This is a genomic window from Duganella aceris (assembly GCF_011090165.1).
Taxonomy (GTDB): domain Bacteria; phylum Pseudomonadota; class Gammaproteobacteria; order Burkholderiales; family Burkholderiaceae_D; genus Rugamonas; species Rugamonas aceris.
In genome coordinates this window covers 286887-402229 of record NZ_JAADJT010000007.1, presented here as the reverse complement: position 1 = coordinate 402229, position 115343 = coordinate 286887, and the positions used below count along the sequence as shown (strand labels likewise).

At 64.8% G+C, this 115343-nt stretch carries 74 protein-coding genes and 1 tRNA gene (1 of these 75 only partly in view); 19 read left to right on the top strand and 56 right to left on the bottom strand.

What is annotated here, in order from left to right; genetic code table 11:
• Positions 1 to 5 precede the first annotated feature (5 nt).
• Positions 6 to 81, top strand: a tRNA-His gene (locus GW587_RS17560).
• 21 nt (positions 82 to 102) lie between these two features.
• Here GW587_RS17560 and GW587_RS17555 read toward each other — a convergent pair.
• Positions 103 to 1002 (bottom strand): LysR family transcriptional regulator, encoded by a 900-nt coding sequence (locus tag GW587_RS17555; protein WP_166105566.1) that lies wholly within the window; start codon positions 1000 to 1002, stop codon positions 103 to 105.
• Between the two features lie 87 nt (positions 1003 to 1089).
• Between GW587_RS17555 and GW587_RS17550 the strand changes: the two genes are divergently transcribed.
• Both GW587_RS17550 and GW587_RS17545 read left to right on the top strand, forming a co-directional pair.
• Positions 1090 to 1464 carry a carboxymuconolactone decarboxylase family protein gene (locus GW587_RS17550; RefSeq protein WP_166105565.1) on the top strand — a complete coding sequence of 125 codons (375 nt, stop codon included), beginning with the start codon at positions 1090 to 1092 and terminating at the stop codon, positions 1462 to 1464.
• Between the two features lie 72 nt (positions 1465 to 1536).
• Entirely contained in the window at positions 1537 to 1995 is a 459-nt protein-coding gene (locus GW587_RS17545; protein WP_166105564.1) for a hypothetical protein, read from the top strand.
• On the opposite strand, the gene GW587_RS17540 is transcribed toward GW587_RS17545, so the two are convergent.
• Together GW587_RS17540 and GW587_RS17535 are read right to left on the bottom strand one after the other, a co-directional pair.
• On the bottom strand, positions 1992 to 5264 hold the full coding sequence (locus tag GW587_RS17540) for a hybrid sensor histidine kinase/response regulator (protein WP_229259503.1): 3273 nt from the start codon (positions 5262 to 5264) through the stop codon (positions 1992 to 1994). The two genes, GW587_RS17545 and GW587_RS17540, sit on opposite strands and share 4 nt — an antisense overlap.
• A 22-nt stretch (positions 5265 to 5286) precedes the next feature.
• A complete protein-coding gene (locus GW587_RS17535; protein ID WP_166105562.1) occupies positions 5287 to 5688 on the bottom strand; it encodes a response regulator in 402 nt (133 codons plus the stop codon).
• A gap of 154 nt (positions 5689 to 5842) precedes the next feature.
• Between GW587_RS17535 and GW587_RS17530 the strand changes: the two genes are divergently transcribed.
• Positions 5843 to 6292 (top strand): hypothetical protein, encoded by a 450-nt coding sequence (locus tag GW587_RS17530; protein ID WP_166105560.1) that lies wholly within the window; start codon positions 5843 to 5845, stop codon positions 6290 to 6292.
• Between the two features lie 124 nt (positions 6293 to 6416).
• Positions 6417 to 6542, top strand: coding sequence for a hypothetical protein (locus GW587_RS31650; protein ID WP_267878112.1), 126 nt, complete (start codon positions 6417 to 6419; stop codon positions 6540 to 6542).
• On the opposite strand, the gene tssA is transcribed toward GW587_RS31650, so the two are convergent.
• The 22 genes from tssA to GW587_RS17420 all read right to left on the bottom strand — a co-directional run bounded on the left by tssA (position 6543) and on the right by GW587_RS17420 (position 37687).
• Positions 6543 to 7769: a type VI secretion system protein TssA gene (gene tssA, locus GW587_RS17525; RefSeq protein WP_166105558.1), complete on the bottom strand. Its 1227-nt coding sequence runs from the start codon at positions 7767 to 7769 to the stop codon at positions 6543 to 6545.
• 12 nt (positions 7770 to 7781) lie between these two features.
• Positions 7782 to 8438: a formyltransferase family protein gene (locus GW587_RS17520; protein WP_229259502.1), complete on the bottom strand. Its 657-nt coding sequence runs from the start codon at positions 8436 to 8438 to the stop codon at positions 7782 to 7784.
• A 29-nt stretch (positions 8439 to 8467) separates the two neighbouring features.
• Positions 8468 to 12601: a type VI secretion system protein gene (locus tag GW587_RS17515; RefSeq protein ID WP_371875610.1), complete on the bottom strand. Its 4134-nt coding sequence runs from the start codon at positions 12599 to 12601 to the stop codon at positions 8468 to 8470.
• 10 nt (positions 12602 to 12611) lie between these two features.
• Positions 12612 to 13412, bottom strand: coding sequence for a DotU family type IV/VI secretion system protein (locus tag GW587_RS17510; protein WP_371875609.1), 801 nt, complete (start codon positions 13410 to 13412; stop codon positions 12612 to 12614).
• Positions 13413 to 13416: 4 nt separating this feature from the next.
• Entirely contained in the window at positions 13417 to 14742 is a 1326-nt protein-coding gene (tssK, locus tag GW587_RS17505; RefSeq protein WP_166105556.1) for a type VI secretion system baseplate subunit TssK, read from the bottom strand.
• Between the two features lie 16 nt (positions 14743 to 14758).
• A complete protein-coding gene (locus GW587_RS17500; RefSeq protein ID WP_166105554.1) occupies positions 14759 to 15271 on the bottom strand; it encodes a hypothetical protein in 513 nt (170 codons plus the stop codon).
• A 68-nt stretch (positions 15272 to 15339) separates the two neighbouring features.
• On the bottom strand, positions 15340 to 16806 hold the full coding sequence (locus GW587_RS17495) for a cation:dicarboxylate symporter family transporter (protein ID WP_371875608.1): 1467 nt from the start codon (positions 16804 to 16806) through the stop codon (positions 15340 to 15342).
• A 10-nt stretch (positions 16807 to 16816) separates the two neighbouring features.
• Positions 16817 to 18097, bottom strand: a complete 1281-nt coding sequence (locus GW587_RS17490) for a dicarboxylate/amino acid:cation symporter (RefSeq protein WP_229259515.1) — start codon at positions 18095 to 18097, stop codon at positions 16817 to 16819.
• Positions 18098 to 18112: 15 nt separating this feature from the next.
• A complete protein-coding gene (locus GW587_RS17485) occupies positions 18113 to 19003 on the bottom strand; it encodes a substrate-binding periplasmic protein (RefSeq protein ID WP_166105553.1) in 891 nt (296 codons plus the stop codon).
• The gene (locus tag GW587_RS17480) at positions 19000 to 19278 is read right to left on the bottom strand and encodes a hypothetical protein (protein ID WP_166104934.1); all 279 of its coding nucleotides are present in this window, start codon (positions 19276 to 19278) and stop codon (positions 19000 to 19002) included. The genes GW587_RS17485 and GW587_RS17480 overlap by 4 nt, the downstream gene beginning before the upstream one ends.
• A 99-nt stretch (positions 19279 to 19377) precedes the next feature.
• On the bottom strand, positions 19378 to 19764 hold the full coding sequence (locus GW587_RS17475; protein ID WP_166105551.1) for a DUF4280 domain-containing protein: 387 nt from the start codon (positions 19762 to 19764) through the stop codon (positions 19378 to 19380).
• The gene (locus GW587_RS31370; protein ID WP_229259500.1) at positions 19764 to 20771 is read right to left on the bottom strand and encodes a toxin-antitoxin system YwqK family antitoxin; all 1008 of its coding nucleotides are present in this window, start codon (positions 20769 to 20771) and stop codon (positions 19764 to 19766) included. The genes GW587_RS17475 and GW587_RS31370 overlap by 1 nt, the downstream gene beginning before the upstream one ends.
• Before the next feature lies 1 nt (position 20772).
• Positions 20773 to 22764: a type VI secretion system Vgr family protein gene (locus GW587_RS17465; protein WP_166105550.1), complete on the bottom strand. Its 1992-nt coding sequence runs from the start codon at positions 22762 to 22764 to the stop codon at positions 20773 to 20775.
• Entirely contained in the window at positions 22761 to 25535 is a 2775-nt protein-coding gene (gene tssH / locus GW587_RS17460) for a type VI secretion system ATPase TssH (protein WP_166105548.1), read from the bottom strand. Before tssH ends, GW587_RS17465 begins: the two co-directional genes overlap by 4 nt.
• Positions 25536 to 25540: 5 nt before the next feature.
• A complete protein-coding gene (gene tssG, locus GW587_RS17455) occupies positions 25541 to 26704 on the bottom strand; it encodes a type VI secretion system baseplate subunit TssG (RefSeq protein ID WP_229259498.1) in 1164 nt (387 codons plus the stop codon).
• Positions 26692 to 28446, bottom strand: a complete 1755-nt coding sequence (gene tssF, locus GW587_RS17450) for a type VI secretion system baseplate subunit TssF (protein ID WP_166105546.1) — start codon at positions 28444 to 28446, stop codon at positions 26692 to 26694. Before tssF ends, tssG begins: the two co-directional genes overlap by 13 nt.
• A 16-nt stretch (positions 28447 to 28462) precedes the next feature.
• Entirely contained in the window at positions 28463 to 28921 is a 459-nt protein-coding gene (gene tssE / locus GW587_RS17445) for a type VI secretion system baseplate subunit TssE (RefSeq protein WP_166105545.1), read from the bottom strand.
• 59 nt (positions 28922 to 28980) lie between these two features.
• The gene (locus tag GW587_RS17440; protein WP_166105544.1) at positions 28981 to 29466 is read right to left on the bottom strand and encodes an Hcp family type VI secretion system effector; all 486 of its coding nucleotides are present in this window, start codon (positions 29464 to 29466) and stop codon (positions 28981 to 28983) included.
• 77 nt (positions 29467 to 29543) lie between these two features.
• Complete coding sequence (tssC, locus tag GW587_RS17435) at positions 29544 to 31037, bottom strand: type VI secretion system contractile sheath large subunit (protein WP_166105542.1); 1494 nt, start codon at positions 31035 to 31037, stop codon at positions 29544 to 29546.
• A 51-nt stretch (positions 31038 to 31088) separates the two neighbouring features.
• On the bottom strand, positions 31089 to 31619 hold the full coding sequence (gene tssB / locus GW587_RS17430; protein ID WP_166105540.1) for a type VI secretion system contractile sheath small subunit: 531 nt from the start codon (positions 31617 to 31619) through the stop codon (positions 31089 to 31091).
• Between the two features lie 257 nt (positions 31620 to 31876).
• Positions 31877 to 37033 carry an ATP-binding protein gene (locus tag GW587_RS17425; RefSeq protein ID WP_207393531.1) on the bottom strand — a complete coding sequence of 1719 codons (5157 nt, stop codon included), beginning with the start codon at positions 37031 to 37033 and terminating at the stop codon, positions 31877 to 31879.
• A complete protein-coding gene (locus tag GW587_RS17420) occupies positions 37034 to 37687 on the bottom strand; it encodes a hypothetical protein (protein ID WP_166105538.1) in 654 nt (217 codons plus the stop codon).
• Between the two features lie 198 nt (positions 37688 to 37885).
• Here GW587_RS17420 and GW587_RS17415 point away from each other — a divergent pair, with 198 nt between their 5' ends.
• From GW587_RS17415 to GW587_RS17405, 3 genes are all read left to right on the top strand, one after another.
• Entirely contained in the window at positions 37886 to 39505 is a 1620-nt protein-coding gene (locus GW587_RS17415; RefSeq protein ID WP_166105536.1) for a transporter substrate-binding domain-containing protein, read from the top strand.
• The gene (locus GW587_RS17410; RefSeq protein WP_207393530.1) at positions 39502 to 40176 is read left to right on the top strand and encodes an ABC transporter permease subunit; all 675 of its coding nucleotides are present in this window, start codon (positions 39502 to 39504) and stop codon (positions 40174 to 40176) included. The genes GW587_RS17415 and GW587_RS17410 overlap by 4 nt, the downstream gene beginning before the upstream one ends.
• Before the next feature lie 106 nt (positions 40177 to 40282).
• Entirely contained in the window at positions 40283 to 42058 is a 1776-nt protein-coding gene (locus GW587_RS17405) for a hypothetical protein (RefSeq protein WP_166105534.1), read from the top strand.
• Positions 42059 to 42115: 57 nt separating this feature from the next.
• Here GW587_RS17405 and GW587_RS17400 read toward each other — a convergent pair whose 3' ends face one another.
• From GW587_RS17400 to GW587_RS17375, 6 genes are all read right to left on the bottom strand, one after another.
• On the bottom strand, positions 42116 to 42502 hold the full coding sequence (locus GW587_RS17400) for a hypothetical protein (RefSeq protein ID WP_166105532.1): 387 nt from the start codon (positions 42500 to 42502) through the stop codon (positions 42116 to 42118).
• 137 nt (positions 42503 to 42639) lie between these two features.
• Positions 42640 to 42987, bottom strand: coding sequence for an energy transducer TonB (locus tag GW587_RS17395; RefSeq protein WP_166105531.1), 348 nt, complete (start codon positions 42985 to 42987; stop codon positions 42640 to 42642).
• Positions 42988 to 43062: 75 nt separating this feature from the next.
• A complete protein-coding gene (locus tag GW587_RS17390) occupies positions 43063 to 43392 on the bottom strand; it encodes an energy transducer TonB (RefSeq protein ID WP_166105529.1) in 330 nt (109 codons plus the stop codon).
• Between the two features lie 101 nt (positions 43393 to 43493).
• Entirely contained in the window at positions 43494 to 45239 is a 1746-nt protein-coding gene (locus GW587_RS17385) for a methyl-accepting chemotaxis protein (RefSeq protein ID WP_207393529.1), read from the bottom strand.
• A gap of 335 nt (positions 45240 to 45574) precedes the next feature.
• The gene (gene dusA / locus GW587_RS17380) at positions 45575 to 46606 is read right to left on the bottom strand and encodes a tRNA dihydrouridine(20/20a) synthase DusA (RefSeq protein WP_166105527.1); all 1032 of its coding nucleotides are present in this window, start codon (positions 46604 to 46606) and stop codon (positions 45575 to 45577) included.
• 36 nt (positions 46607 to 46642) lie between these two features.
• Complete coding sequence (locus GW587_RS17375) at positions 46643 to 47218, bottom strand: helix-turn-helix domain-containing protein (RefSeq protein WP_166105526.1); 576 nt, start codon at positions 47216 to 47218, stop codon at positions 46643 to 46645.
• Positions 47219 to 47262: 44 nt separating this feature from the next.
• Here GW587_RS17375 and GW587_RS17370 point away from each other — a divergent pair, with 44 nt between their 5' ends.
• Complete coding sequence (locus GW587_RS17370; protein ID WP_166105525.1) at positions 47263 to 47715, top strand: GNAT family N-acetyltransferase; 453 nt, start codon at positions 47263 to 47265, stop codon at positions 47713 to 47715.
• Here GW587_RS17370 and GW587_RS17365 read toward each other — a convergent pair whose 3' ends face one another.
• From GW587_RS17365 to GW587_RS17290, 16 genes are all read right to left on the bottom strand, one after another.
• On the bottom strand, positions 47716 to 49956 hold the full coding sequence (locus tag GW587_RS17365; RefSeq protein WP_166105523.1) for a DUF3141 domain-containing protein: 2241 nt from the start codon (positions 49954 to 49956) through the stop codon (positions 47716 to 47718).
• 107 nt (positions 49957 to 50063) lie between these two features.
• On the bottom strand, positions 50064 to 50813 hold the full coding sequence (locus tag GW587_RS17360; protein ID WP_166105521.1) for a PEP-CTERM sorting domain-containing protein: 750 nt from the start codon (positions 50811 to 50813) through the stop codon (positions 50064 to 50066).
• 137 nt (positions 50814 to 50950) lie between these two features.
• Entirely contained in the window at positions 50951 to 52783 is a 1833-nt protein-coding gene (typA, locus tag GW587_RS17355) for a translational GTPase TypA (RefSeq protein ID WP_166105519.1), read from the bottom strand.
• Between the two features lie 89 nt (positions 52784 to 52872).
• Positions 52873 to 53796, bottom strand: a complete 924-nt coding sequence (gene truB / locus GW587_RS17350) for a tRNA pseudouridine(55) synthase TruB (protein WP_166105518.1) — start codon at positions 53794 to 53796, stop codon at positions 52873 to 52875.
• An 18-nt stretch (positions 53797 to 53814) separates the two neighbouring features.
• Positions 53815 to 54234: a 30S ribosome-binding factor RbfA gene (gene rbfA, locus GW587_RS17345; RefSeq protein ID WP_166105516.1), complete on the bottom strand. Its 420-nt coding sequence runs from the start codon at positions 54232 to 54234 to the stop codon at positions 53815 to 53817.
• A gap of 87 nt (positions 54235 to 54321) precedes the next feature.
• Positions 54322 to 57189 carry a translation initiation factor IF-2 gene (gene infB / locus GW587_RS17340; protein WP_166105514.1) on the bottom strand — a complete coding sequence of 956 codons (2868 nt, stop codon included), beginning with the start codon at positions 57187 to 57189 and terminating at the stop codon, positions 54322 to 54324.
• 46 nt (positions 57190 to 57235) lie between these two features.
• A complete protein-coding gene (gene nusA, locus GW587_RS17335) occupies positions 57236 to 58801 on the bottom strand; it encodes a transcription termination factor NusA (RefSeq protein ID WP_166105512.1) in 1566 nt (521 codons plus the stop codon).
• The gene (rimP, locus tag GW587_RS17330) at positions 58798 to 59286 is read right to left on the bottom strand and encodes a ribosome maturation factor RimP (protein WP_166105510.1); all 489 of its coding nucleotides are present in this window, start codon (positions 59284 to 59286) and stop codon (positions 58798 to 58800) included. The genes nusA and rimP overlap by 4 nt, the downstream gene beginning before the upstream one ends.
• Before the next feature lie 247 nt (positions 59287 to 59533).
• Positions 59534 to 62074 carry a pseudouridine synthase gene (locus tag GW587_RS17325; RefSeq protein WP_207393528.1) on the bottom strand — a complete coding sequence of 847 codons (2541 nt, stop codon included), beginning with the start codon at positions 62072 to 62074 and terminating at the stop codon, positions 59534 to 59536.
• The gene (gene scpB, locus GW587_RS17320; RefSeq protein WP_166105508.1) at positions 62061 to 62840 is read right to left on the bottom strand and encodes an SMC-Scp complex subunit ScpB; all 780 of its coding nucleotides are present in this window, start codon (positions 62838 to 62840) and stop codon (positions 62061 to 62063) included. The genes GW587_RS17325 and scpB overlap by 14 nt, the downstream gene beginning before the upstream one ends.
• Positions 62841 to 63127: 287 nt before the next feature.
• Positions 63128 to 64153 (bottom strand): glucokinase, encoded by a 1026-nt coding sequence (locus GW587_RS17315; RefSeq protein ID WP_166105506.1) that lies wholly within the window; start codon positions 64151 to 64153, stop codon positions 63128 to 63130.
• 217 nt (positions 64154 to 64370) lie between these two features.
• Entirely contained in the window at positions 64371 to 65330 is a 960-nt protein-coding gene (locus tag GW587_RS17310; RefSeq protein WP_166105504.1) for a VTT domain-containing protein, read from the bottom strand.
• A gap of 76 nt (positions 65331 to 65406) precedes the next feature.
• Positions 65407 to 67128, bottom strand: a complete 1722-nt coding sequence (locus tag GW587_RS17305) for an ABC transporter ATP-binding protein (RefSeq protein ID WP_166105502.1) — start codon at positions 67126 to 67128, stop codon at positions 65407 to 65409.
• Positions 67128 to 68201 (bottom strand): ABC transporter permease, encoded by a 1074-nt coding sequence (locus tag GW587_RS17300; protein ID WP_166105500.1) that lies wholly within the window; start codon positions 68199 to 68201, stop codon positions 67128 to 67130. The genes GW587_RS17305 and GW587_RS17300 overlap by 1 nt, the downstream gene beginning before the upstream one ends.
• Positions 68198 to 69136, bottom strand: a complete 939-nt coding sequence (locus GW587_RS17295; protein ID WP_166105498.1) for an ABC transporter permease — start codon at positions 69134 to 69136, stop codon at positions 68198 to 68200. Before GW587_RS17295 ends, GW587_RS17300 begins: the two co-directional genes overlap by 4 nt.
• Positions 69137 to 70927 (bottom strand): ABC transporter substrate-binding protein, encoded by a 1791-nt coding sequence (locus GW587_RS17290; protein WP_371875607.1) that lies wholly within the window; start codon positions 70925 to 70927, stop codon positions 69137 to 69139. It lies immediately after the preceding gene.
• Between the two features lie 445 nt (positions 70928 to 71372).
• On the opposite strand from GW587_RS17290, the gene GW587_RS17285 reads away from it, so the two are divergent.
• The 3 genes from GW587_RS17285 to GW587_RS17275 all read left to right on the top strand — a co-directional run bounded on the left by GW587_RS17285 (position 71373) and on the right by GW587_RS17275 (position 80296).
• Entirely contained in the window at positions 71373 to 74168 is a 2796-nt protein-coding gene (locus GW587_RS17285; RefSeq protein WP_229259496.1) for a TonB-dependent receptor, read from the top strand.
• 80 nt (positions 74169 to 74248) lie between these two features.
• A complete protein-coding gene (locus GW587_RS17280; RefSeq protein WP_166105497.1) occupies positions 74249 to 77047 on the top strand; it encodes a TonB-dependent receptor in 2799 nt (932 codons plus the stop codon).
• Between the two features lie 405 nt (positions 77048 to 77452).
• Entirely contained in the window at positions 77453 to 80296 is a 2844-nt protein-coding gene (locus tag GW587_RS17275) for a TonB-dependent receptor domain-containing protein (RefSeq protein ID WP_166105495.1), read from the top strand.
• A 62-nt stretch (positions 80297 to 80358) separates the two neighbouring features.
• Here the strand turns inward: GW587_RS17275 and GW587_RS17270 are convergent, their stop codons facing one another.
• On the bottom strand, positions 80359 to 83286 hold the full coding sequence (locus GW587_RS17270) for a TonB-dependent receptor plug domain-containing protein (RefSeq protein ID WP_166105493.1): 2928 nt from the start codon (positions 83284 to 83286) through the stop codon (positions 80359 to 80361).
• Positions 83287 to 83533: 247 nt separating this feature from the next.
• Positions 83534 to 84613, bottom strand: a complete 1080-nt coding sequence (aroG, locus tag GW587_RS17265; protein WP_166105491.1) for a 3-deoxy-7-phosphoheptulonate synthase AroG — start codon at positions 84611 to 84613, stop codon at positions 83534 to 83536.
• 394 nt (positions 84614 to 85007) lie between these two features.
• Between aroG and GW587_RS17260 the strand changes: the two genes are divergently transcribed.
• Both GW587_RS17260 and GW587_RS17255 read left to right on the top strand, forming a co-directional pair.
• On the top strand, positions 85008 to 87674 hold the full coding sequence (locus GW587_RS17260) for a TonB-dependent receptor (RefSeq protein ID WP_166105489.1): 2667 nt from the start codon (positions 85008 to 85010) through the stop codon (positions 87672 to 87674).
• A gap of 251 nt (positions 87675 to 87925) precedes the next feature.
• Positions 87926 to 90568: a TonB-dependent receptor gene (locus GW587_RS17255; RefSeq protein ID WP_166105487.1), complete on the top strand. Its 2643-nt coding sequence runs from the start codon at positions 87926 to 87928 to the stop codon at positions 90566 to 90568.
• A 92-nt stretch (positions 90569 to 90660) separates the two neighbouring features.
• Here the strand turns inward: GW587_RS17255 and tldD are convergent, their stop codons facing one another.
• From tldD to GW587_RS17240, 3 genes are read right to left on the bottom strand one after another with little or no spacing between them, the layout of a single operon-like run.
• The gene (tldD, locus tag GW587_RS17250) at positions 90661 to 92121 is read right to left on the bottom strand and encodes a metalloprotease TldD (protein WP_166105485.1); all 1461 of its coding nucleotides are present in this window, start codon (positions 92119 to 92121) and stop codon (positions 90661 to 90663) included.
• A 23-nt stretch (positions 92122 to 92144) separates the two neighbouring features.
• The gene (locus GW587_RS17245) at positions 92145 to 92945 is read right to left on the bottom strand and encodes a carbon-nitrogen hydrolase family protein (protein ID WP_166105484.1); all 801 of its coding nucleotides are present in this window, start codon (positions 92943 to 92945) and stop codon (positions 92145 to 92147) included.
• A 17-nt stretch (positions 92946 to 92962) separates the two neighbouring features.
• Positions 92963 to 97150: a YhdP family protein gene (locus GW587_RS17240; RefSeq protein WP_166105482.1), complete on the bottom strand. Its 4188-nt coding sequence runs from the start codon at positions 97148 to 97150 to the stop codon at positions 92963 to 92965.
• A 173-nt stretch (positions 97151 to 97323) separates the two neighbouring features.
• On the opposite strand from GW587_RS17240, the gene glnE reads away from it, so the two are divergent.
• Entirely contained in the window at positions 97324 to 100080 is a 2757-nt protein-coding gene (gene glnE, locus GW587_RS17235) for a bifunctional [glutamate--ammonia ligase]-adenylyl-L-tyrosine phosphorylase/[glutamate--ammonia-ligase] adenylyltransferase (RefSeq protein ID WP_166105480.1), read from the top strand.
• A 70-nt stretch (positions 100081 to 100150) separates the two neighbouring features.
• Entirely contained in the window at positions 100151 to 100612 is a 462-nt protein-coding gene (locus tag GW587_RS17230; RefSeq protein ID WP_166105478.1) for a cache domain-containing protein, read from the top strand.
• 161 nt (positions 100613 to 100773) lie between these two features.
• On the opposite strand, the gene gap is transcribed toward GW587_RS17230, so the two are convergent.
• The 3 genes from gap to GW587_RS17215 form a co-directional block, all read right to left on the bottom strand.
• Positions 100774 to 101784 (bottom strand): type I glyceraldehyde-3-phosphate dehydrogenase, encoded by a 1011-nt coding sequence (gap, locus tag GW587_RS17225; RefSeq protein ID WP_166105476.1) that lies wholly within the window; start codon positions 101782 to 101784, stop codon positions 100774 to 100776.
• 48 nt (positions 101785 to 101832) lie between these two features.
• Positions 101833 to 103827 (bottom strand): transketolase, encoded by a 1995-nt coding sequence (gene tkt / locus GW587_RS17220; RefSeq protein ID WP_166105474.1) that lies wholly within the window; start codon positions 103825 to 103827, stop codon positions 101833 to 101835.
• Positions 103828 to 104018: 191 nt separating this feature from the next.
• The gene (locus GW587_RS17215) at positions 104019 to 106964 is read right to left on the bottom strand and encodes a TonB-dependent receptor (protein ID WP_229259495.1); all 2946 of its coding nucleotides are present in this window, start codon (positions 106962 to 106964) and stop codon (positions 104019 to 104021) included.
• Between the two features lie 621 nt (positions 106965 to 107585).
• Between GW587_RS17215 and GW587_RS17210 the strand changes: the two genes are divergently transcribed.
• Positions 107586 to 108311, top strand: a complete 726-nt coding sequence (locus GW587_RS17210; protein WP_166105470.1) for a 16S rRNA (uracil(1498)-N(3))-methyltransferase — start codon at positions 107586 to 107588, stop codon at positions 108309 to 108311.
• A gap of 71 nt (positions 108312 to 108382) precedes the next feature.
• Here GW587_RS17210 and GW587_RS17205 read toward each other — a convergent pair whose 3' ends face one another.
• Positions 108383 to 111319: a TonB-dependent receptor domain-containing protein gene (locus tag GW587_RS17205; RefSeq protein ID WP_166105468.1), complete on the bottom strand. Its 2937-nt coding sequence runs from the start codon at positions 111317 to 111319 to the stop codon at positions 108383 to 108385.
• 887 nt (positions 111320 to 112206) lie between these two features.
• Here GW587_RS17205 and GW587_RS17200 point away from each other — a divergent pair.
• Together GW587_RS17200 and GW587_RS17195 are read left to right on the top strand one after the other, a co-directional pair.
• Positions 112207 to 113844, top strand: coding sequence for an NAD(P)/FAD-dependent oxidoreductase (locus GW587_RS17200; protein ID WP_166105466.1), 1638 nt, complete (start codon positions 112207 to 112209; stop codon positions 113842 to 113844).
• Positions 113845 to 114164: 320 nt separating this feature from the next.
• Positions 114165 to 115343, top strand: the 5' portion of a protein-coding gene (locus GW587_RS17195; protein WP_166105465.1) for a TonB-dependent receptor. 1584 nt of this gene lie beyond the right edge of the window; only the first 1179 of its 2763 coding nucleotides appear in the window; the start codon lies at positions 114165 to 114167; the stop codon falls past the right edge of the window.

Genomic DNA, 115343 nt, shown 5'->3' with positions numbered 1-115343 from the left:
CAGTGGTGGCTGTAGCTCAGTTGGTAGAGTCCAGGATTGTGATTCCTGTTGTCGTGGGTTCGAGCCCCATCAGCCACCCCAAAAAATACTGTAAAAGGCCGCTCATGCGGCCTTTTGCTTTTTCCGCACCAGTTCCAGGAACGGGCGCAGCAGCGGTGACGGGTTGCTCTTCAAATAGGCGACCGCGATGCCCATGGTCAGCCCCGCCTCCTTCAGCGGCCTGAACACCACGCCGCGCCGTTTTATACTCTGCATCGATGCGGCGATCAGGGCAATGCCCTGCCCTTCCGCGATCAATCCCAGCATGATGTGATGCTCCGCCGGCTCCGGTATGACGTTAGGCTTGAAGCCGATCCGCTCAAAAATAGTCTGGCAGTGGTCGTAGAAACCGGGATTCAGTCGGCGTTCGAACCAGAACATGGGCTCGTCGCGAAGGTCGTCGAAGCCGATCCGGCGTTTTTTGGCAAGTCGATGCCCGGCGGGCAGGGCCACCAGCAAGGGTTCTTCCAGCACCACGTCCGTCGTCAGGCCCTGACTGTCTGTGAAGAGGCCAATGAAGGCGGCGTCGATGGATCCGTTTTTGATCTCCCGAACCAGGCTGATCGAATGTTTGCCCTTGGTGGCGATCCGCCAGCCCGGGTATTTTTCTTGCAGCAGATGGGCCACATCGGGAATGACGCTGCGGTCGAACACCGTCGTGTAGCCGATGGCGAAGCGTCCACCCTCGGCGCCGCGTGCCGCCTTCGCAGTCGCCACCGCTTTTTCCGCCTGGGCCACGGTCCGCCGCGCTTCGGGAAGAAACGCCGATCCCGCCTTGGTCAGGCTTACTCCGGCCTTGCCCCTCACGAATAATTCGACGCCAAGTTGTTCCTCCAATTGGCGGATTTGCCGGCTTAGCGGCGGCTGCGAGATGTGCAGTCGGAGCGCCGCGCGTCCGAAATGCAGTTCTTCGCTCACCGCGAGGAAATAGCGAAACTGCCGTAGGTCGATGGAATCACTCATACCAAAAAGGTATCACGAAAAAGGTATTGGAGGCCTCGCCGGAGAAAATATACAGTCCGCTTACTACCCACGATTCAGGAGGAAGGCATGGATAACGAACGCTATGATCGAGGCTGGGCAAAGCTCAAGGAGGTTGATGGTGAGGCGGGCGAGCATGTCGTTGCAAGCTTGCGCGATATCGCTCCGGATTTCGCGCGGCTGTTGATTGAATTTCCCTTTGGCGACATCTATTCGAGGCCTGGTCTGGATCTCAAAACGCGGGAGCTCGCCGTGGTGGCGGCGCTGACCGCCTTGGGCAACGCCGCGCCCCAGCTCAGAGTGCATATTCACGGCGCCAGGAACGTCGGCTGCTCCGAACAGGAAATCGTTGAGGTCATCATGCAGATGGCAGTCTACGCGGGCTTTCCCGCCGCGCTCAACGGCCTGTTCGCAGCGAAGGAGGTTTTCGGGTACGCACCATAATGACGACGTTGGATACGCGTTTCCTACTTGAGCTTGCTTGACAATAAAACAATGTAGTCGGATGATCGAATCATGGCTACGTCAATCGACATCCTCGAAGAAAAGCTGGCGACTGTTCAAAACGAGCTCGCGTCTTTACGCCTGAGGGTCGATGGCATGAACCCGGAATTGATTTCATTAAAAATAAAAGTGGACATGCTCGACCAGAAGGTCGAAGCGCTGACGGTTGCAGTCGGGGCGTTGAGTAAAGACGTGGCGGCGTTACAAACCGAAGTGGATTTGATTAACGAGGAACTAAAGTCACTCAGTGTTCAAATGGAGAAATTGAATGCTCGAATGGACAAATTCGATACACGAATGAGCACGTTTGACACCCGGCTTGGCGAACTCAACGCAAAAGTAGAAATCATCGCTTCCAATTACGTCACCAAGGCCGACCTCTCGAATGCGCTTTATCAGCTCACTTGGCGCATGATGGCCTTCGGCAGCCTGCTGGTCAGCAGCTGCTTTGCGATCGCGCGTTATGTTTAGCGGCGCTGCGTCGCCGGCGCGGCGGCGGTTTGGCGCAGGATGGCTTCGATCAACTCGTCCAGGTCGAAGGGTTTGCCGACGTGGTCGTCCATGCCGGCCTCCAGCGCCGCCTCGCGGTCGCTGACCATGGCGTTGGCGGTCATCGCGATGATCGGCAGGTCCGCCATGCCCAGCTCGCCCCGGATCACCCGCGTCGCTTCATAGCCGTCCATCTCCGGCATCTGGATGTCCATCAGCACGCAGTCGAACGCCGCCGACGCGCGCAAGGTTTCGATCGCCACCCGGCCATTCTCGGCCACCGTCACCACCGCGCCCTGGTAGCTCAACAGCTCGCGCGCCACTTGCTGGTTGATCAGGTTGTCCTCCACCAGCAGCAGACGCAAGCCTTGCAGCCGCTGCGCCGGCGGCTCGGATGCCGACGACGATGGCGCGTCCTCCGCCGCGTCCGATACCTGCGCGCCGCCCGCCACATCCGCCACGCCAGCCATCTCGGCCGCGTCGTACGCCGCCGCCACCGCATCCCGCTCGCGCGCCTGATCGCGCACGGCGGCCGCGTCGGCCACCGCGTCGAACAGCATTGACGCCGTCACCGGCTTGACCAGGAAGCCGTCCAGCGCCTTGCGCAGCGCCCCGCCGCCATGCTCGACCAGCATCTCGCGCCCATGCGCGGTCACCATCAGCAGCAACGGCAAGCGCGCCGGCGGCAGCATCGCGGCGATGCGCTCGCTCACCCGCCAGCCATCCATGTCCGGCATGCGCCAATCGAGGAACACCACGTCGTAGCCCGGCTCGCCGCATGCGCGCACCAGCTCTAGCGCCTGCTCGCCGCCGGCGGCGACATCGACCCGCCAGCCGAAGGTCTCCAGCATGCCGGCCAGCAGTTCGCGCGCGGTGTCGTGATCGTCGACCACCAGACAGCGCAAGCCGGTGAGCCGCTGCGGGTCGAGGTGGGCGCCGGCGCCCGGCCGCAACTCCTGCAGCAGCGGCAAGGCCTCCTGCGGTGCGGTGCGGCAGGCGACGCTGAAGCGGAAGGTGCTGCCCTGCCCGACCTCGCTGTCGACCGTCAGCGCGCCGCCCATCAATTGCACCAGCCGCTGGCTGATCGCCAGCCCCAGCCCGGAGCCGCCGAAACGCCGCGCGGTCGACGCTTCCGCCTGCGAGAAGCCGTCGAAGATCCGCTGCCGCTGCTCGGCCGAGATGCCGATGCCGGTGTCGCGGATGGCGAAGCCCAGCCACAGCGTGTCCGGCTGCTCCGGATCGGCCGGCAGCCGCTGCACCGACACCACCACTTCGCCGCGCGCGGTGAACTTGATGGCGTTGCCGGCCAGGTTGATCAGCACCTGCTGCAAGCGCATCGAATCGCCCACCGCCCATGCCGGCAGCGCCGGGTCGATGCGGTACAACACCTCGACCTCGCGCTCGCCGACGTTGGCGGCCAGGATCACCGCCACGTCGCGCAGCAGCTGGTCCAAGCTGAACGGCTGCGGATCGAGCGTCATCTTGCCCGCCTCCACCCGCGAGAAATCCAGGATGTCGTTGAGGATGCCCAACAACGCCCGCCCTGCGGCCTCGGCCTTGGCGGTGTAGTCGAACTGGCGCGCGTCGAGCGCGGTCTGCTTCAGCAGCATCAGCATGCCCAGCACCGCGTGCATCGGCGAGCGGATCTCGTGGCTCATATTGGCGAGGAACTCGGACTTGGAGCGGTTGGCGGCGTCGGCCGCCAGCGTGGCGGCGCGCAGGCTGTCCTCGGCCTGCTTGCGCGCAGAGATGTCGGAGGCGATGCCGAGGAAGCCGGTGATCTCACCGTCCTCGTCGCGAATCGCGCTGATCGACAGCATCACCGGACAGCGGCCACCGTCCTTGCGCATATAGGTCCATTCGCGCTCGTCCGGCAGGCCCAGCCTGGCGTGCGCGGCGAAGCCATCGAAGCCGGGCTCGATCCGGTAGCCCAGCTCCCGCGACAGCGCCCGCGCGTGCGCCTCCATCTCGGCCGGGTCGTGCCAGATGCCGGGCGAGCGGCCCAGCACTTCATCGGGCGCATAGCCCAGCAAGCGCTCGGCCGCCGGATTGAACAGCGTGATGCGGCCTTCGACGTCGGTGGCGATGATGGCGTACGACGCGTGCGCGAGGATGGCGCGCTGCAGCGTGGAATACGCGGCGATGCGTCCGGTGCGCTCGCGCACCTGCTGTTCCAGCGTGGCGTTGAGCGCGCGGACGCGGGCGTCGGCGCGCCGCCGCTGCCCCTGGTACAGGAAGGCGGCGGCGGCCACCACCGCGCCGCTGGCCAGCATCGCCGCCAGCACGTTGCGCTGGGCGCGCCGCACCTCGTCCTCGACCGCCGCGTCGGGCGCGGCGGCGATGTAATGCAGGTCGCGTTGCGGATGGCCCGGCTCCAGCGCTACGGCGCGCTGCACCGCGTGCAGTGCGCCGTGGCCGAACGATTGCAGCCCGCCGCCGCCCACCGGCGCGCCGAACTCGTCCTGCCAGCGCCAGCGCCGCCCCAGATCGAAGCCGAAGCCGCGCTGTGGATCCTGATGCAGCAGGAAGTCGCCCTCCCCGTTGATCAGGTAGGCGCGCTGGCCGGGCGGCAGCTCGCCGGCCAACTGCTTCAGCAGCGGTCCGGCATGGTAGTTCAGCACCACCGCGCCGAACAGCCGGCCCTGGTGGATCAGCGGCGTGGCGACGCGCAGCGTCGGCACCTGCGGCAACTCGACCTGGCCGTGCTCGCGGTTCAGATTGATGTCGGAAACGTAGACCCGGCCGGCCGGCAAGCCGGCCACGCCCTGCATGTAGTCGGTATCGCCCTTGCGTTGCAGCTGCGCCGCCGGCACCACCTTGACCTGGCCGTCGCGGCGGTCGACCCGCACCAGCTCCCGGCCGCCGTCGGCGACGCCGATCAGGCGCACCTGGAACACGTCCGGATTGGCGACCGCGAATGCTTCGAAGATGCTGGCCAGGCGCTCGTTCCAGCGCGCGGCCGAGGTGTTTTCCGCCACGTCCATGGCGCCGCCGGCGGCGCGCACCAGCCCCCACACCGGCGGCACGGTCGCCAGGAAACTCACCTGGCGCCGCATCTGCGCGATGTCGCGGTTCAGCATCTCGGCGCTGGCGCCGGCCTGCTCGCCCAGCCGCGCGCCCAGCTCGGCCATGCCGCGCTGGCGCTCGAAGCGCCCCACCACCAGCACCACCGCCATGCTCATCAGCGCCAGCAGCGCGCAGCCCATCAATGTGCGCCGCACGTCGCGTTTCGACAGCATGATCAACGTCATCGGCAACGGCGGCTCCTGGCCATCAAGCGCGGGATACGGTGCGGCGCAATTGCCCCGCGATATGGTCCAGCGTGTCCATCACGGTGCCAGGGTTGAACGGTTTGACGATGTAGCCCTTGGCGCCGTTGCGCAGCGATTGCTCGACCGTGCTGCGGTCGTTGCTGGCGGTGACCATCAGCACCGCCGTCTGCGGCAGTTTCTCGCTGATCCATTGCAGCAGCGTCAGGCCGTCGCCGTCCGGCATCACCACGTCGAGGCAGATGATGTCGACCTTGAGCGAGCGCAGCCGGGCCTGGGCCGATTCGGCCGAGCCGGCGTCGCCCACCACGTCGTATTTGTCGCCCTGGATGATCACCCGCAGCAGCGCGCGCGTCATCTCGTTGTCGTCGATGATAAAGACTCGCAGTCCCGAATGGGCAGGCATGCATTCCTCCATGAGCGATGTTGATTCCGAAACTATAACGCAGTTCATGCCGTTACAATATTTCCCGACCGCTGTTTCCCGTCAGAACTAGATTAGGGCTACAATAACTATCTCCTTGCATGTCCATGCCACCGCCCCCGAATACTAGATAGTCATGTCCGAACAAAATCCGCTCTACGAAGTCAGCACCTACAGCAAAGACACGCCGGTTGGCCGTCCCGACACCGATGGCCGCGCCGGCGTGTTCGTCCCGTCCGAAACCTTCGACGCCAACGCCAACACCGCCATCCGCAAGGGCGCCGGCATCGTCGGCTACGGCAACCCGGACGGCACCCTGACCGTGTATTTCGAAGCCAACCGTTTCGATGAAAGCAGCCTGCACAAGTGGGAACACAAGGTGCGCAAGGCCTACGACCGCCTGGTCATGGGCGCGCCGACCGTGTCCAAGGCCAAGCTCAACGCCAATATGCTGGACCAGATCGGCATTGTCGACGGCACCGGCATCCACCTGAAAACGCCGGAAGGCCTGCAACATTGGCTGGAAATTTCGGGCACGCTGGACACCGCGCCGGCCGCGCCGATCACCCTGTGGAAAACGAAGTAACATTTCCTAGAAGCTAAAGACGGCGTGTTGTCCTACAAATTGTCGGACATTTGGCTGATCCCCCCGGTGGTGCCTGTGGACTATTCTGTATTCATTGCAAGTCCAACACTACCGGGAGCCTCTCATGGCACGCTATGTCCACTTCGCCGTCGGCGCATTATTACTCAGTCTGGCTGCGGCCTCGACTTATGTGCTGTGCCTGGAGAACAACACAGTGCTGCAGCAGACCTCTGTCTACCACCTGCGCTGATCACTCCTTCAGCCCCAGCATATTCACCAGCCGGTTCAAATCGCCTTCTTCGCGGATGATTTCCGCCATCAGTTCGGGCAGCGGCATGCGGCCCCAGTTGACGGCGCGCCGCAGCAGATACGGCGTCGGACTGTGCGGTTCCACCAGGCTCAGATAATCGGCCAGCGCGCTCAGCGTGGCATAGGCTTCGTGGCGGTTTTTCCAGCCCGACAGCGCCACCACCGGCTCCGCCGCCCCGGCCGCGACGCCGACCTCTTCCTCACGCATCTCCTGAATCATCGGCATCTCTTCTTCCTCTTGTTCCGGCGCCAGCTGCACCAGCACCCGTTCGATCGCGACCAGCACCGCCTTCAGCTTGGATAAATTCGGCGACTGCGACCCCAGTTGCAGGTCGAGGAACGCCAGCATGGTTTCCAGGCAGTTGATACAGCGCCGCAGAATCTGCTGCTTGAGCGCCAGGTCCCGGCCCAGCCGCTGCTGCGCGTAGCCGATCACTTCCTGGCGCGTCATCGGCGCCTCGCCCGCCTCGGCGTTCTCGATCACATGGCCGCCGGCCGCCAGCTCGCGCGCCGTCATGGCCTCCCAGTCGGCCAGGGTCAGGCCGGGCGGCTTGCGGTTGGCGATCCTGATTAGCGGCATGTGCAGCCGCACCGTCGTCGCGAACGCGCCGTTCAGCCACTCCAGCGGCGCCACGCGGGCGTCGGCGTCGTCGTCCTGGATGGTCGGGTGCAGCGGTTCCCAGAACTGCCGCACCAGCCGGTCGACCAGGCTCAGCCCCCGGTACAGGCCGTCGAAGGCGTCCTGCCGCGTCCACGCCTCCAGCAGCCACACCGCGATCTGCAAATCCTTGGAGCGGCTGCCCAGCATCGCCTTGCAGCGCGATTCGATCAGCGGCCAGTCGGCGCGCTTCAGCGGCCGCTCCCACTCGCCCATCGGCAGGCTGGGGTCGTCTTCCTCGCGCGCCAGGCGGATCTCGGTGAAGATCGGGTCGTAGCGCAGCGCCGGACCGCAGGGCATGTCCTCGGCGATCGGCTTGAGCAGCAGTTCCAGCGTTTCCTGGTGCTCCATGCTCATCAGGGAGAGCGGTATCGGCAGGCTGGGTGGGTTCATGGGTGCCATCGGGGTGGGAAATCGGGGGGGACGGTCGTCGGAGACCAACAGGCGCGCCTTGTCGTACAGGTTGCGCAGATTGCCGGTGATGCCGGCGCCGGATTTGGAATTGCTCATCGCTGTTTCCCGCTACGCGACCGCGCTGTGCGGCATCGCCAGCATCTTGCCCAGCTGGTCGACGAAGAACCTGGCCGCCACCGGCGAGGTCTGCTTGTGCAGGTCGACCACGGTGGCGCCGGCCGGCACATACACCTTGTCCGACAGCGCCAGCAGCTTGCCGGTGTCGAAGCCGTCATCGACCTCGTGCATGGCGATCACCACGTGGTCGGAACCATGGTCGAGCAGCACCTGGAACGGGTTCGGGCCGGCATAGTGCGACGGCCAGCCGTCGTCGATGCACGGATGCAGGTTGTAGAAGCCCAGCGCCGGCCGCTCGAACAGGCGGGCGTCGATGCGCTGGCCGAATGTGGCGGCGATGCAGATGTCGGGCCGCCACTGCTCTTCGTACAGGCGGTAGAACTCGGGCGACTTGACCCGGCCCTTGTAGGTTTCGATGCCGTGCGCGGCGGCCAGGCGCTCGACCATCAGCTCCTCGTCGTGGGTGTGGGGATAGGCCCAGACGCGGCGCTCGCGGCTGACGAAGCCGGAGCCGACATCGTCGGTGGCGACGCCGACCACCTTGACGCGGCCGGCCAGCGGCCCCTTGAGCAGTTCGCTCAGCACATGGAAGCCGCGGTAGAAACTACCGAACACGGCGATGCGCAGTTCCTCAGTGGGAGTGGTCATGGCGGGCATCCTATTCATCATCTTGCGGGTCACCAGGCCGGCGCCTTGGCCGGGAACACCCCGGGCCAGACCAGCGGCGTGCGCTTGCCGGGCGCGCTGACGGTCAGCCGCACGAACACCCGGGCGCGCGACTCGCGGGTGGCGATGGCCTTGTCGCCGACCACCGTGATCGGGAACTCCAGCCGCAGCAGCTGCGAGCGCGCGCCGGACGCCGGACCGTCGGCCTCGCGGTAGGTCGACACCAGCGTGAACAGCGACCACGGATCGTCGAAGCGGTAGCTGACGGTGCGTTCCTCCACCTTCATGCCCGGATGGCCGGCCTCGGCCTTCGGCACCGCCGGCCCGTCCTGCGCCAGGCGCAGCGTCAGCGTGACCGGCAGGCCCGGTTCCCAGCGCAGCGGCCGCGCGGCGTCGCGCTGGCGCTGGGTCTGGTTACCGATGGTCAGCGCCCAGTCGATGATCTTGTTGCCGTCGATTTCGGCGGCGGGGTTGGCGCGGAACTCGACGCTGACGTCCATGCCGGCCGGTTGTCCCTCGTCGGACGGGTACAGCGGCGCCAGGAAGTCGCGCACCTTCTGCATCTGGTCGTCGACCTTGCGCACGTTGGTGGCGGCCGACGGCCGGGTCGGATCGCGGTCGGCGGCCAGCGCCAGCGCGTGCACCCGGTCGAACAGCTTGAGCGTCGCGCCGACTTCGTCGACGTCGGCCGCCGGCGTGTAGTCGACCGGGCTGCGCGCGGCTTCGGCGGCCAGGCTGCGGAACGGCGCGCGGTTGGCCAGGTCGCGGTTGAAGGCGTCGGCGAAGCGGGTCCAGGCGTCCTGGTAGCCGGTCTGCAGCAAATCGCGGCAGCGCGAATACAGGCCGGCCTGCAACAGCTGCATGCGCTCGGAGAACACGTCGGTGGCGCGGCGCTGGGCGGCGCGCGCCGACAGTTTGTCGAGGCAGTTGCCGATGTCGAGCTCGGCCGCGCCGGACAGCACGAAGCTTTCCAGCGCGGTCAGGCTGCTGGTCGGGCTCTTCAGCCGATAGCGGTTCAGGTCGGCCACGGTGGACTGCCAGCGCGCCACCAGCGCGTTGTTCGAAGGCGCGCTGCCCAGCTGCATCAGCAAGCCTTCGGCGTCCTTGCCGGTGGCTTCGATGAACGACTGTTGCTGCGACACGTAGCCGGCCAGCGCGCCGGCGTCGGCGGCGCCGAACGCGTCCAGCAGCGGCGCCTTGCCGCCGACCCAGGAGCGGAACGAACGCTCGCGCGGCACGAACACTTCGGCGCGGGTGAAGGTTTCATCCAGCATCTGCAAGCGCGACAGGGCGTCCTTGGCCAGCACCGACGACAGCGTGTCGGCGGTGCCGGCCGCGCCCAGGTCCTGCAGCCAGCCGCGCACCCGCAGCGCGCGCGACCGGTCGGCGTCGGAGGTCGGCGCCTGCACTTCGCGCGACGAGACGATGTAGGCCTGCGACAGCAGGTCGCGCGCGGTTTCCGTCAGGCCGGCGTCGGCCAGCGCGGCGGCGGCGTTCTGCATCTGGGTCGGGAACTTCGGCAGCGCCTCGGTCTGGAAACGCTTGCGGGCGTCGGCCAGCGCCAGGATCTGGTCCAGCTTGGTCCGGTCCCAGCTGACGGTGGCGCCGGCCGGCACGTCCGGGAAGCGGCTCAGCGTGTTGAATTTCATGAACGGCTGCGACAGCAGACCGTTCAAGGCTTCCAGCAGCGCCTTGCGGTCCGGCGCGAAGGCCCACGAATTGGTGGTGTCGGACCATTCCAGGCCCGAGCTCAGGCCCAGGCTGTGGCTGTCGGCCGCCAGCGTGGCGTCCCACGACGAAACGAACTGGGTGAAGCCTTCTTCCATTTGCTGGTGCGCGTCGTCGACCGAGCTCTTGCCGAGCAGCGACACGGTCTGGATTTTCTGCAGCAGATTGTCCCAGGCCGGGCCCAGTTCCAACCCGCTCTGGCGCATCCAGCCGCCCTTGCCCGCCACCAGGTAGGCTTCCTGCGCCTTCAGCGCGGTACGCAGCGCTTGCCACACCGCCATGGTCGAGGCGGCGTCGGACGACTTCGGCTCGATGCCGTACAGCGCGGTCGAGCTTTCGCCGATGGTCTGCTCGGCCTTGAGCAAGCCGTTGTTGGCGAACAGGCGCTTGCTGGTGGCCTTCATCGCCAGCTTCAGCGAGCAGCCGGCCGCTTCCTGCAACGGCTCGATGGTCAGCGACGGCACCCGTTGCGCCACCTGGCGGAACAGCTCGGCCGTGCGCGACAGATTGCCGTTCAGCTCGGCGCCCAGCAGCACCCGCACCACCAGCGCCAGGTCGTCGCCGGAGGCCGGACCCGAGTTCGGCGTCTTCAAGCGCATCATCGCCCGCAACACGCGGTCCATTTCCTCCATGCGCGCCACGTACTGCGACAGCGCGGCGAACTCCGGCAAGTCTTCGACGTTGAGCGCGCTGTTGGCGCCGCCGGTCTGCTCGGTCCAGCGCGCCGGCAAGGTGCAATGGGCGCCGATGATCAGGCTGCCCGAGATCGGATCGATCGGCACTCCGGTCAGCTCGCTGATATGGGTGTAGGCGCCGCGCCGCAGCGGTTCGAAGGCGTTGTCGGCGAAGCCTTTTTCCATCCGCAGCTGGACCCGCTGGTGCAGGTTGTCGAACCACGGCCAGGAGCCGGGCATGGCGAGCGCGCCGATGCGGGCCGAGCCCATCTGTTCGATATTCTGCAGCGCCTCCATCGCGCGCTGCCGGCTCTGGATCGGGTCGACCACGTTGCGCATGCTGTCGTGCAGGCTGTCGCGCGAATCGCGGTCCAGCTTTTGCAGGTAGACCTCGACCTCGGGCGTGAGCCGGTGCAGGCGCGCGGTGGCGACGCACAGGCCGATGCCCCATACCGCCACCAGCGCCACGGCGCTCCAGCGCGCCACCCGGCTGATGGCCGGACGGCGCATGCGCTGCACCGACGACGAGCGCACCAGGCCGGTCTCGGCGAAAATCTTGCGTTCGAAAATGTCGCGCAGGAAGGCCGGCACCGCGCTGCCCTGGGCGGCGGCGAAGGCCGGCGCGATGGCCTCGACCTCGGCGTCCATCCAGCTCGGCACGATGGGCTCGACGCGTTCCGCCACTTCGCCGGCGTGGCCGCCGTCGAGCGCCGCGCCCTGGCCGATCAGCGTCGCGGCCTCGCTGCAATCGCCGGTCAGGTAGATGCCGCGCAGCAGGAACGGCTCGTGGTAGGCGCTTGGCCGCATCAATTCTTCGGCGAACAGCTTGAGGCCGGCGCGCAGGCGCTCGACCTGGTTCGGCAGCATGAAGTAATCGCTGCTGTCGGAGCCGGCCGGCTCCAGCGCGCACAGTTCGGCGCAGCTGTCGGACAGCGTGCGCACCACGTCGTTCATCGCCGCATCGACCCACTGCGCCTGGAACGGCGCGCCCAGCTCGTACGGCGACGACCAGCCCAGCATCGAGCGGCGCAGCGGCTCCGGCAGCGCCGCCGCGAAGCGCGCGAAGCCGGGGATGGTTTCGCAATCGGCGATCGCGATGTAAATCGGGAAGCGCAGCGCCAGCCGGTTCTGCGCCAGCCACAGGCGGCGGTGGATGGCCTTGGCGCGCGCGCCCAGGTCCAGCAGGCCCTGGCCTTCGTTGTTGAGGAATACGCTGGCCGGAATCGACAGCACGATGCCGTCGAACGGCCGGTCGGGCCGGTAGTTGCGGCACAGGCCGAGGAAATCGTCCCAGGTGTTGTTGCCGCCGCCATCCTTTTCCGGATCGGGCGCGCCCAGGTAATCGGCTTGCAGCTGCACCGCCACGCCCTGGTCGAAAAAGTTCCAGCTGATGCCCTGGGCGCCGGCGGTCAGCGTGCTGTCCGCGCTGAGCGCACTTTGCAGTCCGGATTGCACCAGCGGCAGTTCGCGCCCCTGCTTGCCCTCGTTGAGGATCAGCGTCCAGCTCAGGTTGTAGCGTTCGGCGCGCGCCGCGATATTGCCCTCGATCAGTTCGACCGCGACACGGAACGATTGCTTGAGCGAATCGGCGCTGATCAGGCGCGGCTGCTGGTCGGCCGGCCGCTCGGCCTTTTCCGCGCCCTTCATGGCGGCCCAGATCACCACCGCGAACAGCAGCATGACCAGCAAGGTCAGCAGCAGCAAGGTGGCGATCGCCATATTATCCGACAGGAAATTCAGCACTATAAGGTTCCTAGGTCAAATGACGGATGGCCGCCGGCGGCGCCGTTTGCGCCACCGTGGCGCCGAGCGCGCTGCGCACCGGCCACGATTGCCACAGCCACAGCAGTTCGGACAAGCCGAGCAGCACCAGCAGCAGCAACACGAAGATCATGCCGCTGCGATTGAATTTAGGCAGCCGGTGCGCGCCCAGGTGCGACAGCGTGCTGGCGTACGCCTGCTCCGACAGCGTGCGGTCGCGGCCCTGCAGATCGGCCGGCCGCGCATACACGAACTGGAACAATTCGCGCCGGTATTCGGCGATCTTGTCCTGCTTCTGGCCACGGTAGCGGCCCTGGAAGCCCAGCGACAGCAAATACAGGTACAGCCGGCCCAGGTTGCGGCGCGACGGTTCGCGCTCGCGCAGCAACTGGTCGAGGTCGTCGAACACGCGCTCGCCGGCATAGCTGGACTTGAACAGCGTGGCTTCGATCAGCACATGGCGCCAGTAGCCGCGCCCGGCCCATTCGGTGTTGAGCAGCACTTCGTCGGCCAGCGCCGCCTTCAGGAAGCGGCCCTGCACCTCGGCCTCGATGCCGGCCTTGCCGCCGACGCGGCGCGCCTCCAGCGATTGCAGTTCGATCAGCTGGCACAGCTGGCGGCTGAGCGCCTCGGCGGCCGACTTGGCGTCGCCGTCGCCGACCCGGGTGGCGGCCTGCGCCGAGCGCGACAGCACATCGTAGAAGTCGCGGAACTGCACCGACGCCAGGTCGACGCCTTCGCCGATGCCGGCGCCGCTCCAGCTCGCCGCTGAGGGACTGGTTGGTATGCTCACTGGATCATCCTTTTATGAACAACACCACTTCCTGCGGGCGCTGGGCCACCAGGCTTTCGTTGGCGTTGCTGATCAACAGGGCCTGGTCGGCCACGATGAAACTGTCGGACACCTCGACGCTGAACAGCGTGTAGCCGGCGCTGGCGCGCAGGCCCAGCTCCGGCGCCTCGTCGATGCGGGTGCGCTGCGCGCCGAGCACGCGGCGGTCGCTGAGCGAGGTCCACACCGTCTTCGAGCCGATCACCGCGCCCATCATCCATTGCGTCGCTTCGCGCTCCGGTTGCCCGCGCAGGCCGATCACCAGCCGCGCGCCGACCCAGTCCGGCTGCATCGCCAGCGAGAACACCTGGCCGTCGTAGCCGAAGGTGCAGGTTTTCCAATCCTGGCTGACCTCGGCCACCAGCTCGGTCAGCGCGCCCAGCACGGCGTCGAAGCCGGCCCAGGCGTCGGCGTGGTCGTAGGCCGGCGGCAGCAGCGGCACCGCGCCCGCGCGCAGCGTGGCCAGCGGCCCCAGCTGTGCGCACAGCGCCAGGTACAGCGGCAGCGGCTGCACCACCGGGCAGCGCAGCAGCGCCTCCAGCGGCGGCAGGTTGAGGATCAGGCTCGACAGGCGGGCCTTCTGCTCCAGCAGATTCAGGCGGTCTTCCAGCCGCGACGATGGCTGCGCGGTCTGGCGCGCCAGGAACACCGCCTTGTTGCGCATCTGCGTCGCCAGCAACTGGGCGCGCTGGCGGACGGCGGCGTCGGCCGGCACTTCCAGCAGCGCCGGCATGTAGGCGCCACGGCGCACGATCTCGTTCCCCTTGTGCACCGTCATCAGCTTCAGGCTGACGTAGGCGGCCGACGGCACCGGTCCGGCGGCCAGCGCCAGGTTCAGCGCCATGCGCGGCAGATCGGCGGCCAGCGCCTGCGACACCTCGTCCTCGACCGGCGCGCTCTCGACGCCACGGAACATGGCCGGCTGGCCGGCCTGGCGCAGCGAGCGGGTATTGCCCAGCACGATGTAGATGGCGAGGTCCTGCTGCGCCATCGCTTCGGACCAGGCCGACAAATCCAGTTCCAGCGCCTGCCCCTGGGCCTGGCCGGCGTCGTAGCTGACCGCCATGCCGTTGGGTAAAATCGCCTCCAGCCGGCGCACCCGCAGCAAGCCTGTGGTCAGCAGCGCCTCGTCGATCTCAAGCGTGCGCACGCCCCAGCCGTAGGGTTGGGCCGCCAGCGATTGCCAGGCCAGCAGCGCATCGATGCGCGCGCCCTCCTGCTGGAAGTGCTGCGGCGTCAGCAGCATGCCCTCGTGCCACTGGATGCGGTTGGAAAGTTGCGGGTGGGTCATTGAATAGTTTCCATGTCTACTGGGCGGTGCCGGACTTGAGGTCGTTGACGCTCATGCCCTGGGCGTTCAGGCGCACCACATAACCGGGCGTGTTGAGCATCAGCCGGGCGCGGTGTTCGCCCGGACTCAGGTAGTGGGCGAACACCAGCGCCGCCCAGGCGCGCTGCCCGCTCCATTGTTCGGGCGGGACGCGCACCGTCTGCGCCGGCGTCAATTCATAGCTGAACACGGTCAGCGCCTCGGGAAAGCCGCGCCGCAGGTCGGCGCGCGAGGCGAACCACTTGGCGGCCGGCATCGCCATCAGCGATTCCAGTACGGCGGTGTCCTTGACCAGCACCACGTCGACCGCCACCGCGCTGTTGGCGTTGGCGTCGTCGGCGGTGCTCAGCGTCAGCGATTTCCAGTCCGGCGTGACCGGCTTCGGATCCAGGCCCAGCATCGAGCGGGTGCCGGCCACCACGCCGCAACCGGCGACGGCGAGCGCCAGCGGCAGGCCGAGCGCCAGCTTGAGCACGGCGCGGCGCGTCATGCAGGGATCCAGACGGCGGCAAGCAAGGGAGGAGTCATCATTAAATACATCGGTTTCACACACGGGTTTCAAAACGCCTTGCGCATGCCGTAACCTACGCCGGCGCAAAACACGGTAAACAGGGCGAGCGCCAACAACACGCAACCAAACAGCGCTTGCTTGCGGCTGAACGCCAGCTTCAACGTCGACGGATGCCACACCTCGGAATCTTGCTCGCTATTAATATACAGACCATCAGCGACCAGTGCAATCAGTGCCGATGAGATAAGAAAGGAAAGCAAATTCCGAGGTCCTTCGCACAACACTTCGACCAGCATGAACACCGGCAGCACCGCCTCCAAAGGCAGACCCACGGTCGCCAATACAAAGGAACCGAGTATCACCGACTTGACCCCGGTGATGCCGACCGACCACAGCGCGGCGGTCCACGACAGCAGGCAGATCAGCGCCACTTCGGAGGCGGTCAGCGCGCGTCCGTACAGGTTGGCGATGAACACCGCCAGCACCGCGAAAAACATGGCTTCGCCGGCCTTGATGAACACCGGTGCGATCGGCGAGCACAACTCCACCAGACCGCGGCTGAAGCCCAGCCGCGCGCTCATGCCCTGGATGAAGCCGGGCACGGCGGCCACCGCCACCGGCGAGAACAGGCACACCGTGATCGGGTCGCGCAGCGCCAGCAGCACCGGCCACGGCGACTTCTTCAAGCGCCAGCAGATGATGCCGATCGCCGCCGCGCTGACCGCCAGCACCGAGACGAAAAACGCCAGCAGGAAACTGCCCAGCAACACGATCGCCTCGACTCCGGCGGTGGCGGTGGCGGCCGCCGCCAGCACGAAGGAGGCCACCGGCAGCATGGTGTTGAAGCGCTGCACCAGCGACTCCAGCGCCCGGTACACGCCCTCGAAGATGGCGTTGAGCGAGGCCGAGGCCTCGCCCGGCTGCACCGCCACCGCCGCGCCGAAGCACAGCACGCCGATCAGCACCGACGGCAGCGAACCGTAGGCCAGCACCGCGAACAGGTTGTCCGGCACCAGCGCGCCGACGTTCCACAACACGCTGCCGCCGTCACCGCTGCCGCGCATCGCCATCATGAATTGCGATTCCGAACGCAGCGCCAGCCGTCCCAGCACGGCGTTCTGCTCGGCGGTCATGCCGCCGCCGGCCGAGGTGACGCTGGCGACCACCACGCCGACCACCGCGCACAGCAGCATCGCCAGCAGCGACAGCAGCGCCATCTGCACCAGCCGCTTGCCGACCCCGGGCACCTGCGGCAGCCGCTGCAAGCCGAAATACACCGCCAGGATCACGAACGGGAACGCCGCCATGTGGATCAGCGACAGATACAGCGTCGAGACCGCCGCCAGCAGCGGCGCGCTGCGCGGAAACAGCGTGCCGACCCAGCCGCCCAGCAGCATCGCCCCCAGCAGCGCGGCCGGATGGTGGAACACCTCGCGAAGCTGGACCATCGCCGGCTTGACGATGGTCTGCCGCACCATCGCTTGCAGCGCGGCCGGGGCGTCGAGCGGATTCACGCGCGCACCTTCATAGCTTCACCGGCTTGGCGCAGATGGTGGCGACAGCGGCGCAGCTGGCGATCACGGTGACGGCGGTGCGGCCCATGGCGCAGATCGGATCGACCGCCACCAGCAGCACGAACGCGGCCTCGAACGGCAGCGACAAATAATTGCAGACGGTGCCGACCAGCGACACGGTGACGATGCCGGCCATGCCGGCCGAGGCGAAGCCGGCCAGCGCCGACACCAGCAGCAGCACGCCCAGGTCCAGCGGCGACAGCGCGCGGCCGTACAGCGCGGCGATGAACAACGTGCCGCAGACGAAATACGCGACCGCGCCGACGCGCAGCAGCGAGATACTCAGCGGCACCAGCAGCTCGACCCGGGCGCGGGCGAATTTCAACTGGCCGACCAGGCCGCTGACCATGGCCGGCATGCAGGTGGCGCTGTTGTTGGTGGCCACGCCCAGCGCGAACGGTTCGCGCATGGCGCGCATCACTTCGCCGTAGGGCACGCCGGCGCGCCGGCTGATCAGTTCGATGGCCAGGCCCAGCAGCAGCACGCAGATGCACAGGAACGCGACCACGAAGCCGGCCATGGCCCGCATCGGTTGCAGCCCGGTCAGCGCCACCTGGCTGGCGGCCATGCACACCAGCACCAGCGGCACCGGCAGGTTGACCCAGCGCGTCAGCGTCTGGCAGGCGTGATAAATGGTCTCCAGCGCCTGGTGCAATCCGGTCGAGATGCGGCTCGGCACCTGGCCGGCGGCAAAGCCGAACAGCAGCGCGAACACCAGCGCCTTCAGGGTTTCGCCGTTGGCCAGCGAGGCGAAGATGTTTTGCGGGATCAGCGATTGCACCACGTCGCGCAGGCTGGTCTCCGGCACCACCTGGTCGGGCTCGCGCATGGTCATTTCGGTGTTGCTGCGTTCCTCGTCCGAGCTGACGATCTTGCCCAGCGCGGCACGGGTGTCCGGCGCCAGGTTGCCGCCGGGGCGCACCAGCAGCGAACCGGCCGCCGCCAGCACCGCCGCCATCAGCGAGAACGCCAGGAACACCACCACCACCCGCTTGAAGATGCGGGCGGCGCCGCCGTCGCGGTACAGATTCTGCAGGCTGAAGATGACGGCCGAGATCATGAACGGCAGCACGATCATCTTCAGCAGGTCGACATACACCACACCAACCACGCTGAGCCGGCTCGACAGCTCGGGCGCGGCCCAGCCCAGCGTGCCGCCGGCCAGTACGCAGCCCAGCACGGTCCACGGGTTCAGGGCCCAGTGCTGGAACTGCTGCATGCGGGTAGGCATCTCCACGGTGTTCCCTTATTTGATGGACTTGAGGACGCTGCTGACGGTCGGCTTGTCGGCCCGCTGCGCGATCACTTCGTTGACGAAAGACAGCAAGGTCAGGTCGCGCACGCCGACCATCGCGCTCAGCGGCGATTCCAGGTCGTTGAAGGTGACGGTGCGCAAGGTCAGCGCCAGGCTGGGATCGTTGTTGACGTATTGCAGCACCTCCATCTCGTCGCGGTAGGCCGCCACCACCTGGCCGGTCTTGGCGGCGTTGACCACCTCGGCCCAGGTCGGGAAGGCGACCAGCTGGGCGTTGGGGAAGTTGCGCCGGCCGAATTCAACCCACGAGGAGTTGGCGATCACGCCGATGGTGCCGGTGAAGTTGCGCACCACCTGGGCCAGCGGCCGGTCGCCGGCCAGCTCGGCGAAGCGGATGCGGTTGATCAGCAGCGCGTGTCCGAGCCGCATATAGGTGCTGGAGAAATGCACCATCTGGCCGCGCTTGAGCGTGCGCGCCAGGCGGCTGATGCCGAGGTCGGCCTGGCCGGCGGCCACCACCTCGGCCACCGCGTCGAAGGTCTTGGCGCTGCGGTCGAAGCGCACCGGCACGCCGAGTTCCTTGGCGATCAGTTTCGCCAGGTCGACGTCGGTGCCGACCAGCTCGCCTTTTTTATTCACCGAGAAGAACGGCGGGTTGTCGCTGCTCAGCATCGACACCACCAGTTCGCCATGGTTGACGATGCGCGCGATGTCCGGCGCCAGCAGGCGGCCGTCGGCCATCTGCACCATCGCGAAACGGCTTTCGGTCGCTTGCGCGGCGACGGCCGGCGGCTTGACCTGGGCGGCGGCCGGGACGGCCAGGCACAGCATCGCGGCCATGGTGGCGACGGTGGCGACGGCGGCCAAGGCGGCGCGCATCATTGGGCGGCCTTCTGCACGCTGTGCATGGCCGGCGGCACGGCGGCGTTGACGCCCGCCCGCAGCTTGTTGACGCCGCGCCGCTCGGCGTCGTCGGCCAGCTTGTCGGCCGTGGTGGGAACCGGATTGCCGGCGGCGTCCAGCGCGACCGGCCGCGCTTCGCGCGCCATGCCCTGCCCGACCTGGTAGCCCAGCGCGAACAACAACACCATCAGGGCCACGCCGGAAAATATCGCCAGTGCGATCAGGCGCGGTGTCAGGCTGAATCGGTATTCCATGGTTTGCGGTCGCCGTATCTAGAGAGTCGTGAGAGGGTTAGGGTAATTCATATACGCAATACTTGTAAATGTGTTCATAGCGGGTGCTTACCCCTCAGTTCAAGGGATGGCCACCGTCGCCTGTCCCGCCATGTTGATGCCGATCACTCCGCCCCACATGCACATCAGCTTGGAGGAATTGTTCAACGCCGGCATATTGCCGATCAATACGGTCGGCGATCCCGGCACCCACGGCGCCACCGTCATCGGGACGCACGGCATCGGCGTCAGCACGCCCAGCGCGGCGGCGGTGGCGCCGGCCACCATCGGATTGGCCATCGACTGGCACATGCCGAACGGCAGGATGTTCATCATCGGCTTGTTGTCCATGATGTTTGCGTCCGGCACCGCCGTCAGCACCAGGTTGGCCGGCAGCACCATCAGCGTGCCTGGCGCGACGCCGAAGGTACATTTGAGCATCGCGCCCATGCAGACTTGTTGCGCCATCAGTTTCCCCTCATCAGTTGCCGCAGCCGCTCCAGCACATCGGGCGTGGCCTTGGCGTTGTCGGTGCGGCGGCCTTTCTGGTCGTAGCGCGATGGCGCTCCGACCGGTTTACCGTCGCGGTACAGCACCTCTTCCATCAGCTCGCCGTCGGGCCAGTAGCGGCGCAGTGGGCCGTGCAGCAGATTGTCGCGGTAGGTGCAGGTCTGCACCACGCCGCCCTGCGGGTCGAAGTCGATCGATTCGCCTTCCATCAGGCCGGCCTTGTAGGTCGATTTGCGCACCAGCAGGCTCTGGTGGTAAAACTCCGCCGGGCCGTGCACCTGGCCGTCGAACATGAACAGCTTGGCGGTCAGTTGGCCGGCCTCGTCGTAGGACAGCGATTGGCCGGTCGGCACGCCGTCGACCATCAGCTGGCGCGAGATGCAGCGGCCGTTGGCGTAGGTGTCCATCACGCCGTGCGGCACGCCGTGGCGGAATTCCGACTGCTGCACCAGTTTGCCGTCGTCGGCGTAGACGGTCATCGTGCCGTGCATTTTGCCGTCTTCAAAATGCGTCTTCATCAGCGTGCGGCCCTGTTCGCTGAATTGTTCCAGCGGGCCGTGCAGCACGCCGTCGCGCATCCAGCAGCGCTGCATCACCTGGCCAGCCTCGCCGTGTTCCTCCAGCAGCAGCGGCGCCGACGGCAGTGGCGTGGCGGCGGTGGACGGCGGCAGTGACACGCCGGCGGAGGCGGTGGCGGGCGGCGGCAGTGACGCGCCAGCGGTGGCGGCGGCGGACGGAGGCAGTGACGCGGCAGCGGCGGAGGCGGTGGCGGACTGCGGCAGTGACGCGGCGGCGGCGGCCGACGGCGGAAGTGACGCGGCGGCGGCGGTGGCCGACGACGGTGGCGGCGCGGCGGCGGCGGTGGCGGCGGTGGCGGTGGCGGTGGCGGTGGCGGTGGCGGCCGACGACGATGGCGGGGCGGCGGTGGCGAGGTCGGCTTCGGCGGGGTGCGGGTGCGTGTTCATGTCAGTTCACCTTGGCCAGCGCGCCCTTGAGCGTCAGCATCGCGCCGGCTTCGACGTTCTGGGTGGCGTCGGCCTTGCTGTTGATCATCGGCGCCTTGCTGTCCATCTGCACGCCCGCCTGGTTCAGCATCTTCATGCCGGCCTTGTTGGTCAAATTGGTGCCGGCATCGGCCATCAGCTCGGTGCCGGACTTGGCCGTCAGCGCGGTCCCGGCCGTCACCTCGAAGGTGGTGCCGGACTCCTGCGTCACACCAGCGCTGGACGTAATGTTAATCGCTCCGGTCACCGTGATATTCAGCTTGCCATCGATGGTCAGCGCATAGTCGCCGGTAACCTTGTGGGTGAACTTGCCGCTATTGGTATGCGTCTCGTCACCAGTCACTGTCAGCGCGCGCGTGCCCTTGACCTTGTGGATCTCCTTACCCTTCTGCACATCGACGGTCCGGTCGCCCTCCTCCAGCGTGTGGATCTCCGCACCCTTCTTGATGGTGGTCGTCAGCGCGTTTTCAATCTCGGTCAGCATGTCCTTCTGCGCGTGCATGTACAACTGCTCCGAATCCTTCTTGTCCTCGAAGCGCAGCTCGTTGCCGGCCGCGCCCTGCTTGGACGACCAGGTGCGCATGATGGTCTGGGTCTGGTTGGCCGGCAAGGTCGCCGGCGTCGCGTTCTCGCCGTTGTAGACGCAACCAGTCACCAGCGGCCGCTCGGGATCCCCGTTCAGATAAGTGATCACCACCTCCTGCCCCACGCGCGGCAGGAACAGCGCACCGAAGCCCTTGCCGGCCACCGATTGCGCCACCCGGATCCAGATCGTGCTCTTATCGTCCTTGACGCCGTCGCGGTCCCACGGAAATTGCACCTTGATGCGGCCGTACTGGTCGGTCCAGATTTCCTCACCGCTCGGACCGCACACCAGCGCCGTCTCGCAACCCACCGCGCGTGGCCGGGCGGTCTGCACCGGCGGACGGAACGGCGTCGCGGCCGGAAACGCCTCGAAGGAATTGGTGTAGAGATCGTCGCGCGCCGTGTGGTGCACGCGGCGCAGCACGAAGGACGCGTTGAGCGACGAGACGAAATGGTCGGCCAGCGTGAACTTCGCGCCGGCGGAAAACGGATAGCAGAAGCTGTCGCCGCGCAGCACTTCGGCGTTGACCTGGCTGGCCTCGACCCGCAGCTTGGCCAGCGCGGTGGCGGCGTCGACCGCCAGGTGGCCGGTGGCGAACTCGTACACCGCACCGCTGCCGCTGGTGGCCGTGTGCGAACCCTCCAGCGACGTGCTGGGATGGATGAAATCGTAATCGTTGACGGTGGCTTTCTTGACCGCGATGGTGTTCTCGTAGGCGAAGCGCGAGACGGTGTCGATCGCGTTGTTCATGCCGGTGCGCGGGAAGAAGCGCGCCGTCGCGGCGCCGGCGCACACGGCGAAATTGGTCGAGGCGTCGCCCAGTACCATGGTGTGCGCGCCGCTGGCGTGGGTGAAGAAATAAAAGATGCCGGCCTGCTCCATCAGCCGGCTGATGAAGTCGAACGCCGTCTCGTCGTACTGCACCACATAGTCGACCGGATCGTAGGTTTGCGTCAGGCTGTCCTTGAAGGTGATGCCGAAATCGCCCAGCACCGCCTTGATGATGACGGCCACCGATTTGGCCTGGTAGATCTTGCGGTCGCGCGACAGCGTCAGCAGCCACAGCATCGGCACCAGCTCGGCCTGGTAATTGGCGAAGTCCTGGTCGTAGCCGCTATGGATGAAGCGCGACACCATGCCGCTGATGTAGCGCGTGGCGCCGCCATCGACCGCCATGGTCACCGTCATGGTCTTGCCGACCACGCTGTCGGCCGCCAGGCTGGTGCTGCCGGAACGCATGTGCAGATTGAACTTGAACAGTTCGGAAATCCCCTCGCTGCCCTCCATCGCGTCCAGCAGCAGGTCGTTGTCGCCGAACGGCGACGACACCGACAACAAGCCGCCAGGCTGAACGAAATCGGTCTTCATGCCGGCGCCCGCAGCGGATGGTCGCGGAACACATAGGTGAACTGCGCGTCGGCGCCCACGCCCATGTGGATCGCGGTGAACGGTTTCAGCATCGACATTCGCTCCAGCACCAGCGACGACAGCAACGGCAACACCGTCTGCGTCAGGATGAAATCAATGTTGCGGGCACCGCTGTCGACCTCGGTGCAGCGTGCGGTGATGATCTCGGTGACGCGGTCGTCCCAGCTGAACTTGGCGTTGTGGTTTTCCAGGAAGCGCGCCGCCAGCTTGGCCAGCTTGAGGTCGACGATGTTGCTGATCTGCTCGTCGCCCAGCGGGTAGTACGGCACCAGCACCAGCCGGCCCAGGAAGGCGGTGCTGAACTGGCGCAGCAACGCCGGCCGCAGCTGTTCGATCAGCTCGGCCGGGTCCGGCCGCTTGCCGTTGGCGCAAGCCTGGGTGATGACGTCCTGCGCCGCGTTCGAGGTCAGCAGGATCAGCGTGTTCTTGAAGTCGATCGAGATGCCCTCGCCGTCTTCCATATTGCCCTTGTCGAACACCTGGAAGAACAGCTCCAGCACGTCCGGATGGGCCTTTTCCATTTCATCCAGCAGCACCACGCAGTACGGCCGGCGGCGCACCGCTTCGGTCAGCACGCCGCCCTTGCCGTAGCCGACATAGCCGGGCGGCGCGCCCTTCAGGCTGGAGATCGAATGGGCTTCCTGGAACTCCGACATATTGATGGTGACCATGTTGCGCTCGCCGCCGTACAGCATGTCGGCCAGCGCGAACGCGGTCTCGGTCTTGCCGACGCCGCTCGGGCCGACCAGCATGAACACGCCGACCGGCTTGTCCGGATCGTCGAGCTCGGCGCGGAAGGTGCGCACCCGGCGCGCGATCGCGTCCAGCGCCTGGTCCTGGCCGACCACGCGGTCCGACAGCCGGTCCTTGAGCTGCAGCACGGTGTGGATTTCATCGGCCAGCATCTTGCCGACCGGGATGCCGGTCCAGCCGGAAATGACGCCCGCGACGATCTTGGAGTCGACGCAGACCGGCACCAGCGCCTCGTCGTCCTGGATCGCCTCCAGTCCTTTTTGCAGGCGCTGCAACTGGTCGCCGCGCGAACGGCGCTCGTCCTCGTCGGCCGCGCCGCCGTGGTCGGCGGTCTCGCTGATCTGGCGCCGCAGCGCCAGGATTTCCTCGACCGCGCGCAATTCGTCGGCCAGCTTTTCCTTGACCGCCGCCTGCCGCGTGCGCAGGGTTTGCAGCTTGCTTTCCAGCCGCGCGATCGGGCTGGATGGTTCCTCGCCGCGCGCATGCTGCTGGCGCGAGATGCGTAGCTCTTCGGCCGCCAGCATGATTTCATGCTCCAACGATTCGATCTGCGGCGGCGAGCCGGCGTGGCCGATCGCCACCCGCGCGCAGGCGGTGTCGAGCACGCTGATCGCCTTGTCCGGCAGTTGCCGGCCGGAGATGTAGCGGTGCGACAGCCGCACGGCGTCCTGCACCGCCTCGTCGAGGATCTCGACGCCATGGTGTTTTTCCAGCGTCGCCACCATGCCGCGCAACATCGAGACGGCGGCGTCCGGCGCCGGCTCCTCGACCTTGACCACCTGGAAGCGGCGCGCCAAGGCCGGATCGCGCTCGACGTATTTTTTGTACTCAGCCCAGGTGGTGGCGGCGATGGTGCGCAGCTCGCCGCGCGCCAACGCCGGCTTGAGCAGGTTGGCGGCGTCGCCCTGGCCTTCGCTGCCGCCGGCGCCGATCAGCTGGTGTGCCTCGTCGATGAACAGCACGATCGGCACGGCCGAGGCGCGCACTTCGGCGATCACCGATTTGAGACGGTTTTCAAATTCGCCCTTGATGCCGGCGCCGGCCTGCAACAGCGCCAGGTCGAGGCTGCGCACCACGACGTTGGCCAGCGCAGGCGGCACCGTACCGGCGGCGATGCGCTGGGCGAAGCCTTCCACCACGGCGGTCTTGCCGACGCCGGCTTCGCCGGTCAGGATCGGGTTGTTCTGGCGGCGGCGCAGCAGCACGTCGATGATCTGGCGGATCTCGGCGTCGCGGCCGCGGATCGGATCGATGTGGCCGGCGCGCGCCTGCGCGGTCATGTCGACCGTGTACTGTTCCAGCGCCGGGCTGGCGCCGGATGGCGTTTGCGCCGGCATCACGCCGGTTTGCGGGCCGCCGTGTGCGCCGCTGTGGGAGCCGCTGTGGCCGCCGTGGGAGCCGGTGTGCGGGCCGCCATGCGCGCCAGGCTGTGCGGCGCCGCCGTGGCCGCCGGGCGCGGCGACGATGCCGGCGCCGCCGCCATCCTCGGACGAACCGGCCAGCAGCGACGGCAGTTCCTGCTTGAACTGGTCGCGCGGGATCTTCAGCAATTCCGGCGCGGTCTCGATCAGCATGCCGCGCAGGCTGTCGACTTCCAGCATCGCCAGCAGCACCGTGCCGGAGCGCACCTGCTGGCTACCCAGCAGCATCGAACTGAGCAGCCAGGCCTCCTGGAACAGCGGCATGAAATGCGGCGACAGCGCCGGCGTGCGGCCGTTGCCGCGCTTGAAGCCGTCCATGCTGCGTTGCAGTTGGGCGGTGACCGCGCTGTCGGCGATGCCGAAGCGGCGCAGTATCTGCACCAGGTCGGGTGCGCCGTTGTCGATCAGCGTGAACAGCAAGTGTTCCAGTTCGACGTTGTACTGCGTCTGTTTGACACAGAGTTCGGCGGCCTGGCCCATCGCGCGCTTGCACTCGGGATTCAGCTTGGACAACAAGGTGCGGATATCGATTTCCATGGGCCTTAATTCCTTTCCGGCTCAGCGTCGGTCGCCAGCAGGAAGCGTGGTTGCTGGTAGTGCGCGGGCGCGGCGGCGCTTGCCGCGCCGGGCTGGCCGCACAGCCAGGCGCTCAGGCCCAACCGTGGCGCCAACGCCTCCCCCGACGCCGATGCCGATGCCGACTGCGGGCCGGGGGCCGACGCCGGGGCCGAGCTCGTCGCCGACGCCGACGCCGCCCCCGGCGCCGCAGCAGCAGTGGCCATCGCTGACGAGGCCGGCGCCGACGTCAGCCGCGTCTCCGGCCGCGCCGCCAGCACCAGCGTCAATTCGATCTGGATAGCGCTTTGCAAATGCCGCGCCACCAGCCACCCCAGCAAGGTATTGTCACGTCCGCCCGGCAGCAGCGACGCGAACCGCGCCGGCGCCAACGGCGGCGTGCTCAGCGCCATGCCGGCGCCCTGGTCCCACGCCCGCGCCCCAAGACAAGCCCCCATGCCCAGCCGCGCCTGAACGCTGGCCGGCCGCCCCTGGTCGTGCAAGCGAGCACGATCGCACAGCGCCAGCGGATGCCAACCACCGACGAACTGCCGGCCAGAAAAATGAACACCCATGCGATCCCGCAGCACCGCCAACAACGACGCCATCGAACGCGGCGCAGCACCCTGCACGCCGGCGTGACGCAACCAGGCCTGGTCGCCATCCGGACTACGCGCACCCTCGGCCCGCCCCAGCCCCGACAACGCATCCAGACTACGCACCAACGGCGCCCGGTCAACCTCGCCCGCGCTCAGCGCCAGATGATGCTTACGACGGCTGCGGTACAGGAATCCCAACAAGCGCTGATTGAAAATATCAAGAAAATCCAGACCCGAAACATCGCGCACACGGCGCCGCTCCATCAGCAGCTCGGTGAACGGCATCGGCAACGGACCGTGCACACCGGCCAGCGACAACGCCGGCGATTTCAGCGTCAGCGCCGGACCGGTCTGCGTGCTGTCGGCAAGACTGGTGATATCGCTGGGCGCGAACGCCAGATCGACCTGCGAAGACAGCCGCAAGGCCTCATCCATGCCGACCGAAGTGCCGACCGGCGCCAGCTCGGGCTCGCCGCGCTCCAGGATGCTGATCGCCTGGAACAGATTGAAGGCGTGCGGCTCGTCCCGCAACAGCGACATCAGATCAGACATTGGCGTCCAGTCATCGCAGGCCACTGCATCCAAGGTTCGCCGCCGCGCGTGACGGCCAGCCGGACGAAGGAGTTAGCGGAAGTGTACAAGGCGAAAAAGCGCGACAGCACGCCGGCCAGCACCAGCGGCGAAGTGCCGACAAAGGCATCGGCATCGAACTCAAGCACGATGTCGGTGCCCCGGCAATGGCCGCGCCAGATATCGTTGCCGAGCCGGGCGGTGGCGACGCTGGCCGCCATGCTCTTGACGCCGCGCACCTGCGCCTGGTCGCGCGCGCTGTCGCCGGCGAACAGCATCAACATCTGCTGCAGCGTCTGCACGCCGTTGGTGCCGTCGACCAGCGAACGGTGATTCAGCCGCAGCAGCGCCACCAGCGACCACAGCGCCTTGGCGTCCATCACCGGCGTGCGTTGCGCGCTGGGCTGGTACAACGAGCGGATCCGGGTGGAGGTCGACACGCCGTCGCCATAAAACCGGGTGCCCGGCGAAATCTGTTCGGCCAGCATGCGGTTGGTGCACAGCAGCTGGGCATACACCACCGGCTCGCTCGGCACCGCGCGCACGTCGCTGCGATCGATAAAACTCAGATACACGTCGGTGCCATTGATGCCCTTGCGCAGGCTCATCTCGCGCCGCAGCGACCAGAACACCGACGCGCCGGAACCGGACCCGTCGGCCGTCTCGGCGAACACGCTGGGGATGATTTCCGGCCGGTCGGCGCGCGGATCGGAGGCCGTCACCGACACCACCGAATGCACCTCGGTGATCGCCTCGCGCTGGTAGTCGGGCACCAGCAGGTATTCGTAATGGCGCCGGTCCAGCCGGATCGGCTCGCTGGTAACCGGGAACAGGTTGACCGCCGGCACGCAGCCGAGCAGGAAATTTTCCGCGCTCAGCAGCGACAGCACGCGGGCGCTGCGGTTGAACACCAGCCGCACCGAGAAGCCCTGCCCCGTGCCCAGCAAGCCGCGCAAGCCCTTCAGGTCGAAGAACTGGAACTTGCGCGGGAAGGCGAAATATTCCTGCAACAGCGCGTAGGCCGGATGGGCGTGCGCCGGCTGCGCCAGGATCGCCTCGTCCTCCGCGAAACCGACTTCGCTCAGGTTATTTGGACCCAGCCGGTGCAGCGCGCCGCCGCCGGCCGCCAGCTCGATGCGCTCCAGGCCGCTGATCAGCAGCTCGTGCAACGGCATGGTGGTCAGCAGGTCGCCGGACAGGTGCAGCCGCAGCGTGTCGAGCTCCAGCTCGGAGACGTCGAGGCCCTCGTCGCAGCGCAGGTCCAGCCGCAGCGTGCGGGTGTCCTCCATCTTGATCGCCGCCACCTTCAGCGGCCACAGCGTGGTGTTCCACGCCACCTGGAAGCGGCAGTTCTCGCCGCTGGCGGCGGTGGTCGACAACATCGTGCCGCGCGCCACCGGCATGCCGGCCATCACCTTGCCCTGGGTGGCGTCGAGCGTCATCTGCACCACCGTCATGGCCGGTACCGGCTGCGTCAGGCTGGGGCACAGATTGTCCAGCATGGCGCCGGCGATGGTCGGGAAGTCGCGGTCGAGGTCGCGGTGCACGCGCGCCGTCAGAAACGCCACCGACTCGATCAGCCGCTCGGTGTGCGGGTCGGCCGATTCGCCGCCGGACAACACCAGCCGCTGCGCCACCTTCGGATAGCGCGCGGCGAAGTCGGCCGACTGGGTGCGCAGGTAGGACAGCTCGCGCCGGTAGTATTCGAGAATGTCGTCGCTCACGCCCGCACTCCCGCCGTCATGCGGCCGCCATCAAGGTCGCGGAACGGGCGTCCAGCGCGACATCGAAATTGACGCGGCACAGTTGCTCGCCCAGCGCCACGACGGCGGAGATCGCCGCGTGCGCCGCGTACGGCCGCACCGGGTCGGGTTGCACCTGTACCCGCACATGGGACATGCGCGGCTCGTACAACGCCACGCAGCGGCACAGCACGGCGGACCAGGTGGCCAGGTCCTGGTCGGATTGCGGCGACAACGCCAGCATGTCCGGCAGGCCGTAATCGCGCACCGTCGGTTCGCCGTTGAGGAATTGGGGGATGGACAGGGAATTGCGCACATTGAACAAGCGCATCAGATCGAGCCGCAGCGAATGCTGCAGGCCGCCGCCATCGAGCAGACGGCCGTCCGGCGCGGCGTGGGACATGCCGGTCAGCCGGTCGAACAACGGAACCAGCGACGCCGTGATGGCTTTAGACATAATTTCAGAACGCTCGGCGAGATCAACAAAGAGGCGGCGGGCGCCGCCTCCGACAGGCATCAATCCGCTTTCATCGTCTCCAGGTTCCAGTTCCAGGTACCGGTGCCTTTGGCGGTCGAATCCGACTGCTGCTGGGTGTAGTCGCACTTGATCTTGGTGAAGCTGATCGAGAACGAGTCCGACGGGATCCCGCCACCGCCCGAGGTGGAGATGTTGGAGATCATGGCGTTGGTCATCTCGTACTTGAAGAAGCTCATGTACTTGCCGTTTTCGACGCGGCCGACGTACAGCGTGGCGGTGCCGATCTTGCTGCCCTGGGTGCAGGCCTTGTACATTTCGGTAGTCGACAGGTCGGACATCTTCGAGAACGAGATCTCGGAAAACACCGGACGGCCCGAGGTACGCTCGGTGTTCGACGAATCCATCTGCAGCGGAATCGAGGCGCTGTGCGAGTACGACAGCACGATGATCTTGTCGGTATAGCCGGTGATCTGGCTGTTGCCCTTGATGGTCGTGCCCAAATCTAAAATAAGTACGTCAGACATTGCTGGCTCCAAATTTGATAAGCAAGACCGGGCGTGGCGCCCGGCCTTGCGAAAACATCAGTGTGTAGTGCGCGCGATCAAGCCGCAGCGGCCGGCAGTTCGGCGACCAGGCGGATCGAGGTGGTCAGTTCTTCCATCTGGAAGTGCGGACGCAGGAACACGGTGGCCGAGTAGGCGCCGGGCTTGCCCGCCACCTCGGTCACGTCGACACGGCCTTCGGCCAGCGGGAAGCGGGCTTTTTCGCCCTGCGTCGCGTTGGCGCTCAGCAGCACGTAGGAGCTCAGCCATGCGTTCAGGAAGTTCTCCACGCCGGCGCGGTTCTGGAAGCTGCCGATCTTGTCGCGCATGATGACTTTGATGTAGTGCGCGAAGCGCGAAGCGGCCAGCACGTACGGCAGGCGCGCCGACAACGCGGCGTTGGCGTTGGCCGCGTCCAGGTTGTACATCTTCGGCTTGTTGACGGTCTGGCCGCCGAAGAACGCGGCGAAGTCCGAACCCTTGGAATTGACCACCGAGATGAAGCCCAGGTCGTTCAATTCCTTCTCGCGGCGGTCGGTGATCGCCACTTCGGTCGGGCACTTGAGGACGGTGTCGCCTTCGTCGGTCTTGAAGGTGTGCGCGGTCATGCCGCTGACCTTGCCGCCGCCTTCGACGCCGCGAATCGCGGTGGTCCAGCTGTGCTTGGCGTAGGCGTCGGTGATGCGCAGCCCCAGCTGGTAAGCCGAGTTGGCCCACAGGTATTTGCTGTGGTCGCGGCCGTCGACGTCTTCCTCGTAGCTGAAGCTTTCGACCGGATTGGTCTTGGCGCCGTACGGCAGACGGGCGGCGTAGCGCGGCAGCACCATGGCGACGTAACGCGAATCTTCCGAATCGCGGAAGCCGCGCCACGAGGCCAGCTCGGCGCTTTCAAAGATTTTCGACAGGTCGCGCGGCACGCCGAGGTCGGTGAACTCGCCCATGTCGAACAGCGACGGCGCGGCGGCGGTGATGAACGGCGCGTGCGCGGCGGCGGCGACCTTGGACAGGCGCTCCAGCAGGGCGATGTCTTGCGGGTGACGGCCGAAGTAGTAATCGCCGATCAGCAGCGAATACGGATTGCCGCCGAAGGTGCCGTACTCTTCTTCGTACACTTTTTTGAACAGCACGCTCATGTCGTGGTCGACCGCGTTTTCCAGGTCTTTCAGCAGCTCTTTCTTCGACACGTTCAGCAGGCGCAGCTTCAGGTTGGTGCCGGTTTCGGTGCCGTAGACCATGTCGTGCAGGCCGCGCCACGAACCTTCCAGCTTCTGGAAGTCTTCGTGGTGCATGATGGCGTTCAGCTGGTCGCTCAGGATGCGGTCGATTTCGGCGACGCGTTCGTTGATGGTGGCGACCACGCCCTTGTTCGGCGCCGTCTTCATGCCTTCGTCCAGCACCTGGGTGGCGAATTGGCCCAGCAGTTTTTTGGCGTACGCGTTTTGCGATGGCTCGATCGCCATCTTGCCTTCCTGGACGATACGGTCCAGCAGGCTCAGTTCTCCGGTTTCAACGGACTTACCAGCACCGCTCTTGGCGGCTTGATTGGTGGCCATGATTTAACTCTCTGTAAACAAATGTTTGGAAGGAGCGCGTGGCGCCCGCTGTCAGGAAGGGGTGGCTTCTGCCGCGCCTTCGGCCGCAGGTGCGCCGGCGTCCTGGTCCTTGAGTGTCTTCAGCTCCTGGGTGTTCTGGACGATGTTTTCCAGCAGGGCGTCGAGTTCATCGTTGCCGTCCAGTTTGCCGAGCAGGTCGCGCAATTGCTGACGCACTTCCAGCAACTTGGCCAGACGTGGGATTTGCGTGACGATCGATTCCGGATGGAAGTGTTCGAATTCGGTGAAATTGAGTTCGACTTTGAGGTTGCCTTCGCCTTTGAGCGTGTCCGGTACGGACAGGTCGAGGCGCGGGGCGATCTTGCCCATGACTTCGTTGAAGTTGTCGCGATCGATTTCGATCAGGCGACGGGACTTCAGCTTCGCTGGCGGAACCAGCGGTTGGCCGGAGAGATCGGCCAGCAGACCCACCACCAGGGGCAGCTCTTTTTTCTCGATGGCACCACCGATTTCGACGTCGTAGGTGATCTGGACCCGAGGAGGACGATTACGCCCCACCCATTTTTGTAAGCTGTCTGACATTCACATCCTCACATTTCTGGTAATTCACGGACGACGGAGGGATACAGAGCGGATGAGTGAAGGCCAGTACATAACCTATCGCCACCGACCTTTTCGCTGCGCCGCAACATATTAGAAAGGTACAATAGTTTCCGGTGCTCAATTGATATTAAATGTAAATTCTGTTGGCAACAAGCTTTTTTTCCAGCTTTACGATGTTTTATATGACCCCTCTGTGACATAGCAGAATCAGCGTGGTTTTCACGCTAATGGGGTTGTCAAATTGTGTCTTTTGTGTGAGTGACAACAGTGGCTGGTGGGGGCGTTGCGCTTGCGGCGTGCAAGCTGTTGATGCTGCTGGATGTGATCGGCGATGGAGGGATTTGGGACGGTCGGAGCGCTTGACCGCCCAGCCGGCTTGACGAGTAGGAGAGCTTGACGCCGTTCCAGCGCGCGCCGCCAAAACGGGCCGCCAAGGGGAACGTGGTGGCTGCGGTGGCTGTGGCGGCGACGGCTGTGGCGGCTGTTGCGCCCGTGGCGGCTGTGGTGGCTGTGGTGGCTGTTGCGCCCGTGGCGGCTGTGGTGGCTGTGGTGGCTGTGGTGGCTGTGGTGGCTGTGGTGGCTGTGGCGGTTGTGGCGGCTGGCGCGGAGCCGGCAGGCCACGGCGAGCCCGTCGAAGACGTCGCGCCAGCGCCGCCAAGCGTATCGGATGCATGGCTGGCGCCGATTGGCGCGCCGGCGACATCGGACGCATTTGCGCTATCCAACATGGCCGAGCCGGATTTGACGCGCCCTGCTGCACCACCGGCCGCATCGGCTTCCGCGTTCGCGCCACCGTCTCCGTCGGCAGTCGCGTCGTGACCACCAAGCTGGCCGTCTGGCGGCTCGCCGGCGTGGGCGTCGTTGCCGCTCGCCGTGCCGGCTTCCGAGCCCTTGCCGTTGCTGTGTCCCGCGTCCGCTTCGGCGCCGGCGTGATTGTCGCTCTCAGCGCCAGCCTCAGCGCCTGCGTCGTTGCCGCTCTGAGTGGCTCGTTCCACGCCGGTGCCGGTTGCGCCATCTTGGTCAGCAGCTGCTGTCGATTTTGCCTCATCGCCACTGGATGCCGTGCCATCTCCAGCCGCGCCGTCCGGTTCGTCGTTTGCAGGGTTGTGCACCGCATCGCCGTCTGCGTCATCGCTTGAGGCCGTCGGCCCATCGCCTTCATTTACTGGCGACACATTAGCATCCGCAGTGGCGCCGTTCGATCCGTCAGCACCGGCATCGGCACCATCACCGCCTTGCGCCGGGCGTGCGCCGCCGGCCTTCATCGCCTTGCTCGCGCCGGCAGCCGATTCAGTTGCGGCCAATTCAGTTGCGGCTGGTTCCGCCGCAGCTGCGGCGGCGGCCTCCGTCGCGGGAGCGAGTTCGGCGGCGGCAAGCTCTTTGGCCTCGTCGGCGCTGGACGGCGCGCCGGTCGCCGACGCAGGGCTTGGCGTCGCGACGTCTGCGTCGGCTGGATCCGCTGCGGCTGGGTCGGTCGCGGCGGCTGGATTGGCTGCGGCAGGTGGAGCGCTGGCGTCCACGGATGGTGCCGACGCGGAGTCCGCCTTCGTCGCAGTCGCGGGCGGCTGAAGTGCGTTGGCTGATGGCGTTGGCGTGTCGGCGGGGGCGGCGGATGCGGTGTCGGCCGGCGTGTTGCCGAGGGCCTGGCCAGCCGCCAATCGATTGCCGCCCATCTTGCGGGGGAGCGCACCGGCGTTGGGCAGCGTAGCCGCTTCCAAGGCAGGTTCGGCGGCGGCGCCGGCGGGGGCAGCGGTGTCGCCGGCAGTTGCGGCGGCTCCGGCTTTGAGGCGTTTAGCCGGCAGTCCCGGAGGCGAGTTCGCATCATCGGGCTGGCCGGCATCATTGGAGCCGGTGGCGACATCCGGCGGATTGCCTGCGCCGTCTTGCGGGGCATCACCAGGCAGTTCTGGGCAGCCGTCAAGCTGATCCGCTTGCTCTTCGGCTGGCGGTGCGGCGTCGCCGGGCAAGGTTCGTGGCTGCTTGGTCTCGTCGGAGCTGGCATCGGCGTTGATGTTGGCATTGGCAGCGGCGTCTGCCCCGCTGTCGCCCGCCGCGACGTCGACTGCCGAGCTGACATTGTCGGCATCGCTGCCCTCGCCGCTCGCGGTCGAATCCGCCGAAGCGGCTGCCGCGCCATTGGCGGATGCGGCGCTGCCTGCGTCGTTCGCACCGCCGCCGGCCGCCGTATCGCCGTTCGCTATGCCGTCGCCGGCCGCCGTATCGCCGTTTGCCACGCCGTCGCCGCCGCCATCGCCGCCATCGCCGCCAGCGCCGTTTGCGGCGTCGCCATCTTCTGCCCCATCTCCCGCACCGCTGCGGCCGGCGGCGGCGCCGTCGGTGGCCGCAGCATTGTCCGCGCCGGCCGCATCCCCCGCCGAGTCGCCGGACGCTGCGGGGGAATTTGCTCCATCCGAGTCGGCGGGAGCCGCAGTACTGGCGGCCGCTCCGGCCGAGCCGGCAGCAGCGGCGGTGGCGGTGGCGGTGGCGGTGGCAGCAGCGGTGGCTGCTGTGGCTGCATTGGCGGCAGCGGCGGCGGTTTCCGCAGTCGCCTCGGCGCCGGCGCCGGCGTCGGCCAAGGCCGTCTCGCCGCCATGCTTGACCACTTCCGCATCGACGATCGCCTCGGCCTTGATCGCCTCGGCGCGCGCCGTGTTGACTTGCGCCTGCACCGCCTCCACCTCCGCCAGCGTCAGCTTGATGCCGGCCTGAGCCTCATCCTTCCTGGCCTCGGTGTCGGCCGTGGCCTGCTCCGCCGCCGCGCCGACATCGGCCTCGGCGGCGACGATTTGCGCCGCCAGCGCCTGCTCCGATTCCTTGGCCGCCTCGGCCGCCGCAGTCGCCTGCTCCGCCTGCGCCTCGACGTCAGCCAACGCCGCATCGCCCCCCTCGCCATAGCCCGCCGTCACCGACTCCGACTGCGCCCGCGCCTCGTCCAGCGAACCGGACATCTCCTCCAACGCCCCATCGGCACCATCGGCCACGCCCTGCGCGTCCGCCCGCATGCCGTCGAACGACGTCTGCACCTGCGCGGCGATCGACTCCGATTCCTGCATCGAATCGCCGGCCTCCTGCGCGCCCGACTGCGCCGTCTCGCCGGCCGTTTGCACTTCCGTCGCACACTCGCTGGCCTGCGACGACGCCTGCGTCACCCGCGCCAGCAAATCGCCGCCCATCTGCTGCGCATCGGCCTGCCAGCTCGCCACCTGCGCCGCCAGATCGCCGGCGCGCTCGACGTCGCCCCGCACCTGCTGATAGGTCGCGGCGGTCGCGTCATAGAACGCCGCGTACGGCGCCACCTGCTCCGCCGCCGCGCCGATATTCAGCGCGCGGATCGCATCCATCACCTGGTCGACATAGCCGAGCGCCTGGCCGGTGGCCTGTCGCACCTGCTGGCGCGCCATGTCGCTGACCGATTGCACCTGGACCTTGGCGCCGTCGACCGTGTCGGCCAGCCTGGTGATCGGCGCCTGCGCCTGCTCCCTGGCCGAGTTCATCGCCCGGCTCAGCGTCGCCAGGCCGTCGCGCGCCAGCACCACCGCCTGCGCCACCTCCTCCTTGCCCTGCATCAGCGCCTTCTGCAACGGCGCGCCGGCCGCCTGGATCTGCGCCTCCAGCGGCGCCAGCGTACGGTCCAGCAAGGCCGACAACTCATCCTGCAAGCGCCGCACCAAGGGTTCGCACTGCAACTGCGCCAGACACTGCTCGGCCGCCGCCCGCACCCGGTCCAGCACCTGATGCGCCATCGCGCACGCCTTGTCGACCTGCTCCTGCAGCAACGGCGGGATTTTTTGCGCGGCGTCGCCGACCAGCACCATCGCCGCCTGCATCTGCTCCAGCAAGCCCAGCAGCGCATCGATCGCCACCTGCACCTGGGCGATGGCCTGGTCCAGCAGCGGGTTCAGCGCCTCGACCAGGCCGATCGCCTGGTCCATCAGCCCGGTCGCCGTGTCGCCCGCCGTCTTGACCGCCGCGCGCGCGCCGGCGATCGCAGTCTTGACGCCGGGGATCATCGCCTTGATGCCGACGAACAGGCCGCGCGCCAGCATCAGCGGCGGCGCCTTCATCATGTAGCGGGTGCAGATTTCAATCGCGCCGGTGCACAAGGCGTCGGCCTGGTCGAGCTCGCTGGCGGCGGCATCCAGCGCGCTGTTGGCCTGCGCGACGAACACCGGAATATTGCCCTTGACCTGCACCAGCATCGCGACCGCCTCGGCGATCATGGTGCGCACCGGTTCGAAATTCTCCGGCAGCTGGCGCAGGATGGTCTTGGCGTGCTCGGCCTCCTCGTCCAGCTCGGCCAGCAATTGCCGCACCTTGTCGACCTCCTCGCGGATCACCGTGATGACATCCTGCAAGGCTTGGGCGATCGCGTCGACCCGCACGTCGAGCATGTCGAGCGGTTGCATGACCTTGCGCACCAGTGCGTCGACATTGGCGCCGGCCGAGGCCAGCGCGTCGAACACGAGGTCGGCCTGGGCGCGGGCGGCGGCGATCGGCTTGAACAGGATGTCGGCCACATGGCTGAGCTGGCGCGAACTTTCATCGAACAGCGCGTCGACGGCACGCCCCTCGTCGGCCAGCGTATCGCTGCTGTCGTCGACCAGGTCGATCGCGGCCTGCAGCGGCGCCAGCAAATCGTCGCCCTTGCTGCGTATCAGGTCCGACACGCCGCCGATCACGTCCAGCGCCTGGCCGGTGGCCAGCGCCATCTGCTCCTGCACGTCGTCGACGTTGCCGCTCAGCGTGTCGCGCAAGGCCTGCGCCTGGGCCAGGCTGTCGCTTTGCAATTGTTCCGCCTTGGCCAGCAACGTCTGCGTCAGCGCGGCCCCGGCGCCCGCGCCGCCCTGCAGCGTGCCCAACTGCTCCAGCTGCGCCGACAGCGGCAGCAGGTCGCGTCCGTATTGCTCGAACATCGCGCCGCTGCGCACGGCCAGGTCGGCCAGCGCCTGGCCGCGCGACGGCAGGCTGTTGAAGAACGCCATCTGGCCGCTGAAGTCCGGCACCAGATTCGACAGCTCGGGCAGCAGATTGCTCATCGACTGCACCGCCTCGTTGGCGGAGTCGATCACGGTCTGCACCTCGGCCGCCTGCGCCAGCAGGCGCTGCGGGATCGCGGCCGCGTCGCTGGCCAGCCGGCGCAAATCGCTGGCGGCCGTTTCCAGCACGCCGGTACAGCAATCGATGATGGGTTGCGGGTTGAGCAGGTCCGGGATCGCCTTGATCTGCTCGGCGACCTTGAGCACCTCGGCCTTCAGCGACTCGGCGCAGGCGCTCACCTCGGCGACAAAGGTCTCGCCCTGCTCGACCACCGTGTCGGCGGCGGTCTTCATGGCGTCGGCGATGCGCACGGGACTTTGCGGCAGGACCTCCAGCGCGTGGTCGATCACCTTCATCTACAGGTCGCCCAGCGTGGTCGTGGTTTTGGCGCTGGCCGCGCTGAGTGCTTCCTTGATCGCCGCCACCTTGCTCGGCGCCGGGTCCAGCGACAACGAGGCTCTGCCGATGGTGGCGATGGTGGCCTGCACCTGTTCCAGCGATTGGTTCAGCTCGGGCAGCACTTCGGCGCCCTCGATACGGATATCCTCCAGCGCCGGCAGCAGGTTCTCCAGCGCCGGGATCGCCGGCAGCGAGCTGAGCGCGGGCAAGGCCGACAGCGCGGCGGCGGCCATGGCGGCCGCCGGCGGCGCCACCAACCGGCCCGGCCGCGCCTGCCGGCTCATTTCCTCCATCACCAGGATGGCGCCGCTCATCAGGCGCCCGGCCAGCGCATGCAGCCAGCCGTCGACGCCGGCGGCGGCGGTGGCCAGCGACGGCCCGGAACGCTGCAGCAACCAGCGCAGCTCGGCGCGCGCGGCCGGTTCACCCAGCCAGTAGCGCAGATATTGGTGCGCCTCGTCGGTGGAGACGAAGCGCCGGCGCGCGCCCGGCATGTGGCTCTGGTCGCCCAGGCCGCCGCCTTGCAGCAACACCTGTCCGACCTGGCCTCCAGATTCGTAAAATGTGACGCGGCTGGAATGACGCCATAAACTGGCCAGGGGATGCAGCATGGGTAACTTGAGATGACAGGGATCAACTGACGGTCGGGAAACATTAACATGGCCGGCTTGATAAGGCAAACCCGGACCAGCCCCGGCAATCGGCCCTGGATGCGACACCTGGGCATCCCGGCGTTGCATGATGGGGGCGCGTCAGTTAGCATTGGGAAACATCCGGCGCCCGATGCCGGCACAGAAAAACATGCACAAATGCTCAACAAAGATTTTTTGAAAACGCTGGGCCTGATCGGTTTGTGTTTGCTGACCCTGATCGCCGGCGCCGCCCGCGCCTCCGACAGCCCCGCGCTCGACAACATCCTCAAGAAGAATGTCATCCGGATCGGCGTCAAGACCGACTTCAGCCCGTACAACTCGATCAATTCCAACAACGAAATCGTCGGCTTCGAAAGCGACGTGGCCGAGCTGATCGCCAAGCAGCTGAACGTCAATCTCAAAAAAGTCAGCATCACCACCGAAAACCGCTTCCAGAAGCTGGAACTGGGCGAGGTCGACATCCTGCTCGCCACTGTCGGCGACACCGCCGCGCGGCGCAAGATCGCCACCGCCGTCGAGCCGGGCTACAACGAAACCAGCGTCAACGTGCTGTTCCGGCCGGGCCAGGCGGTCGAAACCTGGAGCATGCTGCGCCAATCCACCATCTGCGCCGTGCAGGGCAGCTACTTCAACAAGCCGATGAGCGAACGCTACCTACTGTCGCTGCAAACCTACAAGACCGTGCGCGACGCGCATCTGGCGCTGCAGGACGGCCAGTGCACCGGCTTCCTGTACGCCACCGCGGCGCTGCACAACACCCGTCAGCAGGCGCTGTTCAGCGGCTACACGATGCCGCTGCCGAACGCGCTGATCACGCCGATGGCGATCTTCATCGCCCGCAACGAGCTGGGCGGCGCGCTGGACCGGGCGCTGGGCGACATCCTGGCCGAGCTGCACCGCAGCGGCTGGCTGCTGGAGGCCAACAACAAATGGGGCATCGCCTCGACCGGCTGGCTGACGACCCAGCAACACCTCTGGTCGGAAAAAGACGAGCAAGGCGAATACGTGTGCGCGCGCAACACCAGCGGCCACTGGACCGCCGCCTGCCGCAGCGTCGAGTATGTGTCGAGCGACGAAGTCAGCGGGGTGCAGAAAGTCGGCCTGTGGATCAAGGAACAGCTGGGGGTCGACCTGAATTTCATCTACGACCCCTATGACCGCACCCAGTTCGTCACCGGCATCGTCTACACCATGCTGCTGATCGCCAGCAGCATCGCCATCAGCCTGACGCTGGGCATCGGCGTCTCGGTGCTGGTGGACGGCAAGCGCGGCCTGGGCATCGCGGCGGTGCACGGCGTGATGGCCTATGGACGGCTGACGCCACCGCTGCTGATGATGTACCTGATCTTCTTCGGCATGGGCGGCTGGCTGATGCGCGACTTCGGCATCAAGCTGTCGGCGTTCGCGGTGGCGGCGTTCTGCTCCGGCTACTACACGGCGGGCCTGGTGATGCGCGCGCTGCTGGAGGCGGCCAAGCACATCCGCACCTACGACGACGGCTATCTGCTGCGGCTGAACAACCTGGGCCGCACCGCCAGCTACGCCAACTGGCCAGTCAAGCAGGCGCTGATCAACCTGACCAAGCAGACCATGATCGCCTCGGCCATCGCCATCCCGGAACTGCTGAGCGCCAGCAGCCTGCTGATCGCGGAAAAGGGCAATATTTTCCTGACCATGACGGTGCTGCTGATTACCTTCTTCCTGATCACCAGCTTGTGGACCAGGATCTTCAATTACATGGAAAAGGCCTTGCTGCCGGTGGCGGGACAATCATGATGGACACTTTCTCCTTCCTGCTGACCTGGACGCCGTTCCTGCTGCAGGGCTTCATGTGGAATATCTTCATCGCCATCTGCGCCGTGACGCTGGGCTCGCTGATCGGCGCCGGCCTGGCCTGGATGCGGGTCAGGAAAGGCGGCAAGCTGGGCGCGTTCGCCGAGCAGCTGTCGCACTTCCTGCGCGGCGTGCCGACCTTGGCGCTGATCTTTTACGCGGTGTTCGTGCTGCCCAGCGAATTCACCGTGATCGGCACCGGCTGGACCGTGCACATCCCGCAGTGGGTCAAGGCGGTGATCGGCCTGTCGGCGGCGCCGCTGTCGTTCACCTCGGAGAGCCTGGTGGTGGCCTACCGCGCCTGGTCGCGCGGCGACATCGGCGCCGCGCTGCTGTTCATCCCGACCTGGATCAATGTGTTCCTGATTTCCTTCGTCGCCTCGAGCGCCTCGTCGCTGGTTGGCGTGAGCGAGCTGGTGAGCCGCTGCAACACCGTGATCGCCGCCACCGGCACCAGCGTCATGGTGCCGGTGTACATTTATTGCAGCTTCTACTTCGTCGTCACCTCGCTGCTGTTCACGGCGCTGATCAAGAAATTCAAGAGCTCGATGCTGATGGCGCGCATCGACCAGCGCATGCGCCACGCCTACGCGCTGAGCGCGGCGCGGGGCTGATATAAGATGACCGCGCGTTGGCGCTGGTATAAGATAGATGCAATTTCCTAACGGAAAATTCTATTAGGTAGTTCGGCAAACCTTTTCATTGAAGAGACTTACCATCATGCCCGTGCAAAAACTCGACCTCGCTTACGTCACCTCGATGCTCAAAGCAAATACGGCAGACTTCAGCGCCCTTAGCCGCGAGAAGGCGGCCGAGATCACCACCGAGATCCAGGCCAGGAAGTTCGACGATCCGACGCGCTTGGCCGAGATGAGCAAAATCGAGCTGCCGCAAACGCTGGAGGCGTGGAAGGCCGCCACCGATGTCGACGGCCTGTTGACCAGCAGCTTCTTCGGCACCAAGACCGCCAGGGCGCGCGGCCCGACGCTGCAAATCGTCGACCGCGCCTACGACGCATGGATCAAGGACATCACCAACGGCGGCAACGCCGCCAACCTGCAGGCGGCGCTGGAGAACTATCGCGGCTTCGCCTACAAGATGACCAGGAACGAAGCGTTTTCCGGCGTCAGCACCGACCACCGCAGCGCGCGCAACAAGAACAATGTGATGGACGACGTGATGGCGGTGGCCACGCTGATGGCGCTGCTGGACAAGAAATTCCGCAACAACGATGAAGACCGCCGCGCCACGCGCGAGATGATGGTGACGCTGATGGCCAACATCCGCGTCGAGTGGGAATGGCACAAGGACGCGCTCGGCGGCCTGGCGCTGGCGCCCGGCATCATCGACGTGATTCCCGGCGCCAGCGACGCCATCGCCAACGGCGTCATCGGCGTGCTGAAAAACGGCACCGGCCAGATCGTCACCGGCAGCGTGGCCGGCGCGGCGGCGGCCGGCGGCATCGGCTACGGCGCCTACACGGCGGCCACCACCACCGATGCCAAGGCCAAGCTGTTCAAGTTCCTGCAGGAGCAGTGCAATAACTTCGCCAACTGGATAGGCACCACCTTGCAACGGATACTCGGCGGCGATCTGCGCGACATCGTCGCCATGGCGGCCAAGGCACTCAAGCCGGTGTTCACGCAGGTGTGGAAGGCGGCGTCGACCTTCGTCGGCGGCGCCGGCGACATCGTGTCCGGCCTGACCGGCCTGGCCAAGGATGCCTGGACCCGCCATACGATCACCGTGCAGCAGACCGAGCTGGTCACCAGCGACGGCGCGTTCGCCATCCTGCGCAGCGGCATCGATCGCGGCATCGCGCTGCGCCAGGCTGTTTCGGCCTGGACCATGGCCAAGGGCGCGATTTCCACCACGCTCACCGTGGTCAGCGCCGGCACGGTGTCGAAAATCGCCGATCTGCTGCTGGCCGGCTTCGAATTCGTCTTCAAGATGGTCTACAACGCGCTGGAAGACCGCCGCATCCAGGCCTTCATGCTGGAAGCGCGGACCATGTTCCAGAAAGTGCGCACCCGTGGCCAGCACAAAGGCAGCGCCAAGCCCAAGGCGGCCGCCAAGGGCGCCCCGATTACCGAACAGGAAATGCCGATGGTGGCGCGGGGCACCATGCCGGCCTTCGCGGCGGCCCACTACACCGGCGACCAATTCATGGACGATTGGCGCGGCACCTACCTGAATTTCTTGTACTCGATGGTCAAGGCGAGCCCGGTGATGGCGGCGATCGTGATGAATTCGGGTTTGATCGACGAGCGGGACGTGTTCCATGCGGCGACGCCGAGGAGCGACGAGGACGTGGCGCGCGCGGCCGTCCATGTGTTCACGCTGAAAGAGGAAGCGAAGCGGCTGTTTGGCGAATGCAACTTCAAGATCACGCCGGCCAATATTGCGGACCTGCAGAGCGGTTCGACGGCGGCGTCGTATCAGGACCTGGTGCGCAGAGCCCAGTCGGCGACCCAGCCGAATCTGATCGCCGCCTGAGCGGCCGCGCCGGGGGATGGCGCGGCGACGGATTGCATGCCGGCGCGCCGGCAGCGGTCAACGACGGTGATAACCGCCGCGTCCACCCCAGCCGCGTCCGCCACCCCAACCACGGTTGCTGAACACGAAGTCGAGGCCGATCGACACCGGCGGATAGTAATACGACGGCGACGGCGCGTAGTACACGGGCGCCGGGGCGTAATACACCGGCGCGGCGACGTAGCTGGTGGTGTACACCGGCTGGCTGGCGACGTAGCTGGTGCTGCGTTGCGGCGGCAATTCTTCAGTCCACGTGCCCGACGGCGCGCTACCGCCCGACGGCATCACCGCGACGGTGTGCCACTGGTACGGGTCCTGCACCTGGGTGGCGGCGTAATAACCCGGCTGCTGCACCGCGCAACCTGTCAATGCCGCCAGCGCGGCGATAGCGATGATCGATTTCATGGCATTTCTCCTTGTTCCAGATAGTACTATATAAGGAACTTGGGCATCGCCCGCTTGCCATTACAGCTTGTTACACTCGATGCCGCAGGCGAAAAAAAAGGAATCGCACGCGATTCCTTTTTTGACTGCAATACCGATCAATCCAGCTTCCAGGCGTAGTCGACCTTGGTCCAGGTCTCGGCGGGGGCGCCGTCCTTGCTGCCCGGCTTGAATTTGCAGGCGCTCAGCGCCTTGATGGCGGCCTTGTCCAGATTCTTGAAACCGCTGCTCTTGTCGACCTTGGAGTCGACCACCGAGCCGTCCGGCTTGACCAGGAAGGACATCGACACCGTGCCCTGCTCTTCGTTCATCAGCGAAGCTTTCGGGTATTCGGCCTTGCAGGTTTTAGCATCAAAACTGGCCGGAACTTCAGCGGCGAACACCGCCGGTGCGCTCGATACGAGCACTGCTGCGATAACACTCAACCAACGCTTATTTGTAGACATCTGATTTCCCCAAGTGTTTAGAATCCGGCACGCAGGCCGGGCGCCAGGCCCGACCCATCTTGATGCTGACGCGTCTTACAGCTTCCAGCTATAGTCGACTTTGGTCCAGGTCTGGGCCACGGAACCATCCTTGGTGCCCGGCTTGAACTTGCAGGCGCTCAGGGCCTTGATCGCGGCCTTGTCCAGGTTTTTGTAACCACTCGACTTTTCCACTTTCGATTCAACGACGTTGCCGTCGGCGGCGACCAGGAAGGCCATGGACACGTCGCCCTGCTCTTCGTTGATCAGCGATGCTTTAGGGTATTCTGCTTTGCAGTTTTTCGAGTCCAGCGAGGCTGGCACTTCACCGGCGAAAGCGGCGGTGGAGGCGGACAGGATGACGGCGGCGAAAACAAACTTGTTCATAATGCAATTTCCCAACTAATTATTTTTAAACACTGGTTTATCGAATCCCACAGCGGACCTACGTGCCGCGCAACAGCGCGGCGGCAGACTGCGGCAAAGTTTTAGAACTCTTCCCACTCGTCGCTGCCGGCGGTGCTGGCTGCCGAGGCGACTTTTTTCGGTTTGGCTGCCGGTGCCGGCGCTGGCGAGGACGCCAGTTTCTTCACTGGAGCGCGGGCAACGATCGGTTTGACCACTGCCTTGGCGGCTGGTTGATACACCGGAGCCGTGACGCGCTCCTCACCTTCCACCAGCTTGAAGATGCTGACCACGCGGGACAACTCGGCGGCCTGGTCTTGCAAGCTTTGTGCTGCGGCGGCGGCTTCTTCCACCAGCGCGGCATTTTGTTGGGTCATGCTGTCCATCTCGATGATCGACACGTTGACCTGTTCGATACCAGCGCTCTGTTCCTGGCTGGCGTTGGCGATTTCGCTCATGATGTCGGTCACGCGGCGGACCGAAGCGACCACTTCGTCCATCGTCACGCCGGCCTGGCCGACCAGCTTGGTGCCGGCGCCGACTTTTTCGACCGAGTCATCGATCAGCATCTTGATTTCCTTGGCGGCGCCAGCGGAACGCTGGGCCAGGTTGCGCACTTCCGACGCCACCACGGCGAAGCCGCGGCCCTGTTCGCCGGCACGGGCCGCTTCAACAGCGGCGTTCAGCGCCAGGATGTTGGTCTGGAAGGCGATGCCATCGATCACACCGATGATGTCCACAATCTTCTTGGCCGATGCGTCGATCGAGCTCATGGTGTTGACCACTTCCGACACCACTTTGCCGCCCTTGATCGCGACGTCCGATGCGGCCGACGCCAGTTGATTGGCTTCACGAGCGTTGTCGGCGTTCTGTTTCACGGTCGAGGTCAGCTCTTCCATGGCCGACGCGGTTTTCTCCAGCGAGCTGGCTTGCATTTCGGTACGCGACGACAGATCGATATTGCCGGCGGCGATTTCACGCGAGGCGGTGCCGATGGTTTCGGTGCCGGAGCGGACCTGGCCCACGATGTCGACCAGGCTGTCGCGCATTTCCTTCATCTCGGACAGCAGGCTGTCCTTGGCGTTGCCGGTGGTGTCGATGTAGATCGACAGGTCGCCGTTGGCGATGCTGCCGGCGATCGAAGCGGTGTAGTCCGGTTCGCCGCCCAGCTGCTTCAGCAGGCCACGGGTGATGACGTAGGCGGCGACCACCGAGATCGCCACGGCCAGCACGCCCATCAGGATCATGAAATTGCGACCGCTGGAGAAGCCGGCGGCGGCGTCGACCTGCACTTGCGCATTCAGCTTGTCTTCCAGCGATGCCAGTTGATCCAGCGCGGCCATCCATTTTTTCTGTGCCGGACGGATTTCCTTGATCAGCACCTTGGTTGCTTCTTCGGCCTTGTTGGCCAGCCACAGTTCGGACGCTTTGGCGACCGCCGGCATGGCGATGGCTTCCTGCTCCTTGATGGTCGCCAGCAATGCCTTTTCTTCCGGCAGGGCTTCCAGCGCGAACTGCGCGCTCAATTTGTTCTGTGCCTCGGCGTATTTGCCGCCCAGTTCCTTGATGCGGTTCATTTCCGGTTCCATGTCGCCGGCATCGGTCATCAGGGTCAGGATGCGCAGCGAAGTGACGCGATCGCTGACGTTGGCGCGCATGTCGACCACCAGGCGCGACACCACGTTGTTGACGCTGATCACGTGATCCAGGCGATCCTGGATCTGCGCCATGCGGAAGATGCCGACCGTGGTGACGGCCACCAGGAACAAGAGAACCAGCGCGAATCCCAGGCCCAGGCGCGTACCGACTTTCATTTTTGCTAAATTCATTTCGTCTTCTTCTTTAATGACACTGTTGATGAGAAGTTGCCCTGGATGGCACGTCTTTTGAACGCCACGATCCACCTGGCCCTTGCTGCTAAGTAATAATATGTGACAGTAGCAAACAATGACTGCGAATGCAAAATTTGCGGCTCCACCGGCGCTTGCATGTAGTTTTTTGAGCCGAATACACAACCGGAAGACGGTGGATATGTGTGTATATTCAGGAATTATAGATGCAAATTTTGCTTCAAAGCAAGCAAAACCTGCCTCAAAAATACGCAAACGAACTTTCTGCGTGGAAATACCAACAGTCCCGTTGTTTCTACGCCGAAATTGTGTGGTTACGCTGCGATACGCAGGCGGGCTGCGGCTTCGAGGAGGAGGTTGGCGTCGCCGGCGGCGAGCTTTTTGGAGTCGGACAAAACCTGACGGAACGCGCGCGCGCCCGGCAAGCCGGTCATCAGGCCCAGCATGTGGCGGGTGATGGAGTTGAGTTTCAAGCCATGATGGCCGTAGCGCGCCAGTTCGGCCTGAATGTAGGGAATCATGGCTTCCAGGACTTGTTCGCGGGTCTTGGCGCTGGTCGTGGCGCCGTAGTAGCGCTGGTCGAAACCGGCCATCACGAACGGATTGTGATAGGCCTCGCGGCCCAGCATCACCCCGTCCAGGTGCTTCAGATGCTCGTCGATCTCGGCTTCGGTCTTGATGCCGCCGTTGATAATGATTTCGAAGTCAGGGAAATCTTTTTTCAGCTGGTAGGCGAAGTCGTACTTCAGCGGCGGGATTTCCCGGTTTTCCTTCGGCGACAAGCCCTTCAGGATGGCGTTGCGGGCGTGCACGATAAACGTCGTGCAGCCGGCCTCGGCCACGGTGCCGACGAAATCGCGGACGAAGTCGTAGCTTTCGGTTTTATCGATGCCGATGCGGTGTTTGACCGTGACGTCGATCTGCACCGCGTCGCGCATCGCCTTGACGCAGTCGGCCACCAGTTGCGGCTCGGCCATCAGGCAGGCGCCGAAAGCGCCCTTCTGCACGCGTTCCGACGGGCAGCCGCAGTTCAGGTTGATCTCGTCGTAGCCCCACTTCTCGCCCAGCTTGGCGCTGGTGGCGAGGTCGGCCGGATCGCTGCCGCCCAGCTGCAGCGCGACCGGATGCTCTTCCTCGTTGAAGCGCAGATGGCGTTCGACGTCGCCGTAGACCAGCGCGCCGGTGGTGACCATCTCGGTGTACAGCCAAGTGTGCTTGCTGATCTCGCGGTGGAACACGCGGCAGTGGCGGTCGGTCCAGTCCATCATCGGCGCGACGGACAGGCGGCGGCCCGGGACTGCGGGGGCTGGCGCTGGGTCGGTGGTCGGCAATTGGATGATGGTCATGGCGGCTACGCTACAGGAATCGCGAAAGGGTCGACATTATATCGCAAACGGCAGCGTCACCAGGCCGACCAGGTAGCGGGCGGGTTGGCGGCCGGGGTTGGCGTAGACGATTTGCTGGTCTTCGCGCAGCGCCAGGCAGTCGCCGGGAGCCAGGCGCCAGTGCTGTTCGCCGACCGTGATCTCCATCTCGCCTTCCAGCAGCCAGACTTGCTGGTGAACGTCGGCCTCGCGCCGCACCTGGTCGTAGGCGACCCGTTGGCCGGGCGGGAACACCACCTCCACCAGCTGCATCGGCGAACGCAGCGCCGGCGACAACTGCCGCCGCACGTAGCCGGACATGGGGTCGGTCCACACCACCTGCGCGGCGGCCGGATTCAGCGGCGACGGCGGCGTCGGCGCGTCCCCGCCCGCTTCGAACAGCGACGCCAGCGTCACGCCCAGCGCGCCGGCCAGTTTGTCGAGCACGGTGGCGGTGGCGCTGCTTTCGCCGCGTTCGATCAGTGAAATATTCGAGCGGCTGACGCCGCTGCGCTCGGCCAGCGCCGTCAGCGACAAGCCGCTCGCTTCGCGCAGCGCGGCGACCCGGCCGGCGATGAGTTTGTTAATATCCATGGAATCCATTATACTGGATTTAATCATCCACCAAACTGTCCGCCATGCACATCGCCTTCGAATCGCCCAACCAGCCCGAAGTCATCGCCCTGATCGCCGACCTCGACGCCTACCAGCTGACGCTGTATCCGCCGGAGTCGGTGTACGCACTGGACTTGCAGGCGCTGATGCAGCCGCAGGTCAAGTTCGCGGTGCTGCGCGACGAGGTCGGCACGGTGGCCGGCTGCGCCGCCGTGGTATTGACGCCGGAGTACGGCGAGATCAAGCGCATGTACGTGCAGCCGTCCTGTCGCGGCAAGGGCGCCGCCAAACGCCTGCTGGACAAGCTGGAACAAGCGGCGCGCGACGCCGGCGTGGCGCGCATGGTGCTGGAGACCGGCCCGGCGCAACCGGAAGCGCTGGGCCTGTACCAGCGCCACGGCTTCACCCCCTGCGGACCGTACGGCGACTACGGCGACGATCCGCTCAGCGTCTTCATGCACAAGCCGCTGGCCTGATCAGCCCTCTTTCTTCCGTTTGCGCACCACCGCCAGCTTGGGCGCCTGCGGGCCGAACATCTCGGCCACGCGGTCCAGCCGCGCCGCGCCGTCGCCGGTCAGCGTGCCGGTGGCGCCCGCCACCTGGCGCACGATGGCCAGCGCCGTGGCGCGCGCTTCCGGCTCGTCCGGCAGCAGCAACGGCAGGTCGCGCATCGCCGCCGCCTCGTCCACCTGCAACATCAGATACTGCTCGCGCAGGATGGTCTTGAACAGCGTCACGCTCATCGCCTTGTCGTCCGAGGTGCGCAGCTTGAGCTGGCGGATCGTCGCGAAGGCGCGCTCGTCGGCCGCGCTCATTTCCGGGCTGCGATAGATGTACAGCAGGCCGCGCACGATGGCCTCGGTGACGCCGCCCTCCGCCGTCTTCAGCGCCAGCGCGGCGCGGTGCGCGGTGCCGGCCGCCTCGCGCGCGATGTCGCGGCCGATGCGGCGCGGCTTGCCGCCGTCGCTGTTCAAGCCGACCAGGGCCTGCAACATCGGCGAGCCGTAGACGTTGAGGAACATCTGCTCGGTGGCCTGGTCGCGCGCGTCGCGGTAGCGGTCCAGCGCTTCGACGATCTGCTGCGACATCGTCTCCTGCATCTGCATGAAGACGTTGTCCTTGGCCACCGGCCGGCGCTGGGCGCGCACCTGCTCGGCCAGCTGCGGAATCGTGTTCAGCAGCGGGTTCTTGCTGGAGAACGCCGTGTAGCGCCGGCGCAGCGGATGCGATTCGCGCAGCTTCTCGGCGCTGGCCTCGGTCACCAGTTTCTTCACCAGCGGGCTGCCGAAGGTGTTGTACAGGTTCTTGTTGATTTCCGACACCCGCGCCACGGTGGCGAAGCGGCGCTCGTCCTCGACGTCGTTGCCGCCCAGCGCGCGCAGCGCGTCCAGGCCGCGCCGTTCGAAGCGCATCACGTAGTCGCCGCCCATCAGATCGCCGGCGGCGATTTCCGCCTGCAGCATTTCCTCATCCTTGTCGAGGAACACCGCCTCGTACAGGCCGGGCGGCATGATGTCGATCATGTCCATCGCCGCCGTGAATTCCTCGTGTTCCTTGTTGGCCACCGATGCGGAAACGAAGATGCCCAGGTGGCCTATGCTCTGGTGCATCGAGTAGATGATGGTCTGGCCGCCCGCCACCAGTTCGGCGTCGCTCTCGTACAGGTCCAGCACCCAGCCCAGCGCCTGCTGCGGCGGCGTGATGTCGTCGCCCCACGAGCAGAACACCACGATCGGCGACTTGATGTTGCGCAGGTCGATGCGGTGGCCGTCGCTGTCGAGCAGCGCGGCGTCGCTGAGGCGGTTGCCGACGAACAGCGAGTCGGCGATGTACTGCATCTCGCCGGCGTTCAGCAGCACCGGATTGCCCCACCACTTTTCAAAGTCGAGGAAGCGCTGCGCCTCGGTGTCGATCTTGGAATACACGTTGTAGTTCTTGCTCCACAGCGTGTTCGACGGATTCATCTTCTCGAAATTCTCGACCAGCTGCGCGCCGTCGAAAATGCCGTTGCCGAGGTCGCCGGCCAGCGCCGTCATCCAGGTGCCGCCGAGCGCGCCGCCGAGGTAGCGCATCGGATTCTTGCCGCGCACGCCGGCCCAGTACGACAGCGGCGCGCCGGCCAGCACCAGCGGGCCGACCAGGTCGGGATTGAGCGCGCTGGTCATCATGATCTGCCAGCCGGCCTGGCAATTGCCGATCAGGGCCGGCTTGCCGTCGGCGTGCGGATGCAGCTCGGCCACCTTGGCGATGAATTGCGCTTCGGCGCGGCACACGTCCTCGATGGTCTGGCCCGGCACCGGGTTCGGCAGGAAGCCGACGAAATAACAGGGATGGCCGGCTTTCAGCACCACGCCGATTTCGCTGTCCTGCTTCATGCCGCCGATGCCGGGGCCGTGGCCGGCGCGCGGATCGAACACGATGAAGGGGCGCTTGGAGGCATCGGGCGCCTTGCCGTCCGGCGGGGCGATGTGGCACAGGCCGTAGTTGACCGGACGCTCCAGATGGCGGCCGTCCATCACCACGTCGAAGGCGAAGCTGAGCACGTGCGGCGCGGTCTGCTCGGCGCGGTGGTTGCGCTCGTCGCCGCGCTGGCGCAGCACGTCCAAAAACAGCACCGAGCGCTGGGCGGCATCGACCCAATAATCGGTCGCCTGCTGGGCCAGGTTGAAGGGATTGCCCGGCCAATTCAGCCAGGGATTGCTCTTGTCGTCGCTCACCGTCGTCCTCCAATGCGTTTATGCTGCCATGCATCAAAGTACCGCAGCGGACCGGAAAAGGCAAACTAATACGCAACAGTTCCCTGCCCTTGCCGGCCATGGCCGGCTTACTTTCTGTCGCCGCGACGCGACGATTGAGCGCGCGCGCCGACCAGCGCCAGACCAAGCAGCAGCATGGCCCAGGTCTCCGCTTCCGGCACGGCCGCCAGCGGCATGACGCTGAAGCTGTTGAACATCACCGCGCCCGGCTGGTCGGAATAATTGGTCAGGTCGAAGATCGCCCAACCCGGCACGGTAGTGGCGGTCAGGCTGGAGATCAGTGAAAAGTCCGACTGGCCGTCCAGCTTGTAGCTCTTGGTCAGCGTGTCGCCGACCCGCTTGATCTGCAAGGTCACCAGCGCGGTGCTGACGGCGCTGAAGCCGTTGCTGGCATAGCCGTCGCCGGCGGAGTCGTTGAGCCAGCTGGTGCCGAACGAGATACCGGTGTAGCCTGCCGCCGAGTCCATGAAGAAGCCGGCGCCGCCGGCGCCGTTGTAGGACGAGTCCGCCGTGACGGTGGCGACGAAATCGCCGGTGACGCCGACCTGGGTTTGCACGTGCGGACCGTCGGCAAACGGCTGGCCCGGCAAGGAGACGGTCTTGGCCAGCAACAAATAGCCGCTGCCGGTGCTGACGATCCATGGCATCACCACGCCCGGCGACCAGGCGCCGTTTTTATACATGCTGGCGGCCAAACCCGGATCCAGCGCGGCGGTGCTGAAGTCCGCCGTGTAGGCGGTGTCGGCCCTTGCCTGGAATGTCGCCAGCATGGCCAGTCCGCATAGCGTCTTTAACAGGCGTGAAGTGATCAGATGCATGATGTATCCCCAGTGTAGGTCAGCCCAAGGCGGGCAAAACTTAGCATATCGACATTTCCACCGGGACTCATCCTCCAAACAGATGATGGCCAAAAAAAAACCGCCCCGGAGGGCGGCTTCTCTGTATCGCTGAGCGATTACGCGTCGCGCGATGCTTTCTTACGCTCGTGCTCTTTCAGGAAGCGCTTGCGCAGACGGATCGATTTCGGGGTGATTTCCACCAGTTCGTCGTCGTCGATGAATTCCACGGCGTATTCCAGCGACATCTGGATCGGCGGCACCAGGCGCACGGCTTCGTCGGTACCCGACGAACGCACGTTGGTCAGCTGCTTGCCCTTGATCGGGTTCACAACCAGATCGTTGTCGCGCGAGTGGATGCCGATGATCATGCCTTCGTAGACCGGGTCGTTGTGGACCACGAACATGCGGCCGCGATCCTGCAGTTTCCAGATGGCGTAGGCCACGGCGGCGCCGTCGTCCTGCGAAATCAGCACGCCGTTGCGACGGCCGCCCAGTTCGCCCTTGGTGTTGTCGACCGGAGCGTAGGCATCGAACACGTGCGACATCAGACCGGTACCACGGGTCAGGGTCATGAACTCGCCCTGGAAGCCGATCAGGCCACGCGCAGGAATACGGTATTCCAGACGCACACGGCCTTTGCCGTCCGATTCCATGTTCTGCAGGTCGCCGCGACGACGGCCCAGTTCTTCCATGACGCCGCCCTGGTTGGCTTCTTCAACGTCGACCGACAGTTGCTCGAACGGCTCGTGGCGCACGCCATCCACCATTTTGAACACCACGCGTGGACGCGATACGGCCAGCTCGAAGCCTTCGCGACGCATGTTTTCGATCAGGATGGTCAGGTGCAGCTCGCCGCGACCCGATACTTCGAAGATCGTGTCGTCGTCGGTTTGCGCGACGCGCAGCGCGACGTTGGCTTTCAGTTCCTTGTCCAGACGATCGCGCAGCTGGCGCGAGGTGACGAACTTGCCTTCGCGGCCGGCCAGCGGCGAGTTGTTGACCATGAAGTTCATGGTCAGCGTCGGCTCGTCGACGGTCAGCATCGGCAGCGGGTCAGGGGTGTCGGTCGCGCACAGCGTCGAACCGATGCCGATTTCATCGATACCGTTGATCAGGCAGATGTCGCCGGCGACGGCTTCGTCGACCAGCACGCGCTCCAGGCCCTTGAAGTTCAGCACCTGGTTGATGCGGCCCTTGATCGGGGTGGCGCCTGGGCCATTGATGACCAGAACGTCCTGGCCGACCTTGACGGTGCCGCGGTTGACGCGGCCAATGCCGATCTTGCCGACGTAGGACGAGTAGTCCAGCGAGGTGATTTGCATCTGCAGCGGGCCTTCCGGATTGTCGTCGCGGACTGGCACGTGTTCCAGGATGGCGTCGAACAGCGGCTTCATGTCGCCTTCGCGCACGTCTTCGGTCAGGCCGGCGTAACCGTTCAGGCCCGAAGCGTAGACCACTGGGAAGTCCAGTTGCTCATCGGTCGCGCCCAGCTTGTCGAACAGTTCGAAAGTCTGGTTGATCGCCCACTCAGGACGCGCGCCTGGACGGTCGACCTTGTTGACCACGACGATAGGCTTCAGGCCCAGCGCCAGCGCTTTACGCGTCACGAAGCGGGTCTGTGGCATCGGGCCTTCCTGCGCATCGATCAGCAGCAGAACCGAGTCCACCATCGACAGCACGCGCTCGACTTCGCCGCCGAAGTCGGCGTGGCCTGGGGTGTCGACGATGTTGATGTGGGTGCCTTCGTACTCAACAGCGCAGTTCTTCGACAGAATCGTAATGCCGCGCTCTTTTTCGAGGTCGTTCGAGTCCATGACACGGGTATCGACCGCCTGGTTTTCACGGAAGGTGCCGGACTGGCGCAGCAGTTGGTCCACGAGGGTAGTTTTACCGTGGTCAACGTGAGCGATGATGGCGATGTTGCGAATTGCGCGTTTAGTAGTAGACATGGTGGTTATATTTGCTGAGAAACTGCGGGTACGTACGAACTGTACGGGTAGCCGGCTAGTATAGCATGTTGCGTTGCAACTCTAACGCTTTATTGCGCGGCAAAGGCGATTAATCGCTCCGGCGCCAAGATGCTGTACTCGCCAAGAATAGCGGTGCCCAGCAGCTTGGCGTCGAGATAGACGCGCACCCTGCCCTGCTCCGCCGGAACGGTGATTGCTTCTTTGCCCAGCGCCAGGCGCTGACCGTTCAGGAAACGTTTCGCCAGATCGGCGCTCAGTTGCACCGCCGGGAAGCTGGCCAGCAGCGCGTCGACCGGGGCCAGCAGGCTCAACGGTTCGGCGTGCGCGGACAGCGCCTCCAGCGTGATCATGTTGTCCATCGTCAGCGGCCCGACTTGCGTGCGGCGCAGCGCGTTCAGGTGGGCGCCGCAGCCGAGCGCTTCGCCGATGTCCTGGCCCAGCACGCGGATGTAGGTGCCCTTGCTGCAGGTGACCGACAGCTTGAGGAACGGCGCCTCGTACGCCACCAGCTCCAGCTTGTGGATCACCACGTTGCGCGCTTCGCGCTCCAGCGTGATGCCGGCGCGGGCGTATTCGTACAGCGGCTTGCCGTCGCGCTTCAGGGCCGAGTACATCGGCGGCACTTGCGCGATCGGGCCGCGGAATTGTGCCAGCACGGCGTGGATCTGCTCCAGCGTGACGTCGACCGCGCGGCTGTCGATCACTTCGCCTTCGGTGTCGCCGGTGTCGGTGGTCTGGCCGAGGTGGACCGTGGTCTCGTAGGTCTTGTCGGATTCCAGCAAGTCCTGCGAGAACTTGGTGGCCTCGCCAAAGCACAGCGGCAGCAAGCCGGTGGCGAACGGGTCCAGCGTGCCGGTGTGGCCCGCCTTCTTGGCGTTCAGCACGCGCTTGGCCTTGATCAGTGCATCGTTGCTGGAAAAGCCGACCGGCTTGTCGAGCAGCAGCACGCCGTCGACCAGGTCGCGGACTTTTTTAGGATGGTTTTGCTTCATAGGTGCGGCCGCGACGGCTTATTCTTCGGCCTTGCCTTCGGTGGCGGGCGCGTCGCCCTCGTCGTCCAGCGAACGGGTGCTGTTGGCCTGGTCGATCAGCAGCGACAGTTCCATGCCGCGCGCGGTCGAGGTGTCGTGCACGAAGTGCAGCGCCGGCAGCGTGTGGATGTGCAGGCGCTTGCCCAGCTGGCCGCGCATGTAGCCGGCCGCCGCGCTCAGACCGTCGACGGTGTTCTTGACCTGCTCCTTGCTGTCTTTCAGCATGGTGAAGAAGATCTTGGCGTGCGCGTAATCCGGGGTCACCTGCACTTCGGTGATGGTGATCATGCCGACGCGCGGATCCTTCAATTCGTAGGCGATGATTTCGGACAGGTCGCGCTGGATCTGGTCCGCCACGCGCTGACCGCGCTGTGGAATGTTTTTGCTATGTTTTGCCATGATGCGTACTGCTTTCCCTAAAACGGCAAGTGGACGGGAGCTGATGCCCCCGTCCACTTCACCAGTTACTGCTCTGATCGCCAGCGATTACAGCGTACGGGCGATTTCCTGAACTTCGAACACTTCCAGGGAGTCGCCCACCTGGATGTCGTTGTAGTTCTTCAGCGACAGGCCGCACTCCAGACCGGCGCGCACTTCTTTCGCGTCGTCCTTGAAGCGTTTGAGCGAATCGATCTCGCCGGTCCACACCACGATGTTGTTGCGCAGCAGGCGTACCGACGAGGAACGCTTGACCACGCCATCGGTGACCAGGCAACCGGCGATGGCGCCGACTTTCGAGACCAGGATGACCTGGCGAATCTCGACCTGACCGATGACGGTCTCGCGCTTCTCCGGCGCCAACATGCCCGACAACGCCGATTTGATCTCGTCGATCGCATCGTAAATGATGTTGTAGTAGCGAATGTCCACACCGTTCGACTCGGCCAGCTTGCGCGCCTGTGCATCGGCACGGGCGTTGAAGCCGATGATGACCGCTTTCGAGGCCACCGCCAGATTGACGTCCGACTCGGTGATGCCGCCGACCGCCGCGTGCACGATCTGGACGCGAACTTCCGAGGTCGACAGTTTCTGCAACGACGACACCAGCGCTTCTTGCGAACCCTGCACGTCGGTCTTGATGATCAACGGCAGGTTTTTGACTTCGCCTTCGGCCATCTGGTCGAACATGTTTTCCAGCTTCGCGGCTTGCTGCTTGGCCAGTTTCACGTCGCGGAACTTACCTTGACGGAACAGACCGATTTCGCGCGCCTTGCGTTCGTCGGCCATGACCATGACTTCTTCACCGGCTTGCGGCACTTCGGTCAGGCCCTGGATTTCGACCGGGATCGACGGACCGGCTTCGTTGATCGGCTTGCCGTTCTCGTCCAGCATCGCGCGGACGCGGCCGAAGGAGGAACCGGCCAGGATCACGTCGCCGCGCTTCAGCGTACCGGACTGCACCAGGATGGTCGCGACCGGGCCCTTGCCCTTGTCCAGACGACCCTCGACCACCAGGCCACGGGCCGGCGAATCGATCGGCGCTTTCAGTTCCAGCACCTCGGCTTGCAGCAGCACTTGCTCCAGCAGCGCGTCGATGCCCTGGCCGGTTTTCGCCGACACCGGCACGAATGGCGATTCGCCACCGTATTCTTCCGGCACCACTTGTTCCGCGACCAGTTCCTGCGTCACGCGGTCCACGTTGCCGCCCGGTTTGTCGACCTTGTTGATCGCGACAACCAGCGGCACGCCGGCCGCTTTGGCGTGGGCGATCGCTTCCTTCGTTTGCGGCATCACGCCGTCGTCCGCCGCCACCACCAGGATGACGATGTCGGTCGCTTTGGCGCCGCGGGCACGCATCGCCGTAAAGGCTTCGTGACCCGGGGTATCCAGGAAGGTGATCATGCCGCGCGGGGTGTCCACGTGGTATGCGCCGATGTGCTGGGTAATGCCGCCGGCTTCGCCCGACGCCACTTTGGCGCGGCGGATGTAATCCAGCAGCGAGGTCTTACCGTGGTCGACGTGACCCATGACGGTCACCACCGGCGCGCGGGCGACGGCTTCGAAGTGAGCATGCTCACCCTGGTCCGCCAGCAGCGCTTCCGGATCGTCCTGTTCGGCGGCGAAGGCTTTGTGGCCCATCTCCTCGACCAGAATCATCGCGGTTTCCTGATCCAGCACCTGGTTGATGGTGCACATCTGGCCCAGTTTCATCAATTGCTTGATGACTTCGGAAGCCTTGACCGACATCTTGTGCGCCAGTTCGGCGACGGTGATGGTCTCCGGCACGTAGACGTCTTTGATGACGGCTTCGGTCGGGGCCTGGAAGTTGGTTTCGCGGTCATCGGCGTGCGAGCCACGACGGCCGCCACCTTTGCCACCACTGCGCCAGCCGTCGCGGCCGCCGGTCGAACCGGTGTTGCCACGGCCTTTGTTGGCCGCGCCAGGCGCGCCACGTTTCTTGGCGTCGTCCTGCCAGGTCGACGAGACATTGGCCGACTTGATCGACTTCTTGTCGGCGGTGACCGGCTTCTTGTCGCCAGGCTTGTCGCCCGGTTTGGCGACGGCGCCGGTGGCCGGCTTGTGCAGCGTGCCTTCGGCGACCTTGGCCTTGACCGGCGCGGGCGCTGGTTCAGGGGCTTTGATGGCGCGACGCGGCGCGTTCATCATGGCCTTGATCTGGGCCACTTCGTCGGCCACGGCTTTGCGCGCCAGCTCGGTGGCGGCCGCTTTTTCGGCGGCTTCCTTGGCGGCGGCGGCGGCCTTCTTCTTGGCTTCCTCGGCGGCGGCTTTTTTCTTTTCCTCGGCGGCGGTATCGGCTACCGGCGCGGCGCCGGAGGCCGCGGCGGTCGCGGCGGCGGCTGCCTTGGCGGCGGCTTTCTTGGCTTCCGCGTCGGCTTCCTTCTTGGCTTCGGCTTCGGCGGCGGCGGTGGCGCGTGCTTGCGCTTCCTTCTCCGACTCCAGCTTGGCCAGATGTTCCTGCTTCTCGCGCAGATCCGCTTCCTGACGTGCGATCAGTTCCGCTTGCTTGCGGGCTTCCTCTTCACGACGGGCGACTTCGGCCGGGTCCACGACCGGGGCGGCAGGCGCCGCCGGCGCGGCGGTGACCGGCTCGTCGCGCTGGACGAAGGTACGCACCTTCTTCACAGCGACCTGAATCGTGCGGGCCTTGCCATTGGCGTCGGCCTGCTTGATTTCAGTGGTTTCTTTGCGCGTCAGCGTGATCTTCTTTTTTTCCGTGTCCGCCGATGCGCCGTGGGTACGGCGCAGGTGATCCAGCAGCTTATCCTTATCATCTTTCGACAATGGATCTGACGTCGAACTTTTTTCGACGCCGGCAGAACGCAGCTGCGTCAGCAGCAAATCTGCAGGCATCTTCAGTTCGGTGGCAAATTGGGCTACGTTGTTACTCGCCATTCAGTCCTCTTTTCTATGTGTCGCGGAGATGATAAAGATACTCAAATTAAGCCTTTGCGGATTCGGCAAGACTCCATGCCTTGGCTTGCAAGCCTTTGGCACGATCGTCGTACTTTGAGTCAACCAACTTCATCTCATCGTCGGTCACATCTTCAAATTCACTCTTAATCAGTTCTCGTGCACGGTCGGCGGACAGCGCCAGGATGGCGCCGAATTCGTCGTAGGCCAGTGCAGCAAATGCTTCTACAGTCTTGATACCAGCCAGGCCCAGCTTGCCGGCGGTGACGCGGTCCATGCCTTCCAGACCGACCAGCGCCTCGTCCATGCCTTCCAGGCCTTCTTCCGAAGCGATCGCTTCGGTGACCAGGGCGTCACGGGCGCGGGTGCGCAGTTCGTTGACGGTATCTTCGTCGAACGATTCGATTTCCAGCATTTCGGAGATCGGCACGTAGGCGATTTCTTCCAGGCTGGCAAAGCCCTCTTCCACCAGGATGTCGGCGACTTCCTGATCGACGTCCAGTTTTTCCATGAACAGTGCACGCACCGCCGCGGTTTCCTGGGCTGCCTTGTCGGCCGATTCCTCGGCCGTCATGATGTTGATCTTCCAGCCGGTCAGGTCGGACGCCAGGCGGACGTTCTGGCCGGAGCGGCCGATCGCGATCGCCAGGTTTTCTTCGTCGACCACGACGTCCATCGCGTGCTTCTCTTCATCGACCATGATCGACGAAACGTTGGCCGGGGCCAGCGCGCCGATGACGAACTGCGCCGGATCTTCCGACCACAACACGATGTCGACGCGTTCGCCGCCCAGCTCGCCGGTGACGGCCTGGACGCGCGAACCGCGCATGCCGACGCAAGTACCGATCGGGTCGATGCGCTTGTCGGCGGTGTAGACGGCGATCTTGGCGCGGACGCCGGCGTCGCGGGCGGCCGATTTAATTTCCAGCATGCCTTGCTCGATTTCCGGCACTTCCAGCTCGAACAGCTTCATGATGAAGTCCGGCGCGGTGCGCGACAGGATCACCTGCGGGCCGCGCATATTGCGGTCGATGCGCAGGATGAAGGCGCGGACGCGGTCGCCGATGCGCAGATTCTCTTTCGGGATCATCTGGTCGCGCGGCAGGCGGGCTTCGATCTTGCCGGATTCGACGATCGCGTCGCCGCGTTCCATGCGCTTGATGGTGCCGGTCACGAGCGAGTCGCCGCGCTCCAGGAAGTCGACCAGGATCTGTTCGCGCTCGGCGTCACGCACGCGCTGCAGGACCACCTGTTTGGTGTCCTGGGCGAAGCGGCGGCCGAACTCGACGGATTCGATCGGTTCTTCGATGTGGTCGTCCACTTCGATATCGGAGATCTGCTCTTTGGCTTCGAAATGCAGGATTTCCTGGTCCGGCAGTTGCAGGCCGGCCTCGTCGGGCACAACGTGCCAGCGGCGGAAGGATTCGAATTCGCCCGATTCGCGATCGATCGAAACGCGAATGTCGACTTCACCTTCATAGCGTTTCTTCGTGGCTTGCGCCAACGCGAATTCCAGCGCGCCGAATACGACATCCTTATCGACGTTTTTTTCACGCGCCAGCGCGTCTACCAATAACAAAACTTCGCGACTCATGCTTTGCGTCCCTTAAAAACCACCTGCGGCACCAAGCGTGCCTTATCCATATCGGCGAGCGTAAACTCCAACAGCGCCGGACCATCAGTACCTTCAAATTCCAACGACAATTTGTCGCCCTGGGGTGCTTGCAAAATCCCCTGGAACGATTTCCGGTTGTTCGTACCCGGCATCGCGATGTTCAGTTTGACGATCGCTTCGCTCCCGGCGAAACGAACGAAGTCTTCCAGCTTGCGCACCGGGCGATCCAGCCCTGGCGACGAGATTTCGAGACGCTCGTAGTTCACGTTCTCGACCGTCAGCACGTGCGACAGCTGATGACTGACCGTAGCGCAATCCTCTACGGTGATCGGGCCTTTTTCTTCGGCGTCGGCAGCGGTGAAATCGATAAACACGCGCAGCACTCCGCGCTCGGCCCGTTCGACATCAACCAGCTCATAGCCCAGACCGGCGACGGTCTTTTCAATTAAATCCGGCAGCTGCAAGAAAATTCTCCAATTCAAGGCCCGTTTCTTTCAATAAAAACGGACCGTTCAAAACGGTTCAACAAAAAAAAAATGGGCAAGTGCCCATCTTCTTGTAATACCAGCCAGATGAAAGCGTCCTGAAGGAATTACCCTCTGAAGAACTTTTACTAGGCTGGTTATTATAACCTTATATGAACTTTGCTGCAATCGACATACCACGAAAAGCAGCGTAACAACAGTTTAAATGAGGCTACAAGAGGTCTTTTCAACCTTTCCGGCGCCGCGGCATGCCGTGGTCGATGGCGCCGCCGCGCGGCGGCTGGTTGCGGCGCGGCGCGCTGCTGTTGCCGAAGCCGAAAGTCGTCTGCAGCGGATCCGGCTGGCGCGGACCACGGCTTGGACCCTTGGCCTGCTGGCCACCGCCCTGTCCCTGGCCGCCTGCTCCGCCCTGGCCGCCGCCCTGCGGACGACCCTGGCCTTGCGGACGACCGCCCTGCCCTTGCGGACGCGCCGGACCTTCACCCAGCGGACGACCGCCGGCATAGCCGCCGATGCCGGTCGGGCGACCGCCTGGACGGCCGGAGCCCTGGGCGCCGCCTGGACGGCCCTTGCCGCCGGCGCCGGCGCCTGGACGCCCCTGGCCGCCGCCTTGGCCGCCCATGCCGCCTTGGCCGCCGTTACCGCCCGGGCGGCCCTGGCCGCCGCCGAAACCACCCCGGCCGCCGTTGCCGCGTGGCGACTTGGCGAATGGCATGGCGTTGTCGTTGCTGACATCGGCGCGGTTGAAGTTCGGTTCGTCGCTGTCGTCGTCATCGTCGTCGAAATCGCGGTCATCGAGGCGCTCGTTGCCACGTTCGACCTGCGGACCGCCGCGCTGCGGACGCTTTTCCGGACCCTTGTTCTGGGCCGGCTTGGCGCCTTGCGCGGCAGGCTTGGCGCCGCGTGCCGGCGCCGGCGCGTCGGCGCCGCCTTTTTTCTCGACGCCGTAGGCGGCCAGCAGGTCGCGCACGGTGTTTTCTTCCATCTCTTCCCAGCGGCCGCGTTTCAGGCTGCTTGGCAGGGTCATGGCGCCGTAGCGGGTACGGATCAGGCGCGACACGGTCAGGCCGATCGCTTCGAACATGCGGCGCACTTCGCGGTTACGGCCTTCGCCGATGATCACGCGGTACCATTTGTTGATGCCTTCGCCGCCGCCGTCGGCGATCTTGGAGAACTGCGCCAGGCCGTCTTCCAGCTCGACGCCGGCCAGCAGTTTCTGGCGCATGCCTTCTTCCAGCACGCCCAGCGTGCGCACCGCGTATTCGCGGTCGATGCTGTAGCGCGGGTGCATCAGGCGGTTGGCCAGGTCACCGGAGGTGGTGAACAGCAGCAAGCCTTCGGTGTTGAAGTCGAGGCGGCCGATGGCCAGCCATTTGCCGGCTTTCATGGTCGGCAGGCGGTCGAACACCGATGGGCGGCCGTCCGGGTCGTCGTGGCTGACGATTTCGCCGGCCGGCTTGTGGTACACCAGCACGCGCGGCGGCTTCTTGCTGACGCGACGCTGGATCAGCTTGCCATTGATGCGGACCGCGTCGGTCGGCAGGATGCGCTGGCCGATGTGGGCCGGCTCGCCGTTGACCGAGACGCGGCCGGCAACGATCAGGTCTTCCATGTCGCGGCGCGAGCCGAGGCCGGCTTCGGCCAGGACTTTGTGCAGCTTCGGTGCGTCGTCGTCCGAGGTCAGGTCGCGGCGCACGGCTTTCGGCGCGTGACGGCCTTTGCCGCCGTCTTCGCTGTCGAAGGCGTCGGAGGTGACGAAGGAGAATGCGGCATCGGCGTCGTTCGGCTTGCCGCCGGCGTTCTGGCCGCCTTGGCCGCCCTGGCCGTTGCGTGGTTTGCCGTTTTTACCGTTCTTGCCGTTTTTGCCGTTGCGCTGGCCTTCAGGGCGTGGGCCGCGCTCGTGGCGTGGCTTGCCTTCGGTCGGCGCGGCGCCTTCGACTGCCGGCGCTGCTTCGCCTTCGGCGGCCACCACGGGTTCAGGACGCGGCTTCGAGGCTTCGCGGGCGGCGCGGATTTCGCGCATCTGGCGTGGGCCGCGCGGGGCGCGTGGGCCGGCGTCGGCTTGGGCGGCGCTCGGGGCGCCGTCCATCGCGTCGGTCGGCGATGCTTCGCCGGCGGAGGCTTCAGCCTTCAAGGCGGCGGCTTTGCGGGCGCGTGGCGGACGCGGGGCTGGCGCGGCCGGGGCGGCGCCATCGGCGGCTACGGCTGCGGCTGGCGCGGCCGACGGTGCGGCGGCGGTCGGCGCGGCGGCCGGCTTGGCCGAAGTTGCGGCGGCGGCTGGCGCGGCGGCTGGTGCCGATGGTGCTGCGTCGGCTGGCGTCGCGACGGCTGGCTTGGCCGATGCGGCCTTCGCTGGCGCGGCGGCGGTTGGTGCTGCGTCAGCTGGCGTGGCGACGGCAGGCTTGGCCGATGCGGCTTTCGCTGGCGCGGCGGCGGCTGGTGCGGCGGCGGCCGGCTTGTCGGCGGCGGCGCTCGCGTCAGCTGCTTTGGCGGCCGGTTTGGCGCGCGGCTTCTTCACTGCGGCGACGGCGTCGGCTGGGGCCGGGGCGCTGGCGGCTGCGGCTGGAGCGGCGGCCGTGGCGGCTGGCGCTGGCGACTCGCCGTCGGCTTCCGCCTTCGGCTTGCGCTTGGCCTTGACGGCCGGCGCGGCGGCTGCGGCAGCGGCGGTGTCGGCTTCGATCTGGGCTTTGGTGCGGCGTTTAGGCTTGGCGGCGACTTCGGCCGGCACTGCGTCGTTGACTGTCTCTGGGGAATTAGATTTGTTCATTGTTCGTTTCTTGGTTGTGCTCAGCGTCAACCGTTAAATCTGGCGCAGGGTCGTGAGTAGTAAGTGCTTCTTGGCCGGCTTCCGGGCTAGTCGCGGCTTGTGTTTCAGCCGCACGCAACTCGCTCTCCGTACCATCGTGTTGTTGCTCGGCGCTGTGCGCCGCTTTGTCAAAGTTTTCCTGCAGGGCCGCTTCCAGCGCTTCCATACCGCCACCCTGCATCTCGCTGATTTGCTGCAACGGCGGCAGCTGGGACAGCGAATTCAAACCCAGGTCATCCAAAAACTGCTTGGTGGTGCCCAGCAAAGCCGGGCGGCCGACGACATCGCGGTAACCGATGGCGTCCACCCAACCACGGTCCTCCAGCATTTTGATCGTCTGCGAATTGACGGCGACGCCGCGTATTTCTTCAATGTCGCCCCGCGTCACCGGCTGGCGGTAGGCGATGATCGCCAGCGTCTCCAGCGTGGCCCGCGAATACTTGGGCGGTTTTTCCGGATTCATCCGGTCGAGATACAACTTCATCTCGGGACGGCTCTGGAAGCGCCAACCGGTCGACAGGCTGATCACTTCCACGCCCTTGCCGCTCCAGTCCAGCCTTAACTCTTCCAGCAATTCCTTGATCGTGTCGGAACCCACTCCGGGGCCGCGCGGCCGGTCTTGATCGTCCACTTCGACAAACAGCTTTTTCAGGCTGTGGATCGACAAGGGCTCACGAGCGCATAGCAAGGCGGTTTCGAGGACTCTTTTAGCCTCAGCTGTATCCATAGCAATCTTGTGGTTGCATATTCATGCAAGAAAGAAATCAATCACATTCAGTGAGGCTGTGGCCGGCACCAAAGATGCCGCCTGCTGGAAATACTCGCTGAAGCTGTTTTTCCGACGCCAGGGCCGATGCACACCAGGCGGGAGAGAGAGACATGCCGGCAACGGCCAAAACCGTTGCTTTCTACGTGAAACGTGGGCAGGAAGCCAGACGTTTCATCCAACCAGCCGAATTGTACCTGATAAAACCGCAAAACGCGCGTTTCGAGTTCATCGAAATGTAACGAGGCTTACGCAGCGGCAAGCCGATCCGACAAGATTGCCGAAACACCAACAAATGCCGGGTATTCAGCGGTGATCACCCACACCGGCACGGCGGACAGGTATTGCTTGAAGCGGTTCTTGGCTTCGAAGCGCTCGCGGAAGCCGGAGCGGTCGAAACGCGCGCCCAGCTTCGGCACGATGCCGCCGCCGATGTAGATGCCGCCCTGCGCGCCCAGGGTCACGGCGATATTGCCGGCGATCGTGCCCAGCATGCAGCAGAAGGCTTCGATGGCGGCGTCGCACAGCGGGCACTCGCCCGACAGCGCGCGGCGCGAGATGTCGGACGGCGTCAGCTGCTCGGCCGGCACGCCGGTGTGGTCGGCCAGCGCGCGGTAGATCAGCTCGATGCCGGCGCCGGACATCAGGCGCTCGGCGGACACGTGGTCGAATTCTTTCCAGGCGAATTGCAGGATCGCGACTTCCAGGGCATTGGCCGGCGAGAAGGTGACGTGGCCGCCCTCGCTCTGCAGCGCGGTCCAGCCATCCTTGCCCGGGATCAGGCCGGAGACGCCGAGGCCGGTACCGGCGCCGATCAGGCCCAGCGGGGTGCCGTCGATGCCGACGCCGCCGCCGACCTGGTGCTTCTGGTTCGCCGACAGGTGCGGCAGCGAACTGGCCAGCGCGGTGAAGTCGTTGACCACGACCAACACGTCGAAGTTGACTTCGCGGCGCAGCGCCTCGATCGAGAATTCCCAGTGGTGGTTGGTCATGCGCACCATGTCGCCGGTGACAGGATTGGCGATCGCGATCGCGCCATTCCTGATCCCGGTGACGCCGGCCTGGGCGACGGTCGGCGAGGCCAGGTAAGCGACCAGGGCGGCGGCCAGGGTCGGATACGCGGCGCAAGCCAATACTTCGATCGCCTCAATCTTGCCCGGGGCGGTTTCCAGCGCGAAGCGCGCATTGGTTCCGCCGATATCCGCCAGCAGACGCGGGCCACCAGGGAATGCGGTGGTCAGGGAGGGAGGCGTTTGTAGGGACTGGGCTGTCATGATAGATCGAAAATAGTTGAAGTCTAAGCTTAAAGTATTTTCACCGCAGCAGGCAAGCGAAGTTTGTAGTTTTAGTACAGTTGAAGCAGGTTTGCTACACGAAACTGTATTGCGAAATATTTTCTACGTAGTATAGCTACCAGATGCTGATGTGGAAGCGCTTCCATGATTGACGCTTAAAAACCGCCCGGTCGGGGCGGCGAGCGGTGGCAGACGCTTACGCGGAGGCGTGGTTGTCGACCGGCACCGGCTGTTGGCGTTCGCCGAATTCGGCGTTCCATGCATCCAGCCCGCCGTGCAGCGGCTTGGCATAGTTGTAGCCATAGCCGATCAGTTGCTTGGCCACATGGGCGGCGGTGACGTCGTTGGGACAGCTGCAATACACGATGATGTGGCGTTTCTTGTCCAGTCCAGCCACCAGGTTCGGCATCGTCTCGCCGCCGTTGAACAGCAGCGCGCCGGGAATCGCCGGTTCCAGCAGCTGCGCGGTGGTGCTGCGCGCGTCGACCAGGACCGGATCCTTGCCCTGCTCCAGCAAGGCCTTCAAGTCGTCGATGGTGATGCGTTCGATTTCCACCGACTGGCGGAAGCGGCGCCGCTCGACATATTTGAACAGCACGAACATCAGCAGCAAGGTGCCCAGCACGATCAGCGCGGTGGTGCCCATGGTGCTGAGGATGTCCAGCACCTGGTCGACGCTGGAATGGAAGAACACGCCGATGCCGATGCCGGTGGCGCCCCACAGCAAGCCGCCCATGGTGCTGAAGGTGTAGAAGGTCACGGCGCGGGTACCGAGCGCGCCCGACAGCGGGGGTGCGATGGTGTTGAAGCCTGGAATGAACTTGGCGACGATCAGGGCCTTCGGACCCCAGCGGCGGAAATTGTCTTCGGTCTGGCTGACGCAGTAATCGGGCGACAGGGAAATCTTGCACAGCAGCTTGAGGATGCGCTTGCCGTAATGGCGGCCGGCACGGAACCAGAACGAGTCGCTGATGAAGCAAGCGCACATGGCGGCGGCCAGCACCATGAGCGCGCTGGTGTCGCCGTCGACCGACAGGGCGCCGGCGACGATGAGCAGCGGGAACGCAGGAATGGGCATGCCGATCTGTTCGATCAGCACGACCGCAAACACGATCAGCACGCCGTACTCTTGCAACAGAAGGATTAAGTTCGCCATAGGGATATCTTAACTTAAAAACGCCTTAACCGTGATGCAGGTTCGGCGCGAACGGCGCGCGCCTGGGTGGAAACGCTTAACCGTGACGCGGGATCGCCGCCAGCAGCGCGCGCGTGTAGGGGTGTTGCGGATCGCGGTACAGCTGGTCCGAGTCCGCCAGCTCCATCACCGCGCCCTGATGCATCACCATCACCTGATCGGCGATGTATTTCACCACCGACAGGTCGTGCGAGATGAAGATGTACGACAGCCCGAACTCATCCTGCAAATCCTGCAGCAGGTTCAGCACCTGCGCCTGCACCGACACGTCCAGCGCGGACACCGATTCGTCGCACACCAGGATCTCCGGCTTCATCGTCAGGCAACGCGCGATGGCGATGCGTTGCCGCTGGCCGCCCGAGAATTCGTGCGGGTAACGCTGAAAGGCAGATGCGGGCAATCCAACTTTTTCCAAGAGTAAATACGCTGCGGCGGTGCGCTCGCGGTCGTCGGCGCCGATGCGGTGGATGCGCATCGGCTCCAGCAGGATGTCGCCGACCGTGAAGCGCGGGTTCAGCGACGCATACGGATTCTGGAAAATGATCTGGATGCGCCGTTTGTACGACTGAAACTCGCGCGCGCTCATGCCGATCAGGTCGCGGCCCTCGAACATCGCGGTGCCGCCCGTGGCCTGGTGCAGCCGCAGCAGCGTCAGCCCGACCGTGGTCTTGCCGGAGCCGGACTCGCCCACCACGCCCAGCGTCTTGCCGCGCGCCAGCGTGAACGAGACGTCCTTGACCGCCTTGAACTCGCGCTTGCCGAACCAGCCCTCGCGCAGATGGAAACTCTTGCTGAGGTTCTTCACCACCAGCACCGGCTCGTCGTCCGGCGCGCTGCCGCGCTGGCGTTCCAGCGGATGCAGCAACCGCACGCCCTGCCCTTCGGCGATGTCGCCACCGGCGGGACGGTGCGCGTCCGGCGCGTCCAGGTAGTCGGCGATCACCGGCAGCCGCCACGGCCGCGCGTCCAACGTCGGGCGGCAATGCAGCAGCGCCCTGGTGTAGGCGTCGGCCGGCTGGCCGAACACTTGCTGCGCGGTGCCGGCCTCGCGCACCTCGCCGTGACGCATGACGATCACATGGTCGGCGATCTCGGCCACCAGTCCCAGGTCGTGGGTGATGAACAGCACCGCCATCGCGTGCCGCTTTTGCAGCCGCGCGATCAGCTCCATGATCTGCTTCTGGATCGTGACGTCGAGCGCGGTGGTCGGCTCGTCGGCGATCAGGAGCTTGGGCTCGCAGGCGATCGCCATCGCGATCATCACCCGCTGCTGCTGGCCGCCGGACATCTGGCTCGGGTAGGCGTCGATCTTGGTGGCGGGATCGGGAATGCCGACCTCCTCCAGCAACTCCAGCGTGCGGCGCCGCGCCTGGGCCGCACTCATGTGCATGTGCAGCCGCAGCACCTCGGCGATCTGCGCGCCGACCGTGAACACCGGGTTGAGCGACGACATCGGCTCCTGGAAGATCATCGCCACGTCCTTGCCGCACATGGCGCGCCGCTCGGCGGCCGACATGCCCAGGATCTCGCGGCCGTCGAAACGGATGCTGCTGGCCGGATCGATGACGGTGGTGTCCGGCGGCAGCAGGCCCATCACCGCCAGTGAGCTGACCGACTTGCCACTGCCGGATTCGCCGACCAGCGCCACCGTGGCGTTGCGCGGCACCACGAACGAGATGCCTTTAACGGCTTCGGCGGTGGTCTTGCGGTCGACGCGGAAGGCGATGCGCAGGTTGCTGACTTCGAGAAGATTGTTCATCACTTTACCTTCGGATCGAGTGCGTCGCGCAGCGCGTCGGTGAACAGCGAGAACGCCGTCACCAGCACCGCCATGGCGATGGCGGCGGCGGTCAGTTGCCACCAGCGGCCGAGGATCAATTCGTTCTGCGCCTCGTTGAGCATGCTGCCCCACGACACCACGCCGACCGGCACGCCGAAGCCGAGGAAGCTCAGGATCACCTCGGCCTTGATGAAGCCGACCACCAGGATCGACATCTGCACCAGCGCCACGTGGCTGACGTTGGGGAAGATGTGGCCGAACATGCGGCGCCAGTGCGAGGCGCCGATGGCGTCGGCGGCCAGCACATATTCGCGCGCCTTGTGCTTGATGTATTCGGCGCGGATCAGGCGGTACGGGCCGGTCCAGCCGGTCAGGCCGAGGATCAGTACGATGGTCACCACGCCCTTCTGTTGCAGCACGGCGGCCACGGCCAGGATCATCAGCACCGACGGGATCGCGGTGAAGATGCTGTAGAACCAGTTGAAGAAGTCGTCCACCACGCCGCCGCAGTAGCCGGACAGCGCGCCGAACAAGGTGCCCAGCCCGACCGCGACCAAGGCCGACACCAGCCCGACCACGATCGAGGTCTCGGCGCCCTTGATGGTTTTCTTGATGATGTCGTGACCCCATTTGTCGGCGCCGAACGGCAGCGTCGCGCGCTTGCCGGCGCCGGCCGCCGCGACGCCGGAGGCGCCCAGCTGCGCCAGGTCGTCCGCCAGCGGATCGGCCACGCCATACATGTCGATCGCCGGCGCGCGCAGCGCGCGGATGTCGTCGGCCAGCGGATCGAACAGGTTCTCCGGCAGCGCCTGCGCCGCAGCGGCGGGCATGACGGCAGACGCGGCGGAGCCGGCGGCAGCGCCGACGAAGCCTGGCGGCGCGTAGTTGACCCCGACCTCGTCCTCCCAATCGGCGACGATCAACCCGCTCGCCGACAACACCAGCATCGCCAGGAACGCCGCCACCACCGCCAGCGACAGCATCGCCACCCGGTCGGCGCGCAAACGCCGCCACGCCAGGCCCCACAGTCCCACCGAAGCGTGCGCCGTCATGTCAGCTGCACCCGTGGGTCGACCGCCTGGTACATCAGGTCGGTCAACAGATTGAACAACATGGTCGCGGCCGCCACGTACACGGTAATCGCTTTAATCACCGGGAAATCGCTGCGCTCCACCGCCAGGATCACTTCACGCCCGATACCCGGGATGCCGAAGAAACGCTCCAGCAGGAACGCGCCGATCAGCAGCGCCGGCAGGTTCGACATCACATAGGTGATGATCGGAATCGCCGCGTTGCGCAGCACGTGCACCCACATCACGCGCCGTTCGCTCAGGCCCTTGGCGCGCGCGGTGCGCACATAGTCCTGGCCCGCCTCGTCCAGCACGAAGCTGCGGAACAGGCGCAAGGTCGGCGCGATCGACACCGCCAGCCCGATCACGATCGGCAAGGTCGAGTAGCGCAGCAGGTTTTCCCAGAAGCTCTCGCCCCAGCCCTGCACCGGGAACCAGCCCAGCTTGTACGCCAGGCCGTACTGGAACACGATGATGTAGACCAGGATGCTGACCGACATGCCGACGGTGCAGGCGATCATCACCACCCGGTCGGTCAGCGAGCCGCGCACGAAGGCGACGGCCAGCGCCAGCGCGATGCCGATCACGGTCTCGAGCAAGGTCAGCGGAATCAGCACCGTCAGCGACGGCCCCAGCCGCGTGGCGATGATGTTGGACACCGGCTCGCCGGTGGCCCAGCTCAGGCCGAAGTCGAAGCTGGCGATCTGCTTGATGAAGATCCACAGCTGCACGTAGTACGGCTGGTCGACGCCCAACTGGTGGCGGATGTTGGCGATGCTCTCGGCGTTGGCCATCTTGCCGGCCAGGATGTAGGCGGGATCGCCGCCGACCCAATTAAACAGGAAAAACACCAGCAGCACCACGCCCAGCATGGTCGGCAGCATCTGCCACAAGCGCCGCACTATGTATGCAAACATTTATTTCGGATCCTTGCGTTCGATGTCCATGTACTTCCATTCCTGATGCAGGATGGGGTGCTTTTTATACCCGATCACGCCCGGCTGCGCCAGCATGTTGCGATAGCGCGAATACGCCGGCATCGCCGCGCCCAGCACTTCCAGCCGGCGCGCCATGCGGCGGTACAGCGCGTCGCGCTCCGGTCCCGGCGGCATGCGGTGGCTGGCCTCGAACCACTGGTCGAACTGCGCGTCCTTGAGGCAGCCGTTGTTGTTCTGGCCGACGTTGGCGCCGTAGAACAGCTGCATGAAATTGTCGCCGTCCGGATAATCCGCCAGCCATTGATAGCTGCGCGTCTGCACCTTGCACAGCGTCTCGGCCTTCTGGATATCGCTGAAGATCTTGCGCTGGTTGTCCATGCGGATGCCGAGCCGGTTGTAGGTCTTGCGCCACAGCTCGGCCATCAGCACGCCGGCCGCCTCGTTGCGCGAGGTGTAGGTGACGCTCAGCGGTTTGCCGTCCGGCAGCGTGCGCCAGCCGTCCGCGCCCTTCTTGTAGCCGTAGCGGTCCAGCAGCTTGTTGGCCAGCACCGGATCGTAGCGCAGCAAGGGCTGATAGCGCGGGTCGTGCCCGACCACGCCCGGCGGGATCGGGTAATTCAGCCGCTGCGCCTCGCCATTGAGCACCAGCCGGATTTCCTCGTCGACGTCGTGCGCCATGGCGATGGCGCGGCGCAGCGCGATCTTGTCCTTGCCGACGCCGCCGACCACCGGGTCCTGCATGTTCCAGTAATAGTAGCTGAGCTCCGGGTCGACGATGCGCGACAGCTGCACGCCGCGCGCCGCCAGCTCCGGCCGCAGCTTGCCGTCCAACAGCGCCTTCGGCGCCAGCGGGCCGTCCAGCCAGAACAGGTCGGCTTCGCCGCTGGTGAAGGACAGCCAGCGCGACTGATCCTCCAGCTGCACGCTGATCTCGACGCGGCCGATCTGCGGGATCTTCTTGCCCTTCATCTGGCGCACGATGCGCTCGTCGTCGGCGTCGCCGCCCGGCTGGAAGTTCCACACCTCGGCGCGATGGCCGGTGTTTTCATCCAGCACGATGCGGCTGCCACGGATCCACTGCCCCAGCTTGTAAGCGCCGGTGCCGACCGGATGCCCGGCCACTTCACCCTTGCTGTCGCCATACTTCTCCACCACCTCGCGCGCCACCGCCGACAACGGCTCATAGGCGAGGATCATGCCGAGGTTGAAATCGGTGTGCGTCAGGTGGATGCGCAGCGTATAGCGGTCGACCTGCTCCAGCCCCGCCACCGCCTGGTCGTAGTCGAAGCGGCCGCTCCGCCTGGCCTGCTCGGCCAGCGCGTCCAGGCCGACCACCTTGCCCTCCAACAGCCAGCTGTTCGGCGACGCCAGTTTCGGATCGAACAGCCGCTTCCATGAATACATGTAGTCGGCCACGGTCAGTTCGCGCGGCTTGCCGCCGAAGGCCGGGTCGGGGGTGAAGTAGGTGCCGGGCTTCAGCCGGATCAGGTAGCTCTTGCCGTCGGCCGACACTTCCGGCAGCGCGGCCGCCGTCGATGGCGCCAGCTTGACCGGCCGCGCCAGGTAATCGTAGGTGTACAGCGTCTCGAAGATGGCCTCGATGATGTGGCCGGTGTAGAGGTCGCGCCCGAGCGCCGGATCGAAACTGGCCTCGGCGGCCGGCAGGATGTAGCGCAGCGTCTTGACCGCCTCGGCCGCCGGCGCGGTCGCCGGCCAGCACGCGGCGGCCGTGGCGACGGTCATCGCGGCGATCCATGTAGAGTCCTGCATAGCACATCCTCACACAGCAAAATGGCTTAACAATAGCGCACTTTTTGCCTCGCAGGAATGTCAATTTATGTCGCCCGAAGTGGCGCCGTTGTCGCTGTCCAGCACTTTTTATGCTGCAACGCAGCATGCGATTTATGAATCCACATGAAGAAACCCCGCCGCGCACCGCATACGGTCGATGCCGCGAACAAACTTAAATTCTGAATAATTCATGCAGTGCAGCATTTAATTGCTAAAGGCAATGTAAATTTTACACATTTCGTTGTTTTTACGCGTCATAAATTTCGAATTTGTTTGACAGGCAACTTGCTAAGGTGTTTATATGCGGCCCTTCCGAAAATACTTTATTTGTGGATATTTCGGAAAGATATGGACTGACCCAGCGGTTTCCCCCATTCCCGCGCGGCCAGCCTGGAGTTTGTGTTTTTCTTTGGAGTTTTTGTTCATGATGATGGAAACGGTTTTATCCCGCTCCGTGCGCCTGATGTTCTCGGGCAGCGTAGCAGCAGTCAGCATCCTGGCCACGCCAGCCTTCGCACAAGACGCCGCCACTTCGGGCGCCGCCATCCAGCGCGTGGAAATCACGGGTTCGAGCATCAAACGCGCGTCCGCCGAGACCGCCTCGCCGGTGCAAATGATCACCCGCGACGAACTGATGAAGTCCGGCAAGACCACCGTCGCCGAATTCCTGCAAACCCTGACCGTTGACGGCGCCGGCTCCCTGCCGACCGGCTTCGGCAGCGGTTTCGCCGCCGGCTCGACCGCGATCTCGCTGCGCGGCCTGGGCGCCACCTCGACCCTGGTGCTGCTGAACGGCCGCCGCATGGCGCCGTTCGCGCGCGCCGACGACGGCCAGAAGAGCTTCACCGACCTGTCGACCATCCCGATGCAGATCGTCGAACGCATCGAAGTGCTGAAGGACGGCGCTTCGTCGACCTACGGCGCCGACGCCATCGCCGGCGTGGTCAACATCATCCTGCGCAAGGACTTCGAAGGCGTCACCGTCAAGGCCGACACCGGCACCTCGCGCTACAGCGACATGAACCAGAACAACCTGGCCGTCACCGTCGGCAAGGGCAACCTGGACGACGACAAGTACAACGTCGTGTTCAACATCGAATACAAGCAGTCCGACTCGCTGGCCGCGTCCGACCGCAAGGACCGCAACTGGATCGGCCACGGCGACATCCGTCCTTGGGGCTACCTGCAGAACACCCAGTACATGGGCGGCTTCATCACCCCTGGCGCCTCGTCGCCGACGCCGACCGGCGCGCTGCGCGATCCGAAGACCGGCAACTACACCTCGCTGGGCGGTTGCCAGCAGTTCTCGCAGACCGTCAAGCAGGACGCCGCCGGCGGCTGCCTGTGGTCGCAGGACCAGTTCCGCGACATCCAGCCGCAAGTGGAATCGCTGAACCTGTACACCCGCGGCACGCTGCAGGTGAACTCCGACCTGCAGATCTACACCGAACTGGGCTACTCGAAGCGCAACAGCTCGTTCATGCTGGCGCCGGTGTCGGCCACGCCGAACGTGGTGTTCCCTGCCAGCGCCGCCAACCCGGCCGGCGTGACGCTGTACTCGAACGACCTGCTGATGGCCGGTTCGCACCCGCAAAACATCTACGGCGTCGACACCCGCGTGCGCTACTCGATGTTCGACCTGGGCCCGAGCAACCACATCGCCAACAACGACTTCACCCGCGTGGTGCTGGGCGCCAAGGGCAGCAACCTGGGCTGGGACTGGGATGCCGGTTTCACCCACTCGCGCTCCAAGCTGTACCTGGAGTGGACCAACCAGCTGAACATGAACGTGCTGAAGTCGGCGCTGGGCGATCCGAAGAGCAAGTACTTCCCGTACTACATCGGCGCGCAAGCATCGAAGAACCCGCAATCGCTGTACGACGCGCTGCGCTTGAACGCGATCTCCAACTCGAGCACCGAGCTGAACATCGTCGACGTCAAGGCCACGCGTGAACTGTTCGCGCTGCCGGGCGGTAACCTGGGCCTGGCGATCGGCGCCGAACACCGCCGCGAGAAGCTGGACAACCCATCGCTGACCGGTTCCGAAGACGGTTCGTCGAACATCTCCTACGTGGCCGCCAAGGGCGACACCAACGTCTCGGCGATCTACGCCGAGGTGCTGGCGCCGGTGCTGAAGACGGTTGAGTTGTCGGGCGCGCTGCGTTACGACCACTACTCCAACTTCAACTCGACCACGCCGAAACTGGGCGCGAAATGGACCCCGGTGAAGAGCTTCGCGCTGCGCGGCACCTACACCGAAGGCTTCCGTGCGCCAGGCGTGGCGGAATCGAATCCGGCCAGCCAGTCGACCGGCAATTCGTCGGTGGTCGATCCTGTCCGTTGCCCTGGCGGCAAGCCGGCGGCCGGCGGCGCGACCTCGCTCGATTGCAACATCACCATCGGCGCGGTCAAGCTGGGCAACCCTAACCTGCAACCGGAAAAGTCGAAAGGCTACACCCTGGGCCTGGTCTGGGATCCGCTGAACGACACCAACCTGTCGCTGGACGCGTGGAAAATCAAGCGTAGCAACGAAATCAACCCGCTGTCGTATGTTGAAGCGGCGGCCCTGCCGACCGCGATCCGCGCCGACAACAACCTGGTGGTCAACGGCGTCGTGATTCCTGGCACCGGCACCCTGCTGCTGTCGAAGGCGCCGTACCAGAACTCCAGCTACACCGAAGTCAAGGGTGTGGACCTGGACGTCAAACAGCGCCTGCGTCTGGGCGCCTACGGCAAGGCCACCATCAACCTGGTCTGGTCGCACACCGCTTCGTGGGAACGCGCCGACAAGAGCCAGACCTTCCAGTTCGCCGGCACCCACGGCAACTGCGATACGTCCGACTGCGCCGGCACGCCGAAAGACAAGATCAATCTGATCACGTCGTGGGACAAGGGCGACTGGAACGTTTCGGCCAACGTCAACTATCGTTCGGACCTGAAAAACATCCGCTACGAAGGCGCCAAATGCGCCGTGACCTTCGCCGACGGCAGCAATGCGCCGAACGGTGCTTGCCGTCTGCCATCGTTCACCACGCTGGACATGTCGACCCGCTACACCTGGAGCAAATCGCTGCAGCTGTTCGCGTCGATGAACAACGTGCTGGACAAGGTCGCGCCGCTGGACGCGCTGACCTACGGCGGCATGAGCTTCAACCCGATGGACGCTTCCGGCGCCACCGGTCGCTACGTCAAGGTAGGCCTGCAGTACAAGTTCGACTAATCACTGTTAGTTGAATGGCACCGAAAGGACGGCGAGCGATCGCTGTCCTTTTTTCACTTTAAGAAGAGAGTAAGAGCAAGATGATCAAAGAAACAATCCTGTCCCGTTCGCTGCGCGCGATGTTTGCCGGCGGACTGGCCATGACCCTGGGCCAAGCCTTCGCCCAGGACGCCGCGGAACCGGCGATGCAACGCGTTGAAATCACCGGCTCCAGCATCAAGCGCATCGCCGCCGAGTCCTCGCTGCCGGTGCAATCGTTCAGCCAGAAAGACATCAAGAAGTCCGGCGTCACCACCGTGACCGACTTCATCCAGCAACTGCCGGCGATGCAGGGCTTCTCGGTCGCGGCCGACTCGGTCGGCGGCGGCGGCGGTGGCGTCACCACCGCCTCGATCCACGATATCGGCGCGTCCTACACGCTGGTGCTGCTGAACGGCCGCCGCATCGCGCCGGCCAACTCCGGCACCGTGATCGACCTGAATTCGATTCCCCTGTCGGCCATCGAGCGGGTTGAAGTGCTGACCGACGGCGCCTCGGCGCTGTACGGCGCCGACGCGATCGCCGGCGTCATCAACTTCATCCTGAAAAAGGGCGCGGCGCCGTGGGAAATCAACGCCAAGTATTCCGCCCCTGAGGAAAAAGGCGGCCGCTCCAATTCGGTCAGCCTGAGCAAGGGCTTCGGCGACTACGAGGAAGACGGCTACAGCGTGTTCGTCTCGCTCAGCCACGACGAGCAGAAACGCCTGAAGGCGTCGGACCGCGATTTCGCCAAGACCGGCATGATCAACTTCACCGATCCGAAGAACGGCAAGGCGCTGCAATTCCTTAACGGTTCGTCGCGCGCAATCCCGGCCAACGCCGCCGTCAAGTACAAGGACGCCAAGGGCGACGCGCAGACCGTCAACCTGAACCCGTACGCGCTGATCAACGGCAAGTGCGCGCCGGTCAACGTCGACGCCTTCGGCGACGGCCAGTGCTACTACGATTACACCTCGACCATCGAGATCAATCCGGAATCGAGCCGCGATTCGATCTTCAGCTCGGGCAGCCTGAAGCTGGGCAACAGCGGCTTCAAGGGCTTCTTCGACGCCGCCTACACCGAAGCCAAGATCACCGCCCGCATCGCGCCCTACCCGGCCGACTTCTCGCTGGCGGCCGGCTCGCCGCTGTACAACAAGTACGTTTCGCCCTACCTGACCCCGGAGCAGCGCGCCGGCGTCACCTCGGTGGCGGTCAAGTACCGCCTGTATGAAATGGGCAACCGTGGCTACGAATACGGCACCAAGGCCGCACACCTGGTCGGCGGCGTCGACGGCACCGCTTTCGGCTGGGACGTCAATTCGGCGCTGACCTGGTCGCGCAACAAGCAGGAACAGAAGTACCTGGGCGGCTTCCCGCTGGCCGACAAGTTCCAGACCCTGCTCGACAGCGGCGAGTTCGACCCGTTCGCCTACGCCCAGGGCGGGATGCCGCAAGCGATGCGCGACAAGCTCAACAGCACCGGCTTCAGCGGCCTGTACAACACCCAGACCGTGGTCATGAAGAGCGCCGACGCGCACGCCTCGCGTCCGGTGTTCCAGCTGGGCGGCGGCAGCGCCATCCTGGCGGTCGGCGCCGACTACCGCGTCACCAGCTTCAACACCGACCAGGAAAGCGTGGCCAAGAACGCGCTGATCCTGTTCGACAGCCCGGTGTTCGACAACAGCTACCAGCGCGCCAACGGCGGCGCCTTCGCCGAGCTGCTGATGCCGATCAGCAAAAAGCTGGAACTGACGGCCTCCGGCCGCTGGGACCACATCGGCGCGGTCAAGGACCAGCTGGCCGGCCACGACGTCGGCGACTCCGCCAGCGCGGGCACGTATAAAGTATCGGCCAAGTACTCGGCCGCCAGCAACCTGATGCTGCGCGCCGCCACCGGCTCCGGCTTCCGCGCCGCCAGCATGACCGAGATCGCCGGTCCGCTGGAAGAGTTCGGCGTCACCGGCGGCACCTACGGCTGCCCGCTGACCGCCGCCAACGGCCTGGCCAACCACCCACTGGCCAAGTTCTGCGAAAGCGGCCGTGGGCAGTTCGAAGTGTTCCAGGGCGGCAACCCGGACCTGAAGCCGGAGAAATCCAAGCAATGGTCGATCGGCGCCGTGTGGGAGCCGACCAGCAGCACCAGCGTCGCGCTGGACCTGTGGAACGTCGAGATCCGCGACCAGGTGACTTCGGTGTCCGAAGGCCTGATCTTCCAGAACCCGGCCAAGTACGCCAACCTGTTCACCACCAAGCACATCGGCTCGACCGGGCTGGACGTGCTGGCGATCAAGCTGCTGCCGATTAACATCGGCAAGGTGGAAAACCGTGGCATCGACTACGACTTCACGCAGAAGACCAAGCTGTTCGACGGCCGCCTGACCAACCGTCTGGCCGGCACCTACCTGCTGCGCTCGCGCTACACCACGCCGGGCACCGACGACCAGTGGGAGACCAGCCTGAACCGTTACGGTTCGAACGACAAGGTCAGCTTCCGCAACATCATCAAGGCCAGCAGCTCGTGGGAAAACGCGCAGTGGACCCATACGCTGATCGCCAACTACCGCAATGGCTACACCGACAAGCACCAGAACGCCGACGATTGCGCGGTGACCACGGCCGACGCGGCGCAGTCGTGCTACGACATCACGCTGGAAGTGCCGAGCTACACCACCTTCGACCTGCAGACGGCCTACCGTCCGCTGAAGAACGTGGAGATCACGGCCGGCGCGATCAATCTGTTCGACCGCAATCCGCCGTTCTCGCTGCGCAACACCGGTTCGCACCAGATCGGCTACAACCCGTCGTACTCCAGCGCGCTGGGCCGCACCTTCTATCTGAGCGGTTCTTACAAGTTCTGATAGCCCGGCGGTGACGTCGACCCGGACCCGCCCTTGGGCGCGTCCGGGTTTTTTTACGCCGGGCGCTTTGTCGCAAAAATGTAACGTTATGTTTCAGCATTGATGCAGTTTCACACAACATGCTTGCACCACCATGTTGCACTTTTTCAATACAAATCACTTAATTTTTGATAGTAAACCAATTTTTCCAACGGAAACACACCCACTCGCACCAAATTAGAGCGGATTTCGGGCGAATTTGGCGCAAGTTGTATAGATGTTTTAACGTTGACAGCGAAGAACGGCGAATGCTTTGATGCAGAAATGAAAAGAACTTTCATGCTTTTTTTGCGGTGCCGGTCCAGCCGCTGAAATCGACTACATAAAAATCACATCCAGCCGTGTTCAAATTTTGGGAGCTACATAATGATGGTTGAAACTGTATTGGCGCGATCGGTACGCCTGATCTGCGCCAGTGGACTGGTCCTGGGCATGCATGCCGCCGTGGCGCAAACCACCGACGCGCCGGTCCAGCGCGTGGAGATCACCGGTTCGAGCATCAAGCGCATCACCGCCGAAGGCGCGCTGCCGGTGCAGACGCTGTCGAAGGCGCAGATCGAACAGACCGGCGCCTCCAACGTCGCCGACCTGATCGCCACGCTGCCGTCGATGCAAGGTTTCACCACCTCGTCGATGTCGGTCAACGGCGGCGGCGGCGGTCTGCAGACCGCGTCGATCCACGGCATCGGCGAAGGCTACACGCTGGTGCTGCTGAACGGCCGCCGTCTGGCGCCCGCCAATTCCGGCGCCACCGTCAACCTGGCCAGCATCCCGCTGGCGGCGGTCGAGCGCGTCGAGATCCTGACCGACGGCGCCAACACGCTGTACGGCTCCGACGCCATCGCCGGCGTGGTCAACTTCATCCTCAAGAAAAACCAGACCGACGCCATCATCGAAGCGTCCTACCAGCAGCCGAAACGCAGCGCCGGCCAGACCTCGACCGCCACCATTTCCAAGGGCTGGGGCGACCTCGACAAGGACGGCTACAACATCCTGGTGTCGGGCTCGCACGACGAGACCACCGCCTCGTGGGCGCGCGACTTCGACTTTTCCAAGAGCGGCGTGATTCCGTTCACCTCGGACGGCAAGAAATACAGCTTGTACCAGCTGAGCTCGAACTCGATCCCGGGCACCGCCACCGTGCGCTACACCAACGCCGCCGGCACCGCCAGCAGCGCCGCGTTCAGCCCCAACCTGTTCGCCACCGGCGCCTGCAACGGCGCCAACCTGTTCAAGGTCGGCAACCGCTGCCTGTACGACTACGCCGCGACGGTGCAGAACACCCCGTCGCTGAAACGCGACAGCGTGTTCGCCTCGCTGAACTACAAGATCAACGAAAGCACCAACTTCTTCGCCGAAGCGCTGGGTTCGTCGTTCAGCAACACCGCGCAATACGCCGCGCCGGCGCAACCGCTGGGCGTGCCGCTGACCAGCGCGCTGTACGCCAAATCGATCGCGCCCTACCTGGCCCGCCTCGGCATCACCAATCCGGCCTCCGTCACCGGCGTGACCATGAACCTGCGTCTGGTGGACGCCGGCGGCCGCGCCGACGAATACAAGACCGAAGCGCGCCACCTCGCCTTCGGCGTCGACGGCAGCTACAAGAACTTCGACTACCACGCCGCGTTCACCCACTCGGACAACAAACAGACCGACACCGCCGCCGGCGGCTACATGAGCCTGGACGCCTTCGACGCCCTGGTCACCTCCGGCAAGTTCGATCCGTTCGCGCCGCCAAGCGACGCCGCCAAAGCGGTGCTGGCCCCGGCCGTGCTGCACAACCAGTTCAACGAAACCAAGTCCACCATCAACATGCTGCAGGCCAGCGCGGTGACCGAGGTGTTCAAGCTGCCGGCCGGCCCGGCGCAACTGGCGCTGGGCGCCGACTTGACCGAGCAGAAATACTCGGAAGCGCCGGACGCGTTCTCGCAAGGCACCAACAAGCAACAGCCGAACTTCACCGACGCCATCGTCGGCGGCAGCGCCGGCGCCTTGCCGATCGACGCCAGCCGCAAGAGCTGGGGCGCCTACGGCGAGTTGCTGGTGCCGGTCCTGAAGAACATGGACCTGACCGCGTCGACCCGCTACGATGATTTCCAGGCCGTCAAGAACGACAAGAACTTCGACTCCGCCGGCAACCTGATCGCACCGGGCAAGCAGGGCGAATCGGCCAGCAAGGCCACCTACAAGCTGGCGCTGCGCTGGAATCCGGTGGAATCGCTGCTGATCCGCGGTTCCTACGGCACCGGCTTCAAGGCGCCGACCATGGCCAACATCGTCAAGCCGCTGGTCAACAACGGTTCGTCGGCGTTCCACGCCTGCCCGATCAAGGTCACCAGCGACCCACGCTATCCATTGTGCGTGAGCGGCTCGTCGGAATACGGCCTGCTGACCGGCGGCAACGCTTCGACCGGCGAAGGCTCGCTGCGTCCGGAAGAATCGAAGCAAGCCACGCTGGGCTTCCGCTTCGAACCGACCGCCAGCCTGTCGTTCGGTTTCGACGTGTGGGATGTCAAGCTGACCAACCAGATCCAGACCCTGTCGGAAGACCTGGTGTTCAACAATCCAGCGCTGTACGACAGCCTGATCCGCGTCTACTTCGATCCGATCCAGAAGCAGAACGTGCTGGTCGCCGCGCTGACCCCGTTCAACCTGGCCAGCTCGCACTTCCAGGGCATCGACTGGGATCATACCTACAAGACCTCGACCGCCTTCGGCAAGGTCGCGGTGCAGTGGACCGGTACCTACCTGAGCAAGTCGGAACAGGAAACGCCGGAAAGCGGCGTCGAGAAAAACATCGGCCGCTTCAACTCCTACTCGGACGTGAACTTCCGCTGGATCTCGAAGCTGACCGCGTCGCTGCGCACCAGCATGTTCATGCACTCGCTGACCGCCAACTACCGTTCCGGCTATCTGGACCAGGTGTACACCGAGGACGACTCGGTGGTGCGTGAAGTGCTGGCCGACGGTTCGCTGGGCGACTACGTGCCGTTCTCGCGCAAGGTCAGCTCGTACACCACGTTCGATTGGCAGACCCGCGCCCAGCTGAGCAAGCAGTTCACGCTGACCGCCGGCATCAAGAACCTGTTCGACCGCGATCCGCCGTTCACCGTCCGCAACGTCGGCGGCGGCAACCAGGCCGGTTACGATGGCCGCTACACCGACCCGCTGGGCCGCCAGTTCTACCTGACCGCCAACTACAAGTTCTGATCAGTCGGCACGCATGAAAAGGGGCCTCCTCGGAGGCCCCTTTTTTTCGTCCGGCGTTACGCTCAGAACTTGAGGTTGCCGGTGATGTAGAAGGAGCGGCCGGCCGGATCGGCGTAGCGGCCGTCGTAGCCGATCTGGTTGCCGCCGCCGGCGTTCTGCAGCGTGAACGGCGGGTCGCGGTCGAACAGGTTCTTGATGCCGGCGGTCAGCACCACCCGGCCGAAGTCATACTTGCCCTGCCAGTCGAAGGTGGTGTACGACGGCGTCCACAGGCCGTCGAAGGCCACCGTGTCGCCCCGGCTGCCGTCCGGGTTGACGGCGAACACCGCCGTGTCGATCGGGTATTTCTGGTCGTGGTAGCCGGACTTGTAATGCACCGTCAGCGCGTTGCTCAGCTTGCCGTTGGTCAGGCTCAGCGTCAGGTTGCTCTGCACCCGGAACACCACCGCGTTGTCCGGACCGAACTGGCCGAGGTCGCTGTTGACCTCGCCGCCGGCCTGCAGCGTGTAGTTCTGCTTGAGCATGTAGGTGCCGTTCCACGAGCCGCGCACATCGCCGAAGCCGGTGCGCTTGCGGTAGCTGAAGTCCCAGTCGACGCCACGGTAGTTGGCGACCCCGCCGTTGATCGGCGCCAGCAGGTAGGCGATGGTGGTGTAGCCGGCCGGATCCGGATACGGATTGACGAACAGGTTGCGGTACTGCTGCGCGTTGGCGAAACCGACCTGCTCCGGCACGCCGGCCGACAGCACCTGGTTGCGGATCTGCACGTTCCACAGGTCGAGGCCCAGCGACAGCCCGGTCAGCGGCTCGACGCGGCCGCCGAAGGTCCATTGTTTGGACTTCTCGGGTTGCAGGCCGGCGTCGCCGCTCTGGCCGTTGGGGCCGGTCAGCAGGTCATACTGCGCCTGGCCCACCTGGCAGCCGGGGGAACCCGGGAACGGGCAGGCGTAGCTGCCGGCGGTACTGCCGAAGAAGGTGTTGGAGCCGGCGATGTCGTTCAGGTTCGGCGCCTTGAAGCCGCGCCCATAGGCGCCGCGCACCAGCACCGTGTCGATCGGGGTCCAGCGCGCGCTGACCTTGTAGGTGCCGGCGTTGGAGCTGTTGCCCAGTTCGCCGCCGGCCAGGCGCGGGATCAGCCCGCTGGCGTCCGGCTGGGTGGCGAACACGTAGTTGCTCTTGACGTTGTCGTATTTGTCGTAGCGGCCGGAGACGGTGGCTTCGAAGGTTTTATGGATCGGGAACAGCAGCTCGGTGAACACGCCCCAGTTGTCGCGCTTGGCGTCGAACGGCACCTGGCCGTAGTTGCCGCCGACCGGATAGTTGGGCGACGCCGGCTGGGTCGCATAGCCGGAGTTGGCCAGGATCAGCGGGTTGTAGTCGATCTCGTAGCGGGTCTTCGAATAGTCGCCGCCCAGCGAGATGATCGAGGTGCCGCCCGGCAGCACGAACAGGTCGTGCTGGGCGCCGACGTGGATGGTGTTGAGCTTGGAGGTGGTCTTGGAGAAGGTGGTGCCGTTGAGCAGTGTCGGCACCAGCAGCTCGGCGCCGACACCGGTGACCGGATCGTACTGCCCGGCCGAGACCAGCGCCTCCAGCTTCTCGAAGTCGGCGTAGCCACCGGCGGCCTTGTCCTTGATCTCGGTTTCCGACAGGATCAGGCTGGCGTTGTAGCCCCAGCCGAAGGCGTTGCCGTCGATGCCGGTGGCGAAGTGGCGCGCGTCGGTCTTGTACTCGTCGGCGCGGCCGCCGATCAGCACCGAACGGTAGCCCAGCGTGGCGTCGCCGGTCGGGTTCTCCAGGCCGTTCGCGGCCAGGTAGGGCGTGACGTAGCGCGCATACAGCGCCGGGAAGCGGGTGGTGGCGTTGACGCCCATCGGCTGCGCCGACGGCGCGTACTGCGCGGTCATCGAATAGCTCGACAGCACCAGCTCGGCCCAGGCGGTGGTGCTGTCGTTGAGCTTCAGGCTGCCCTTCAGCAGGCCGCTGTCGCGGTGGCTGCCGGGGACGTTCTCCACCGTCGCCGCGTAGTTGAAGCGGCACTGCGTGCCCAGCGGCCCGGCCAGCGGACCGCCGCAATTGCCGTTGGCGGCCAGGTAGGGATTGATGGCGTAGCCGGCGGTGTCGGCGGTCGAGCCGATCGGGCGCGCGTTGAAGGTGATGTTGGCCGGCTCGGTGTTGCCGGTGCGCTGGTCGAAGTAGTACTGTTTGCCGCCGCTGCTGAACCTGAAGAACGCGCCCGGCGCCGAGAAGTCGCGCTGCAGCGCGGTCAGGCGCTGCTGCTCGTCGTGGCTGTACGAGGCCAGCACGTTCCAGCCGTCGGTCTCGAGGTCGCCCCAGCCCTTGGTGACGCCGGCGCTGCTCCACTCGCCGCCGTTCTTCTTCGGCTGGCCGTAGGTGGCGTAGGCTTCGCCGGTGGTCAGGTTCTTTTTCAGGATGAAGTTGACCACGCCGGCGATCGCGTCCGAGCCGTACAGCGCCGAGGCGCCGTCGCCGAGGATCTCGATCCGCTCCACCGCCTCCAGCGGAATGCTGGAGATGTTGACCGCGTAGCCGCCGCCCTGCCCCGAGCCGATCGCGCTCGGCGCCACGCGCTGGCCGTCGAGCAGCACCAGCGTGTATTTCGACGGCAGCGAGTGCAAGGCCGCCGTGGTGACGCCGGCGCCGCCGCCGTTGACCGAGCTTGACGATGGCACGAAGCCCTGCATCGACGGCAGCATCTGGATCAGTTCGGTGGCCGAGGTGGCGCCGGTCTGTTTGATCTCGGCCTGGGTCAGCACCTGCACCGGCAGCGCGCCCTCCTTGGCGATGCGCTTGATCGACGAGCCGGTGATCTCGACCCGCGCCACCGGCTGCGCCTCGGCCGGCGTGGCCGGCGCGGCCTGTTCCGCCTGCACGGTCGCGTCCTGCGCCAGCGCCGGCAGCGCCGCGAGGCCGAGGCCGCCGGCGAACAGCAGACGCAGCGAACGGGACAACATTTTTTCTTGAATCATCTCAAACCTCCATTTTTTAAATGCACCGGTCCAACGTCCGTTGCCGGGCCGGCAGCGGAGCGGGGTTCTTGCGTGAAGTGGTGATTTCTCTGAGGAAGGTGTTCAACGACACCGGCCATGTTTTATATAAAAACATGTGCAGGAATTAACTGTCAATCGAAGCGCGCGCTATTTTGGCGCGCTTACAACAGCCTTGCTAGTCGGATGCAAAAAGAAACGGCCCCAATCAGCCATTGGGGCCGTTTGATTACTTGCAGGCAGCTTCGGCCGCCTGCGTCGACAGGCGGCGCTGGCGCACGGCGGCCGCCAGGCCATGCAACACCTGCACGCTGCTGTCCCAATCGATGCAGCCGTCGGTGACGGATTGCCCGTAGGTCAGTTCCTTGCCCGGCACCAAATCCTGGCGCCCGGCGACCAGGTGCGACTCCACCATGACGCCGACGATGCGGTTGTCGCCGCCCGCCACCTGGGTCGCGATGTCGGCGCACACCGGCACCTGGTTCTCCGGTTTCTTCGAGCTGTTGGCGTGCGAGGCGTCGATCATCAGGCGCGCCGCCAGGCCTTGCGCGGCGATGGCCTTGCAGGCTTCCTCGACGCTGGCGGCGTCGTAGTTCGGCGCCTTGCCGCCGCGCAGGATGATGTGGCAATCCTCGTTGCCGTTGGTCGAGACGATGGCCGAGTGGCCGCCCTTGGTGACCGACAGGAAATGGTGCGGCTGCGACGCGGCCTTGATCGCTTCCACCGCGATCTTGACGTTGCCGTCGGTGCCGTTCTTGAAGCCGACCGGGCACGACAGGCCGGACGCCAGCTCGCGGTGCACCTGCGATTCGGTGGTGCGGGCGCCGATCGCGCCCCAGCTGATCAGGTCGGCGATGTATTGCGGGCTGATGACGTCGAGGAATTCGGTGCCGGCCGGCAGGCCCAGCTCGTTGATGTCGCGCAGCAGCTCGCGCGCCATGCGCAGGCCGTCGTTGATGCGGAAGCTGTTGTCCATGTACGGGTCGTTGATCATGCCTTTCCAGCCGACCGTGGTGCGCGGTTTCTCGAAGTAGACCCGCATCACGATCTCGAGGTCGCCGGCCAGCTCGCGGCGCAGCTGGATCAGGCGGTTGGCGTATTCCATCGCCGCCTTCGGATCGTGGATCGAGCACGGGCCGATCACCACCATCAAGCGGTCGTCCTGGCCGTGCAGGATGCGGTGCAGCGCGATGCGGGCGTTGGCCGCCGTCTGCTCGGCCGCCTCGGTGCAGGCGAACTCGCGGATCAGGTGGGACGGCGGGGTCAATTCCTTCATCTCGCGGATGCGCAAATCATCGGTACGGGGCATGCTGTTCTCCAAAATGATGGGGTAAAAAAAAACCGCCTCGGGGGAGGCGGTTTTTCAGGAATTTGCTGGAACTCGTCTTTGCTTCTACGTGCACCGGCCGCTACTCCACCGCCTTTGGGTTGGAATCGCTAAAGTAAAAATAGCCGGTAAAGAAGAAGTGGGTCATGGAAGTTCCGTAAGTGTCGAACGACTATAACAACAACCCGCGCCGCTTGGCAAGTCATTTATCGCTGCGCCGGGGAAATAGCCGCGCCGCAAGCTGTGGCGCGACCGCCACATAACGAGCGAGCCCGGCCACGCTATTTTCAAGGTCAAGCGCGCACACGTGACGAATATCATATTTGCTGCGGATGATCCCCGCAAGACTGCAACCTTGCACACCTTACCGGAGATCATGATGAGCGAACGACCCTTATCGCAACTGATACGCTGGCTGGCCCTCGGCGGCGCGCTGGCGGCGGCGCACGCCGGCGCGCAGGACAACCCGCCGCCGGACGCGCCGGCGGAGACGCTGCAGCGGGTGGAAATCACCGGCTCGTCGATCCGCCGCCTGGCCAGCGAAACCTCGTTGCCGATCACCTCGGTGCGCGCCGAGGACTTCGCGCGCCAGGGCCTGACCACGGCGCAGCAGGTGCTCAACACGATACCGATGAACCAGACCTCGGTGTCGAGCAGCCAGTCGGTCGGGCTCGGCACCGGCGGCCAGTCGCAGGCCGATTTGCGCGGCCTCGGCGGGCAACGCACGCTGGTGCTGCTCAACGGCCGCCGCATCGCCTCGCATCCGTTCAACGGCGACAGCGTCGACCTGAACGTGATTCCGCTGTCGGCGCTGGACCGGGTCGAGATCCTGCGCGACGGCGCTTCGGCGGTGTACGGCAGCGACGCCATCGGCGGCGTGGTCAACTTCATCACCAAGCGCCAGGTCAAGGGCGGCGCGGTGACGGTCGAAGCCTACCAGCCCGAAGAGAGCGGCGGCGGCGCCGAGCGGCGCGTCAATCTCAGCGGCGGCTTCGGCGACCTGGCCACCGACGGCTTCAACCTGTTCGGCGTGGCCGACGTGCACAGGCAACAGGCGCTGGCGGCCACCGCGCGGCCGTTCTCGGCCAGCGGCGTGATCCCCAGCCGCGGCGTCAGCCAGACCAGCGGCACGCCCTTCCCCGCCAACTTCTTTTCCGACGAAGGCATCAGCGGCAACCCCTCGTTCGCCACCGGCTGCCTGCCGCCGGCCTCGATCCCCAACACCACCGGCTCGCCGACCTGCCGCTACGACTACACGCGCGAGGTCGACGACATTCCGTACGCCAAGCAGGAATCGTACATGGGCCGGCTGACCTTCCAGCTCACCCCCGACCACACGCTGGCGGTCGAGGCGCTGCACGCGCGCAGCACCAACGAAGCGCGGGTGGCGCCGCCGCCGCTGGCCGGCATCGGCCTGATCATGCACTCCACCAGTCCCTACTATCCGGGCGGCAGCGCCGGCGTGCCGGCGGTGGACGGCCTGACCGGCGAAGACCTCGACGTCAGCTGGCGGCCGCTGGTGACCGGGCGCCGCGTCGACTACGCGACCAGCACCTCGGACCGGCTGGTGCTCAGCGCCGAGGGCGTGCTGTACGGCTGGGACTATAGCGCCGGCCTGAACCATTCGATCAGCCAGGCCACCGGCGCCTTCAGCGGCGGCTACGTGATCGACCAGCGCATGATCGACGGCGTCGGCAGCGGCCTGCTCAATCCCTTCGGCGAGCAAAGCCCGGCCGGCCTGGCCTACCTGCAGAACTCGCTGCTGATCGGCGAGTACCTGCGCGCGCGCATGCGCGCCACCTCGCTCGACCTGCGCGCCAGCCGCAGCGACATCTATACGCTGCCGGCCGGCGGCGTCGGCTTCGCGCTGGGCGCCGAGGCGCGCAAGGAAAAGGCGATCTACACCGTCAACCGCGAGCTGGCGTCGCAAGCCTCCAGCTCCGGCTACGCCGACGCCCAGGACCAGACCGGGCAACGCAAGATCTACGCGATCTTCAGCGAGATCAACGTGCCGGTCATCAAGGGCCTGGAGCTGAACGCGGCCGGCCGCTACGACCATTACGACGACGTCGGCCACAGCTTCACGCCGAAGATCAGCGTGCGCTACCAGCCGGTGACGCCGCTGCTGTTGCGCGCCTCGTGGAACCGCGGCTTCCGCGCGCCGACCCTGTTCGACCTGCGCGGGCCGCAGACGGTGACCAATTCGTCCGACCCGTGGAACGATCCGGTGCTGTGTCCCGGCGGCGTGCCGGTGCCCGGCGCCAACCCCAACCTGACCTGCGACCAGCAGCAGAACGTGCGCCAGGGCGGCAACCCGGACGTGCGGCCGGAGCGCTCCAAGACCTACAGCGCCGGCGTGGTGTTCGAGCCGCTCAAGGAGGTGACGCTGTCGCTCGACTACTGGAACATCGAGCTGAAGAACCAGATCAATTCGCTGGCGGAACAGTCGGTGTTCAACAACTATCCGAAGTACCAGTCGCTGTTCCAGTACAACGCCGCCGGCACCCGGCTCGACTATGTCTCGCTGATCACCAACAACCTCGGCGAGGTCAAGACCGCCGGCATCGACGCCAGCGTGCTGTGGCGGCTGCCGCGCCAGCGCTGGGGCGGGCTCAGCCTGCAGTTCGACGGCACCTGGGTGCGCAAGTACGATTACCAGAACGAGCCGGGCGGCGAGTTCATCGAGAACGTCGGCCGCTACGCCGACGCCACGCCGGTGTTCCGCTGGCGCCACAACGCCACCGTCAACTGGAACCTGGGGCCGTGGGGCGCGTCGCTGACCAACCGCTACATGTCCGGCTACACCGACCAGAACGGCGTCGATCCCGAGTTCACCAACAAGGTCAAGGAATACTCGACCTGGTCGCTGTCGGGCAACTACACCGGCATCAAGAACGTCGACTTCACGCTCGGCGTGCGCAACCTGTTCGACGAGGATCCGCCGTTCTCCAACCAGAGCACCACCTTCCAGCAGGGTTACGATCCGCGCTACACCGATCCGCTGGGCCGCACCTATTACGCGCGGCTGACGTACAAGTTTTGACAACGGCAAAAATTTACACCACGCGGCACGGCGTTAAGTTCTTAGCGCATGTGACCGGATGTAAGCGCGCCTTGCCGCGGCAAGGCGCGTTGCACATCAATATGCCGCAAAACCGCCTTTACAGCTGTGAGCGTTTGCTTACTGTGGCATATCCGCACAGTTAGCGAAGCGTCATTGTTCCGCCCTCCCGCCGATGTTCTGATGGCCTGCCTTCACAACGCACCCATCCCAACACAGCAGGAGTTACAACAATGATGATTGAAAGAGCGCTATCCCGTTCCTTGCGCGTGATGTTCGCCGGCGGACTCGTCGTCGGCATGCACGCCGCCATCGCCCAGTCCAGCGACGACGCGCCTATCCAGCGGGTTGAAGTGACCGGTTCCAGCATCAAACGTCTGGCGTCGGAAACGGCATTGCCGATCACCACCATCAAGGCCTCGGATTTCGAAAAGCAAGGCCTGACCACCGCCGCCGAGGTGATGAACACCATCTCGATGAACCAAAGCTCGACCGGCAGCAGCCAGTCGGTCGGCTCCGGCACCGGCGGCATCGCCACCGCCGACCTGCGCGGTCTCGGCAGCAACAAGACGCTGGTGCTGTTGAACGGCCGCCGCATCGCCAGCCATCCGTTCAACGGCTCCAGCGTCGACCTGAACGTGATTCCGCTGTCGGCGCTGGAACGGGTCGAAGTGCTGCGCGACGGCGCCTCGGCGATCTACGGCACCGACGCCATCGGCGGCGTGATCAACTTCATCACCAAGCGCTCGGTGACCGGCGGCACGGTCAGCGTCGAACGCTTCCAGCCGCAGGCCAGCGGCGCCGGCGCCGAATCGCGGCTCAACCTGTCCGGCGGCATCGGCGACCTCGACAAGGACGGCTACAACCTGTTCGGCGTGATCGACCTGCACAAGCAGACCGCGCTGGCCGCAGCCGACCGCGACTTCGCCAGCACCAGCGTGCGGCCGGACCGGGGCATCAACAACAGCAGCGGCACCTCGCAGCCGGGCAACTTCTACTCGGACAACGGCATCACCGGCAATCCGTACTACGCCGGCGGCTGCGTCGGCAAAGGACTGGTGGCCAACGCCGCCAACGGCACCTGCCGCACCGACACCGTGGCCTACATCCAGGCGATCCCGAAGACGCAGCAGGAATCCTTCCTCGGCAAGGCCACGTTCAAGCTCAGCGAAGACAATATCGCGACGATTGAATACCTGCACAGCCGCAGCACCAACACCAGCAGCATCGCGCCGTCGCCGCTGACCGGGTTGACGATGACATCGGCCAGTCCCTACTATCCGGGCGGCAGCGGCGGCGTGCCGGCGGTGGCCGGCCTGAGCGGCGAAGACCTGAGCATCAACTGGCGCACCGTCGCCGCCGGCAACCGCATGGGCTACGACACCTCGATCTCCGACCGGCTGGTGCTGGCGTCGGAAGGCCTGGTGGCGGGCTGGGACTACAACGTCGGCCTGACCTGGGGCGTGAGCAAGGCCGCCAGCGCCTTCATCGGCGGCTACACCAACGACTCGCTGATGCAGGCGGGCGTGCTGAGCGGCGTGCTGAATCCCTTCGGCGCGCAATCGGCCGAAGGCACGGCCTATATCGACGCGGCGCAGCTGCGCGGCGAATACCTGGCGGCCAAGATGACCAGCCTCGGCGTCGACGCCAAGGTCAGCCGCGAGATCTATCAACTGCCGGCCGGCGGCGTCGGCTTCGCCATCGGCAGCGAGTTCCGCCACGACAAGGCGAGCTACGACGTCAACACCGCACTGGCCTCGCAGGCGTCGAGCTCGGGCTACGCCGATGCGCAGGACCAGGCCGGCCAGCGCAACATCGCCGCGCTGTATTCGGAGCTGAGCGTGCCGCTGGCCAAGGAGCTGGAACTGTCGGCGGCCGCGCGCTACGACCACTACAACGACGTCGGCGGCAGCTTCAACCCGAAACTCGGGCTGCGCTGGCAACCGACCAGACAGCTGATGCTGCGCACCTCGTACAACACCGGCTTCCGCGCGCCGACGCTGTACGATTTGCACGGCCCGGCGACGTCGACCTTCACCAGTAATTCGTACGACGATCCGACGCTGTGTCCGGGCGGCGTGGCGGTGGGCGGCGCCAATCCGAACATCGCCTGCAACCAGCAGCAATACATCCGCAGCGGCGGCAACGTCAACCTGAACCCGGAGAAGTCCAAGACCTTCGCGCTGGGGCTGGTGTTCGAACCGACGAACGCGTTCAGCGTCTCGCTGGACTACTTCAACATCAAGATCCGCGACAAGATCGGCACCGTGTCGGAATCGACGATCTTCGAGAACTACGAAAAATACGCCAGCTACTTCGTCTACTCGGCGGACGGCAAGACGCTGCAATATGTGAACGCGGTGCTGGACAATCTGGGCGAGGTGAAGACCTCGGGCATCGACACCAGCCTGCGCTGGAAACTGCCGCGCACGGCGGCGGGCGACTTCACGTTGCAGTTCGACGGCACCTGGGTGCACAGCTACAAGTACCAGAACGAGACGGGGGGAGAGTTTGTCGAGAACGTCGGTGTGTATGGCGACTCGTCGCCGGTGTTCCGCTGGAAGCACAATGCCGCGATCAACTGGAAGCGGGGGCCGTGGAGCGCCAGCTTCGCCAACAAGTACCTGAGCGGCTACGAGGATGAGAACGACGTCGACGACGCCTACAAGCACCATGTGCGGGCGTATTCGACGTACTCATTGTCGAGCACCTATGCGGGGATCAAGAACACCGACATCACGGTCGGCATCAAGAACCTGTTCGACACCGCGCCGCCGTACACCAACCAGGGCACGACGTTCCAGAGCGGCTACGATCCACGCTACACGGATCCGCTGGGCCGCACCTTCTACGTCAAGGCGTCGTACAAGTTCTAACCCCAGTCCGAAGGGGTCAGACCCCGCATGGGGTCTGACCCCGGCATGCGGGGTGCGGGGTAAAAATGGAGCCGGGGCACGCAGACTCGTTGCTACGCCGTGCCGCCAACCGTTACCCCGTCGATCCGCAGTGTCGGTTGGCCCACGCCGACCGGCACGCTCTGGCCTTCCTTGCCGCACACGCCGATGCCGGGGTCGAGCCGCATGTCGTTGCCGATCATCGAGACCCGGTTCAGCACCTCGGGACCGTTGCCGATCAGCGTCGCGCCCTTGACCGGATAGGTGACCTTGCCATCCTCGATCATGTACGCCTCGCTGGCCGAGAACACGAACTTGCCGTTGGTAATGTCGACCTGGCCGCCGCCGAAATTGACCGCGTACAAGCCGTTCTTCACCGACGCCAAAATCTCCGCCGGATCCTTGTCGCCGCCCAGCATGTAGGTGTTGGTCATGCGCGGCATCGGCAAATGCGCGAACGATTCGCGCCGCGCGTTGCCGGTCACCGGCATCTTCATCAGCCGCGCGTTCATCGTGTCCTGGATGTAGCCCTTCAGGATGCCGTCCTCGATCAGCGTGGTGCACTGGGTCGGATTGCCTTCGTCGTCGATGTTGAGCGAGCCACGGCGGTCGGCCAGCGTGCCGTCGTCCACCACCGTCACGCCCTTGGCCGCGACCCGCTCGCCGATCATGCCGGAGAAGGTCGACGAGCCCTTGCGGTTGAAGTCGCCCTCCAGGCCGTGGCCGATCGCTTCGTGCAGCAGGATGCCCGGCCAGCCCGGCCCCAGCACCACCGTCATCGGCCCCGCCGGCGCCGGACGCGCATCCAGGTTGACCACCGCCGACGCCACCGCTTCGCTCGCATACTCCTCCAGCAACGCGTCGCTGAAGTAGCCATAGTCGTAACGCCCGCCGCCGCCGGACGAGCCGACCTCGCGCCGGCCGTTCTGCTCGACGATCACCGTCAGCGACACCCGCACCAGCGGCCGGATGTCGGCCGCCAGCACGCCGTCGCTGCGCACCACCAGCACCACGTCGTATTCGCCGGCCAGGCTGGCCATCACCTGCACCACACGCGGGTCCTTGGCGCGCGCCATCTTTTCAATGCGCTCCAGCAGCTGCACCTTGGCGGTCGCGTCCAGCGAGGCCAGCGGGTCGTTCGGCAGGTACAGCGAGCGGCCGCCGGTCGGCGTCATCGCGCCCGCCACCTTGATCTTGCCGGCGCCGGCGCGGGCGATGGTGCGGGTGGCGCCGGCGGCGTCCATCAGCGCCGCTTCGGAGATCTCGTCCGAGTAGGCGAAGGCGGTCTTGTCGCCGGAGATGGCGCGCACGCCGACGCCCTGGTCGATCGAGAAACTGCCGGTCTTGACGATGCCTTCTTCCAGGCTCCAGCCTTCGTTCTTGGTGAACTGGAAATACAGGTCGGCGTAGTCGACCTTGTGGGTGAACATCGCGCCCAGGGTCTTCAGCAACTTGCCTTCGTCCAGCCCGAACGGCGTCAGCAGGATGTCGCGCGCGACCGCCAGGGTGGACAGGTTGGGTTCGAATGGCTTCATGATGATGTCTTCTCTTCAGTGATTCACATGGTGCGGTGCTTGAGCGCCGGCAGGCTCTGGCGCACGCCTTCCATGAAGGTCGGGTCGATCTCGCCGTGCACCACGCCCTCGCCTTCGGCCAGCACCGTCTTGACCGTGCCCCACGGGTCGATCAGCATGCTGTGGCCCCAGGTGCGGCGGCCGTTCGGATGGATGCCGCCCTGCGCCGCCGCCAGCACGTAGCACTGGTTTTCGATGGCGCGCGCGCGCAGCAGGATTTCCCAGTGCGCCATGCCGGTGGTGTAGGTGAACGCGGCCGGCAGCACGATCAGCGACACCGGCCCCATGGCGCGGAACAGTTCCGGGAAGCGCAGGTCGTAGCACACCGACATGCCGACCTTGCCGAACGGCGCTTCGATCACGCCGATGTTCTTGCCCGGCACGATGGTCTTCGATTCGTTGTACGATTCCGTGCCCTTGGTGAAGCCGAACAGGTGGATCTTGTCGTAGCGGCCGACGTGCTCCCCCTGCGGGTTGTAGACCAGCGTGGTGTTGACCACCTTCTCCGCGTCGTCGGAGGCCAGCGGCAAGGTGCCGCCGATCAGCCAGATGCCCAGCTCGCGCGCCAGCCCGGACATGAAGTCCTGGATCGGCCCCGTGCCCAGCGGCTCGGCGACCGCGACCTTGTCGCTGTCGTGCACGCCCATGATGGCCCAGTATTCCGGCAGCAGCACCAGCTGCGCGCCGGTGGCGGCGGCCTGCGTCACCAGGCGGCGCGCGGTGGCGATATTTTCCGTCACGGACGGCGAGGAAATCATTTGTACTGCGGCGACGGTGCTGTTCATGAAAACTCCGTAATCAATTAGTGCATACCCTTCGGCGCGCCGGGCGGCTCCACCTTGGATGCGTCCAGCTTGGCGACCACCGGCGCCTTCCACGGCCCGGTGACCTGCATATGATAGGTCAGCGCCTTCATCACCGGCGCACTGAGGAACAGCTGCGCCAGGAAGCTGCCCAGCCCGATCACCGGATTGACCGCCAGCGCGTACACCAGCGGCGCGGTGCCGAGGTTGACCTCCGGTATCACCACCACGTGCAGGTTGGTGGTTTCGTTGGCGATGTCGGCGCTGCCGTCCATCAGCACGGTCGCGGCGACGCCGTGCATCTTCAGGTTGTCGGTCTTGACAATGCCTCGCTGGATGGCGGCGTTGGCGGTGATGCCGTCGAACGCCAGCCCTTCCGAGAAGACGTCGTGGAAGTCCAGCTTCAGCAGGCGCGGCAAGGCTTGCAGGCTGAGCACGCCAAGCAGCTTGGCCGCGCCCGGATCCTGCTTGAGGAACTGGCCTTTTTCGATATTCATCGTCAGCTGGCCGGACAGGCTCGGCAAGTCCAGCGAGTACGGCAGGCCCTTCCAGGCGATGTCGCCGTTGAGCGTGCCCTTGCCGCCCTTGACCGTGCCGATGAAGCCGAAGCGGTCCAGCAGCTTGCCGGCGTCGGCGATGTCGAGCTTGAAGTTGAGGCTGGTGTCGTGCACGCCGTTCTTGCTGACCCAGCGCCCGGTGCCGGCGAACTCGCCGTCGGCGTTGGCCAGCGCCAGCTTGTTGACGCGCCATTCGCGCGCGCTGCCGATCTGCGCGTTGCTGGCCTGCAGTTCCAGCCGGCCCAGCGGCTTGTTGAACAATTCGAAACGGTCGACCACCACGTCCAGCGCCGGGATGGTGGTGGCGGCGCTCTTGCCGTCGAGTAGTTCGACCACGTCGTTCGACGCCGACTCCGGAATCACCAGCGACGACAGGCGCGCCGTCACCTTGCCCAGTCCCTGGCCGGTGGATGGTTCGCTCCAGGTCAGGTAGCCATTGGCCTGGGTCGAATCGATGCTGGCTTGCCACATGCTTTTTTGCCGCGATACGCCGATCACCACGTTCTCCAGCTTGCGGCCGCCGACCACCAGCTCGCTGCTGCGGGCGGCGATGGCGTCCGGCAGCACGTATTGGCCGATGTCGACCGCGTCCGCCGCCGGGGCCGGCGCGCCGTCGTCCTTGCCGGCGATGGCGCCGCCGAAGTCGAGCCAGTTGTCGATGTTGAGCGTGCGCAGGTTGACGTTGAACGCCAGGCCGCTGTCCGGTTCCGGCGCAGGCGTGTTGACGCCGATGCCGCCGCGCACCAGCTTCCAGTGGGTCTTGCCGATCTTCTGGCGCTGGTAGCGCGCCGCGATGTTGTTGCCGAGGTTGATGCGCATCTCGTCGTGCAGCGCGCCGGCGCCGTCGGCGACCAGGCCGCTGGTCAGCACGAAGCGCAGCGGCATGGCGTCGCCCGGCGCCTTGCGCACCGGATCCGGCAGGTCAAGGCTGAGGCCGGTCAAGCTGGAATCCACCGCAACCACCACCTGGTGGTCGCGCACCGTCACCGTGCCGTTGTAGCGGGCCGAACCGGCGAACTGCGCGCCGAGGCGCTGCATCACCGGCATCTGGTAATTCTTGCGGAAGCCGTCGGCGGTCAGCATGCCGCCCAGCTTGACCACGATCGAGTTGTCCTTCAGGCTGCCGCCGGTGATCGACACCGGGCCGCCGAGGAAGCTGCCGGACAGCTGGTTCAGGTTGACGCCGTGCTCGTTGAATTCGATCTTGCCCTGCGACGCTTGCACCACCGGCAAGTCGTTCATCAGCGTGATGTCGTTGTTCTGCAATTGCAGCGTGCCCTGCACCTTGGCGTCGATCATGTGCGACAGCGGCAGCCGCAGGCTCAGCGCCAGCTTGGCGTTGCCGGTCGCTTGCGTTTCCTCGGTGAAGCGCGAGATCCATTCCAATACCGGACTGACCGTCACGTACTTGAGGAATTCCTGCATCGGCGCGGCGGCGTTGCCGTCGATTTCCAGCATCGAGTCGTGGACGGTCAGGTCGGGGATCACCGCCTTGACGCCGGTCAGCGCGGCGCCGCCGGTGGTGGCGGTGTCGCCGCGGATTTCCATGCGGGCGCGCTCGAACACGAAGCTGCCCTTGATGTGCTCGGCCTGCGGCCACAGCGGCAGCGGCTTGCCGTCCTTGCCCAGCTCCTTGCCGTCGAGGTGGTAGTGGCCGGGCGAGTAATTCAGCTTGCCTTCGGTCAGCTTGCCGGCGATGCGGAATTCGCCGTGCGCCTTGTCGCCGTCCTTGAACGGGAAATGCGCCAGGTCGCCGCGCAGCCGCACGCTGACCTCGCTGGCGACGCCGCCCTCCAGCGCGCCGGTCAGCCAGTGCTGCAAGTCGGGCGGGGTCTGCATCGGCAGGTAGCGGCCGATGCGGTTGATCTGGAAGCCGTCCAGCGTGCCGCTCAGGTCGGCCTTGCCGGGGCCCTTGCCGTTCATCGGCATGCTGTGCGTGCCCTGCAAGGTGCCGCTCAGGCCCTCCTGCAGGAAGTCCATCGCGTCGATGTGCAGCAGCAGTTGCTGCTCGGCCTCGAACGACCAGCGCGCCTTCAGGTTCAGGCGGTCGAAGGGCATCGCGGCGTCGCTGAAGTAGTCCGGCATCTGCAATACCAGCTGCTCGGAATTGAGGTTGAAGCTGCCGCCCTTGTCGGTCGCGTCGATCGACCCGGTCAGGTTGTCGAAGCCGGGAATCGCCGGCACGGCGGCGGTGGCCGGCGACTTGGCGGTCTTCGCTTGCGCCAGGCGCGCCGGCTGCGGCTTCAGGCCCAGCCCGATCAGGTCGCCCTTGACGCGGTAGGACTGCAAGGCCGGATAGGCGCCCTGCCATTCGGCTTGGAAATTGCGCAGCATGCCGCTCGGCGCCAGGTCGCTCAGCAGCTTGCGCTGGCGTTCGGTCAGCGGCAGGCGCTCGGCCAGGCCGGCCATGGTGCGCAAGTCCAGCTGCGGCGCGCGGATCTCGAATTTTTCCGGCTTGGCGCCGGCCGCCGCCACATAGGTTTCCGACAGCGAGGTCGGCGCCATCGCCAGGCCGTCGCGCGTGGTCAGGGTCAGGTTGCTCAGCTCGACGCTGTGGCCGCGCGCGCCGAAGGCCGGCGCGCGCACACTCTTGGCCGCCGCCAGCACCGGCCGCACGTCTTCGCGGGCGGCGATGCGGCCGCTCAGCTGTTGCAGGTCCAGCAGCGGCAATTCCTTGCCCAGCACGGCGGAAATGTCGCTCAGGCCGACGTCGGCGGTGAAGCCGCTCAGGCGCGACTGGTCGACGTCGATCCAGGCGCGCAGCGAGCCGCTGCCGCGTTGCAGTTCAAACGGATAATCGACCCAGGTCTTCCAGGCCGCCAGGTCGGTGTTGCGGATGTCGGCGTAGACCTCGCCCTTCCACATCGAGACATTGGAAACGCGGCTGCCGAAGGCCGGATGGCCGAAGTCGGCGCGCAGGTCGAGCGGCGCGGCCAGCGCGGCCGGCGGCGTCGCCTTGAGCGCCAACTGGTGCCGCAACCACTGGTTGCGCAGCGCGATGTTGACGTTGTCCAGCGCCAGCGGCGGCGCGCCGCGCAGCTTGTCGGTCCATTGCAGCCGGCCTTCGCGGATCACGATCTGGCGCTGCTTCAGCAACCATTCCAGGCCCTTGCCGTCGCTCGGCTTGTTGAGGTCGATGTAGACGCCGGCCGCGTACAAGCGGCCGTCGGTATCGCGCAGCACGTTCAGGTCGGGACGCGACAACTCCAGCGTATGGAAGCGCACCTCGGCCGCCGCCATGGTCCACCACGACAGCGTGGCCGACACGCTCGGCAGGCTCAGCGCCGCGCGGCCCTGCTGGTCGTGCAGCACCACGTCGCCCAGAAACAGGTTGGGACGAAAGCCGTTCCACGAGGCGTAGATGCGGGAAATGGTGACCGGGTTGCCGACCGCGCGGCTGGCGGCGCGCTCGATATCGCCCTTGTAGTGGTCGATATTCGGCAACACGAGGTAGCGCAGCGTCAGGAACAGGATGGCGAAGGCGAAATACAACAGCAGCACCAGCTTGAGCGTGAAGCCCAGCACATGATGGGTGGCGAGGTTGCAGAGGCGATAGGCGGCACGGAGCCGGTGCCAGCGCGCGGCCAACGGGCCCTCGGCTGTCACGGTCTCCTCATCTTGTTTTTGCATCAATAAGCTAATAAATCAGGCCATGCGTCAAATAAATCGCTAAACTCGGTTTTCAAGCTTTTCTGCCTGCGGAGCAATTCTACCCCAAGGCATGCGCCAAACCGCGCCACCAATGGCCGCTTGACGCTGGTTTTACATGCTTTACACGCCGTTACGAGGAAACAATATCACCCATGAGCGCACCGTCCGTATCACCGTCCGCCTCCCGTTACTACCAGCGCTGGTTGGCCGCAGCGCCCGACCGCGCCGCCAAGGCCGACGAGCTGACGCAATTATCCCTCGCCCAGCTCGATCTGGCTGCATTTTTAACAAAAGAATCCCACGCCGTGCCGGAAGGCGCCCCGCCGCTGCCGCTGATGCGCTCGATGCGCCGGCTGCGCAACCTGCTGGTTTGCGGCCTGATCCGGCGCGACCTCGAAGGCAAGGCCAACCTGGCCGAGGTGGTGGAGACCATGACCCGCTTCGCCGATTTCGCCATCCAGCGCCACATGGCCGAGCTGAAGATGGAAATGGAGGCCGCGCACGGCGTGCCGGTCGGCCGCGATTCCGGCCTGCCGCAGGAGCTGATGGTGCTGGCAATGGGCAAACAGGGCGGCGGCGAGCTGAACGTCTCGTCCGACATCGACCTGATCTTCGTCTACCCCGAGGACGGCGACACCGCCGCCGGGCCCGGCCAGCGCGGCCTGTCCAACCATGAATTCTTCATCCGCCTGGGCAAGAAGCTGATCGCCGCGCTGGCCGAGATCACCGAGGACGGTTTCACCTTCCGGGTCGACATGGCGCTGCGGCCGAACGGCGGTTCCGGCCCGCTGGCCGCCAGCCTCAGCATGGTGGAGCAATACCTGATCGTGCAGGGGCGCGAATGGGAGCGCTACGCCTGGGTCAAGGCGCGCGCCGTCACCGGCCGCCCGGAGGATATCGCCGCGCTGGACGCGATCGTGCGGCCGTTCGTGTTCCGCCGCTACCTGGACTTCGGCGTCATCGACGCCATCCGCAACATGCACGCGCAAATCCGCGCCGAGGTGAACCGCCAGGAGCGGCTGCACCCGGACCGCAGCAACAACGTCAAGCTGGGGCGCGGCGGCATCCGCGAGATCGAGTTCCTGGCGCAGGTGTTTCAGCTGATCCGGGGCGGCCGCGACGCCGCGCTGCGCGACCGCTCGACCCGCACCACGCTGCGCATCATCGCCGAGAAAGGTTTGCTAAGTCACGCTATCGTCTATCAACTGCTGGCTTCCTACACCTTCCTGCGCAACCTGGAACACCGTCTGCAATACCTGGACGACGCCCAGACCCATACCCTGCCGGCCAACGACGCCGACCGCCTGACCGTGGCGCAGATGATGGGCCTGCCCGACGCGGCGACCTTGCTGACCCAGCTGGAGGCGCACCGCCAGTTCGTCGCCGGGCAATTCGACGAGATGTTTTCCGATAAAACCACCGGCGGCGAGGGCGACATCAACCCGCAATCGAGCAACGAATGCGCCGATCCGGACAACCGTGAAGCGATGGTGGCGCGCTTCGCCGCCCTGGGCTTCGACGATGCCGAGGGCGCGGCCAAGCGCCTGATCGCCACCTGGCAGGCGCCGCGCCTGCAATCGTTGCCGGAAGCCAGCCGCAATCGCCTGCTGGGACTGGTCAACGCGGCGCTGCCGCTGATCGTCCAGGCGTCGCAGGAGTCGAGCGGCGGCAACCAGCAGGCCACGCTGGGCCGGCTACTGGATTTCTTCGAAGCCATCGCGCGCCGTTCCGCCTATCTGTCGCTGCTGACCGAATATCCGCACACGCTGGCGCGGGTGATCCGCATGGTGCACGCCAGCGGCTGGGCGGCGCAATTCCTCAGCCAGCATCCGATCCTGCTGGACGAACTGCTGGACGACCGGGTCCGCAACGCCGTGTTCGACCCGGTGGCGGTGGCCGCCGACCTGGAGCTGCAACTGGCCTCGGCGCCGGGCGACACCGAGCGGCAGATGGACATCCTGCGCGAAATCCACCACGCCCAGCTGTTCCACCTGCTGGCGCAAGACCTGGCCGGCGACCTGACGGTGGAAAAGCTGGCGGACTACCTGTCGGCGCTGGCCGACACCATCGTCGCCGCCGCGATCAAGGCGGTATGGCAGACGGTGGCCACGCGCCACCGCGAGGTGCCGCAATTCGCCGTCATCGCCTACGGCAAGCTGGGCGGCAAGGAACTGGGCTATGTGTCCGACCTGGACGTGATCTTCCTGTACGACGATGCCGACCAGGAAGCGCCCGCCCAGTACGCCAAGCTGGCGCAGCGCTTCATCACGTGGATGACCTCGCACACCTCGGCCGGCATCCTGTTCGACATCGACACCGCGCTGCGGCCGGACGGCGCCAGCGGCATGCTGGTGTCGAGCGTGGCGGCGTTCGAGAAGTACCAGAGCAACTCGGCCTGGGTGTGGGAGCATCAGGCGCTGACCCGCGCCCGCTTCTGCGCCGGCGACGCCGCCATCGGCCAGCGCTTCGAGCAGATCCGCGACACGGTGCTGCGCAAGGAACGGCCGGCCGACGGTCCGCTGAAGCAGGAGGTGCTTGCCATGCGGAAACGCATGGTCGATGCCAAGCCCAACCATACTGCGCTGTTCGACCTGAAGCAGGACCCGGGCGGCATGATCGACATCGAGTTCATCGTCCAGTTCCTGGTGCTGCAATATTCGGCGGCATGGCCGCAGTTGACGCTCAACACCGGCAACATCGCGTTGCTCAAGCTGTGCGCCGAGTTGGGATTGATCGACGCGGGGCTGGCGGCCAAGGTCGGCGACGCCTACCGCAAGTTGCGCAAGTTACAACACCAGTTGCGGCTGCAGGGCCAGGACCTGGCGCGGGTGGACCCGGCGCTGGTGGCGGACGAGGCGGCCCAGGTGTCCATCCTGTGGCAGGCCATCTTCGGCGCCGGCGTTGCCTGACTACAACAGGACGATTTTCAGCCATCGAATTGCAGTACTCTTGTCGATAACAATAACCAAGGAGGTGGATATGAAAGCATTATTCGGCGCCGCGGCGATCAGCCTGGGCTTGTTTGCCGCGTCGGCCAATGTTTGGGCGGCGGACAAGGGCAGCAAAGAAGAAGCCGTCGCAATGGTTAAGAAAGCGGTCGCGCTGATTAAATCCGACGGCAAGGAAAAAGCATTCGCCGCGATCGCCGATCCGGGCAATGCGACATTCCACGACCGCGATTTATATGTTTATATTTACGATTTTAATGGCGTCGCTTTGGCGCACGGTAATAATCCCAAAATGGTCGGCAAGCCTTTGATTGGGTTAAAGGATAATGAAGGCAAGCTGATGATAAAAGAAATGGTCGAGCTCGCAAAAACCAAGGGCAGCGGCTGGGTCGATTTTAAATGGCCGAATCCCGTGACCAAAACCGTTGAATCAAAATCCGGTTATGTCGAGAAGGTCGACGATTTCTTCGTCGGCTCCGGCATCTACAAATAAGTCGCTGCTATATCGATCAGGCCGGGATGCGTCCCGGCTTTTTTTCGTCCATGCCCGGGAAATAAGCCAAAAATTGGCACGTAAATGCCAAAAACCAGCTTGGTCCAGGCGAAAAAAAACCTCGCGGCACGGGCCGCGAGGTTTTATCGGATAGCGAACGATTATTTCGCGGTCATCAGTGCGACGGTGGTATCCAGCATGCGGTTCGAGAAACCCCATTCATTGTCGTACCACGACGAGACTTTCACCAGACGGCCCGACACTTTGGTCAGGGTCGAATCGAAATTCGACGACGCCGGATTATGATTGAAGTCGATCGAGACCAGCGGTTCGGTCTGATAAGTCAGCACTTCTTTCAATGCGCCTTCGGCGGCGGCCTTCATCAGCGCATTCACTTCGTCGACCGTGGTATCGCGCTTGGCGATAAACGACAGGTCGACCAGCGATACATTAATGGTCGGCACGCGAATCGCGAAACCATCCAGCTTGCCATTCAATTCCGGCAATACCAGACCAACCGCGGCGGCGGCGCCGGTTTTGGTTGGAATCATGCTCATGGTGGCGGAACGGGCGCGGCGCAGATCTTCATGCATCACGTCGGACAATACCTGGTCGTTGGTATAAGCGTGAATCGTCGTCATCAGGCCGGTCTCGACGCCGATGGCGTCGTTCAGCGGCTTGACCAGCGGCGCCAGGCAGTTGGTGGTGCACGATGCGTTCGAGATCACGGTGTCGGTCGACTTCAGCACATGCTGGTTGACGCCGTAGACGATGGTCGCGTCGACATCCTTGCCGCCCGGTGCGGAGATGATGACTTTCTTGGCGCCGCCCTTCAGGTGGGCAGAAGCCTTCTCTTTGGTGGTGAAGAAGCCGGTGCACTCTAGCACCACGTCCACGCCCAGGTCGCCCCAAGGGATTTCCGCCGGGTTGCGCTGCGCGAACACGCGGATCACATCGCCGTTCACGATCATGTTGTCGCCGTCGACCGTGACGGTGCCCGGGAACTTGCCGTGGGCGGTGTCGTAACGGGTCAAGTGCGCGTTCGACTTGGCGTCGCCCAGATCGTTGATGGCCACGATCTGGATGTCCTGTTTCTTGCCGCCTTCGTAGAAAGCGCGCAGCACATTGCGGCCGATGCGGCCATAACCGTTGATTGCAACTTTGATCGTCATACTTTGCTCCTGATTAGAAATATAGGTAACGCAACAAGCAATTATAGATTAAGCAATGACAGATTTGACTTTCGCCACCACGTTTTCCACCGTGAAGCCGAAGTGCTTGAACAGCACGCCTGCCGGAGCCGACTCACCGAAGGTATCGATGCCGACAACAGCGCCTTCCAGGCCGACGTATTTGTACCAGAAATCGGTCACGCCGGCTTCGATCGCCACACGTGGCACGCCTTTGGTCAATACGCTCGCCTTGTAGGCGGCGTCCTGACGGTCAAATACATCGGTCGACGGCATCGACACCACGCGCGCGGCGATGCCTTCAGCGGCCAGCGCGGACGCGGCGGCTTGCGCCAGCTCGATCTCGGAACCGGTGGCGATCAGGATCACCTTGGCGTCGGCGGCGTCGGCCAGCACGTAGCCGCCGCGCGCGATGTCGGCGATCTGCTCGGCCGAACGCTCCTGGTACGGCAGGTTCTGGCGCGAGAAAATCAAGGTCGACGGGCCGTTCTTGCGCTTGACCGCTTCGCCCCACGCCACCATCGATTCGGTGGTGTCGCATGGACGCCAGTTGTCCAGGTTCGGGATCAGGCGCATCGACGAGATGTGCTCGACCGACTGGTGGGTCGGGCCGTCTTCGCCCAGGCCGATCGAATCGTGAGTGAACACGAAGATCGAGCGCAGCTTCATCAGCGCGGCCATGCGCAGCGCGTTGCGGCTGTAGTCGGAGAAGGTCAGGAAGGTGGCGCCGAACGGGATGTAGCCGCCGTGCAGCGTGATGCCGTTCATGATCGCCGACATGCCGAACTCGCGCACGCCGTAGTTGATGTGGTTGCCCGGCTGGCCGGAACGCAGCGGCACGATTTCCTTCCAGTTGGTCAGGTTGGAGCCGGTCAGGTCGGCCGAGCCGCCCAGGAATTCCGGCAGCACCGGCGCCAGCGCCTGGATCGCGTTCTGGCTGGCCTTGCGGGTGGCGATGTTCTCTTTCTTCTCCACCGTGGCGGCGATGCCGGCGGCCAGCGTCGCTTCGAACGAGGCCGGCAGGTCGCCCGCCATGCGGCGGCTCAATTCGGCGGCTTCGGCCGGGAACTGGGCGCTGTACTCGGCGAACTTCGCGCTCCAGTCGGCTTCCAGCTTGGCGCCGGCGGCCTTGGCGTCCCAGGCGCTGTAGATCTCGGCCGGCACGTCGAACGGCGCGGCGCTCCAGCCGATGTATTCGCGGACGGCGGCGACTTCCTTGTCGCCCAGCGCGGCGCCGTGCACCTTGTCGCCGCCTTGCAGATTCGGCGAACCCTTGCCGATCACGGTCTTGCAGCAGATCAGGGTCGGCTTGCTGGAGGTCTTGGCGGCGGCGATCGCGGCGGCGACGGCGGCGACATCGTGGCCGTCGACGGCGCGGATCACGTTCCAGTTATACGCTTCGAAGCGGGCCGGGGTGTCGTCGGTGAACCAGCCTTCGACCTTGCCGTCGATCGAGATGCCGTTATCGTCATACAGCGCGATCAGCTTGTTCAGGCCCAGCGTGCCGGCCAGCGCGCACACTTCGTGCGAAATGCCTTCCATCAGGCAGCCGTCGCCCAGGAAGGCGTAGGTGTAATGGTCGACCACATCGAAGCCCGGCTTGTTGAATTCAGCCGCCAGCAGGTACTCGGACAGCGCCATGCCGACCGCGTTGGCGATGCCCTGGCCCAGCGGGCCGGTGGTGGTTTCCACGCCCGGGGTGACGTCGACTTCCGGATGGCCCGGGGTCTTCGAGTGCATCTGGCGGAAGGACTTGATGTCGTCCATGGTCACGGCGTAACCGCTCAGGTGCAGCAGCGCGTAGTGCAGCATCGAGCCGTGGCCGTTCGACAACAGGAAGCGGTCGCGGTTCACCCATTTCGGATTGGCCGGGTTGTGGCTGTAATGGCCACTCCACAGCGCAACGGCGATTTCGGCCATACCCATCGGCATGCCTGGGTGGCCGGAATTGGCCTTCTGGACGGCGTCCATCGCCAGCGCGCGGATCGCGTTGGCCATTTGGGTGTGCGGGAGCGTAGTGTTCATGGTTTTTTTTCAGGGAGGTTGGGAATTCGGGAGCTGCCGGTGCCATGCTGCTGAACCCACTATTCTATCAGAGCATGCCTATGGGGCCTATACCGGGCCGATTTTGAGGTCCAAATGAAAAATGCCGCCCGGTTCGCACCGGGCGGCATTCGCGTTCGGCGCCGCCGGCATGCCGGCGGCGCGCAAGTCGATTAGAACTTGTAGCTGTACTCTGCAGTCAGCTTGATCGAACGTGGTGCGGTGTAGCTGATCACGTTGCCGTACAGGGCGTTGACTGCCTTGCCGACGTTGTAAGCTTCGGTCTGGTTCTGTGCGGTCTGACGGTCGAAGACGTTGAACACGTCGGCCTTCAGTACCAGGCCTTTGACGATACGCGGCTGGTAAGCGATGTTCAGATCCAGACGGGTGTCCCAAGGCATACGGCCACGGGTACCACGGGTCGACGCTTCGTTGTTGCAGAAGAAGAACTCCGAACCGTAGTCGGTTGCGGTGTTGTTCGCTGCGTAGTACGAGTCAGGCAGGTTGCCGATACAGTTCTTCGGACGACCGGAAGCGACCAGCAGGTTGCCGCCAACGCTGAATTCATCGGTGAACTGGTAGAAGCCATACGCTTTCAGCTGATGCTTGCGATCGTTCGGCAGCAGGCCGTTCGAGTTCAGGGTCAGCTCTGGGTAATCGAACACGGCGGTGGTCGACACGTCAGCCTGGCCCGAATCGGAACGGGTTTGGCCTTCGGTGTTACCGGCGTTGCGCGACAGCGTGTAGTTCACTTTACCGTACCAGCCGTTGCGCAGCGGGTGCTCGGCGAACAGGTCCAGCGCGGCGTAGCTACGCTTGACTTCCGGATAGCCCAGCTCGGCGGCGGTCAGGTGGACCTTGGTCAGTTTCAGGCCATCGCCGGCGTAGTCGACCAGGAAGTCGTTGTCCTTGCCTGGATTGAACAGCGCGCAACCGAACACGAAGTTGTTGGTGATGCCGTGGTCGGCGGCGTACTTGTCGAACGGACGCTGATCGCAGAAGTCATCGATGGTCGATTTCAGTTTGCGATAGGTGACTTTGGCGCCGAAGTTCAAGTTCTGCGAGAAAGCACGCTCGAAGCCCAGGATCAGCTCGTCCTGATACAGCGAGTCCATGTTCTGAGCAGCAACTTGGCGTGGGTCTTTCGACTGGCCGAACTCGTTGTTGGCGGAGAACAGGCCACCCAGTGGGGTCAGGCCGGTAGGCGCGCCGGTCACGGCATCGGTGCCGGTGTAGGTGTAGTACTGCTGGGTATTCAGCGAAGCGCCAGCGGCACGAACGGCCACGTTGGTAGGCATTTGCAGGTGATAACGACCGGCATTCGCGAACACTTTCAGCGAGGAGTCGCCCAGCGCATCCCAGGTGGCGCCCAGACGTGGTGCCAGCTGGTGACGCATCGAGACGTATGGCTCGCCATCGCCGTTGTAGTTGGTGAACTGTTCGTTACGCAGACCGCCCTTCAAGATGATCTTCGGCGTGACTTGCCAGGTGTCCTCGATGTATTGCGCATCCTGGTCGACCGACGGAGTCGAAACGCCCGACGACAGCACTTTGCTTACATAGTAACCCTTGGCGCCGTTGCCGCCGTTGGTGGCAGGCGCAGGAACCGAGCCATTGATCGGCAGGTTAGGATTGGTCGCGAAAGCGTAGGTCCAGGTACCGCCACCGGCGCGGCTGGTGCCGGCCACGGAGCTGATCTTGTTCTGGTCCATACCGGCGCGGATGGTGTGATCGCCAACTTTGTATTGCAAGTTGAGGTTCATCACCTTCTGCTTGTCTTGCGCGCCGTCGGTCAGGATGTTGCCGCCGGTGGTCTGCGTGGAGCTGTAGTTCAAACCAGGAATACGCGCGTTGGCCGGGGCCGACACCTGGAGCACGTTCGGGTTGTAGTTGAACGGAATGAACTTGTGCTCGGTGGTGCTGTTGCCGATCATGGCCGTCAGGGTCACGTCGTCGGACAGATTGCCGGTGTAGTTCAGGATCTTGATTTCAGCGCCGACGCGAGCCGCCACCGGAGTAGGACCGTAGCTTTCATAGTGCGCGCCGCCGGTCTTGGTGGTGCCCTTGACGTTGGTGTCGTAGTTGTAGCTGTAGTACGAGCGTTCCGACTTCGGATCGTCGTTGATGTAGGTCGCTTCCAGGCGGTGGTTGTCGTTGATGTTCCAGTCGACTTTCACCAGACCGCGGTTGATGGTGTCGCGACGCTCTTCCCAACCGGTGTTCAGCGCGGCGCTGTCGGCGTTCACACGGGTGTTGTCGATGTCGGTCTTGGTGCGCTCGATGTTAGCGTACAAGAACAGCGTGTCCTTGATGATCGGACCACCGACGAACAAGTTTGCAATTTTGGTATCTTGGGTGTTGTCTTTGTTGTACTTATACAGCTTGCCATCGGTCGGCAGACCGTTTTTGCCGTAATAGATATTTTTTGCGGTGCCGCGCAGCGAGTCAGGCTCGGTGCTGATGCTGCCGCCGACTTCCCAGGTGTTGGTGCCGGACTTGGTGGAGATGTTGATCACACCACCGGTCGAGCGGCCGAACTCGGCGCCGAAGCCGCCGGTCAGGATTTGCGCGCCGCCGATGGCGCCGAACGGCAGTTCGGAGGTACCGACCTGGAACAGCACGTTGGTGACAGGGAAACCGTTGATGTAGAACGCGTTTTCCGACGCGGCGGAACCGCCGAAGCTCGGTGCGTTGCCATCGCCGTAGCGGGAATCGCCGCGGGTAGTGTTAGGAGCCAGCTGGATGATCGAAGCGACCGACGGGGTGATTGGCAGCTTGGCCAGTTCTTTCGCCGTGAAGGTCGCACCGCTATTGGTGCTGGAAAGGTCGATGCGGCTGCGGCGGCCGGTCACTTGCACGGCTTGCACCGCGGCGGTGAACGAGGCGCTGGCACCCTGGCCGATTTGTACGTCGACTTCGGTGGTGCCGGCGACTTTGCCGTCACGGATCAGCTGAACGGTGTAGTGGCCCACTGGCAGCGCGGACAGTTGGAAACGACCACCGGATTCCGGCTGAGCGGTACGCTTGAAGCCGGTCTCTTTGTTTTCAACCAAAATCGAAGCGCCGGCCGGCGAATCGATCGCGCCGTAGATGGAACCGGACGCGTTCGATTGTGCCATTGCCGGCTGCATCACCGCTGCGGTCAGCGCTGCTGTACCGAAGGCAATGGAGAGCGCATTAACTAAAACTGTTTTCCTGAACATATGGTTTTTCCCGATTAAAAAGATTTGCCTTGTAGGCAACAATGTCCCCATCTCTCTTGGAGATCTGTTTACCAAAACTCACAGGCTGCATTGCTCAGCCCTAACCTCATAAAACCACGCCCCCGGCAACGCTGTCAACAACGCAACTTTTGCTTATACAAGAAAACAACGTGATACAAAATAATCGGTAGGAAATGGTATAAATCAATGACATTTACGTCATCTATACTTTATTATGGAGACGCACATTCCATCTACGGATTCAAGCCCCGCCAATTTTTATATCGATAGAGATCCTCATAACGATATTAAATTTTCGAATATGGCACTTGCACAAAATTTCAGCATAATTTCCAGACCTGTCTTTTTGCTACGACGCGCCTTTTTGGTGCGCAACTATCGTGTGTGCACCACAACTGAAAGTCGCGTGCACCACGACCAGACATCGCGGTAACTCTTAGTCGTTAACCGTTGGTAATTTCCCCGCCGGCCGGTGCAGCGATTAAAATTGCGCAAACACTCACACCGGACCGCCGCATGCCACGTTTCTTTTGCCCCCACACCCTGGCCATCGGCCAAATCATCACCCTGCCCGAGGCCGTCGCCCACCATATCCAGGTGCTGCGGCTCGCCCCCGGCGCGCTGATCACGGTGTTCAACGGCGACGGCGGCGAATACAGCGCCACGCTGGCGCAGATCGAGCGGCGCAGCGTCAGCGCCGAGATCAAGGCCCACCATCCGCGCGAGGTGGAGCTGCCGTTCGCGGTGACGCTGGCGCAGGCGCTGCCGGAAGGCAGCAAGATGGACTGGATCATCGAGAAAGCGATCGAGCTCGGCGTCAGCGGCTTCCAGCCGCTGGCGGCGCAGCGCTGCGTGGTGCGGCTGTCGGCCGAGCGCGCCGAGAAAAAGATGGCGCACTGGCAGGGCATCATCGAATCGGCGTCCGAACAGAGCGGCCGCAACCGCCTGGCCAGGCTGGCGCCGCCGCAGGACTACAAACAGTGGATCACCCAGCAGGACATGCACCGCCGCATCATCCTGTCGCCGCGCGCGGAACAGTCGCTGCCGGACTGGGCGCGTCACCAGGGACCGCAGGCGGTGACCCTGGTGATCGGCCCCGAAGGCGGCCTGACCGAGCAGGAAGAGGACGCGGCGGTCCGCCAGGGCGCGCTGGCGCTGTCGATGGGCCCGCGCATCCTGCGCACCGAAACGGCGGCGCTGGCGGCGGTGGCCGCCCTGAGCGCGCTGTGGGGCGGCCTCTAGGCGCGCCGGCCGGCATAAAAAAAAACCCGCGCGGCCTTGCAGCCGCGCGGGTTTTTTATTGCGACACCGGATTAGAACTTGACGTTCGCACCGAAGGTCACGTAACGGCCGATCGCATCGTAGGTTTGCGGGAAGGTGTTGCCGCTATCCATCGAGGTGGTGCCGACGTTGGCGCCGACGATAGGCGGTTTCTTGTTCGCCACGTTGTTGACGCTCAGGCTCAGACGCAGGTTCTTCGAGTAGTTGTACACGCCCGACAGGTCGACATAGTTAAATGCCTTGATGTGGGTGAACTGCGGCAGGATCTTCACGAGTGCAGCCTGTTGCGACGCTGGCTCGTAGTCGACCGCGCTGGTGTAACGCCAGTTGTAGCCCAGGGCGAAGTCGCCCACGTTCCAGGTGCTGCGCTGGACGAACTTACGCTTGAACACCGGAGCGTTGGCGACGTTGCCGCAAGCGACCGAGTAGTAACCCAGGCAGTCACGGTCGATCGAGGTCGGCGTGGCCTGGAACTGGAAGCTCTGGACTTGGGTGTAGTTGAAGCCCAGGTCGAGGTTGCCGTACTTAGGATCGAGGTTCAGGCTCTTCGCTTGCAGCTTGTACGCCACGCCCAGGTCGTAGCCGCTGGTGCTTTGCTTGCCGGCGTTCGACAGCGGCGTTTGCACGCCTTTCGAACCGACGCCATTGAAACCGCCGGTCGCTGGATCGCGGCCGACGATCGCGCAATACTCGTTCACGACGAACGAAGGATTGCTGGCGGCGCTGTAGCAGCCGTTGATGATGTCGGAGGTGCTCAGGCTCGATACCGCGTCAACGATCTTGATCTGGTAGTAATCCAGCGAGATCGCCAGCTTCGGCAGCGGTTCCCAGACGAAGCCCAGGGTCTTGGTCTTGGCCGCCTCAGGGCCCAGCGCGGTGTTGCCGCCGGTCAGATTGTTGATCTGGCCCGACGATGGCTGCGACAGCACGCCGATGTTGCTGACCGGTACGCCGGTCAGACGGCACAGATTCGACAGCGTGCCGGCGGTGTTGGCCTGCGCCGCGTTGATGGCGGTGCCGGCGCATGGGTCAGCCGACAGATTCGACAGGTTGGTCACTTGCGGTGCGAACAGTTCGTTGACGTTCGGTGCGCGGGTGGCTTTTTGCAACATCGCGCGGATACGGAACGCCTTCACAGGTTCCCACTCGCCGCCGACTTTCCAGCTGCTGTAGTTCTGCGACGTGGTGGCGGTCTTGAATTCCGTTTCGCGGTAGCCGAGGTCGGCGTTCAGCGCGCGCATGAATGGCTTGTCCTTGACCAGCGGGATCGAGGTTTCCACCGCCAGCTCGCGCAGCGTGAAGGTACCGGTACGATCCGGGGTCGGTGCGCCCGAACCCAGGACTTCGCCCTGGATCTGGGTCGCCGCGTCGGACTGGTTGCCGGCCTGAACTTTACGCTGTTCGCCGGTGACCGCCATCGAGATCGGCAGGCCTGCGAACGGGCTGACGAACTTCTCGCCGAAATCACCCTGGAACGACAGCGACGCCACGTCCTGCTGCACGTGCTGCATCGAGATCGCGCTGGAGTTGATGAACGCCAATTGGGCTGGCGTGATCGAACCGGCGGCGCCGAACACGTTCAACGGTACGCACTTGTTGGCGGTGTTGACGCAGGTGGTGGTGTTCAGCGCGTTCAGCGCTTGCTGTACTTTCGCCAGCGAACCCCAGTTCTGCTTGATCTGCACCTGGTCGGACGCGCCACGGGTCCACGACGCATCGTAGGTCCAGTCGAAGGCGACGTCGCCCTTGGTGCCGATGGTGTACTGCAGCGTCTTGTTGTCGAACGAGTTGATACGCGGGCCCAGCTCGACGAAGCGGCGACCGATGGTCATCGGCACCACGGTGGTGTTGCCGACCACGCAGTTGGCGGCGCTGATGCCGCGCTGTTGGCAGATCTGCTGACGCGCCGGTTCAGGGATGTACGGGTTACCGATCGGCACGTTGTACGAGTTCTGGAAGGTGCCCGATTCGGCCAGCGTCGACGCCACTTTGCTGGTGGTGTAGAACACTTCGGCGTAGACGTTGGCGTAGTCGTTGACCTTGTAGTTGGCCAGCGAGGTCGCCTGGGTACGGTCCAGACCGGTCGCGTAGTAGTTCAGCGGATTGGTGTTGTACGGGGTGACCGTGCTCGACAGACGACCGGTGGTCGGGTCGATCTGGGTGGTGCCGTTGATGCCGCCGACCACGCCGGTGGCCTGGTTGATGATGAAGGTGGCTGGAATCGCGGTGTCGGAGCCGGTGCCCTTGCCGGTGGTCGAGCTCAGGCTGGTCACGCCGTAAGGACGCGAACCCTGGGTCACCGGATCGGAGGTGGTCTTGCCGATGCTCAGCACCACGTTGCCGCGGCCGTCATCGAGGTTGGCGCCCATGGTCAGGTCGGTACGCTTGCGCTTGCCGTCGCGGTCGCTGGTGGTGGCGCCGTACGAGGTCGAGACGTCGATACCGGTGAAGTTTTTCTTCAGGTTGAAGTTGACCACGCCGGCCACGGCGTCGGCGCCGTAGGCCACCGATGCGCCGCCGGTCAGCAGATCGACGCGGCTCAGCAGGGCGATCGGGATCGCGTTGGTGTCGACCGTGCCGTTCAGGTTGAACGGCACCATGCGGCGGCCGTTGATCAGCACCAGGGTACGGTTGGCGCCCAGACCGCGCAGGTCGACGGTCGCGCCGCCGCCGGTGCCGTTGTTGGTGCCAGGGCCGATCGACGGCAGCGCCGCCGGCAGGCTCTTGATGAATTCTTCCACAGCGATCGGCTGGGATTGTTTGATCTCTTCGGCCGAGATCGAGGTGATCGGGCTGATCGAGGTGGTTCCCGGGGTCGTGATGCGGGTACCGGTCACTTGCACTTGTTCGATCTTCGCCGGCGCCGCTTCTTGCGCCATGGCGTTGTGCATCATCGCGCTCATGCCGACCAGCATCGAGCCGGCGAACACGGTGCGCAAGGTACGCGACATCATTTTCTCTTGAATCATTGTAAAACTCCCATTATTGAACTCCCCCGAAGGAAGAGAAACCTAACCGTTTTAAATACTTTATAAAGAGGGGTATTTAATCGGCCAGCCTGAAGGATTCTTTTAACCTGTTGCGATATCGTCCGACGCCGTGAAGCGCCGGGAGGATTATCAGGATGCGGAATCTCGCTTATGTGTGCCTGTCAAAAATCTCATTTCGCAGGCGCATTGCATGAAACCATTTGCATGCTAAAACTGTCAACCGCAGCTAGCCAATGTTTCGCAAAAACAACGAAAATCATGTCGTGAAACAAAGCAAGCTCTTTGCGCCGGGATTTTTGCCGCATTGCAGCAATTTTTCTTAATGATCTGTCAATATCCGATATCGCCGTACTTTTATTTTGATAGTCGCTAACAGAGTGAAATTAAATATTGTCCCAACCGGGATTTGCCAATGCAAATATCAGCCTGCGCCGATTCGCCGACGGCCGGCGATTGTGCAGTGCAGCATGAAAAGTGTGTCTTTATAAGCACAGCGACACACTTTCTTTGTGCTGCGCGACAAAATAGCAGCCGCTCAACGAAGTTGCTTTAATACAATTCGTTGTTTGCGCGCAACGCGCTGTTTTGGCGCACGGCGATCCAATTCGGGGCGCCCGATGGTGCATCGCCAAAATGGCGGATTTTTAAATCAACGCGATTAATTCAGTATTAAATAAATTCCCGGCGCGGATAAAACCGCGCCAACCCCGGATCAGAATATCCGCGCCCCCGGCGCCGGGCGCGCGGCGGGCTTGGCGCAAGACCGTCCGGTGCAGGTAAAATAGCGCCTGCGGCCGCTTCAGCAGACGGTCGGCCGCGTCAATCTCCGCTAGCTACGGAGCCCTGCAATTTTCGGAAATCATCACATGTTGCGATTAAATGAAGTCAAACTCCCGCTGAACCACACCGAGGACGCGCTGCCGGCCGCCATCCTGGCGCGGCTGGACATCCCGGCCGCCGAGCTGATCGGTTTCACCGTCTTCAAACGCAGTTACGACGCGCGCAAGAAATCCGCGATCGTGCTCATTTATTCGCTCGACATCGAAGTCAAGGACGAGGCCGCCCTGCTCCAGCGCCTCAAGCACGACGCGCACCTGATGCCGTCGCCCGACACCTCGTACAAATTCGTCGCCCACGGCGAGCAACTGCAAGGCCACGACCAGAACCCGCGTCCGGTGGTGATCGGCACCGGGCCGTGCGGCCTGTTCGCCGCGCTGATCCTGGCGCAGATGGGCCTGCGTCCCATCATCCTGGAGCGCGGCAAGGAAGTGCGCGAGCGCACCGTCGACACCTTCGGCTTCTGGCGCAAGCGCGAACTCAATCCGGAGTCGAACGTGCAGTTCGGCGAAGGCGGCGCCGGCACCTTCTCGGACGGCAAGCTGTACAGCCAGATCAAGGATCCCAAGCACTACGGCCGCAAGGTGCTGACCGAGTTCGTCAAGGCCGGCGCGCCGGAAGAGATCATCTACGTCAGCAAGCCGCACATCGGCACCTTCCGCCTGGTCAAGATGGTCGAGCAGATGCGCGCCAACATCGAGGCCATGGGCGGCGAATACCGCTTCAGCAGCAAGGTGGTCGACATCGAGATCGAACAGCGCGAAGGCGGCGGCCAGGTGCGCGGCCTGACGCTGGAGAGCGGCGAGAAGATCGTCACCAACCACGTGGTGCTGGCGATCGGCCACAGCGCCCGCGACACGTTTGAAATGCTGTACGCGCGCGGCGTCTACATCGAGGCCAAGCCGTTCTCGATCGGCTTCCGCGTCGAACACCCGCAATCGCTGATCGACGCCTGCCGCTTCGGCCCCAACGCCGGCCATCCGATCCTCGGCGCCGCCGACTACAAGCTGGTGCACCACGCCTCCAACGGCCGCGCCGTGTACAGCTTCTGCATGTGCCCCGGCGGCACGGTGGTGGCGGCCGCGTCGGAACCGGGCCGCGTGGTCACCAACGGCATGAGCCAGTACTCGCGCAATGAACGCAACGCCAACAGCGCGATCGTGGTCAGCATCTCGCCGGAAGTCGATTATCCGGGCCATCCGCTGGCCGGCATCGAGTTCCAGCGCCGCCTCGAAGAAAAGGCCTTCGAGCTGGGCGGCGGCACCTACAATGCGCCGGGCCAGCTGATGGGCGACTTCGTCGCCGGCCGCGCCTCGACCGCGTTCGGCACGGTGGTGCCGTCGTACAAGCCGGGCGTGCACCTGACCGACCTGGCGCAGGCGCTGCCGGAGTTCGCCGTGACCGCGCTGCGCGAAGCCTTCCCCGCGTTCGACAAGCAGATCAAGGGCTACTTCAAGCACGACGCGCTGCTGACCGGGCTGGAAACGCGCACCTCGTCGCCGATCCGCATCAAGCGCCGCGACGACACGCTGCAGAGCCTGAATACGCGCGGCCTGTTCCCGGCCGGCGAAGGCGCAGGTTACGCCGGCGGCATCCTGTCGGCCGGCGTCGACGGCATCAAGGTAGCGGAGGCGGTGGCCCTGTCGATGGCCGCCGACAACGCCTGATCCCCCTCCCCTCGCAGTAACCATCAGTTACCTGCCGTGGCCGCTTCGGCCGCCACGGCACGGCCGCACCACCCCTCAATACCGACTAGCATAAATCCGCATTAAAATTCCAAAAACTTTGTATTTTTGTGTAAATATTCGCTCATTTTTTGAATAATTCGAAATTTTCGTTGTTTCCATGCCGATTATTACTTAGCTGTAATTGACCATGGTCAACCCAAGTGGTCTTATGGCGGTCTTGAACAACCAAAGAAGATTGTTCATATTGTGATTGTTGATAACAACGCACCAATTCATATCTCGCCAGGAGTGATATAGCAATGATGATGGAAACTGTAATCTCGCGTTCGCTGCGTCTGATGTTCTCGGGCAGCGCCGTACTGGTCGGTGCCGGCCTGCTGGCCCAGCCGGCGTTCGCCCAGGACGCCGCCTCCATGCAACGCGTGGAAATCACCGGTTCGTCGGTCAAGCGGGTCGACGCCGAAACCGCGCTGCCGGTGCAAGTGGTCACCAAGGCGGATATCGCCCGTACCGGCGCGACCAGCACTGAAGAACTCTTGCAATCGATTTCAGCGTTCTCCTCGGCCGGCGGCACCAGCAACGCCACCGGCGCCGGCACCTCGACCGGCGGCCTGTCGTCGATCTCGCTGCGCGGCCTGGGCTCGACCCGCACCCTGGTGCTGGTCAACGGCCGCCGCCTGGCGGCGTTCGCCGGCAGCGACGGCGCCTCGGTCAACGTCAACGTGATCCCGCTGGCCGCCATCGAGCGGGTCGAAGTGCTGAAGGACGGCGCCTCCGGCGTCTACGGCAGCGATGCGGTAGCCGGCGTGGTCAACTTCATCCTGGCCAAAAAGACCGACGGCGTCGAAATCACCGGCGGCTACGGCTCGCCGAGCGAAAGCGGCGGCGGCCAGAACTCCAAGGCCTCGATCACCGGCGGCTACAACACCGACAAGCTGAACCTGGTGGTGTCCGGCTCCTTCGAAAAAGAAAAAGCGCTGTTCGGCCGCGACCGCGACTACGCCGCCAGCGCCACCCGCCTGCCGTACTACAGCGGCACCGCCACCGGCCAGGGCAACATCGAGGGCAGCTACACGCCGGGCAAAGGCCAGGATGCGGGCTTCCAGAGCAGCGGCGGCGGCTACGGCAACCCGCTGGCCGCCAACGGCAAGTGCGGCGACATCAAGATGGGCAAGCTGACCACCGCCGCCGGCGCGCCATATTGCTACTACGACAGCGGCCCGGACGTCGGCCTGACCCCGGATCGTGAACTGTACAACGTCACCGGCAACCTGACCTACCAGCTCAACGCCGACCACCAGCTGTTCGCCGATGTGCTGTATTCGCAGAGCAAGGTCACCCAGACCTACCAGCCGTCGCCGGCCCGTTCCAGCTTCTTCGGCACCGACGGCGAATTCGACAAGCAAGGCGTCGAGCAGGCGCTGCTGCTGTACCCGAGCAACCCGGTGTACCAGTCGATCGCCGTGCCCTACCTGCAA

Bases quoted from the DNA above. Each gene is read 5' to 3' on its own strand.
- GW587_RS17245 (WP_166105484.1), bottom strand. From the start codon at position 92,945: ATGAACAGCACCGTCGCCGCAGTACAAATGATTTCCTCGCCGTCCGTG.
- GW587_RS17315 (WP_166105506.1), bottom strand. From the start codon at position 64,153: ATGACAGCCCAGTCCCTACAAACGCCTCCCTCCCTGACCACCGCATTC.
- GW587_RS17545 (WP_166105564.1), top strand. From the start codon at position 1,537: ATGGCTACGTCAATCGACATCCTCGAAGAAAAGCTGGCGACTGTTCAA.
- GW587_RS17305 (WP_166105502.1), bottom strand. From the start codon at position 67,128: ATGAACAATCTTCTCGAAGTCAGCAACCTGCGCATCGCCTTCCGCGTC.
- GW587_RS17275 (WP_166105495.1), top strand. From the start codon at position 77,453: ATGATGGTTGAAACTGTATTGGCGCGATCGGTACGCCTGATCTGCGCC.
- GW587_RS17540 (WP_229259503.1), bottom strand. From the start codon at position 5,264: ATGACGTTGATCATGCTGTCGAAACGCGACGTGCGGCGCACATTGATG.
- GW587_RS17550 (WP_166105565.1), top strand. From the start codon at position 1,090: ATGGATAACGAACGCTATGATCGAGGCTGGGCAAAGCTCAAGGAGGTT.
- GW587_RS17205 (WP_166105468.1), bottom strand. From the start codon at position 111,319: ATGATTCAAGAGAAAATGATGTCGCGTACCTTGCGCACCGTGTTCGCC.
- GW587_RS17405 (WP_166105534.1), top strand. From the start codon at position 40,283: ATGCCCGTGCAAAAACTCGACCTCGCTTACGTCACCTCGATGCTCAAA.
- tssE (WP_166105545.1), bottom strand. From the start codon at position 28,921: ATGTCTAAAGCCATCACGGCGTCGCTGGTTCCGTTGTTCGACCGGCTG.
- GW587_RS17555 (WP_166105566.1), bottom strand. From the start codon at position 1,002: ATGAGTGATTCCATCGACCTACGGCAGTTTCGCTATTTCCTCGCGGTG.
- tssH (WP_166105548.1), bottom strand. From the start codon at position 25,535: ATGGAAATCGATATCCGCACCTTGTTGTCCAAGCTGAATCCCGAGTGC.
- GW587_RS17390 (WP_166105529.1), bottom strand. From the start codon at position 43,392: ATGAACAAGTTTGTTTTCGCCGCCGTCATCCTGTCCGCCTCCACCGCC.
- GW587_RS17310 (WP_166105504.1), bottom strand. From the start codon at position 65,330: ATGGCGAACTTAATCCTTCTGTTGCAAGAGTACGGCGTGCTGATCGTG.
- GW587_RS17270 (WP_166105493.1), bottom strand. From the start codon at position 83,286: ATGATTCAAGAAAAAATGTTGTCCCGTTCGCTGCGTCTGCTGTTCGCC.
- typA (WP_166105519.1), bottom strand. From the start codon at position 52,783: ATGTCTACTACTAAACGCGCAATTCGCAACATCGCCATCATCGCTCAC.
- GW587_RS17370 (WP_166105525.1), top strand. From the start codon at position 47,263: ATGCACATCGCCTTCGAATCGCCCAACCAGCCCGAAGTCATCGCCCTG.
- GW587_RS17485 (WP_166105553.1), bottom strand. From the start codon at position 19,003: ATGATGCGCGCCGCCTTGGCCGCCGTCGCCACCGTCGCCACCATGGCC.
- GW587_RS17200 (WP_166105466.1), top strand. From the start codon at position 112,207: ATGTTGCGATTAAATGAAGTCAAACTCCCGCTGAACCACACCGAGGAC.
- GW587_RS31650 (WP_267878112.1), top strand. From the start codon at position 6,417: ATGGCACGCTATGTCCACTTCGCCGTCGGCGCATTATTACTCAGTCTG.
- GW587_RS17290 (WP_371875607.1), bottom strand. From the start codon at position 70,927: ATGCAGGACTCTACATGGATCGCCGCGATGACCGTCGCCACGGCCGCC.
- GW587_RS17210 (WP_166105470.1), top strand. From the start codon at position 107,586: ATGCCACGTTTCTTTTGCCCCCACACCCTGGCCATCGGCCAAATCATC.
- GW587_RS17520 (WP_229259502.1), bottom strand. From the start codon at position 8,438: ATGACCACTCCCACTGAGGAACTGCGCATCGCCGTGTTCGGTAGTTTC.
- GW587_RS17400 (WP_166105532.1), bottom strand. From the start codon at position 42,502: ATGAAATCGATCATCGCTATCGCCGCGCTGGCGGCATTGACAGGTTGC.
- GW587_RS17395 (WP_166105531.1), bottom strand. From the start codon at position 42,987: ATGTCTACAAATAAGCGTTGGTTGAGTGTTATCGCAGCAGTGCTCGTA.
- GW587_RS17500 (WP_166105554.1), bottom strand. From the start codon at position 15,271: ATGACGCGCCGCGCCGTGCTCAAGCTGGCGCTCGGCCTGCCGCTGGCG.
- dusA (WP_166105527.1), bottom strand. From the start codon at position 46,606: ATGACCATCATCCAATTGCCGACCACCGACCCAGCGCCAGCCCCCGCA.
- GW587_RS17480 (WP_166104934.1), bottom strand. From the start codon at position 19,278: ATGGAATACCGATTCAGCCTGACACCGCGCCTGATCGCACTGGCGATA.
- tssA (WP_166105558.1), bottom strand. From the start codon at position 7,769: ATGAGCAATTCCAAATCCGGCGCCGGCATCACCGGCAATCTGCGCAAC.
- tkt (WP_166105474.1), bottom strand. From the start codon at position 103,827: ATGAACACTACGCTCCCGCACACCCAAATGGCCAACGCGATCCGCGCG.
- GW587_RS17420 (WP_166105538.1), bottom strand. From the start codon at position 37,687: ATGCTGCATCCCCTGGCCAGTTTATGGCGTCATTCCAGCCGCGTCACA.
- GW587_RS17325 (WP_207393528.1), bottom strand. From the start codon at position 62,074: ATGAACAAATCTAATTCCCCAGAGACAGTCAACGACGCAGTGCCGGCC.
- GW587_RS17255 (WP_166105487.1), top strand. From the start codon at position 87,926: ATGATGATTGAAAGAGCGCTATCCCGTTCCTTGCGCGTGATGTTCGCC.
- GW587_RS17465 (WP_166105550.1), bottom strand. From the start codon at position 22,764: ATGAAGACCGATTTCGTTCAGCCTGGCGGCTTGTTGTCGGTGTCGTCG.
- tssB (WP_166105540.1), bottom strand. From the start codon at position 31,619: ATGTCAGACAGCTTACAAAAATGGGTGGGGCGTAATCGTCCTCCTCGG.
- gap (WP_166105476.1), bottom strand. From the start codon at position 101,784: ATGACGATCAAAGTTGCAATCAACGGTTATGGCCGCATCGGCCGCAAT.
- tldD (WP_166105485.1), bottom strand. From the start codon at position 92,121: ATGAAGCCATTCGAACCCAACCTGTCCACCCTGGCGGTCGCGCGCGAC.
- GW587_RS17385 (WP_207393529.1), bottom strand. From the start codon at position 45,239: ATGAATTTAGCAAAAATGAAAGTCGGTACGCGCCTGGGCCTGGGATTC.
- GW587_RS17530 (WP_166105560.1), top strand. From the start codon at position 5,843: ATGTCCGAACAAAATCCGCTCTACGAAGTCAGCACCTACAGCAAAGAC.
- tssK (WP_166105556.1), bottom strand. From the start codon at position 14,742: ATGACCCACCCGCAACTTTCCAACCGCATCCAGTGGCACGAGGGCATG.
- GW587_RS17415 (WP_166105536.1), top strand. From the start codon at position 37,886: ATGCTCAACAAAGATTTTTTGAAAACGCTGGGCCTGATCGGTTTGTGT.
- GW587_RS17215 (WP_229259495.1), bottom strand. From the start codon at position 106,964: ATGGCACAATCGAACGCGTCCGGTTCCATCTACGGCGCGATCGATTCG.
- GW587_RS17440 (WP_166105544.1), bottom strand. From the start codon at position 29,466: ATGTCTGACGTACTTATTTTAGATTTGGGCACGACCATCAAGGGCAAC.
- GW587_RS17375 (WP_166105526.1), bottom strand. From the start codon at position 47,218: ATGGATATTAACAAACTCATCGCCGGCCGGGTCGCCGCGCTGCGCGAA.
- GW587_RS17295 (WP_166105498.1), bottom strand. From the start codon at position 69,136: ATGTTTGCATACATAGTGCGGCGCTTGTGGCAGATGCTGCCGACCATG.
- truB (WP_166105518.1), bottom strand. From the start codon at position 53,796: ATGAAGCAAAACCATCCTAAAAAAGTCCGCGACCTGGTCGACGGCGTG.
- GW587_RS17475 (WP_166105551.1), bottom strand. From the start codon at position 19,764: ATGGCGCAACAAGTCTGCATGGGCGCGATGCTCAAATGTACCTTCGGC.
- GW587_RS17535 (WP_166105562.1), bottom strand. From the start codon at position 5,688: ATGCCTGCCCATTCGGGACTGCGAGTCTTTATCATCGACGACAACGAG.
- GW587_RS17230 (WP_166105478.1), top strand. From the start codon at position 100,151: ATGAAAGCATTATTCGGCGCCGCGGCGATCAGCCTGGGCTTGTTTGCC.
- nusA (WP_166105512.1), bottom strand. From the start codon at position 58,801: ATGAGTCGCGAAGTTTTGTTATTGGTAGACGCGCTGGCGCGTGAAAAA.
- GW587_RS17490 (WP_229259515.1), bottom strand. From the start codon at position 18,097: ATGCCTACCCGCATGCAGCAGTTCCAGCACTGGGCCCTGAACCCGTGG.
- GW587_RS17360 (WP_166105521.1), bottom strand. From the start codon at position 50,813: ATGCATCTGATCACTTCACGCCTGTTAAAGACGCTATGCGGACTGGCC.
- GW587_RS17280 (WP_166105497.1), top strand. From the start codon at position 74,249: ATGATCAAAGAAACAATCCTGTCCCGTTCGCTGCGCGCGATGTTTGCC.
- GW587_RS17285 (WP_229259496.1), top strand. From the start codon at position 71,373: ATGATGATGGAAACGGTTTTATCCCGCTCCGTGCGCCTGATGTTCTCG.
- tssC (WP_166105542.1), bottom strand. From the start codon at position 31,037: ATGGCCACCAATCAAGCCGCCAAGAGCGGTGCTGGTAAGTCCGTTGAA.
- infB (WP_166105514.1), bottom strand. From the start codon at position 57,189: ATGGCGAGTAACAACGTAGCCCAATTTGCCACCGAACTGAAGATGCCT.
- rbfA (WP_166105516.1), bottom strand. From the start codon at position 54,234: ATGGCAAAACATAGCAAAAACATTCCACAGCGCGGTCAGCGCGTGGCG.
- GW587_RS31370 (WP_229259500.1), bottom strand. From the start codon at position 20,771: ATGAACACGCACCCGCACCCCGCCGAAGCCGACCTCGCCACCGCCGCC.
- glnE (WP_166105480.1), top strand. From the start codon at position 97,324: ATGAGCGCACCGTCCGTATCACCGTCCGCCTCCCGTTACTACCAGCGC.
- tssG (WP_229259498.1), bottom strand. From the start codon at position 26,704: ATGTCTGATCTGATGTCGCTGTTGCGGGACGAGCCGCACGCCTTCAAT.
- scpB (WP_166105508.1), bottom strand. From the start codon at position 62,840: ATGGATACAGCTGAGGCTAAAAGAGTCCTCGAAACCGCCTTGCTATGC.
- GW587_RS17410 (WP_207393530.1), top strand. From the start codon at position 39,502: ATGATGGACACTTTCTCCTTCCTGCTGACCTGGACGCCGTTCCTGCTG.
- GW587_RS17240 (WP_166105482.1), bottom strand. From the start codon at position 97,150: ATGCAAAAACAAGATGAGGAGACCGTGACAGCCGAGGGCCCGTTGGCC.
- GW587_RS17425 (WP_207393531.1), bottom strand. From the start codon at position 37,033: ATGAAGGTGATCGACCACGCGCTGGAGGTCCTGCCGCAAAGTCCCGTG.
- GW587_RS17260 (WP_166105489.1), top strand. From the start codon at position 85,008: ATGATGAGCGAACGACCCTTATCGCAACTGATACGCTGGCTGGCCCTC.
- GW587_RS17300 (WP_166105500.1), bottom strand. From the start codon at position 68,201: ATGACGGCGCACGCTTCGGTGGGACTGTGGGGCCTGGCGTGGCGGCGT.
- aroG (WP_166105491.1), bottom strand. From the start codon at position 84,613: ATGCCCCGTACCGATGATTTGCGCATCCGCGAGATGAAGGAATTGACC.